The organism is Pseudomonas sp. 10S5 (assembly GCF_035019745.1).
In the GTDB taxonomy this organism is placed as follows: Bacteria; Pseudomonadota; Gammaproteobacteria; order Pseudomonadales; family Pseudomonadaceae; genus Aquipseudomonas.
The window spans coordinates 173,014-288,356 of sequence record NZ_JASJVL010000004.1; the positions used below are offsets into that span (position 1 = coordinate 173,014).

Below are 115,343 nucleotides of genomic sequence, written 5' to 3' on the forward strand. Positions count from 1 at the left end.
ACCTACTGGGAGGGGGATATTGAACCTTGCCGAGTGGACGGCTGCGGTGAAGGCAACCGGTTACGACGGATGGTGGAGCTGTGAGTTGTTTTGTAAAAAACAGCAGCAACAAAACAGCTATGAGGTCGCGAAAGATCTGAAGACGCTTCTAAGCAGCCTCGTTGGACGTTGAAGCGCCTTTCACCCGGATTAAGACGTCCGTTTCTACAATGCGATCTCATAAAAGGTATTAAGTCGTCATGGTGGATTTCATCGTAATTGGAGGCGGCTCGACAGGCTGCACGGTCGCATCAAGGCTTAGCGAAGATACTTCTGCATCCGTTGTCCTTTTTGAAGAGGGACCGCGCGACCGCAACCCCTACATCCATATTCCCGGCGCCTACTACAAGACCGCGCAAGGCCCTCTACTCAAACGTTATGCGTGGGAGCCGACCGAGGACCAGCACAGGAAGGAAACGCCAACCATGGTTCAGGCCAGCGTTCTGGGTGGCGGCAGTTCGGTCAATGCAATGATTTACATCCGCGGCGTACCCGCCGACTACGATGGTTGGGAGCAGCAGGGGGCAATCGGCTGGTCCTACAACGATGTATTGCCCTACTTCAAAAAAGCGGAAGACAATGAGCGCTTTTGTAACGACGTTCATGGCGTGGGCGGGCCGCTGGGAGTTTCGGATCCGATCAATGTTCATCCGCTGACCAAAGTTTGGCTGCGTGCTTGCCAGCAGTACGGCTTGCCGTACAACGAGGATTTCAACTCGGGCAAACCTGAAGGCTGTGGGCTGTATCAAATCACCGCTAAAAATGGCTTTCGAAGCAGTGCGGCGGTTGCCTATCTGGCGCCCGCCAAGTCACGCAAGAACTTGAAGGTGAAGACTGGTTGTCGCGTCCTCCGTATTTTGACCCAAGGCAACAAAGCCATTGGCGTTGAATACATCGAGAACGGCGTCCGCCGCATCATGCACGCCGAAAAAGAAATTGTTTTATCCGCTGGCGCCATCAATTCACCCCGATTGTTGATGTTGTCGGGTATTGGTCCTGCCGCGCAGCTTGAGAAACATGGCATCAAAGTAATCAAGGATTTGCCAGGAGTGGGGCAGAATCTTCAAGACCATATTGAAGTGTCGCTGGTTTATGAGCTGACCGGGCCCTATAGCTACGACAAGTATAAAAAGTGGCATTGGAAAATTATGGCTTGCTTGCAATACGGCCTGTTCAGACAGGGCCCGGCGGCGTCCAACTTGATTGAAGGCGGTGCTTTCTGGTGGGGAGACAAAGCTGCAACCAATCCCGATATCCAGTATTTCATGGTCGTGGGCGCGGGCATCGAAGAGGGCGTGGATTCTGTTCCAGGGGGCAATGGTTGTACTTTGAATCTGGGCCAGATCAGTCCTAGGTCCAAGGGGTACGTCGAACTGTATTCAGCAGATCCTATGTCGCCTCCGCGTATTGTGCCCAACTATTTTTCTGACCCTTATGACATTGAAAGCCTGGTTGATGGTTGCTTGGTGGGTGAGGAGATCATGTCCCAGGCGGCTTTCAAACCCTACCTCGCAAGGCGTCACGTGCCGGATGCAACTGTAAAGTCTAGGGAAGCCATGAAAAAATTCTGCCGCGAAAAGGCCCACGCGGCGCTGCATCCATCCGGTACCTGCCGCATGGGTTTGGATGAGCAATCGGTTGTTGCTCCGGATCTCAAGGTGCATGGCATAGACGGGCTGCGTGTTGCCGACGCATCGATCATGCCTACCCTGATTTCAGGTAACCCTAACTCGGTGTGCATCATGATCGGAGAGAAGGCCTCCGACATGATCAAACGTGGTCAGACAGCGCTGGCCACCCAGATCGTATAGTGGGCGTGTCTCGCATTCGCCAACGTGCCAATCTTCCGCTCACTACCGGGGTGCAGTTTGCTCCGGTGCATAAGCGATGCCCAACCCACGAGCAGCGGCGGCGGCCATGATTTCTACGTGATATCTCACCTGCAACCCGCTGAAGGTGGCAAAAACGATGTTGGAGGTTGCTAACGTTCACCCAGCGCCGAAACCTTTGTGCTTGACCTGTTGGCCGACTTCAAAGTGCGTAGCGGGTGAGCGTACGGTGCTTAAACACAAACGATCTCCCACGGCGCTGGCAGAACTCAACAACTGTTGCAGCCCGAGCATTACTTGCATGTTGGCGTCCTCCATACGCGCCGCTGCGACGAATGCTTCATCAAGTCGACCCTTGTGATACAGCTCCACCGCCAGCGCTGCGAACTCATGCACCTGGCTGTGCGGTTCATCCAGTTCTGCATAACCAGACACCCGCGAAAAACGTTGGCGAATTTCATCCGTGGCATACCACTGACCAAGGGCGCAAGTGTGGTGATCGGGTAGCTCTGCTGCGGTCATTTTCGAGATGCCCATCAACACTTTGTACACCTCGAGTTTGAGCGTGATCTCTTCCATATTGGCCATCTCGACGCGTCCAAGTCCGGCCGACTCAATCAGGCCAGAGTTCATATGGCCTATTGACGCCAATATAAGGTCCATCCCCTGGGTTGCTGCGACGGATCGTTCGAGGGTCAGGCTCATTAGGCGGGCGTTGGTGGATACGTTTTGCCAAGCATCGTCGGTATCTAGACGTACCTCATCCATCACTGCATTGATCTGGGCAGTGGCCGTAGAGGTACGCTCGGCCAGTTTGCGTACCTCGTCGGCTACGACAGCAAAACCACGGCCAGCTGTGCCGGCGCGTGCGGCCTCGATGGCAGCATTTAGCGCCAGGAGATCAGTTTGCTTAGCGATAGCGCTAATTAATTGCACCATCTGGCCAATGCGGTCGCTGTGATTGTTAAGCCGGCCAATGGCAGCACCAGTTTCGGCACTCTTGGCACTAACATCGTTCAGCGTGTCGGTCATCTGTAAAAAGTGTTCACGATAGTCGAGGGACAAGTGGGTTAGTTGCTTCGCCTCCTCGCGTTCGCTGGCGAGTATATTGGCCAGCCGACGTTGTGACTGCCCGGTGGTGCTGAGCGAATCGCCAAAGCGGGCCAGGCCGCTAAACAATCGGGGCATACGAGATAGCTGCAATTTCAGTCGGTCAATCTGCGCTTGTTGCTCCGAAAACTGCTGGTTCCGTTGATCAAGTTGAGCTTGTAACACCAGAATATGCGCATCGCGCGCTTTGGTTTCAGTCACTGCGGCAATGTAACGGCGAGTAGAAGTCAGCATGGCAGCTCTCTTGGTTCAGGATTTGGGCGAGCCGACCGGAATGACAAACACCGGCGGCTGCCTAACGGCGTAAAACAACCAGATAAGCGTGCGTATAAACAACCAGCCAATGAACAGGTTGGCAATCACAAACAGAGGTAACGTCAATAGCCGCGCCGGGCCAATGTTTAGTAGGCTCAGCTTGATGCTGGCCGTAGTGACCGAAGCCAAACCAAAGGTCCAACTCCACCAAGTGGGTGCAAAGCGCTCATTTAGCGACCATCTAGCAGTGCGCACGCCACGCCGAACCCAACCCGCATAGCCCCAATACAACACTAAAAAAGGAAGCTGAAATCAAGACGCGTTCATAGCGGCGTTTCCAGATGGACGCTCAAGCTTAGTGGGCTGGCATAGGCTGTTTAATAGGGTTCGCGCCATCCACAATTGCAAACACCAACAGTTTGGCGCTCTCAGTGTCGCTGGCATTTCGCGATACCGTATGATGCGTTCCAGGCGCCTCATACCAACTCTCGCCGGGGCCGTAGGTTTTGAGCGGACCGTCGCCTAGTTGCGAGGTAACACGTCCTACTAGCACATAGGCAAATATCGGCCCGATGTGCAAATGGGCTTTTGATGTCTGACCCGGTGCGTAATTCACCGTGGCCAGTAATATATGATCACCCGCGTTTTTAGGGATATCCTGTTTCATCACCGGAGTAACCGTTTCCTCGCCTGTGTCGTGCGCATATGCAACAGGCAGGACGAACGTCAGAGTGACTGCGAATGTCGCAGCCAATAATCGACTTAGAGATAACGTTGCGTGTTTGACATTGAGCATGATCATGCTCCTCAAGCTGGGATCTTACGGAAACCGATGGCCATGCGATTCCAACCATTGATCGCAATTACCAGCAACGTGAGATCCACTATTTCTTCATCACTGAAGTAGGGGCGCACGGCCGTCCATACGGAGTCTGGTACATGGTCTACAGACACCAGAGTCAAGGCCTCTGTGCATTCAAGCGCAGCGCGCTCGCGGTCAGTAAAAAATGGAGTTTCACGCCAAACCACAGTGGTGGCTAGGCGGCGTTCGGTTTCGCCACCTTTGCGGGCATCGCTAGAGTGCATATCAACGCAAAATGCGCAGCCATTGATTTGCGAAGCGCGCAGACGCACCAGCTCTACCAAGGATTTTTCCAACGCGGATTTTCCAATGCGCTCTTCCAGGCCAAGCATGGCTTTGATGGCGTGGCCATTGGCTTTGTAGAAGTCGAGACGTTGCTCCATGATCTTGCTCCAGTCAGGGTAAGGCGCACTAAAACTGCGCTGACAGAAGCAAGGTTAGTCTCGGAACCAGTAGACAGAAATGGCCATTTCTACGTATTTTCAGGTAACCACTAGTGCTACTTTAAAATGTGAACTGCGCAAAAAAAACCTCCGCAGTGGTCAGTTACCGCTCTAGGTAATGACACACCCTAACGCAGGGCTAGCAGCAACTTTCCTAACGCGATGTCAATTTCTTCTGCACTGATCCCGCCATAGCCAAACAGCAAACCTGGCCGAGGCGTTGTATCGGCATAAAAATTAGAAATACCGTATAGGCCCACCCCAACATCACGGGCGGCATTCACTACATCCGCTTCATTAAAACCAGCCTTCAACAACGCAGTGAGGTGAATACCTGCAGCTGGCACAATCGGCTCAAACCACGGAGCGAGCGGTCCACGCAAATGCCGCAGCAGCGCTTCGCGCCGGGCTTCGTACTGTTTGTGGATCCGTCGCAAATGCTTGGCGAAATCGCCGTCGAGCATAAAGCGCGCCAACGCTGCCTGAGTGAGCGTTGCAGTGTGCCAGTCTACAATTTGTTTGGCCTTGAGCAGGGCCGCTACCAGTGTAGAAGGCGGCACCATATAGCCTACACGCAGCTCAGGGAAAATGGTTTTTGAAAAGGTGCCGACATAGGCCACAAGCCCGGTGCGGTCCAAGCTCTTGAGTGAATCTAGCGGACGGCCTTCAAAGCGAAACTCACCGTCGTAGTCGTCTTCGACGATTACTGCGCCAGCACTTTGTGCCCATTCAAGCAAAGCAACGCGGCGATCCAGACTTAATGGCATGCCCAGTGGAAACTGGTGCGATGGCGTTACATAAATAAGCCGAGCACCCTGTGGTAGCTCGCTTATTAGCATGCCCTCGGCATCGACCGGCACGCTTACTACCTTAGCGCCCATAGCGGTGAAGCAAGCCCGGGCCGGGGGGTAACCTGGTTCTTCCATGGCCACAATATCGCCAGGGTTCAACAACACTCGCGCCAGTAAATCCAGAGCTTGCTGTGCCCCATGAGTAACGATTATGTCTTGCCAGTTGCTCACCACGGCGCGACTAAATGCTAAATAGCGCGAGATACCCAAGCGCAGTTCTTGTTCACCGGCCGGATCATGGTAGGCACCACGCTCGCGGGCTTGCAGTCGCATGGCGTGGTTTAGACAACGTCGCCATGGCTCAAACGGAAACCGCGTTTTGTCGGTTACCCCGCCCATGAAATCAAGCGGCTGAGTGATGCCGGGGCGGGGCATGGACAGCGCCGCGGGCAACGCTTCCCACCGAGCCGTTGGGCGCGCTTGCTGGATGATAGGGTGACTGACTGGTACGCGTTGCAAGCCGTCTGCCACAAACGTGCCATTGCCGAGCCGGGATTGCAAAAGGCCCTCCGACAGTAGTCGTTCAAATACATCCAGCGTGGTTTTGCGCGATACGCCCAGCTGCCCGGCCAAATCGCGGGTGGAGGGCAAGCGCTCGCCCGCAGCCAGGCGGCCGTCGATAACGCCAGCACGCAATTGGCGATAAATTTGGCCAGATAAATCGGTCTGGCCTTGCAAGGTAATGTGTATTTCCATAACACGGCATTCTGCCATAAACGGGCGCAAGTTTTGGCTTGCTCCCGTTCATATGCGTCTCAGTACTCACACCGCAGCCATCCTGCAGCTTCGGCCGCTACCAACGGTCCAACGATATTTATCGGATTACTTTCTGGATTGCGCATAACCTTCCAAGCAAGTTCAGCACAATTCAACTACAACCGAACTACGGCGCGTTGGCTAAAAATAACCATCTCTAATTTGAAAGGTGGCGGTTCCAGTGGATGATGCTCAGCCGCCAGTGACATCTCTCATCAACAACCCAAACCTCAAGTCCACATTATCCGGTATCGGCAAATACACCGTATGCCCGTCCCCTGGTGCGACGCTGATGTGTTCGCCTTTGATGTTCTGCAATTGGTCCAGATCAAAGTGGAAATTTCCGTCGGGGGTCATCAGTTCCATGTGATCACCTCGACCGAAGCGGTTCTTGACTTTGACTTCAGCCAACCGATCACGCCGCTCCCCGGTCAATTCACCAACGAACTGCTGACGCTCCGAAACTGAACTGCCGTTCAGGTAGTTTTGGTACTCATCATGCACATGCCGACGTAGGAAACCTTCGGTGTAGCCGCGCTGCGCAAGGGATTCCAGATTTGTCATCAAGTCGCGGTCAAACGCGCGACCGGCCACGGCATCGTCGATGGCTTGGCGGTAAACCTGAGTGGTCCGTGCGCAATAGAAGTGGGATTTGGTCCGACCTTCGATCTTCAACGAGTGCACGCCCATGTTGGTCAGGCGCTCGACATGCTGCACAGCGCGCAAATCCTTGGCATTCATGATGTAGGTGCCGTGCTCGTCCTCGAAGGCCGGCATCAGCTCATTCGGCCGATTGGCTTCCTGTAGCAGGAACACCTGATCGATCGGCGCACCGATGCCCAAAGTGGGTTCGGGCTGGAAGGTCTGCACGATCTCGCCAAGTTGATTTTCAGTGGCTTCTTGGGCCGAGTATTTCCAGCGGCAGGCATTGGTGCAACTGCCTTGGTTGGCGTCGCGCTTATTCATGTAGCCCGACAGCAAGCAGCGGCCGGAATAAGCCATGCATAGCGCGCCATGGACGAACACCTCCAGCTCCATGTCAGGCACGTGCTCACGGATCTGCTCAATTTCCTCCAGAGAAAGTTCCCGGGACAGGATGATCCGGCTCACGCCTTGTTGTTGCCAGAACTCGACGCTGGCCCAGTTCACTGTATTGGCCTGCACCGACAGGTGAATTGGCATCTCGGGGAAATGCCTACGTACTAGCATGATCAGGCCAGGGTCAGACATTATCAGCGCATCCGGGCCCATGACAATCACCGGCTCCAGGTCTTTGAGGAATGTCTTGAGCTTGGCGTTGTGCGGCGCGATGTTCACTACCACATAGAACAGCTTGCCCTGAGCATGGGCCTCGGCAATCCCAACGGCCAGGTTGGCATGATCGAATTCGTTGTTGCGCACCCGCAAGCTGTAGCGCGGCTGGCCGGCGTACACCGCATCGGCGCCATAGGCGAAGGCATACCGCATGTTTTTTAAGGTGCCCGCGGGGGCGAGCAATTCTGGGGCAGGGAGGGTCATGGCAGTGTCAGTCGCAAAACCGCCGAGGGTAGACGGCTTACTCGCAGCGTTTATTGATTTGGATCTACGCTGCATGGATGAGCGGCCGCTGAATCAAACCTTTATGATGCCGAGCACCTTTGAACTCAGGCATTTACATGAAGCTGTCTGCAACCGTTTTATTTGCGCTGGTTATAGCCGTTAGCCTGAGTGGCTGTATCGGCCCACCAATCGAAATAACCCCGCAAACGGCACAGCGCCTGCAAGCGCAAGCCCCTATCCGTTTTCTCCTGACATTTGACGATGGCCCAAGCGCTTCTAGCTTTTTTAACCCGACGCTCATGGTGCTGGATAGCCTCGCTCATAACTCACTGGAACCTGGGATAAAAGCTGTGTTTTTCGTGCAGACTCGTGCGCCGCGCTCAGGCGGTAGCGAAATCGGCCACACGGTCATGCAGCGAGAGCATGCTGAAGGTCATGTGCTGGGCTTTCATACCGCTACGCCATGGCACACCAATCATCGCTCTTTAAACCCACAAGAACTGGAGCAATCGCTAAGCAACGGCAGCGCGGACATCGAATTGATCACCGGCGGCCCGCCGAATTTAGTAAGGCCACCGTTTTGGAATTACGATAAGCGTACCTTCGCCGGGTATCAGCGGCATGGCATGCACATTTTGCTGACGGACCTTAGCGCCAATGACGGCAAGATCTGGGGCTACAACCTGAGCCTGCGCAGACGCGCTCACATGCTTCGAGCCTTGTCCGAACTGCGTGAGAAAATCGCCGCTGGAGAATTGCCGACCGTCGACGGTGTAATTCCTGTGGTGGTGACCTTTCACGACATCAATCGCTACACCGCCCGACATGCAGATGAATACTTACAAATTCTCATCGACAGTGCGCGTCAAACGGGCATGAAAACTGCCGCTAAGCCGTTTTACGACAACCAAGCCGAGTTACAGCGGGCAGCAATGGCGCGCACCATTAATACCAATACTGAACCGGTCACCTTGCCCGGTTTTTGGAACTGGTGGTGGGACAGTGACTCGCATTAATCGTAGGCTGCGCATACCGCGGTTTGGGTTGACAGCAAATATGCCGGGCTTTCGTTCGGGGGCTTGGTCAAATAACCATCAGGTCATGGGAATAGATCTTCCCAAATTAGGCTACCCGGTCACGATAGGAATTATTTGCCCCCAGTTATTGACATGCCAGCTAAACAAGTCCAGAATTGCGTCCATTCCTGATGTAGGAATGTAGAAAAACCTTTAGAATTCAACGGGTTGGCAGATAGATTAATGTCTGTTTATCAACTCAAAGTTGTATGCGTTCGGTGTCGGTAGTATTGATGCTTGACGTTTGGGGCCGAGTAGCAAAATGGTTATGCAGCGGATTGCAAATCCGCCTACGCCGGTTCGATTCCGACCTCGGCCTCCATCATAAATAAGCTCCGTAGATCCATGATTTACGGAGCTTTTTATTAGGCTACATCAGCAAGACTTTGTCGCATCTTGCTGACCCGGTAAGCTTGCTTCACCGAGAAGGGATGTATATATTCCCTGCTCTTGGCGCTACCGCCCGAATGGCGAAATTGGTAGACGCAAGGGACTTAAAATCCCTCGTTCGTAAGGACGTGCCGGTTCGACCCCGGCTTCGGGCACCATATAAATCAAGGGCTTGCATGAATAATCTCATGCAGGCCCTTGTTGTTTTTGTTCCGCAATTATTGAAAGTGCCGCAATCGTTCATTTCGTCGGAGCGACTTTCGGTCCTCTTGCGCGAATGCCTAGTTGCCTGCGGCTTTATAGCGAGCCAGCAAAAGTCTGATTTGAGCATGGATATTCTTGGCCATGTTCGAAGAGGAGTTGGTCACAGGCCGATACTAACTCCAGCACCCATTACCAATGGTTAGGCGGGTAAAAGAATGTTGGCTAGCGCATAACACCCCTGATTAAATTGAACCCGCTTATCAACCAAACACCCGCGGAAAACGCATGGTGATGTTAGCTGTTGAGGGAAAGCATTGCTAATAGACTGCAAGTCATGGCACATAGCGGAACACATCAGGACGCAAGGATGCGATGTGCAGCAAAGACCTGGCAGCACCAGAAGGGGAGCGACGGCCTTGTTCCCATTCCTGAAGTGTCCGCACAGAGACGCCCAAAAGCTCAGCAAACCTAGGCTGTGAAAGCCCTGTCTTGCTACGAGCTTCAGCAGCCTCGGTAACCGTCACCCAGTGAACCTGTTGATTCATTTTTTTCACGATTTTGCGCAGGATACGCGCTGGGATGTTTTCGGTAGCACGCTCTCTTCGGGTAAATAGGCAGGGCACAGCTTCTTAAAAATGGTGACTCAATAATCGTATGCATGTGCCCGGATGTACGTCTTTAAGGTATCGCCTACAAAGCTAGTACGTAGAAGATAAAGCTCGCAGCCTTTATCATTCCGACCCATTCAGCGCTCCGGCTTCCAATATTTTTGCATCTCCAGAAACAAAAATGACGCTGTCCAAGTAATCAACATGAGCCCCGTCAAAGCTTCCAGCCCGGTGAGAAATTTCATATGACCCACGGGATGAATGTCGCCGAAGCCAATGGTGGTGAACGTGGTGAAAGAAAAGTATGCACAATCGAGTAGGCTGCCGTCGAATTGACCCTGCAGACCACCCCAATCGCCAAATTGAATGATCAGATAATAAGTTAGTGCAAAGCACCAAACTTCCAGGGCATGGGCCATCATAGCGCCGAGAACACCCAATACGATTCGAAAACGATGGCGTCCGGTGAGCGTCGATAACAGTAAGTTCATCCGCAACAGGCATTCATAATGGATCATCACAGCCGTGATGATTACAACCAAATTGACCAGGGTTACCGCAATCATACAGTGCTCATCCTCAGCTAACTGCGCGCTGGCCCCCAGCCACATAGGGCTCACACACTTTCTATAAATAAACGCTCGGTGTTGCCAGTAATTGAATAGCTGCAGCAAAAACTGAGGCAATGGATATGAACAACGAGCCAGTGTAGGTGTAATCATACTTTATGCATGGGGGCCCGCCCACTAAGGGTCGATGTGTAAGCTACCGCGGCCAGCCCAATGAAATGCTGCTAAGAAGCCTAATCCCAAGATGCCGGCAATACCAAGGGTGATGAATTTGCAAGATTCGGCGGCAGAGAGGGTATCGGGCTTTTTCCCTGATCAGCACCTCGCATATAGGCACCTCGCCAAGAGTCAGCATAGTTCGAACCGTCTTCTGTTCAAGTCAAACCAACGCCAATTTGTCTGACTCAGCTGATACAAACCTGCGTTGCGTTTGCCTGATAATCAATCAGTACCCAAGCAAGTGTCGGTTCCTTTCTTGGCGGAGCCTGTCAGGCGAACTAATAGGTAATCACTCCCTCACACTCGGTTGTGATTTAGGAGATGATGTCAAAAATCCCGCGATGGTGGTTGTTAAATGACTGAGAGCGTCTTGATCTTGGCGCTGAAGCAATCTAAAACCAATGAGTACTGACTCTTCTTCCTGGCTCAGATCATAGGAGCAGGGCGGGGTGACTTTGCCCGTTAGAACGAACAGTATGTCGACACCCGTCCCGGCAACCGCTACGAAATACTCGGATTTTGGATAGCGAGTCTCGTTTTCGTAGTTACTTTGTGCGTTAGTCGCGACGCCTCCGAGCTTCCCGAATACTTTTTGTGAAAACCCTAAACGCACACGCTCATTTCTAAGCCGCAGGCCAATCCCCCTTTTCTCGCTATTCATTAGGCATCCCCGGCTCTTTCTGTTCCCGAAGCACATTTTTCTTCTGGGGTGGGTGGGCAGTCCATATTTCTATGTGTCTATTAACTGTAGTCATCCCAAGCAAGCCTGTTATCAGATATTACGCATATCCTCTACATGGATCTGGTTCATGTACAGCTTTTTATTGTTTATGTATAAGTTTTAAATATGTGCATCCGTATGGGTGTTTTATCTTAATAAAATCATCTGTATGGATATTGTTCCGCCTCGAAAATTGTTGCCGGTACATGATCTAAAGCAATACGCTCACCGAGATTCAAGGCATCGCAACTCATCAAAAGAAAGAAAACTGCAATAAAATATATAGATGAATATCGAATCAAATAGGAGTCGTTGCAAACGAATTCGTCTGAGTAGAAATGGCATGTGATTACATTGTTTGGGAAGGCTATAGTATCAACGGACCTCTGGATCACGTGTGTAGTTTTAAGGGTAGCGATCAATTATTTGTTGACGATTTAAAATCGGAACGCGTACCTCAAATATGGTCGCATTCACGGAATATCGCTCAGGAAGACGGTGTCATAAATTGAGTTATAGGCGCCGAGGAGTACTGGGATTTCGAGCCCACTGCAGCGGATGCAGTAGAGCTCCAGTGGCAGGTTGCAATATTTATGTTTGCCTAAGCGCGGAATCGCCCGGTAAGCGTTGCGCGCTGAATCGAACCAACAGATCATTAGCCCTCTAAGTTCCAGGATATTTACTTCAATAATCCTTTGTGAGGTGTATATGGATATCGGTCCGAAATCCAAAGATAAGGCTCCGTCTCACGCGCCGTCAGTTTCGGCGCCAGACCCGGATGTAGTTGATGCGATTATCGATAAACCAGATCGGGCGATCGATACTTTTATTGATGATGAAACTCCTCCCCCGCAGGACTGGAAACATCCCGATGATGGCAAAAGCCTTTCTGATCAGGATGTCGAGTGGCCACTTAAGCCCTGAGGCAAGCCCTGAGGCGTAGTTCCTGCTATTTCTTCCGGGCGGCGGCTTCTGCGGCCAAACATTCCAAGGCGAATTGCTCGGGGTAAGTCATCTCGATTGGAGTAGTCACGCCTTTCACAGTGCGCGAGCCGTCAAGGATATAGCGAATTCGACGATCGGTAACGCCGATGCGTTTTGCGATCCAGCCGGGTGTCTGACCGATGCGCGTGACGAGCTTGTCGGCGTAGTCGGTTGAAGGGTTATAAAGCTCTGCGTTAGGGGTCATAGGACTACCAGATAAAAGTTAAGCTGAGTTGCAGTGAAGAACGGGCGACACAGTGCGGGAATCATCGAACAGTGTCGCCTAATTTTTTAAAGCAGCATTACTGCCCCGACAATACCTTGGCTAAAAACGGTGCGGTGCGGCTGGCTTTGACGTCTGCAACTGTTTCTGGTGTACCACAGGCAACCAATTTGCCACCTTGATCGCCCGCTCCGGGGCCGATGTCGATGACCCAGTCGCTTTGCGCAACGACCCGCATCTCATGCTCGACAACAATGACCGTATGGCCCAAATCAACCAGACTGTTGAGTTGGCTGAGCAAGCGGTCAACGTCGCACGGGTGCAGGCCAGTGGTCGGTTCATCGAGAACATAAAGCGTGGCCCCACGTGGAACTCGTTGCAGTTCGGTCGCCAGTTTAATCCGTTGCGCTTCGCCGCCGGAAAGTTCTGTGGCCGGTTGGCCGAGCCTCAAATAGCCCAGGCCAATGTCACGCAGTGCCGTCAGCGAACGCAGTACGCTCTGGTGTTTGGCAAAAACCGTCACCGCTTCCTCCACGGTTAACTGCAGCACTTGCGCGATATTCAATCCCTGCCATGTAATTTGCAGGGTGTCCTGGTTGTAGCGGGCGCCATGACAGGTCGGGCAGGGCGCATAGACGCTTGCCATAAACAACAATTCCACACTGACAAGCCCTTCCCCCTCGCACGCTGGGCAGCGCCCTTTGGCGACGTTAAAAGAAAACTGTCCCGCGTCGTAGTGTTTGTCTTTTGCTTCGGGTGTTGCCGCGTACAGCTTGCGGACACTATCAAACAGCCCGGTATAGGTCGCCAGGTTCGAGCGTGGGGTGCGGCCGATTGGTTTTTGATCGACCTGAACCAGTCGCCGGATGTTTTGCGCCCCGGCCGTCACCTGGCCGCTGCAGATTTGCGCAGTGTCGTCTTCCAGGCTGGGTTCCTCCTGTTCTACATCGGCTATGGTGCGGCCCAGATGAGTGCCCATCAATTCAAGCAATGCGAGACTGACCAAACTCGATTTGCCAGAACCGGAAATCCCGGTGACGGCGGTGAAGCAACCCAAGGGAAACGCTGCCGAGAGATGGCTCAAGTTATTTCGAGTTATGCCCTCAAGTCGAAGCCAGCCTTTGGCTTGGCGGCGGAGCTGATGCAGGGGCGCATGTTTTGCAAACACGTGTGGACGCGTCTGCGATGCTTGGACATGGGCCAGCCCGGCGGGCGGTCCACTGTAGAGTACTTGGCCTCCGTGTTCTCCTGCTGCGGGGCCGACGTCCACCAGCCAGTCGGCGCGGCGCATGGTCTCGATGTCATGTTCGACCACAAACAACGAGTTGCCGGCTGCTTTTAGCCGCTGTAACGCGCCGAATAAAGCTTCACCGTCAGCCGGGTGCAAACCGGCTGAGGGTTCATCCAGCACGTAGATGACCCCAAACAGCTGAGAGCTTAGCTGTGTCGCCAAGCGTAAACGTTGAAGCTCGCCGGACGAAAGGGTTGGGGTACTACGCTCCAGCGCCAGATAGCCAAGGCCCAGGTCGGTCAGGGTGCCAACCCTTATGAGTAAGTCTTGGGCGATACGCTGTGCTGCCAAGCGCTTTTCCACGGAAAGATTGGGTGTGTGCCGAACATCTGGCGCGGCCTCGTGCGCCGAACCGCCGCTGCCCACACGTTGTTTGCGTGCAGCCTGGGTCTGAGCTTTGCTCAATATATTGTTGTCAAAATGATCTTGAGCGAAGGTGTTAGCCGCCACCGGGCGTAAGATATCGGCCAAGCGCAGCAAGGGCATCTGCGACAGTTCGCCTATGTCATAGCCTGCAAACGTGACCGACAACGCTTCGCGGGTCAGGCGCTTGCCGGAACACAGCAGGCATTGGCTGCCGATCATGAAACGCGCCACCCGTTTTTTCATCAGCGCACTTTGTGAGTGGCTAAACGTGTGTAGCACGTGGCGCCGAGCACCGGTGAACGTCCCTTGATAACTCGGTTCGAGTTTGCGTTTCAAGGCCTGTTGGGTCGCTGATGGCGAGAGCCCGGCATACACCGGAACGGTGGGGGTCTGCTCGGTAAATAAAATCCAGTCGCGCTGCTTTTTCGGCAAGTCGCGCCAAGGGACATCAACGTCATAACCAAGCGTGACCAAGATGTCGCGCAAGTTTTGCCCTTGCCATGCAGTCGGCCAGGCCGCTACCGCGCGCTGGCGAATGGTCAGCGTATCGTCCGGCACCATGGTCTGCTCAGTGACCTCATACACCCGGCCCAAACCATGGCATTCGGGACAGGCGCCTTGGGGCGTGTTCGGCGAAAAATCTTCGGCGTAGAGCATCGGCTGCCCATTCGGATAACTGCCAGCTCGGGAATAAAGCATCCGTACCAAACTCGACAGGGTAGTCACGCTGCCCACCGACGAGCGTGTGCTGGGCGTACCCCGTTGTTGTTGAAGTGCGACAGCAGGGGGCAAGCCTTCGATAGAATCCACATCGGGTACGCCAACTTGATCAATCAAGCGTCGCGCATAAGGTGCCACCGACTCGAAATAACGCCGCTGGGCCTCGGCATATAAAGTGGAAAACGCCAGGGATGATTTGCCTGAGCCCGAGACCCCGGTAAATACCACCAGCGCATTGCGCGGGATATCCACATCCACGTTCTTTAGGTTATGTTCCCGCGCACCACGTACCCGGACGAAGCCTGAGTTATTGAGTGACGCACTGTCTAAAGCCATGGCTGAGAAGGTTTGATCGTCAGTGGGGTCACGCTGAGAAGTCATGATCGAGCCTTAAACAAATGATGTAAGTACTTAAAGGCGACGAATCTATGACGTTATGCGCCGAAAGCCAACTACCCAGACCCATGGATTCTCCTCCCAGGACTCCGCTCCGTTAAGGCTCTGCCAAAAAACCGCAAACGCGATCACAGGAGTCGTACTAATTCCTGCATTGGGCGGCGGTAAATGATTGGCGAAGTAACCATGCGTGCCGTTGTGCAGCGCCGTAAAACCTTCAGCGATAGCCTGTTCGTCGGTAATGTCCCGCAGCCGCTCCTTGTGCACATAAGTGATCTCAAGTGATATACGCGAGGCCCGGCGCGGCATGAACACGTTGGATCGCCGCCACCAACCCGGACGCGGGTCGGATCTCGACGTTTTGAGGTAATCAGCAGGTTGGGCGTATTGGTAGTTCATCCCGCTGCTCAAAGTAGTGTCGAGAAAACGCCATTCTTCCCGATTAACACCTCGATTAAACCTAGCCTCCCATCGACCGTACGCGTAAAACGTTTCCTTTAACCAAAGCACATCGCCTTGCCGCCCGTAGGGGCACCTTTCTGTGGAATGTAAAAGGCGTGCAGGCAACGACTCGATAGTTGCTTCGGCCATTTCAGCGCCTAGGCTAAGTGTCGGCTGGGTAGAGCGCGGTGATACTGATGAGGCCGACTCAACTTGTTTGACGATTCGGCGCGTTACTGTCTTTTTGCCGTGAAGTATCGCAGTCACCATAGGGGCGCTGAAAATAATGGGTCGTTCCATCGATGGAGTTCCTCAACAGTTATTAAGTGTTCCTGATGCACGGTCGATTGATCCCCTCATTGAAGAGATGTTCAATAAGTCTGATGGCCGTAGTTGAAAGTGTGGGCGGGCGCGGCATGTTCGAATTGGATTCATTTTGCAAATATGTCAACCATCAAATGAATAGAGGTGGCGCATATCGTCGGTGAAAAGAGCCCGCGCTCCGACCAACAGTCGATTTTATGAAGCTGAGGACGTTTAAATTGTGAGTTTTTTTTGAGAGACTTTGGCGGTCAATGACCGTTTAGGTAGTCAGAGAAATGAACGAGATAGGTGCAAGACTCAGGCAGGAGCGCAAGCGGCTGGGGTATTCACAACGAGAAATGGGTTTTCTTGGTGGTGTTGCGGCTAACGCGCAGGGCAAATATGAAAGCGGTGAGCGGGTTCCGAAGGCGGATTACCTGGCAGCGCTGGCGAGCGAAGGATTGGATGTTCTTTATGTATTAACCGATCAGCGAAGTGCCGTGAGTACTGTTGATAACCTGCTGAAACAGGTGGCCCGAGTTGATGAGCCCGATGCAGTATTTAAAGAAGTTAAACATGCGGTGCGTCATCTACTGCTGCGGATCGAAGAACTCTCTAGTACCTACGTTCAGCCTGAAGCACCTGTCCGTGCGTTGCATGATCGTGCGGTTGAGAGGGTGAGTGAGTAGTTACGCTTTGCCCCTGTATTTAATCAGCATCTTTAGCCACTGCGGCCGCCTTCGTGGCTAGCGCCTGGAGGAAAGTTGCCAGTGCGACTTCTTCCTGTCGCAGACCTTTGCGTTGTCGAGAGCGAGGCAGTTTCGCCAGATCACCTAGCAGGAAACCTTCAAGTACTGCGGGATGGATGTAGCAACGCCGACAAACCGCCGGGGTGTTGCCCAACTGCCGTGCAACTTCCTTGACCATGTCGACTATGTGTTTTTTCGCATTCGCTTCTGACTCCCATTTCAGCTTACGCAACGTGGTCAGTGCCAAGGCGCTACCGGCCCAGGTTCGGTAATCCTTAGCGGTAAAATCGGCACCTGTGAGGCTTTGCAGATAAGTATTAATGTCCGATGAGCTCACCGAATGGCGTTCGCCGTCGTCATCAAGGTACTGAAACAAATTCTGCCCTGGCAATTCCATACAGCGTTTAATGATGCGCGCCAAACGCCGATCCCTGATGCTGATTTGGTGCTCGACACCACTTTTGCCGCGAAATTGAAAAAGAATTGCACTGCCTTTGATTTCCACATGCTTATTACGCAGCGTCGTTAAACCGTAAGACCGATTGTCTCGAGCGTACTGGCTATTGCCAATGCGAATCAGCGTAGCGTCAAGTAATGAAATAACAGTCGCCATTACCTTGTCTCGGCCCATACCTGGGGCATTGAGTTGCGCTTCCAGCTGCTTGCGGACCTTGGGCAGAGCCATTCCGAACTCGATCATCCTAGAGTATTTGTTCTCGTCGCGGATCTCTCGCCAGCGCGGATGATAGCGGTACTGTTTCCGGCCCCGTGCGTCACGTCCGGTTGCTTGCAAGTGTCCTTGGGGATCGGCGCAAATCCATACATCGGTGTAGGCCGGAGGGATCACCAGCGCATTGATCCGTTTGATTTCTGATTCATTCCGGATGCGCTCACCGCCGGTGTCGAAGTATGTAAATTTTCCGCGCAAAATTTTTCGACTGAACCCGACTTGAGTATCGTCGACATAGTGCAAGTCACAAGGCAGTTGGGTGATGTCGGTCGAGGCAGGCATGGCGAACTCCTTCGAACAGGTATCACCATTGACCACTGAAGTACGCAGGGGTGCCTTTTGTGTTATCTCGGTTTATGCCAGCACGGCCACTGACTTGATTTGTGCCCACAATTGTCGGCCGGGATAGAGTTGCAGCCGGTCGCGGGAGTATCGAGTGATACGTGCTAGCAGCGGTACTCCCGCAGCATCGAGACGGATCAACACGTGGGCCGTGTTGTCGGCGGGGACTTCACCGGCCACGGTCACTGGCAAGCGGTTTAGGATGCTGCTCTGATCGTCGGGCTGCAGAGTCAGACTTACATCCCTGGCCTGTACGGTAAAACGTAAGCGTTTGCCCATGTCCATGGCCGCATGGGTTACGCGTACGGTTAAATCGCTGCCTGGCAGTCGCAGTGTCAGTAACTGGTACTTGAGGTCGTATGCGCTGACGATGCCCTCAATCACCACTCCGCCGCCCTCACTGGTTGCCATCGGCAAGTCGAGCCGAGCCAGGGTCTCACTGATAGGACCGCTGGCCAATGCTTTGCCATCACTCAACAGCACAATGTGGTCAGCCAGCCGTGCGACTTCATCTTGGGAATGACTGACGTACAGCATCGGAATATCCAGCTCCTCGTGCAGGCGTTCGAGATATGGCAGGATCTCGCTTTTGCGTTTGGCGTCTAGTGCCGCCAACGGTTCGTCCAGTAACAGCAAGCGCGGGCTGGTCAACAAGGCGCGTGCTATCCCGACGCGTTGACGCTCGCCGCCGGACAATTTGTCTGGGCGTCGATCAAGCAGGTGATCGATACCGAGCAACGCAGTGGCTTGCGTTAGCTGGACTTTGCGCTGATGACGTGCAATGCGCTGCAACCCGAACTCCAGGTTGCCGCGTACCGAAAGATGCGGGAAAAGGCTGGCTTCCTGAAAAACGTAGCCCAACGCACGTTTATGCGGGGCAAGGAAAATGTCGTTGTCGCTGTCTTGCCAGACTTCGCCGTTGACCTGGATGAGCCCTTGCTGAGCTTTTTCCAGCCCGGCAATACACCTCAGGCAAGTAGTTTTGCCCGAGCCGGAGTCGCCGTAGAGGGCTGTTACTCCGCGTCCGGGAAGCCTGAGGTCGACGTCCATGGCAAAACTTGGGTAGGCCAGTTGCAGCTGAACTTGAATCTGAGCGAGCGGCACCGTCATGGTTTAACTCCAGCCCGCTTTGGTTTTTCCGCTGGAATACAGCACCAACAGCACCAGAAAAGAAAACACCACCATGGCCCCGGCCAGCCAATGCGCTTGCAAGTATTCCATGGACTCAACGTGGTCATAGAGTTGCACCGATACCACGCGGGTCTTGCCGGGTATATTGCCGCCAATCATTAGTACCACGCCAAATTCGCCAACGGTGTGGGCAAAACCAAGGATTGCACCGGTAATGAAACCAGGCTTGGCCAGCGGTAGGACGACGCTGAAAAACGTGTCCCACGGATTTGCCCGCAGTGTGGCAGCAACCTCCAGTGGGCGGATACCAATTGCAGTAAAGGCATTCTGCAAGGGTTGCACGACGAAGGGCATTGAATAGAGAACCGAGCCGATGACCAAGCCAGTGAAGCTAAACGTCAGCGTCCCTAGCCCAATGCTTTGGGTAAAGTGACCGACAAAACCGTTTGGCCCCATGATTAGCAGCAGGTAAAAGCCGATCACAGTGGGCGGCAGCACCAGAGGCAGCGCAACCACCGCACCCACCGGGCCTTTAAGCCACGACCGAGTGTGTGCCAGCCATAACGCGATGGGCGTACCGATCAGCAGCAGAATGATGGTGGTCAATGACGCCAGTTTCAGCGTCAGCCAAATCGCTTCCAGGTCTTCGCCATCTAGTGGCATTAGAGCTCATAGCCGTAGGATTTGATGATCGCAGCGACCTTTGGCCCTCTCAAATACTCCATTAGCGCTTTAGCCGCGGGGTTTCCCTTGCCCTTGGACAAGATGACCGCGTCCTGTTTGATCGATGTATGCAGATTGGCTGGAACTAGCCATGCCGAGCCACTGATGATTTTGCCATCCTTATAAATTTGCGACAGCGCAACGAAGCCTAGTTCAGCGTTACCGGTGGAGACGAATTGATAGGCTTGGGTGATGTTTTGGCCGGTGACAATTTTATCTTTTGTCACGTCGGTCAGACCAAGGTGGGCCAAGACTTGAGTTGCCGCCAAGCCGTATGGCGCCGCTTTTGGGTCGGCGATAGACAGGTGCTGATAGTGGTTAGCCTTTAGTACGGCGCCTTTATCATCTACGTAACCTTCTTTGGCCGACCACAACGCCAATTTACCAACGGCGTAAGTGAAGCGCGAATCTGGAACAGTTTCACCTTCTTTTTCCAGCTTGGCAGGGGTGGTGTCATCGGCGGACAGGAACACATCAAACGGTGCACCGTTTTTGATCTGCGTATAGAACTGCCCGGTGGCGCCATACGCTGCAATCAGTTTATGCCCGGTGTCTATCTCAAACTCTTTAGCAATGGCTTGGATCGGCGCGGCGAAGTTGGCGGCGACGGCCACTTGTACGTCATCGGCGAATGCGGTGCTCATTCCAAGCGAAACCAACATGACAACAAAGGCGTTAAGAGTGATGAGTGATGGACCCATTTGCATGAAGACTTTCCATAAATGTGTGGAAGATATCGGGTTGGCCAGACCGCCGTAAGCAACCGTCATATAGCGAAATATATAGGGGCAAATGCGCACGTGGAAGCAATGGCCCCATATATGTCGGTGATCAATATTACCCGACGACGTTATTTCAATGGCTAAGGCATTTTTCCAGCGCTTGGACACCCAGTTGCCGTGTCAGCGCTTCAGCGGACATTTCGTGCTTCAGGCCTACCGCCTGACCAGCCCACAAGTTAAGGAAGTCACCGCTGCCGTTGGGCTCGGACAACGCGCGTAACGGAATCAGCGCGCCACCGGCCAGAGGAAACGCCGGCGTGATGGCGCTGATCGGGCCTTGCTCGCGCATTACCCGGTTAACGATGCCGCGTGCGGGCCTGCCGGTGAAGAGGTTGGTCAGCGCGGTGTCACTGCCTCTGGCGTTACGCAGTGCTTGGTAATGGGGTTCGCTGACCTTGGCTTCAGGACAAAACAAATAAGCCGTGCCCAGTTGTACCGCCGAAGCGCCCAGCGCGAACGCAGCAACGATGCCCCGGGCATCGCCAATTCCGCCTGCGGCAATTACTGGAACACGAACGGCATCTACCACTTGTGGCACTAACGCTAACGTGCCGATTTGGGAGGAAAGTTCATCACTTAGAAACAGGCCGCGATGGCCACCGGCTTCGTAACCCATGGCAATAATCGCGTCACAACCGTGATGCTCCAGCCAGATCGCTTCGTCAACCGTGGTGGCCGACGAAATGACCTTTGCACCTGTGGCTTTTACCCTATGTAACAGCGCGGGGGCAGGCAGGCCAAAATGAAAGCTGACCACCTCAGGCTTTAACTCTTCCACCAAGGTGCATGTTGCGTCATCGAACGGTGCGCGAGCAGACACCGGGGTCGGCGCCTCGAAATCAGCACCCAGTTCGATGTAATAGTCTTTGAGCGATTCTTTCCAACGCGCCTCGCGCGCCGGGTCCGCAGCAGGCGGTTGGTGGCAGAAAAAATTTAAATTCAACGGGCCGCGACTCTGGCTGCGAATCTGGGCTACCTCTTTACGAATCTGCTCCAGACTCAGCGCGGCGCAGGGCAAAGACCCGAGACCGCCCGCAGTCGCAACCCCAATTGCCATGGCTGAACCGCTGGAACCGGCCATGGGTGCTTGTAAAATCGGCAGTTCAATACCGAAAAGATCGAGTATGCGGCGGTCGGACCATGTACTCACGGTGGAATTCTCCTAGATAGAGCCAAACAGTTAGGTCACCGTTGAGCGGGCAAAGTAGCCTGGGATTTCAGCGAATAGCGTTTCCCAACACCTCAAAGATGCGTTGGGCAATGTAGTCCACATGCGTTTCCAGTGCAAAGTGACCGGTGTCGAGCATCTCGACCACGGCGTTGGCGTTATCGCGTTTATACGCTTGGGCGCCGGGGGGAATGAAAAACGGATCGTGTTTGCCCCAAATCACCAGCGTGGGCACTTGAGTCCGTTTAAAAAATGCCTGAAATACAGGGTATCGCGTGAGGTTGTTGGCGTAGTCGAGGAAAAGGTCTAACTGAATATCTTCATTACCCGGACGCTGCATCAGCAGCACATCAAGGGTGTACGACTCCGGCGCGATCAATTCCGGGTGAGTGACACCGTGCACGTATTGATAGCGTATCCCGTCGAGATTAAGCACCGCCTCGCGAATGATTTGTCGGTTGGTCGCGCTCGGATTTCGCCAGTAGTTACGAATCGGCTCCCACGCATCGCCCAGGCCTTCCAGGTAGGCGTTGCCATTCTGAGAAATCAGTGCGGTGACACGTTCAGGGTGTGCAACAGCCAGGCGCAGTCCGACCGGTGCGCCGTAATCGAACACATACAATGCGTAGCGGCTCAAGCCCAGCACTTGAACAAAGCCCTCGAGCGTTTTCGCCAGGTTGTCGAAGTTGTAATGGTAGTTCCGCTCAGCGGGCACTTGAGTGAAGCCGAAACCAGGCAGGTCCGGCGCTATCACGCGATAGCGAGTGGCCAGGTGCGGAATCAAGTCGCGGTACATATGCGACGAGCTCGGGAAACCGTGCAGGAGTAAAATCACCGGGGCGTCAGCTTCGCCCGCTTCGCGGTAGAAAATCTTTACGCCGTCGGCATCGACATGTTGATAGCGCACAGTGCTGGAGGAGTGGGCGGGATATGTGGCCATGGCAAGGGTTCTCAATAAGCGACTAGTGAAGGGGTCGATTATTCTTTCTTCGTTTTTGTAACCTGTCAAATACTATTATGGAGGTTACATTTTCTATTTGTCAGCCGATTGACATTAAAATCTATCGGTCTAATATTCAGCGCATGACAATACTCAGCGCTAAACCCCGTCGTCCAGGCCGTCCACCCAAGGTTGATAGAGACAACCTGGAAACCCGCGACGCATTAATTCGTTGCGGTACTGAGGTGCTGACCGAGCAAGGCTTCACGGCGACCGGCATTGACAGCATCCTCAAGCTGATCGGCGTGCCAAAGGGTTCGTTCTACCATTACTTCGATAGCAAAGAAGCTTTTGGCCGAGCGGTGCTGGACAATTACGCGGCGTTTTTCGCCCGCAAGCTGGATCGCTGGCTGCTGGACGAATCACTTTCACCGTTGGAGCGTCTGGCAGGTTTTGCCCAAGACGCTAACCTTGGGATGGCCCGTTATGACTACCGGCGCGGGTGTATGGTCGGCAATATGGGTCAAGAAGTCTGCGTGCTGCCGGAAGGGTTTCGGGCCGCGCTTGAAAGCATATTTCTCGATTGGCAAGCGCGGCTGACGTTATGTTTAAAGGCGGCTCAATCGGCGGGGGAGTTGTCGGTCAATGCCGACTGTGCAGAGTTGGCTGCGTTCTTTTGGATCGGCTGGGAGGGCGCAGTGCTGCGGGCACGACTGGTTCAAAGTGGCACTCCATTGAATACGTTCATTGCTGGCTTCCTGCGGGGTTTGCCACAGTGATTTTCGATCTATTTCTAGACGATCGGTCTATATCGGAGGCATGCATGTTTAAGGGCATTTTGATTGAGAAAGACGAGTCGGGTTATCGCGCAGGCTTGAGCGATATTAGCGAAGACCGGCTTCCACCCGGCGACGTCACGCTGCGGGTGTCTTACAGCACCCTGAACTACAAAGACGGTTTGGCGATTACCGGCAGTGGCCCTGTGGTGCGTAAGTTTCCGATGATTCCGGGCGTTGATTTGGTCGGAACGGTAGAGCACAGCAGTGACGCCGAATTCAAAGTCGGAGACGAGGTATTACTGAACGGTTGGGGGGTGGGCGAATCCCATTGGGGTGGCCTGGCTGAAAAAGCCCGGGTTGAGGGCAAATGGCTGATTCCACTGCCCAAGGGGTTTACAGCAGCACAGGCCATGGCTATCGGAACGGCCGGATACACCGCAATGCTAGCGGTGATTGCCCTGGAAGAGCACGGTCTACGTCCGGATAAGGGCGACGTGCTGGTAACCGGAGCCAACGGCGGCGTCGGCAGCTTCGCGGTGGCTATTTTGGCGAAGCTTGGTTATCGAGTCGTGGCGTCCACTGGTCGCGTGGCTGAAAGTGCTTATCTAGAGCAACTGGGTGCCGCCGAAATCATTGATCGTGGCACCTTGTCTGAGCCGGGTAAACCGTTAGCCAAAGAGCGTTGGGCGGCTGCCATTGACTCCGTCGGCAGCCATACATTGGCGAACGTGTGCGCCGGCATCAAATATCGAGGAACCGTGGCGGCCTGCGGCCTGGCACAGGGCATGGAATTTCCGGGAACGGTGATGCCGTTTATTCTGCGCGGCGTGACGTTGGCGGGCATCGACAGCGTCAATCGGCCACGGGCTGACCGGATCGTCGCCTGGGAACGTCTAGCCAAAGACTTCGATGTGTCGTTGCTTCCGCTGATCAGTCACGAGATTGCGCTCAGTGACGTGGTGGAGGTTTCGGCTCAGTTGATTGCCGGGAAAGTGCGCGGCCGAGTGATAGTGGACGTCAACCGCTAAGCGCTCGATAGTTGGTAACTGTTCATGTCGTTTTATAGGGGTTACGATGGCCGTCTAATTCAAGGAGGCACCATGGCTATCGTCACCCCTGATGTGCTATCGAATGAACCGGTTCTCGTGGCCGATGATCCGATTCTGGATATGCTCAACACCCGAGCCAGCATTAATGGAATCTTGGTTGATTTCTGGCACCACGACGCCGATGTGGCGCGCTGGCTGGAGCGCGCTGGCTGGTTTGACGCCGAGGAAGTTCCAATATTTACCGGAGGCACCTTACTGACGGCTGCCCTTGAGCTGCGCGAGATTATTCGTGTGGGAATTGAGCAACGTAAAACAGGGGTTCAGAGCAATTTAACGGCGTTAAATGCCTACTTGCGCAAAGCGCTGAGCCATCCCCAGCTTATCTGGGTAGCTCCGGACACGCTGCGTCTTGAACGGGTCCGCGAACAGCAAACCGCTGAACAGTTTCTTGCACCGTTGGCTGAAGCTGGCGCCCAATTGCTGGTGGACGGTGACTTTGCGCTGATTCGCACCTGCGAACATGCGGACTGCGTGTTGTGGTTCTATGACCGAACCAAGTCGCACAAACGCCGTTGGTGCAGCATGGCGCAGTGCGGCAATCGCCACAAAGTGGCTGAGTTTCGCAAGCGCAAACTCCACGTCTGAATCGTTTTCGCCGTATTGTCAGATCGCCAGCATGGGGGGCAACGTACCCAGCAACGAGACAGCCGCCACGGCCAGCACACCGAATAAGCACTCTAGCGCAACGCTCGTGCGTAGAACGTTGAATCGATGAGCGTGATGATTGAGTAACACGCGATTGAACAGCGCCAGCAACAGCATGCACAGCACCAGACAAACCTTGATCAGCAATATCAACCCAAATCCGGACAAGGCGGGTTCAGGCCATAACGCGCCGCTCATCACCCGGACGTTAATCAGGCCGGTTGTGACAATCAGCCCCACCAGGCTATAGCCGATGCCGCTGAACCGTAGTAATAGTGGTAAAGCGTTGGCCGGCGCTTGGGTTGCCATCAGTAATGACAGCAACAACAATCCGCCCAACCACGCACCTACGCCGCTTAAGTGAACTAGTTGATTGAACATCATCAACCCGCCGAGCAAGCCATCGAACATCGCGCCATGACCCACCGGCGCGAGTGTTGCCAGCAGCAGTGTCGTCAGAATCATGCGCAGAGTAGGGCAGGGACGTCGATCTGAAACCACGTTGGTTAACAGCGCGACGTTCAGCAGCAGATGAGCGCACCAGACCTTGCCAAAAAAGGTTTGATCCACGACAAGTGACAGGGTGTTTAGATCTAACCCGTCTTGCCAACTGCCTGCCATGCTCGCGGCGGTAAACATCAGCACCAACACGCCGCTGACAAGGGCCAAAAGGATCAATGCGCGTGATATCCACGTCAGACTGACGTCCAGCGTTGCAGTGTCCGCGCGCTCCAGCCGTGCGCGAAATAACCAGGTTCGGAACAGGTCGCTACCAAACAGAAACAGCACCGCAGCAAAGTGTACGAATCGACATAGGATAAGCGCATTTTGCATGAAATTAAGGGCTTACTTTGAATGCGTATGAGCCATCGCTTTTATGGGTATCAACTGAAACAGCGTGCCATTCGACATGGTACTGGCCAGCAACGAGCGGCGTGGCAGGAGTTACAACCAGGGTTTTCTTATCGCCTACTGCAGTAGCAATACTTTTCACGCTAACGGTTTTACCGGTGTTGGTTGTGAGAACGACTTTGGTGAATTTTTCCTCAATGCCTTCAGAAAAGTTTAGGCGCAGTTCTGTAGGAGGGGTCACGGTGCTGTCGGCTGCGGGCGTCTGGCTTTGCAAGTGAGCATGGGCGATCACCAATGTGGAGGTAGCGAACGATACGAGCAGGACGAGCGAGCTTATGACTTTTTTACAACGCTGGGCAGACATTCAATTACCTCAATAGGGTGGCGGTTCAGGGTGCAGTCTTTAAACGACGTGCGGCCGCATCAACTTCGTTTCGATTGCGTTTTACAATAGGTAAGCATAATACGTTTCGTTAACGTAGCGATTTAGGCTGCTTTGCTGAATTGTGCAGGACTTGGTTTTGGGGTTGTAGACCTTGCCCTTAGGGCAATTAAGTTTTATTGAATTATCCGATTCATTGGCCCCGTCGCCCGAGGCCTGAACCTGTGCGCTTAAAAGGGTAGCGGCCAAGCAGCCCGCGAGGAGCCAAACGGAAGGACGACGAACAGGCTTTGCGGTGAGGTCGATGTTCATGAGCTGCTCCGATTAATAAAAGTTTTCAAATATTTTATAGGCGTGAGTGTATTGGCCATGTCTGCGTACCTGATTCAACGTGTAAAGACCCTCGCTGCAAAGGTATTCCTGCACTCTGTGAGGTAATGTGAAGTAAACACCTAAGAAGGCAGGTTTACTCAGCCGCCTTACATTTATTTTTTAAACCTTGGTTCATCGGGTCGCTCCCTCGGCTTACTCATTCGCCCGTCCAGAAGCACGGCTATAATTTTTTGAGCTTGGATCAGTAGGTCATGCCCATTTCTTCGTATAGCAATGAGGGGGAACCATGAATATTGGAATTATCGGTGCGGCGGCTGTCGGCGAAACCCTGGCGGCAGAATGCATACGCGCTGGCCATGAGCTGTTGATCAGTAGTCGTAGGGGACCAGCCAGCTTGACGTCGCTGATTCATAGGTTAGGCCACAAAGCTAAAGCGGGCACCCTAGAGCAGGCTGCCGCGTGCGAACTGGTGATATTGGCGATTCCGTGGATAAGCGTGGCGCAAGCATTGCCTGCTTTACCCAAGTGGGAAGGGCGCATCCTGATCGATGCGACCAATACTTTCCTCAATTATTTGCCCGATTACAAAGTAGCCGACTTGGGTGAGGACAGTGGCAGTGAAATAGTTGCCCGACTTGCACCGGACGCTAGAGTGATCAAGGCGTTCAACACCTTGCCCATCGCAGGTTTCTTTAATCTTGCGCCTGACGGCTTCAAACGCGTGGCGTTTCTAGCTGGAGACGATGCCGGCGCCAAAGCAGCGGTTACCGATTTGATCAAGTCCATAGGTCTGGCGCCCATAGATCTGGGCCCCTTGGCCACTGGCGGACGGTTGATGCAGCTGGGTGGAGTGTTCAACGGGGCAGAGCTACTGAAGGCTAACGAACGCTGAGGGAAACAATTCTTTTTGGGTCAACCGAGACCGGTTTTAGCCTAGGTGACGGCGTTTCACCTTAACGATTATCCCTTCATAAAAAAAGCCACCGCACAGAGGTGAGGTGGCTAAAAATTTGTAACCAAAGGAATGATGAAGTGGAGCAGCCAAATCGGTGCTTCCTGATGCGGAGTCAGGACGCGGTCGAGGCGTGGTCGGTCATCGAAGCGAACTCTAACATCGTCATGAATATAGAACTATTACGTTAGTCGATAATGACTATCATGAAAATAGACATAAACGTTGGGAACTTCGATGTTAAAAGTTGTACGGCATGGGAGCAACCCTGCGCTTTGACGATAAGAAAAGGGTTGAATGGCCCGTAGTTCACCGTGATTTCATTACACGGTCTTTATGTTTCAACCATCTGCCAACACTTTACTATCGTTATGTTATGCGCCTGAATACTGGGGAGGATTCCCGTTTCCAGGTGTTTGATGGCGATGGCGTATCAGGATTAGGGGATCGTCAAAAATGATGTCTGTTAAGTGGAATCTGGTGACCCTTGCGGTCTCTATTGGCATCAGCCAGTTAGCAACGGCTGCTGTCGTTAGCGATCAAGCCGACGCGAAAGGGTTTGTTGAAGACAGTAGTCTTAACGTCCACCTTAAAAACTATTATTTCAATCGCGATTCAAAAAACGGCAGCGCCGACCGTAAGGATTGGACGCAAGGTGTTCTGACGAACTACAGCTCAGGTTTTACCCAAGGCACTGTCGGATTTGGTGTAGAAGCTTTCGGCAACTGGGCTTTTAAGCTTGATGGCGGCGCGGGCACTACGGGGACAGGTAACTTGCCGGTGCAAAGTAACGGTGAACCGGTAGATGAATACAGTCGAGCGGGTGGTGCGCTGAAAATGCGGATATCTAAAACCGAACTGCTTTGGGGCAATCTGCAGCCAATTGCGCCGGTATTTGCTGCTGGCGGATCGCGGCTTTTCCCACAAACGGGTACCGGTTTCAATTTGTTGAGCAGCGAGATTAAAGGCCTTGAATTGGATGCTGGACATTTTACCGGCGGTAACGGTCCGGTCACGACCAATAGCGAGCACGACTTGTTTGCCTCCTACGCTAATGTTACTGCTAATAGCATTAGCTATGCGGGCGGTAAATACGCGGTGTCCGATGCTCTTTCGCTTAGTGTTTATGGGTCAAAGCTCGAAGATGTATGGCGTCAATACTATGCCAACGCTAACTACACGTTGCCAATCTCTGAACTGCAATCGTTAAACTTAGATTTCAATATTTACCGCACCAACGACGACGGTTCCGCGAAGGCAGGCGCCATTAGTAACACTGCGTACTCCCTGGCGGCCGCTTATACTTTCCTGACGGCACACACGGTCACCTTCGCCTATCAGAAAGTTCACGGCGATACTCCGTTCGACTACGTGGCGTTTGGCAAAAATGGTCCGGGTGATATTTCAGACTCGATAAACTTGGCTAACTCTATTCAGTACTCGGACTTCAACGGTCCTGGAGAGAAGTCGCTGCAAGCGCGTTATGATCTGAATTTGGCAAGTCTTGGTATTCCTGGTCTGGCTTTCATGGTTCGTTATATTCACGGTGATAATATCGACGGGACTCGTATGGCAGCCAATAGTCCTTATCGTGCCTACGGTTATGGCGAAAACGGTAAACACCACGAAACCAACCTTGAAGTTAAATACACAGTGCAAAGCGGACCGGTCAAGGACTTATCCTTGCGTATGCGTCAAGCGTGGCATCGTGGCAATGCCGATCAAGCCGAAGGCAATGTCAACGAGTTTCGTTTAATCGCGGATTACCCTATCTCGATTTTCTGATGCACCGGTTTTAGCTCGCAGCCAAAAGAACTCCGACGACGCCCCAGGCGATGTCGGACTTTTTTATTTATGACATCTGACTTCGCAGCCAGTCGCGCGGACTGGTTCCGGTCTTGCGTCGAAAGGCGCGGGCGAGGGCAGAAGGACTTTCATAGCCCACTTCATCGGCAATAAGTGCAATGGGTTTGCCGTCTCGTAAGCGTTTTTGCGCCAGACTGATGCGCCAGCTCATTAAATAATCCGCGGGCGGTTGCCCTAGCACCGTATGGAAATGCGCAGCGAAACTCGCCCGAGACATGTTGGCTGCAGTGGCGAGTTCCGCCACCGTCCAAGCTTGTTGAGGATTGGCATGCATCTGATTCAACGCGCGCGACAAACGCGGGTCAGCAAGTCCCGCCATCATTCCGCTTTCCATCCCATGTGTTGTAAGCAAATACCGTAACAGCTGAATAACCAAAAGCTCGAACAAGCGGTCCATCGTAGCGTCACGCCCGCAGTCGTCGCCGCAGGCTTCGCGAAACAGCCACTCCAGCGTAATCCCAAGCATTGCCACGTCTGCCAGCGGTAACAGCAAATAGTCAGGCAGTGCGGACGATAGTGGGTTGTTCACTCCGCCGTTAAAGCTCAGCGATGCACAGACCAGCTGTGCACCATCCGCCTCGGTGGAGCTGAGCCTGTGCTGGTAAGGCCGAGGAAAAAAAATCAGAGTGGGTTCAGTAATCAAATGCTCGCGGCTGTCGCTTAAGCGGAGTTTGACTTGCCCCGCTTTTAGCAAATGGATATGGCCGCGTGGCTCTTGGTCGTCGAAAGCCGCTATCCCGCAAAAGTCACCGCTGTGGAACGTTCCGGCACTTACACCAAAGTGCGTCAAGAGGGCAGATAAACGATCCATAGTGACTTCCGTGGTAACTATTTTTTAGACGATATGTCGCATAATGGCGACGATTTGAATCCGACTGTACAGGAATTATCCATAGCATAGCCTTCATCGGCCCGCACAGTGTCCGAACTTTCTGGAGAACCACCATGTCACGCATCCCTGCTCTCAGCCTCGAACACGCACCTGCGGCATCGCTGCCCCTTTTGGAAGGGGTGAAAAAAAGTTTCGGCATCGTGCCAAACGTTTTCAAAACCTTGGCTCATTCGCCTGCTGCGCTGGGGGCCTATTTGCAATTTTCCTATGCCTTCGGCAAAAACTCGCTAAGCGGAGTCGAGCGTGAATCAATCGCACTGGCCACTTCCCAAGTCAATGGCTGCGAATATTGCCTGGCCGCGCATACTTTATTTGGTGGCAAGGCGGGGTTGTCAGCCGAAGCGATCCGCAGCGCCCGTGATGGTGTTCTCAGCCCTTACACAGTGTTTGCCCGTGAAGTGGTGACCACCAAAGGACGCGTGAGCGATGAGTCCCTCGCTGCTGTCCGTGCTGCGGGCCTGACCGACGCTAAAATCATCGAAGTTGTCACTCAGGTCGCGCTGTTAACTCTGACTAACTACCTTAACAATGTGGCGGCCACCGAAGTCGATTTTCCGGCAGTGGAGTTCTAACAGGGCCTCAACTAAGTTGTAAGCGTGGACTCGCTCGCGATGGATCGCGCAGCGGTCCCCCATAATCTGACTTGATTCCAACCGAAGATCGAGTCGCGGCGCGGCAACCGTTTGCCGACGGCGGCCATCTGCTGCCCTTATTGAGTAAGCGTCTAAACACGACTGGCTGCTGATTGGGTAAAGCGCCTCAGTATCAGAGCGGTTGCCTATTTGGCACGTGCTTTGCTGCGACACTGAAGGTGTGTTTTTAAACTGTACTTATTGGAGTAACTGAAATGAGTTTTATCAGTGGCCTCGGTAGGACGGACTATTCAATTCCGGTAGTACGCTCCTCCACTCAGTCGCCCGAAGCCGATTTTCTCAGTCTAAGCGACTCGACAGTTCAACCGATTGCTTTAGGTAGCAGTAGCAGCGCGTCGGCTCAGTCAAGCGCGTCGAGTCAGCAAGAACAAAACCGTCAAGAAGCGTTTGCAAAAATGATGGTTACCTTGCAGAACTCGATAGGCCAAGTGAATACGACAAACAGCAGCGGCAGCAGCAACGATCTTGCACAGGTTTCCACAGCGGGCGGTGTGACCGGCACCACGGGTACGAAAAGCGCGGCTGATGACTTCAAGGACTACATGGCGATGACGCCTGCGCAGAAAATGCGTTACGGCGCGTTGAAAAGCATGGGGCTGACTGAGGCTGACCTTAAGGCCTTGTCCCCTGATGCAGCGGCGAAAGTAGAAACAAAACTCGCCGGCATCATCAAGAAACAAACGGAAATGCAGGTTGCTGTTGCCTCAGGCAGTGGTGCCTTAGGCTCTGCCACTAGCGCAAGCATCGGCGATAAAGGCAATTCATTTCTGAATAGCGCGTTGGTGAAATTGACCCAGGCAGCGAATGAAACCACTACCAAACTGAGTATCGCTTAAGCCGTAAACTGAAGCTCCGGCATTTGCGCGGGCTATTCGTTTGCTTCGGTGAACCGAGCGCAGTTGACTAAGGTGCGCAGTCGGAGCCTAAGCGGCCAGGCTGTACCTTATCGCCCAACCCTCCAGACGGCGGTGAGCCGGTATAGCTAGTTACCAAATCAGGGCCGGGCAGCCCGTTACGCTATCTGGATATCGCCCGGCTATCGCCTGATTGGGTTACGTTTCATATTACCGTCATCACCGCACTAAATCCCGCCAAGGAAATCCATCTTGCCGATAGGCACGCCTTTATGGCGCAGAATGCCGAAGGCGGTGGTTAGGTGGAAGTAGAAGTTCGCCAGGGCAAAGTTCAATAGGTAATCCTGCTGGCTAAAGGTTATTTCTTGGCTTGGGGTTTTCAGCGTTACGGTATTACCTTCGTTGGCTTCGTATTGCTCGGGCGTTACGCTGCGGATAAATGCTTGAGTGTTGGTGATGCGCTCACGTAACTGCTCAAGAGTGGTTTCGGTATCTGGAAAGCTTGGTGGGGTCACACCGGCCAGGCGGGCAGAGCAGAGTTTAGAGGCGTCGCTCGCAGATTGGATTTGGCCCGTCAGGGTATACATGTCCGGTGCAAGACGCGATTCCAATAGTTCGTCGATAGGCATGCCATTGGCTGCAGCGTGTTCAACGGCTTTATCCAGCCATTTGGATAAGTTATCTAGCCCGCGCAGGAATACCGGCACAGACAGTTGGTAGTAAGACAGGCTCATGTTGATTCCTCAAACAATCGATCAGCGAGTGGATGGTGCTTCAGGTTTGATTTTTTTTCGAGCACTCGGCTTATATCCCCGTCAGCTGATCCCGATACGGCAAGTCTGGTCCTAGCTTTGTGCAGGTCAATGCTGCTGCTGCCACTGCAAACTGCATCATCTCGGTGATCTGTTGGCGGGTCAGTGTCTCTAGGCCCAATGGGCTGTCCAGCTGATGCTCGGTGAGGTAGGTGATCAACGCCGCCTGGAAAGTATCGCCTGCACCGACGGTATCGGCGGTGACGACTTTGCGAGCCGCAATCGACCAGGTTCCATGTTGGCGGGTGAACACGCTGACGCCTTGGGCGCCACGGGTCAAGAATACCAACTGGCAGCGTTGGCTGAGCCAGCCTTCGGCAACGGTCTGTGGGTCCAGGTCCGGGTACAGCAAAGATAGGTCTTCGTCGCTGACTTTTATCAGGTGCGCGTGCTCAGCGAAGGCGTTGATCTGCTCACGCCAACGTTGAATGTCTGGCTCGGGGTTAAGACGAACATTTGGGTCCAGGCTGATCAACCGTTGCGTGCTCTCACGCCTGACCAACGCCAGCAACGTATCGGCAACTGGGCGTACCACCAATGAAAAAGAGCCAACGTGAATCCCCCGCACGTGCGCGCCTAGTACTGGCAAATGCTCAAGCTCCAACTGACGGTCGGCGCAGCCTTCACCGCGAAAACTGTAGTGCGGCGAGCCGTCAGCACCCACGGCGACCATTGCCAGTGTGGTCGGGGCATCGAAATCAATCAGGTAATCGGGGCGCACGCCTTCTTCGTCAAGTACCGTTCGCAGACGTCGGCCCAAATAATCATTTGAAACGCCGGCAAACAACGCCGTAGTGATACCAAGTCGGCTAAGCCCGACTGAAACATTGAATGGTGAGCCGCCAGCAACGGCTTGAAATCCGATTCTACTGCTGTGCCCGCCGCTGTCCGGTTGGCTGAAAAAATCGAACAGTGCTTCGCCACACACTAAAAACATAAACGCTCCAAAACATAAATGACTTCAAAGTTCCTGTAAGCACGCCCGGTAACGGTCATAAACCTGCTGATAAGCCGCGACATTTGCCGCCAGTGGTTGAGTTTCGCTGCTTGCATCAAGGCTGACGCAACGACGACACAAAGAGTCTAGCCCGAGATTTTGCCCTTGCTCTTCGTACCAGCACCACGCGGCCTGAATCGCCGCGCCTAACGCTGCCGCTTCGCTGTGCTGGGTACCGATGACGGGGGTGTCCATGATGTCAGCGACAATCTGCCGCCAAATGGCGCTTTTAGCGCCGCCGCCGATCAGCCGGATCGCCTGGCTTTTGATGCCGCTGGCCCGCAACAAGTCCAAGCCGTAGCGCAAGCCAAAGGTCGTGCCCTCGACCACGGCTCGGCACAGATTCGCCTGGTTCAGGTTGGTACTGTCGAGACCCAAAATACTACCGGTGGCATTGGGCAGGGCAGGGACGCGTTCGCCGTTGAGAAACGGCAGCATCAACACGCCGTGCGCACCGATGGGCGCCTCGGCAATGGCTCGATTGAATTGCTCGATGTCCAGCGCAAACAATTCGCGGACAGCGCTGGTGGCGTTGGTCAGGTTCATGGTGCAAATCAATGGCAGCCAACCGCCGGAAGACGAACAGAACGTTGCCACCGACGCTTGATCGCTGACCTGCGCTTCGTCTGCGTACGCGTAAACCGTGCCTGACGAACCCAGGCTCATGGTGATTGAGCCCGGTTCGATATTGCCAGTGCCGATGGCGCCCATCATGTTGTCGCCGCCGCCACTGGAAACAATCGCCTCAGGGTTGAGCCCCAACCGTTGAGCAATTTCGGGAAGAATCGTGCCCACGCATTGCTGGGCGTCGAGCAACTGCGGCAAGGCCCGGTGTAACCGACCGCTGGGGTCGATGTGTTCCAGAATGGCCGAGTCCCAATGGCGGGTGCGGACGTTGAAATAGCCGGTGCCAGAGGCATCACCAAACTCGCTGCAGCAGCGGCCGGTGAGCCAATAATTCAAATAATCGTGAGGCAAAAGAATCTTATCGATGCGTTCGAACACATCCGGGTGCTGCTCCTTGGTCCACAGCAGCTTGGACACGGTGTAACCCGGCGCGATGGCAACACCCAAGCGCGCCAATGAACCCGCCTCACCGCCGAGGTACTCCAAGAGCCGATCATTTTCCGGTGTGGTTTCGGTGTCGCACCACAGCTTGGCCGGGCGTAACACGTCGCCCTGTTGATCGAGCAACACCAATCCGTGTTGTTGACCTGAGACGCCAATGGCCTGAATCAGCGAACCGCTGATGCCCGCTTGCGCCAGCGCTTGGCGGGTCGCTTGCTCGAAAGCGGTCAGCCACTGCGAGACCTCTTGCTCGCGCCGGCCATTGGCTGCGCTGATCAAGGTGTGCGGCGCGGAGCCTTGGCCGAGCACCTTACCGCTCTTGGCCTCGAGCACAATCGCTTTGGTGCCTTGGGTACCGCAGTCAATACCGAGAAACATGGTTCACCTCAGACGCTTTTGGCCAACAGATTTTCCAGGGTTTTCTTCACGCCCAGCTCGCGCAGACTGTTGAAATTGTGCTCGAATGACGCAATGAACTCAGCCGATTGCGCAATGGCTGCGCCAAAAATCTCCTCCACTGCAAGCAGCCGCTGGGTAACCAACACATCATCGGCTACCAGCGCCTGACAGAACTCGGCGCGCGGGTCGGGAATCTGGAACGTCACGCCGTTCTCGTCTTTGCCCTTCAGGTACACCGCCCAGGCTGCGACCACCAGCGATGCACGGTCCAGGTTGCCCTTATCGAGAATCAGCCGATTGATGGTGGGCACCGTAAACTTGGGAAACTTTGAAGAACCGTCCGAGCACACCCGCTCCAGTTGGTCGGCGATGGCCTGGTTGGAGAAGCGCTGAATCAGCGTGTCTTTGTAGGTTTCCAGATCAATGCCGGGCACCGAGGCCAATTGCGGCGTCACGTCCAGGTCCATGTAGGTGCGGATGTAGCGCACGAACAGTGGATCGTTCATGGTTTCGTGGACGAAGCGGTAGCCCTGCAAAAAGCCCAAATACGTTAATGCCAAATGGCTGCCATTAAGTAACTTGATTTTCATATCTTCGTAAGGCGTTACATCGTCAGTGAACTGCACACCGACTTTTTCCCAGGCCGGACGTCCGTTGACGAACTTGTCTTCCAACACCCATTGCACGAAAGGTTCACAGACCACCGGCCAGGCATCGTCGATACCTTTTTCGTCATGCAACTGCAAGCGGTGAGCGGTGCTGGTCATGGGGGTGATGCGATCAACCATGGCGTTCGGAAAGCTGACGTTGGAGGCGATCCAGTCGTGCAGATCGGCGTCGCGCAAGGTGGCGAACGCCAGCAACGCTTTGCGGGCCACGGCACCGTTATGCGGCAGGTTATCGCAAGACATCAGGGTAAATGCTGGCGTGCCGTTCAGGCGGCGCTTGGCCAAGGCTGCGCACAGCAAACCAAACACAGTGGTAGGTGCTGCCGGGTGCGCGAGGTCGTGCTGAATCTGTGGCAGGTGCGCCATGAATTCGCCGTTGCTGTCGTCGATGCAATAGCCGCCTTCGGTGATGGTCAGCGAAACAATGCGAATCTGCGGGCTGGCGAGCTTGTCGATCAGCGCCTGGATACCGTCGACAGCCAGCAGCATGCCGCTGATGGAGCCTATGATGCGAGTCTCGGTGTCGTCGGTGTCACCCAGTTCGTACAGCGTGTACAGATAGTCCTGACCTTGTAACGCATCGCGCACGCCGAGATCTTCCGGTCGTAAGCCGATGCCGCAGATGCTCCAGTCATGGCCTTCGCCGGTGTTCATCAGTGCATCGGTGTAAAACGCCTGATGTGCACGGTGGAAACCACCGACGCCAATGTGTGCGATGCCTTGACGGATTTCACTCGGCGCGTAGGCTGGGCGGGCAACATGCGGATCCAATTGCGACAGGTTTTGCTTGTTGAGCTTCATGTTCAGAACTCTCGAATGCTTAAGCGGCGACCTGTAAGGCGTGGGTGATGACCAAACCTTGGGCGTCGAACAAATGGCAATGGGCGCTATCCAGATGCAAGTTCAGCGTTTCGCCGTACTTACTGGCAAGATCGCCGCGGATGCGCATGGTCAAGGCTTCGCCGGACGCGGTACGCACGTGGCAAAACGTGTCGCTGCCCAGTCGCTCGCTGACATCAGCGATCACTTGTATCTGACAGTCGCCGACGTTGGCGATGTTCAAGTGTTCTGGACGAATGCCCAAGGTTACCGAACTGCCAACCGTCAGGCTGGTGCCGCTCAACGGCAGGCTGACAATGGCACCGGCATCAAGGGACACATCACAGCCCGTGCTGTCGCTGCGGGTGATCTTGCCTTTGAGGAAGCCCATTTTTGGCGTGCCGAGAAAGCCGGCGACAAACAGATTGGCCGGGTGGTGATAGAGCTCCAAGGGCGTACCGACCTGTTCGACTTTACCGCCATTTAGGACCACCACTTTGTCGGCCAGGGTCATGGCTTCGACCTGGTCGTGGGTCACATAGATCATGGTTGCTTTCAGTTCTTTGTGCAGCCGCGACAGTTCCAGCCGGGTCTGTACTCGCAGGGCGGCGTCGAGGTTGGATAACGGTTCGTCGAACAGGAAGACTTTTGGATTACGCACGATGGCACGCCCGATGGCGACCCGCTGGCGCTGGCCGCCGGACAGCTGTTTCGGTTTGCGCTCCAGCAGCGGTTCCAGTTGCAAAATACGCGCGGCTTCGGCGACTTTGCGGTCGACCTCGGCTTTATCACCGCCTGCCAGGTCGAGGGCGAAGGACATGTTTTTACGCACCGTCATGTGGGGGTACAGCGCATAGGTTTGAAACACCATGGCCAGGTCACGCTTGGCCGGGGACACTTCGGTAATGTCACGTCCATCAAGCTCGATGGTGCCGCCACTGACGTCTTCAAGCCCGGCGATACACCGCAGCAGGGTTGATTTGCCACAGCCCGAGGGTCCTACAAAGACCACGAACTCACGGTCGCGAACGTCCAGGTCAATACCTTTGAGAATCTCGTGGCCGTCGAAGCCTTTTTGTAAATTTCTAATGCTCAGGTTAGCCATATGGCCTCCGTTCTGCTCTCGTTAAAGAGGCTGAAACTATCTATTTGACGGCGCCGAAAGACAGGCCGCGAACCAGTTGTTTTTGGCTGATCCAGCCGAAGATCAAGATTGGCGCACAGGCTAGGGTCGAGACCGCAGAAAGCTTGGCCCAGAACAGCCCTTCAGGGCTGGAGTAGGAGGCGATCAGGGCCGTCAACGGCGCCGCGTTTGATGAGGTCAGGTTCAATGACCAGAACGCTTCGTTCCAACACAGAATCAATGACAGCAGCGCCGTGGACGCCAGTCCGCCTTTGCAGATAGGAACGAGAACGCGGAATATTTCTTGGGCGGTGGTAGCACCATCCAAGCGCGCAGCCTCAAGAATATCCGGCGGAATATCCTTGAAATAGGTGTAAATCATCCAAACCACAATCGGCAGGTTGATCAGGGTGTAGATGGCGATCAGCGCAAAGCGTGTGTCCAGCAGGCCGAAGGTCTTGGCCAGTAAGTAGATCGGCATCAGCACACCCACGGGCGGCAGCATTTTGGTCGAGAGCATCCACAGCAGCGTGCCTTTAGTGCGCTTGGTCTCAAAAAAAGCCATGGAATAAGCCGCTGGAACAGCAACCAGCAAACAAATGAGGGTGGCGCTGAAAGAAATGACGATCGAATTCCAGGCGAAGTGGAAGTAATCACTGCGTTCCTGGATATGGATGTAGTTTTCCAGCGTCGGGGTGAAGAAGAACTGCGGCGGCGTGGCGAAAGCATCAATCTCGGTTTTGAAACTGGTCAATACCATCCAAAAAATCGGGAAAAAGATCAGTGCTGCAATCGCCCAGGACAGGGCGCCCAGCAGCACGCTTTGCAGGCGGCGGGATTGTTTGAGCGTCATCATGGCAGGGCCCTCATGACTTGTCGGTGAGGTTTTTACCGATCATCCGAATCAGGATAATCGCGGCAATGTTGGCGATGACTACGGCAATCAAGCCGCCGGCCGAAGCCATACCGACGTCGAACTGCAGCAGAGCCTGGTTGTAGATCAGATAGGCAAGGTTAGTCGACGCATAGCCCGGCCCGCCGTTGGTGGTGGTGAAGATTTCGGCAAATACCGAGAGCAGGAAGATCGTCTCGATCATGATTACAACGGCAATCGGTCGCGCCAGATGCGGCAACGTCAGGTGCCAAAAGATCGCGATAGGACCGGCGCCATCCAAGCGCGCAGCTTCTTTCTGCTCCTGATCCAGCGATTGCATCGCGGTCATCAGGATCAAAATGGCGAACGGCAGCCATTGCCAAGACACAATGATGATGATCGACAGCAGCGGGAAGTGAGCCAGCCAGTCCACCGGCTGCGCGCCCAAGACCCTCCAGAGCGCTGCGAGAATTCCCGACACGGGGTGGAAAATCAGATTTTTCCAGATCAGGGCGCTGACCGTCGGCATGATGAAAAACGGCGAAATCAACATCACACGTACGATGCCGCGACCGAAAAATTCGCTGGCCTCCAATAAAGCGGAAATCAATACGCCGAGAACGACACTGATCGCCAGCACGCTGCCCACCAGCAACAAGGTGTTGGTGGCGCCAGGGATAAACCCGCTGTCGGTAATGAAATACGTAAAGTTTTCCAGCCCGACAAATTCATGGTCGCCAGGCGACAATAAGTTGTACCGAATTGTGGAGAAATAAACGGTCATGCCCAATGGCACGATCATCCACACCAACAACATCAACACAGAGGGGCTGACCAGATACCAGCCCGGTTTAGTCAGACGGCGTTTTGCTTTGGGGGGCGGGCTGGATGTATCCAGACGAGGATTGATGGCAGAAGTATTCATGGTGACTCCGAAACTCGGTGCAGCCTGGACAAGGTGCCGAGCAGCGCAACGCTGCTCGGCACTGGCAACATTTGTGACTATTTCTTCGGATAGCCCGCGCGCTTCATGTCTCGCTCGGTAGTGGTCTGTGCCGAAGCCAGAGCAGCATCCACCGTGCTGGAGCCGACTAACGCTGCCGAGAACTGTTGCCCAACGGAGGTACCGATCGCCTGAAACTCTGGGATGGTCACCAACTGAATGCCAACGTAAGGCACCGGCTTAAGCGTCGGTGTTTTTGGTGTGACCGCTTTCAGCGATTCCAGGGTTATTTTGGCGAAGGGTGCCGCTGCCATGTACGCATCGCTATAGGTCGATGCACGAGTGCCAGGTGGAACGTTGGCGACGCCGTCAGTCTTGGCCACTAACGCTGCGTATTCCTTGGAGGTTGCCCACTCGCTGAAGGCTTTGGCGTCCGTCTGGTTTTTTGCGCTGGTCGGGATCGCCAGTGCCCAGGAGTACAACCACGCCGATCCTTTGTCGGTGACCTCGTGCGGTGCGTAGGTGAAACCTACATTGTCAGCGACTTTGCTTTGGGTCTTGTCGGTCACGAACGAACCGGCAACGGTGGCATCAACCCAAATAGCGCACTTGCCGCTGTTGAACAGCGCCAGGTTTTCGTTGAAACCGTTGCTGGAAGCGCCTGGAGGGCCCGAATCCTTCATGGTTTTAACATAGAAATTCAGCGCATTTTTCCACTCAGGTTGGTCGAACTGCGGTTTCCATTGCTCGTCGAACCAGCGTGCGCCATACGAGTTGGCAATGGTGCTGATCAGCGCCATGTTTTCGCCCCAGCCTGCTTTACCTCTCAAACATATGCCGTACTGCTCTTTGGTTTTATCCGTAAGCTTGGCTGCGAACCCGGCAATTTGAGTCCAGGTTGGGCGCTCAGGCATGGTCAAACCTGCAGCCTTGAACAAATCGGTGCGGTAATAAGTCATCGAGCTTTCAGCGTAAAACGGCAGGGCAAAAAGTTTGCCATCGACCGACAGACCATCACGTACTGATGGGAACACATCATCCAGCGCGTAACTGGCTGGCAAGTCTTTCATTTCTTCGAGCCAACCTTTTTGGCCCCAGAGTGAGGCTTCGTACATGCCGATAGTCAGCACGTCGAATTGTCCGCCCTTGGTAGCGATGTCAGTTGTAAGTCGCTGGCGTAGAACGTTTTCTTCCAGCACAACCCAATTTAATTTAATGTCTGGGTGTTCTTGCTCGAAGGTTTTCGAGAGGCGCTGCATACGAATCATGTCACTGTTGTTGACCGTAGCGATGGTCACAGTGCCAGCAGAAGCGATGCCGCTGAGTGCCAGGCAGGTGCTTGCAAGTAATAGCTTTGCGGGGGTTTTCATCGATTAATCCTCATCCGCGCCCAGTAGGCTACAGAGGGTCAGTTATTGTTTTTGTAGCCTCCAGAGGTAAGGAAGGCTGTCTACTAATTACAACGGTCTCGGCGTGCAATGACAAATCCTGCGCAGCACTCAAACTAATACTATTTTGCACTGAGTGTGTAACTGTAAAAGCACCGAAGTCCCGTCGCTGCATAGCATAGAGCGGTTTTGAAATTTTTGACGAGAGATGAAGAGGGGTGATTCAGTATCGGTTTTGTTCCGTTAGGCGTTGCACGGCTAATCGACGATAGTGCGAGGGAGTCATGCCTTTGAGCTGCTGGAAGCGGCGATTGAAGTTCGAAATATTATTAAATCCAGACTCGAAACAGACGTCGGTCACGGGCTTGTCGCCTACTGCCAGCAGCTCGCAGGATTTGCTGATACGCAACCGGTTTACGAATTCCACAAAGCAACGGCCTGTGGCTTGCTTGAACACTCGTGAAAAATACGTTGGTTTCATACCTAGGTATTCGGCCACTTCTTCAAGTGGTAACTCGCGTGCGTAATGGGCAAATATATAGTCGACGGCCCGGTTAGTTCGGTCGACGCTGTGTTCATCTGGCAATTGTGGCGATTTGGTGCCCGACAGCAATTGAATATCATCGCTGGCCGCCAGCAACTCCAATAAAATGAAAAAATGCCCCAAGCGGCTGATACCTTTGCTGTCGGCAATTTTTTGCATCAGCTTCATGGCCAGACGGATGGTTCGCTTACAGCGGAATTCGATCCCATACTGGGCCCGCTCCAGCAGAGGAGCCAGGGTTTTGAGTTCGGCAAATACCAGGTTGCCGCTTTCAAATAATTCATCGGTAAAATTCACCAGCATGTCGCGCTTGGGTACGACTTCGTCCTCGTCGACCTGGCTGATCCAGTTATGCGGCAGGTTAGGACCTGTCAAAAACAAGCTTTCAGGGTAGAAATTGCCTATGTAATCGCCCACAAAAACTTTCCCTGAGCTGGCGACGATCAGATGCAGCTCATATTCCTTGTGAAAATGCCAACGCACCAGCGGGCATGGGAAACCATGTTCGCGATAGATGATCGACAGGCCGTTATGGTCGTCCATGAGCTCATAGGATGGGTCGGTAATTCTTGTTGTTCTTATCATGTGTAGTTCGTCGCAGTGATGTATCCGTCAGGCAAGTATTACTTCAGCCCGTCCCTCGCGCCAGGAATGCGGTGCGACTTTGACGACAATTTGTACGTCTTGACCCAAACGTGCAAGGCAGTCGATCATTTTTGATTCGTCAATGCCGCAAAATTTGCCCCTGTTTGCTTGCCCCGCAACGGGTGTTCACTGTCTATAGGCTTAAAGCACGCGTCATTTGGAGTGGTTACTTAATGAAAAAAATCCTGCTGATTGGTATTGGTGCCGGGCACCCGGAACAGATCACGATTCAGGCGGTGAACGCGATGAACCAGACGAATGTGTTCTTCGTGCTCGATAAGGGTTATGAAAATGACGATCTTTTGCGTTTGAGGATGGATATATGCGAGCGCTACATCGCTCACGATAATTACAGGATTGTGCAAGTGCAGGACCCAGTGCGGCTGGAAAATCTGGGGTCTTATGAAGCGGGCATTGAAGTCTGGCATGAGCAGCGAGCGGTGCTGTTCGGGCAACTCATCGCCGATGAAGTGGGCGAGGGTGAGGTGGGTGGTTTTTTGGTGTGGGGCGATCCATCACTCTACGACAGCACCCTGCGAATCCTTGACCGGGTCTTGGCACGCGGTGCTCAGCCATTCGATTATCAAGTCATTCCCGGGATTACCAGTGTGCAGGCACTGGTTGCTCAGCATCGTGTGCCGCTGAATCGTATTGGCGAGCCAATTCACATCACCACCGGACGCCGATTAACGCAGCAAGACGCCCACAGCATCGAAAATGTGGTGGTGATGCTCGACGCCCATTGTGCCTTTGATCGCCTGACCGACAGCAATTTGCACATTTATTGGGGGGCGTACCTGGGCACGCCGGATGAAATCCTGATCTCGGGACCGCTTAATGACGTCAGCGCTGACATCAAACGCGTCCGTGAAACGGCCAGACGCGAAAAAGGCTGGATCATGGATACGTATTTACTGCGCAAACCTTGCTGAGCGCGCTCCTGGCCGTGATGGCAGTACCTGTGGCACCGTAATTGAAATTTCCAAAATCTTCGTAGCTTCGGGATATCTGCTTGTAATCCCATGGCCCCCGATTCGGACCTGTGTAGAACCAAGAGTATAAAAAAGCTGCTCCATTAGGAAAATAGCTTCTCTGGCGAGCGGCTGTGTAAATATCGGAGTCCACTGATTCGGTTGGAGGGGAAGCTGGCATCGGCATGGGTATCTATCCTTGGATTGAAAACCTCAAAACTTTATCAAGCCAAGATATTCGAGACTGCACTTCACCTGAGTTTAGGAATACTCCTACATTTGAAGCTGCGATTTCGCACGTAAGTCAGCCTCAAACACCGCCATCAAATTCAATGAGCGTTCCGATTCTTCGCCTCAATCCACTGCGCCATGTACTGGGTACTTTTGTGAAGGTGATGACGGAGCATGGCGCCGGTAAAGTTCTCTGAGCGCTGTTGTTGCAGGTTTTTTCGACACTCTTCGATGCGGGTTATCAAACTAGCGCAGTGTTGCTGATGGCGATAACGCGCAGCCACCAATGCCCAACCTTTTGCCTGCGCTACGTTCCATAGAGTTTCATCGCGATACAGTTCGACGGCGGCAGCGGCAATCTCGTTGGCGCTGCTGGCGACTGCGCCGGGCCATGGCAGTTCGCCGTGCATGGCCTCGGCGCCAATGGGCGTGGTGACGCTAGGCGTGCCGCAGAGCATGGCGTCGAGGAGTTTGCCCTTGATGCCGGCGCCAAAGCGCAGGGGTGCCAGGCAGATGCGGGCGCCGGACATGACTTCCAGCGCATCCTCGGCCCAGTTCATCACATGAAAACCCTGCGCAGCATTGTGCAGGGCGGTGGCTTTGGGTGGGGTGTAGGCGCCGTAGATATGCAGTTGCGCAGACGGCAGCTGTTGGCGAATCAATGGCCAAATTGCAGTTTTCAGCCACAGCACCGCGTCCCAGTTAGGCGCATGCCGGAAGTTGCCGATAGTGAGGAAGTGCGCACGTTCATCGAACGCTGGCCCTTGGCTGGGAATGTCAGCCAGCATGAACGGGCACCAGTGCAGCAATGATTGTGGAACATTTAAGTGATCTGTAAGCAGGTCGATTTCTACGTCGGAGATGATCAGGTTGAGGTCAGAGCGATAAAGCGAGGCGATTTCCCGTTTAGCGACGTCACTGTCCGCCATCGGTTGCAGAATGCCGTGGGAAAGAGATCCGAAAAATTCAGTTAAATCATCAGGCTCTGAGTTGTTCTTGAGGTGATCTTTGAGCAGCTGATGACGTGCGTCGCGTAGGCATTGCAAGTCGGCGGTCTCTAAAATCCGCAGTGCATTCGGACAGTGCTTCTCAACGCGCCAGCCGAATTGCTCCTCCATCATGAAGCGATCAAACAATACGATGTCAGGATTAAGCTCGGTGATAAATGTATCGAAGCTGCTGTTGTTGAGCTCGATCGTGATTTCACAAACGCCCAGCGCCGAAAGATCAGCTTTGTGCTCACCTGCAGCAGCAGGACTGGTGAAGGTGATCTGCCAGCCTTGCTCCAAAAAACAGTCGATGATTTGCATCATGTGCCCACTGGCTGCCGAGGAACGCGGTTCGGGCCAGACATAACCGATGATGAGCACGTGCGTGGGAGTGCTCGGCTGGTACAGGCTCATGTGGAAGACTTCTTTTGATCAGAAGGGGCAATTAAACCACAGGGCGCCAGGCGCATAGGAAGAACCGCGTGACAGTAAACAACGGCCAGGGAAGCCTGCCCGTTGTTTATTACGCTAGAGAGGTTAGCCCGCGACGGGGATGCGCCAATCATCTGAACCTGAAGTGCCGCTGACTTCGTGTGTCCAGATAATTTTGCGGTAGGTGAAGTAAACGTCTTCAAGGTGGGTGAAATGCGACTGGCTTGGGTCTTGGCAGTTCGGCATCCGCGAGTTGACGTCAACAATCAGAGCGTCTTCCAGCTCGATAGTGAAGTAGTGCTCCTGGGCGCCGGACGCTGAGGTGCGAAACCACTCCAGACGGCATTTGGTCAGCATTTCGCCAGTAGTCAATGCAGTAAAAATCAAAGGCGAGGATTTGTCGAATACCTTGGTGATCATCAGCGGTTTATGTACACGCTGGCCAGTGGGTTGGCCGGACTGAGGGTCGCGCGGGATAATAATTTGATGGGCGAAGGCTTGTACCAGGATTTGGTCTTCATGACCTTCTTGGTAGATGTTGCCAACCGAGGGGGCCGTGAAAGTACCTTCGGTGATCAGACCTTGCTTGGTGCCTACGATGGTTAAATAAGCGGGTGTTGGCATGAAACTCTCCTGGTTTATAAATATGCAGTTCACATCGACACATACACATGCGTCGCGGAACTGGTCTTCATCAAGAGTCATGCCATAAATAAAATATCGAACAAAAACAATAGGCTATGCGATTTAACTCATGTGTATTCAAAATAAATAGCGGTTAGTGCTTACCTGCTGTGCAGGTCATTGCGCACTTGAGCGCTTGATTTTGCGCAGCATCCCAAGGTCTTGGTCAGCTGGAAACAACTCATTTTTAATGAATGGGGCGCAATCCCGCGTTGTGCAACACGTTGCGCATCAATGGGTAGGGCTCAGAATTTTCCTGACCTTATCGCGCAGTTGGTCAATCGAAAAAGGTTTGCCGATGATGTGCATGCCTTTGGGCACGTCAATGTTCTCCGAATAACCACTGGCGAACAAGACCGGCAACGCCGGGCGCAATGCCAAAGCAGCATTGGCAAGGTCAACGCCCTTCATGTCGGGCAGACCCTGATCGGTCATAAGTAAATCAAAGGTTTTTTCAGGATCACTCAGCTGCTCAAGAGCAGATTCAGCGTCAGCTGCTTCGAATACGGTGTATTTCAGCTCCTCCAGCACATCAACAATCAACATGCGCACAATGTGATCGTCTTCCACTACAAGGATGGTGCTGGCGCCTGTGGACATGAAGTACTCCTTGGAATGAAAGCGGGAAAGATGGCTGATTGTCTCTGTACAGCCTGATCATCAGTGAGTAAAAAGTGACGACAAGTTCAATATTTGCCAAAAATCTATTCAAACGAGTGTTTTTTTGAGCCTATTCTAATCAGAACGGCGAATCAACACTGCATGTGCCCGCTATGTACCTGAATTTTTTTATTTTTTATCTAAGATATCGGGTCTTTTCGTGATGTTTGCGGCAGAATCTGCGGTTTCGATGAATTCGCCCGGGCCTCCTGATGAACCATCCGTCTTCGATTGACGAGCAACACTTTCGCAAAATGTTAACCCGAAATATCAGTTTACCTTTAGGCGTAGGGGTCCTGAGCGCCGTATTTTTTATCGTTTTAATTACGTATTTATTGTCAACAATTCAATGGGTTGAACATACCGATAGGGTCATCAACAACGCTAACCGCTCTTTAAAGCTGTCGGTGGACATGGAGACCGGGATGCGCGGTTTCCTGTTGACCGGCGATGAGCATTTTCTAGATCCCTATGAGGTCGCTAAGCCTGCAATAAGCAATGAGCTTAAAGGGCTTGAGGAACTTGTCGCCGATAACCCTCCTCAAGTTGATCGTTTCAGGCGCCTGTCTGCTCTGCAGAACGACTGGAATGATTTTGCCCAGGAAATGATCAATCTACGCCGCCAAAACGGAGACTATCAAAGCGCCATCCGAGCTGGGCGCGGCAAGCGGTTGTCCGACGAAATTCGCACTGAATATGAAGTTGCGGTGCAGATGGAGCAACAGTTACGTACGTCTCGCAATGAAGATGTCACTCGCACGACGATCCTGACTGTCAGCCTTTACCTGATTTTTGTCTTGTCCATCAGCGGACTCGTAGCCTTCGTCGGTCGACGCGACATGCTTATGTTATCGGGGAGTTATAGCGATAATTTGAAACTGCAAGAAGACCACGCGTTACGCTTGCAGCATGTCGCTTGGTTGCGCAACGGTCAGAGCGAGTTGGCTGAGCAGGTGCTCGGCCAACTAACGCTAAATCTTTTGGGTCGAAACGTGCTGCAGTTTTTCGCTCAGTTTCTGGGGACAGCCGTCGCAGCGATGTATGTTCGTCAGGAGAACGGAGGGTTTCGACGCATCGCTTCTTATGGTTTTTCCCGCGAACAAGAACAGCATGAACAGTCTATCTACAGCGGCGAAGGTGTGATCGGTCAAGCGGCCCAGCAGGATAAGATCATCACGCTGGACGAGGTACCACAAGACTACTTTAAGGTCAGTTCCGGGTTGGGCGAAGGTTCGCCACGTAGCGTCATTGTTGTTCCGACCAGCAACGATGATGAGGTCAATGGGGTAATAGAACTCGGTTTCTTGCGTCCGCTAACCGAGCGTGACGTCGAATTTATGCAGGTGATTTCCGATAATATTGGCACCTCTATTGAAGCTGCGAGGTATCGGCAGCGGTTGCAGGAAGTGCTCGCGCAAACCCAGCAGTTGAATGAAGAATTGCAAGTGCAGCAAGAAGAGCTGAAAACCGCCAATGAAGAACTTGAAGAGCAGTCAAGGATTCTTAAGGAGTCCCAAGTTCATTTAGAGACCCAACAGGCAGAGCTGGAGCAAACCAACGAACAGTTGGCCGAGCAAGCCCAAGCCATGGCGGATCAGCGCGATGCGCTAGATCGCAATAACGAAAAACTGAACAATGCTCAAGTTGAACTCGAAGCACGTGCCCATGAGCTGCAACGTTCCAGCAAATACAAATCAGAATTTCTCGCCAACATGTCCCACGAGTTGCGTACGCCGCTGAACAGTTCGTTGATTTTGGCAAAGTTGCTGGCGGAAAACCCCACGGAAAACTTGACTGCGGAGCAGGTTAAATTCGCCGAGTCTATCTATTCGGCTGGCAACGATTTGCTGAATTTGATTAACGATATTCTCGATATTTCAAAAGTCGAAGCCGGCAAGCTGGACATGCGTCCGGAAAACACTAGCGTGGCGCGTTTGGTTGAAGGTCTGCGGGGGATGTTTCAGCCTCTGGCTAATGACAAAAAGCTCGATTTCCAGGTTGAATTGCAGGCGGGGGCGCCAACGATGCTATTCACCGACCGCCAGCGCCTGGAGCAAGTTCTGAAAAACTTGTTATCGAACGCGGTCAAATTCACCGAACGCGGAAGCGTCAGCTTGATCGTTTCGCGCCAGCCTGGTGAGGGCATTACGTTTACGGTGCGCGATTCGGGGATCGGTATTGCTGAGGAGCATCAAGAGAGTATTTTCGAGGCCTTCCGTCAGGCTGACGGCACCACGAATCGACGTTATGGCGGCACGGGCCTGGGGCTATCGATTTCGCGCGACCTTGCCGGTCTATTGGGTGGATCAATTACTGTCACCAGCGCTCCCGAGCAAGGCAGCATTTTCACATTGGTGCTGCCAGAGCAGTATGTCGAGCAGGTCCAGCTACAATACGGCGAGCAGCCAGCGGTGATTCCAGTGCCCCCCTTGCTGCCGGTGATCGTTCCGGCGACCGCTCTCGTTCAAGAGCCGGTAGCGCTGTTTGCCGATGATCGACATAACGCCCCTTTCAAATCTCGATGCATTTTGGTCATCGAGGACGAGGTCCGTTTTGCGCAGATCCTGTTCGACTTAGCGCACGAACTGGGATACCAGTGCCTAGTGGCTCATGCCGCCGATGACGGTTTTAACTTGGCGGTGCAATTTGTCCCCGATGCGATTTTGCTGGATATGCGCTTGCCCGATCACTCAGGTCTCACGGTCTTGCAGCGTTTGAAAGAGCTGGCGCCTACCCGACACATACCGGTGCACGTGATATCGGTCGAAGATCGGCAAGAGGCGGCCATGCACATGGGGGCGATCGGGTATGCGGTTAAACCGACAACCCGCGAGGAGCTTAAAGACGTTTTTGCCAAGCTCGAAGCCAAGTTAACCCAGAAGGTCAAACGTATCCTGTTGGTTGAAGACGATGCCTTGCAGCGAGACAGTATTGCCCGCCTGATTGGGGATGATGACATCGAAATAACGGCCGTTGGCTTTGCTCAGGATGCGTTGTCACTGCTTCGCGACAACATCTACGACTGTATGATCATCGACCTCAAGCTCCCGGACATGCTGGGCAATGATTTGCTCAAGCGTATGTCAACCGAAGACATCTGCGCATTTCCACCCGTCATCGTCTATACCGGCCGAAACCTGACCCGAGATGAAGAAGCCGAGCTGCTCAAGTATTCACGCTCAATCATTATCAAGGGCGCTCGTTCGCCCGAACGCTTGCTGGATGAAGTGACGTTGTTTCTGCACAAAGTGGAATCTAAACTCTCCAACGAACGCCAGAAGATGCTCAAGACCGCGCGCAGCCGCGACAAGGTGTTCGAGGGGCGAAAAATTTTGGTCGTCGACGACGACGTGCGCAATATCTTCGCACTGACCAGCGCCTTGGAGCATAAAGGCGCCGTGGTTGAAATGGCGCGTAACGGTTTCGAGGCCATCAAAAAACTGGGCGAAGTGGACGATATCGACTTAGTGCTGATGGACGTGATGATGCCGGAAATGGATGGCTACGAAGCCACGATTGAAATTCGCAAAAACCCACGCTGGCGAAAACTGCCAATCATTGCGGTCACCGCCAAGGCGATGAAAGACGATCAGGAGCGCTGCCTGCAGGCCGGTTCCAATGATTATCTGGCCAAGCCTATCGACCTTGATCGACTCTTTTCGTTAATTAGGGTGTGGCTGCCGAAAATGGAACGTTTCTGAACGGAACGTCTGCGATTTTGAGACCACTAAGTTGACTCTCAGACTTGAGTATCCGGATTTGCGCCATGCCTCATGAACGGAATGCTGAAATTGAATTGCGTCTACTGATTGAGGCCATTTACCTCAAATATAGCTATGACTTTCGCGATTATTCCGGTGCTTCAGTCAAGCGACGGGTCAACCATGCATTGATCCAGTTCGGCTGCAAAACCATTTCGGCGTTACAAGAAAGGGTGCTGCATGATCCGACCGCATTTCTGCAATTGCTGCAGTATCTGACGATTCCTGTTAGCGAAATGTTTCGCGACCCGGCGCATTTTTTAGCCATTCGCCAGGAAGTCGTGCCGCTACTAAAAACCTATCCGTCTATTAAAATCTGGATTGCGGGCTGCAGCACTGGCGAAGAGGTTTACTCCATGGCCATTTTGCTGCGTGAGGAAGGCTTGCTTGAACGAACCATAATCTATGCCACTGACATTAATCCCCGCTCGTTGGAAAAGGCCAAACAAGGCATTTTCGCTTTAGAAAATATTCGGGCGTACACCGAGAACTATCGAAAGGCCGGCGGCGAGCAGATGTTTTCCGATTACTACACGGCGGCGTATGATTACGCGATTTTCGACAAGACCTTGCGGGAGAACGTGACGTTTGCTGACCACAGCTTGGCCACTGACAGCGTATTTTCAGAAACTCAGTTGATTTCCTGTCGGAACGTACTGATCTATTTCAATAAAAAATTGCAGGACCGGGCGTTCGGGTTGTTCCATGATTCGCTGTGTCATCGCGGGTTTCTAGTGCTGGGAAGTAAAGAGACGCTCGACTTTTCGGGGTATAGCAAAAGCTTCGAGGCCTTAGTCAAACAGGAACGGATCTACCGTAAATCATGATGATCCATGAGAACGCTCTATCGGTTTCAGGCGGACCGCTGCCCATTGTTGATGCGATTGTCATCGGTGCATCGGCAGGTGGAGTTGAAGCCTTGCTAAAAATTTTTTCTGCGTTGGCACCCGGTTATGGTTTGCCGATCATCGTGGTATTACACCTACCCGATGAGCGCCGTAGCCGCCTGGTTGCGGTGTTTCAACAGCACCTAGAGATGGAGGTTAAAGAGGTCGCTGATAAGGAACTTATCGCGTCCGGCACGCTGTATTTCGCCACTCCCGGTTATCACGTGTCAGTGGAACGTGATCTCAGTTTTTCGCTGAGCCTTGAAGATCGTGTCCATTATTCTCGCCCCAGTATCGACATTCTTTTTGAGTCAGCCGCCGACGCGTATGGACAACGCCTGGCCGGGATGTTGCTCACCGGGGCTAACGCTGATGGGGCTCGCGGGCTGGCACAGATTAAACAAAGAGGGGGTTTTACGGTGGTTCAAGACCCTAAAACCGCGCAGGCGTCCGTTATGCCCAATTCCGCCCTGGCGCTGAGCGTGCCGGATCGCATTCTCTGTTTGAGTGATATCGGTCAACTGTTGGTCGAGCTGGAAAGAATCGCATGCTAAGTGAAGTACAAGCCAAACTGCTGATCGTTGATGATCTGCCAGAAAACCTGTTGGCCCTTGAAGCGCTGATCAAGCGCGAAGACCGAGCGGTCTATAAAGCCTTGTCTGCCGATGAGGCGCTGTCATTGCTGCTACAACATGAATTTGCGTTAGCCATTCTTGATGTCCAAATGCCGGGAATGAACGGTTTTGAACTGGCAGAACTGATGCGTGGCACCGAAAAAACGAAAAACATTCCGATCGTCTTCGTTAGCGCCGCCGGCCGTGAGCTGAACTATGCATTCAAAGGCTACGAAAGTGGAGCTGTAGATTTTTTGCACAAGCCGCTGGATATTCACGCAGTGAAAAGCAAGGTCAATGTATTCGTTGACCTCTTTCGGCAACGTAAAGCCATGAAACAACAGGTCGACGCTCTAGAACAAAGCCGCCAGGAACAAGAGGCTTTGCTCACAGAACTCCAGACCACGCAGAATGAGTTGAAGCATGCTGTACGAATGCGCGATGACTTCATGTCGATTGTTTCTCATGAGGTGCGTACGCCGCTGAACGGATTGATTCTGGAAACCCAGCTGCGCAAGTTGCACTTGGCTAAAGACAACACTGCAGCGTTTACCCTGGATAAGCTGCGGGCGATGGTCGACCGGGATGAGCGGCAGATTCAAAGCCTGATCAGGCTCATTGAAGACATGCTTGATGTATCGCGTATCCGTACCGGAAAACTATCGATTCGTCCTAGTCGATTTGATCTGGTGCAACTGGTCACCAAACTGCTTGAGAATTTTTCTGCCCAAATTGCCGCTGCTGAATCCATCGTGTCACTGACGGCGGGTTCACCCGTCGTAGGTACATGGGATGAATTTCGTATCGAGCAAGTGGTTGCTAACCTGCTGACTAACGCATTGCGCTACGGAGCGAGAAAACCCATCAGCGTTAGCGTTTATAGCCAGGACGGGCAAGCGAGGGTAGAGGTTCTGGATCAGGGTATTGGGGTCAGTGCAGAAAATCAGAAGCGGATTTTTCAGCAATTCGAACGCGTATCGGCTAAACACGCTATAGCCGGTTTGGGTTTGGGGTTGTTCATCTCAGAACAGATTGTCACCGCACACGCGGGCACAATTACTGTTGAGAGTGAGGAGGGCGCTGGAGCTTTGTTTCGGGTCAGTCTACCGCTGTGATCAACGGTGAGAATTGTCCGACGGACAACGCAACCTCTGTCGTACTCTAGGGTCGTAATGGCAGCTAACCAAAGGCTTAAGGCATACCCATGAGTTCTGATGCAGAAAATGTCGTACTTATTGTCGAAGACGAGCCGCTGATTTTAATGCTGCTCGCCGACTACCTATCTGGGGAAGGTTATAAAGTTTTGCAAGCTGAAAATGGGGAGCAAGCGTTCGAAATTCTGGCGACTAAACCTCATTTGGACTTGATGATTACCGATTACCGCTTACCGGGCGGTATATCCGGTGTGATGATCGCCGAACCTGCGGTCAAGCTGCGACCTGAACTCAAAGTTATATTCATCAGTGGTTACCCTGCTGAGATTACTGAGTCTGGAAGCCCCATTGCTTTACGAGCACCGATCCTGACCAAGCCCTTTACTATGGAACGGCTGCATAGCCAGATTAAAAGTTTGTTGATTTAAGTTGAGCGATTTCCGGGCATTTACGCTTCGATCATCTCCCTTACCTTTGCTGTTAGGTGATCGAAGGCAAATGGCTTGGTAATCATCTGCATTCCTGAATCAAGAAATCCGGCACGCACGACGGCGCTTTCGGCGTAACCGCTGATGAACAGAACTTTTAAGGAAGGACGTAATTGGCGACCCACGTTGGCCAGTTGTCTTCCATTCATGCCTGGTAGGCCGACATCGCTGATCATTAAATCAATACGCTGGCCCGACTCAAGGATGGGCATTGCCGCGTCGGCACTTCCCGCGCATACATAGGCGTAACCTAAATCGCTGAGCACTTCGCCCACCAGTACTCGTACAGCGGGATCGTCCTCGACGATAAGAATGGTTTCACCGGCCTTGGCGTACGGTAAATTACTTTGGTAAATGATTTCATCATTTTCATCTTCGCCACGAAAACGCGGCAGGTAGAGGCGTACCGTAGTGCCTTCACCCACTTCGCTCTCAATAGCGACGTGGCCACGAGACTGTTTGCTGAACCCATAAATCATCGAAAGGCCTAAGCCAGTGCCTTGGCCAATAGGCTTAGTGGTGAAGAACGGATCAAATGCCCGGTTGATAATACTTTGTGGCATACCGCAGCCTGTGTCGCTGACACTTAATACTACATATTCCCCTGGTTGCAAATTTTGATGGGCATAGGTAAAGGTTGCGTCCAGACGCTGATTATAGGTGCTGACGATAAGCTGTCCGCCCTCAGGCATCGCATCGCGAGCATTCAAAACAAGGTTCAGCAGGGCGTTTTCCAATTGGTTTGGGTCGACCTCGGCGGTCCATAAGTGTGCGTCCAGCTGCATGTTCAGACAGATTGTCTTGCCCGAACTGCGGTGTATCAACTCGCTCATGGAGTTAACCAACTGATTTATGTGCACCGGCTTTGAATCAAGATACTGCCGACGGGAAAAGGCCAATAGGCGATGTGTCAACGCCGCAGCCCGGTTGGCGGAGGTCACCCCTAAGTCAATCAAGCTGTCCAAGTCTTGGGTCTGACCACGAGAAAGTCTTCTGCGCAGAAGTTCCAAGCTGCCAATGATTCCAGTAAGCATATTGTTGAAGTCGTGGGCAATACCGCCTGTAAGTTGGCCCACGGCTTCCATCTTTTGGGATTGACGCAGGGCTTCTTCATTGTGCCGAAGTTGTGCTGTGCGCTCCTCAACTTGCTGTTCAAGGGATTCATTAAGGCGGCGCAGTTGCTCCTCGGCACGTTTGCGCTCGCTGATATCCGACGTCACGCCAACAAACGAGTATATTTTGCCATCCTCTCGGCGAATCGCTCTGGCCCGGGCATCCACCCAATTCACCGAGCCGTCGGGCCAGACATTGCGGTATTGCGCAATGTAATCGTCCCCCGATCGCAGGCTGCTGTGCAGGGCCATCTGCATCGTCGACTGGTCTTCGACCAGCACCGAGCTTAGCCAGTCGTCAAATGTGAAGGCATCGTCCTCGTTTCGACCATGATGTGATTTGCTAATTTGCGAACAGTGAAATGTAAGGTCGTTAAGGTCCAATTGCCAGGAGCCCAAACGCCCCGCCTCAAGTGCATTTTGGAGACGCTGTTCACTGTCCAAAAGATCATCTATACGTGCTCGCGCTTGGTATTGCCGACGACGACCACGCAATGCGGTGCTCACCAGGCTTACTAGAGTGGCTGGGTAGAAAGGACGTTCAAGAAAAGTGACATTGCCCAAATGAGCACCGAGTAGGATCGAAGGATTGTGCTCCGGCCCGCCAGCGTGAGTCAGCAGCACAATAGGCAGGTCGGACCAAGACGGTTGTTGGTCCATCAGTGCGAGCAGCGCGTGTATGTTGACTCCGTAGAGCGCCTCATCTGCAATAATCGCTACACCGGCGCCAGCTGCTAATTCGCCAATCAAATTTGCCAGGTCAGCGGCAATGGTTACAGTAAAACCTGCCTGTTCAAGTAGCGTCAGCGCGAAATCGCTTTCCTGGTCTGTAGGAGCCAAAATGATCGCGCGCTCGGATAACGGCCCCTGACTAGTCACTCGCTGTCATCCTGTATTGATGCATTTAACGTATTCAAATCGCCCTCTCACGCCTTTGAAAAGATGCGCTCAGCTGGACTGAGCTTTCTTGGCTAGTTGCAATAGATGACATGGCATCCGAAGCTTTCACACGCTGGCTTAACTCTGGACCTCCCCCAAACACTGCCGTTCCAGCGTATGGACGATTTTTCATAAAAATACATTCAACTGGGTGTGTTCTGTCGTCTTGCAAATGGCGTAATCGCAACCTTACGATGGGTGGGGAAGGCTTGTTATAGTCAGACCACTGTTTAACTTCACATTGCTGTTTCCAAGGAGGACTGCCGTGTCCGATTACCAAGCGTTTCACGTCGAACTGATCGATAACATTGCTCATGTGCAAATCAATCGGCCGGAAAAAATCAATGCGATGAACGCTGCGTTTTGGGCAGAGATTATTGAAATTTTTCAATGGGTCGATGACACGGATGAGGTGCGCGTGGTGGTACTCAGCGGCGCAGGTAAACATTTCTCGTCCGGTATTGATCTGATGCTGCTGGCATCGGTGGCTTCAGAACTGGGCAAAGACGTTGGCCGTAATGCGCGCATGCTGCGGCGCAAAATTCTGCAAATGCAGGCCTCGTTTACCGCCGTTGATAACTGCCGTAAGCCAGTGCTGGCAGCTGTTCAAGGCTATTGCATCGGTGGAGCTATCGATTTGATTTCGGCCTGCGACATGCGTTACGCCGCCGAGGACGCGCAGTTCTCGATCAAGGAAATTGACATGGGCATGGCTGCTGATGTTGGCACCTTGCAGCGACTGCCGCGAATCATCGGCGACGGTATGTTGCGCGAATTGGCCTACACCGGGCGTATTATTGGCGCAGCAGAAGCGTGCCGCATCGGCTTGGTCAACCGTACCTTCGTTGACACGCCGAGCTTACTTGAGGGTGTACTGTCCATCGCTACGGAGATTGCCGGAAAATCACCAATCGCTGTCGCTGGTACCAAGGAGATGATTAGCTATATGCGTGACCATCGGATTGATGACGGTCTTGAGTACGTCGCGACGTGGAACGCCGCCATGCTGCAATCAGCAGACCTGCGCGTGGCGCTGGCGGCACACATGAGTAAGCAAAAAGCAGCCTTCGATAATTAGCTTGATATATAGCCCTTGATAAGTTGCCTTCGATGAATAGTAAGGGCCTGGAGATTTTCATGACACGTTGGACAACTGCCGTCCTGGATACCCAACTCAGTGGCGGTTGGGCCGTGGTCCACAGCCCAGAAGGTTTCCTGCGCGATGATAACGGCGCGATGTTTCCTCGGGAATGGCTCAAGCGGCAGGATCTTGCGGTGCTAAGTGAACATGGTATTGGTCATTTTGACGGTGAGCCGGTGTACCTGCTGGTGCTAAAAAGCTCCAACGACATTGTCGGCTGCACGTGGCTTGGGCTTCGTCAATTCATGCTCGAAGGTGACGTAGACGTTTATAAAAAACTCGGTTATGCAGCCCAGATCAGCACGTGGGCGCGGGAACACCGTTTTTGCGGCGGCTGCGGGTTGCCCATGCAGCAGGTGCAGGGTGAGCGCGCAATGTATTGCGAGCACTGTAACTTGCGCCATTATCCGCGCATCTCACCGAGCATGATCGTGTTGATCACCCGGGGTGATGAGATACTGCTAGCACGCTCACCGCGCTTTGTGACGGGGGTCTATAGCACGCTGGCAGGGTTTGCCGAGCCGGGTGAGTCGGTCGAGGATTGTGTGCGTCGCGAGGTCATGGAAGAAGTGCAACTTAAGATCAAGAACATCCAGTACATGGGCAGCCAATGCTGGCCGTTCCCGCATTCGATGATGCTTGGCTTCCATGCCGAATACGCCAGTGGCGACATCGTCGCGCAGGTCGATGAGATTGAGGATGCGCGCTGGTTTCACATTAACGATTTGCCACCGTTGCCGGCCAACCGCTCCATCGCGCGATACCTGATCGACTTATATCTTGCGCGTCGCACAGGTTCAGCTGAACCAGTGTTGCCAGGCTAGGCGCACGGTCAGTCCGAGTACTACAACTATGAACACTGGGCGGATAAATTTTGCACCGCCCTGAATCGCGGTTCGCGCACCGAAGAAGGCTCCGACCATCAATGACGAGCCCATGCACAGGCCGATCAACCAATCCACCTGACCTGAAAACATGAACACTGACAGGGCTGCGGCGTTGCTGACGAAATTCATACTCCTCGCTACACCGCTGGCTTTTACCAGGTCCAGCGGATAGAGCAGCAAGGAGCTGACGGTCCAGAATGCACCGGTCCCCGGCCCAGCAACACCGTCATAAAAGCCAAGACCCAAGCCTTGAGGCAGTTGCCATTTCTTTTTGATGGGTGCGTTGCTGTCCAGTGGCGCATTGGGAACTCCCCCGAACAACAGGTATAGGCCACAGCCAAAGACGATCACCGGCAGCATCTGATTGATCCATTCGGCTGGTAGGTAATGCGCGACGCCAGCGCCGATCAATGCCCCGACCGCCGTGCCCACCAGCGCGTGAATCCATTGTTTTGGATCAAACAGTTTGCGGCGAAAAAAAGTGTAGCTGGCCATGGCTGAGCCAAAGGTCGAGCTGAGCTTGTTAGTGCCTAACACTAAATGTGGTGGCAAGCCTGCGGTCATCAGTGCGGGCGTGGTCAGCAGACCGCCACCGCCTGCGATGGCATCAATGAAGCCTGCAACAAATGCAACGGCGGTAAGAACAGCGAGGGTGGTCAGGTCAACACTGAGAGCAAAAGGCATGGGAGTTCGGCTTATACGGCAGTTGGGCAGAATGGCTGCGCCAGAAGGCAGCCATCTTACCCTGAGAGTGAAGCGCGTTGGTGAGGCAAACCTACAGATGAATGCTTTTGAGGCGGTTTGCTACCGGATTTCGAATCGCAACACATTCTCCGGACCTGATCAGCCTACACCTCAGCAATCCTGACCCAACGCTCCTCCCGCGCTGCCAATCGAATTGCCGCTGCCAAACGCTCCACTTGCCAGGCTTCTTCAAAGTCCGGGCCTTCAGTGCCTCCATTGCAAACCGCTTGTATCAGTGCATGTACTTCGAGAGTTTTAAGTTCGTTGTAACCCAGTTGATGCCCAGGCGCGGGAGAAAACGCGGCGTAGCCAGGTAGCGAAGGTCCGGCAAGCACCCGTTGAAATCCGTCACTGCCTGAGCGACATACTTGCAATTCATTAAGTCGCTCCTGATCGAACGCGAGGGTGCCGCGGGTGCCGCTGATTTCGAACGCCAAATGGTTTTTGTAGCCATGCTTGAGCCAACTGCTGCTGAACGTACCACGTGCACCGTTGGCAAAGCGCAGCAACGCGTGAGTTTGATCATCTACCGCAATGAGACGTTTTTCTTGGCTACCGCTAGCCGCCGGGCGCTGGGTATGAACGGTCTGCGCGTCGGCGCACACCGCGTCGATATCGCCCAACAAATGGCGAGCCAATGCGAGCAGATGACTGCCCAAGTCGGCCAGTGCACCGCCTGCGTGAGCTGCTTCACAACGCCAAGACCAGGGGTTTACCGAATCGCCCATGAAGTCTTCGCTAAACTCGCCCTGGAAGCTGATGATGTCCCCCAGCTCGCCACTCTCAATCATCTGCCGGGCCAAGCCAATAATAGGATTGTGTTGGTAGTTGTAACCGACCCGCGTGACAACCCCAGCTTTCTTGGCTGCACGGCGCATGTCGTCAGCTTGGGTGAGGCTGATCGCCAGTGGCTTTTCGCAGTACACCGTTTTACCCGCCTCAAGCGCTGCCATCGCCATGGGGTAGTGCAGATGATTGGGCGTGGTAATCGCGACAAGGTGTACGTCAGGGTCATTGATAAGCTGTTGCCAGTCATTGTGCGCTTGGTAGAAGCCCCAATCATCGGCGCACTGTCCGGCACGTACGGCATCGGCATCAGCCAGTGCCGCCAAGCGAATTTTAACGGGCAGCGAGAATGCGGCGCTAACGTTACGGAAAGCCATGGCATGGGCGCGCCCCATAAACCCGGTACCAATCAATCCGATACCCAACACCGGCAGCGCTATTGGAGGTTGAGAAAGCTGACGCATGGCGATGGCCTCTGAGTTATTATGCGGAAAATATATTCTTTAATAACTAAATATGGAATATATATTCGTTATCTGGCTCAAAAAAAACAGCCCGAAGGCTGTTTTTCCGCTCTGACGAGCACCTCAGGAAAGGAAACCACCGTCCACGTTCAGTGAAACGCCGGTGGTGTAGCTGGACGCATCGCTGGCCAGGTAAAGCACTGCGCCCGCCATCTCACTGGGAGCCGCGACACGCTTGAGTGGGATCTGGGCCAAGGCCATGTTGAGGATGGCGTCGTTTTTTACCAGCGCCGATGCAAACTTGGTGTCGGTCAGTCCCGGCAGCAGTGCGTTGCAACGGATACCGAAGGCCGCGCATTCTTTTGCGAACACCTTGGTCATGTTGATCACTGCGGCCTTGGTCACCGAATAGATGCCTTGGAACACGCCGGGAGAAATACCATTGATGGAGGCCACGTTGATGATGCTGCCACCACCGTTTTCTCGCATCAATTTGCCGGCTTCCACTGACATGAAAAAGTAGCCGCGAATGTTCACGTCCACGGTTTTCTGGAAGGCGCTAAGGTCGGTGTCCAAGACGTTGCAGAATTGCGGGTTGGTGGCAGCGTTGTTGACCAAAATGTCCAAGCGCCCGAACTGTTCACGGATCTGCGCAAACACGCTCTGGATCTGTTCCATCTCGCCAATGTGGCAGGCAATCGCCGTCGCCTTGCCGCCGTCTGCAATAATCGCGTCGGCCACGTGCTGGCAACCGTCGATTTTGCGGCTGGAGACGATCACGTGGGCACCTTGCTGGGCCAATAGTTTGGCGATGGCTTCACCAATGCCACGGCTGGCACCGGAAACGAAAGCGATCTTGCCATCGAGGTCGAACAAGTGGGTCTTGGACATGTTTTCTTCCTTATTGTATCGCTATCAAAGGCTGGATTTATCGATGACTTGCAGGCTCATGTGCTCCAACAGCGTGTTCATATGAATGAACTGGGCGAAGCGTTTGTCTTGGGTCTGCCCATGAAAAAAGCGGTAGTAAATCTGCTGCACAATGCCCGCCAGACGAAACAGGCCATAGGTGTAGTAGAAGTCGAAATTATCGATCTGGATGCCTGATCGCTCGGCGTAATAATCGACAAACTCCCGTCGGGTCAACATCCCCGGCGCGTGGCTCGGCTGACGGCGCATTAACTGCACGGGCGCAGGGTCATTGGCTTCGATCCAATAGGCGAGGGTATTGCCCAAGTCCATAAGCGGATCACCGATGGTGGTCAGTTCCCAATCCAGTACGCCGATGATCTGCATCGGCTGGTCCGGATCTAGAATCACGTTATCGAAGCGATAGTCGTTGTGGACGATGCTGGAGACTGGGCTATTGGCCGGCATTTTTTCCTTGAGCCAGCTTCTGACGCTTTCCCAGCTCGGCGCATCGGGGGTCCGCGCTTTCTCATAGCGATCACTCCAACCGCTGATTTGCCGCTCGACATAACCCTGCGGCTTGCCAAGATCCGCCAGCCCGCATGCGGCGTAATCGACCTGATGCAATTCGACCAATTTATCGATGAAGTTTTTGCACAGCGCAGTGGTTTGCTGGGTATCGAAATTCAATTCCGGCGGCAGCTCGGAGCGAAGAATGATGCCCTTGACCCGCTCCATGACATAGAACTCCGAACCAATCAGCGTCTCGTCGGTGCAGTGGGCATAAGCCTTGGGGCAATACGGAAAGCCATCACTAAGCTGATTCAGGATGCGGTATTCGCGACCCATGTCGTGGGCTGATTTCGCCTTGCTGCCAAAGGGCGGGCGGCGCAGCACGAATTCCTGTTCCGGGTAGCGAATCAGGTAGGTCAGGTTTGAAGCGCCACCGGGAAACTGGCTGATTTCAGGCGAACCACTCAAGCCGGGGATATGGGCTTTGAGGTAAGGGTCGATGAGGCTGGCGTCGAGTTCTTCGCCAACGCGAATCTTGGTGGACTGATCAGTGAGCGCCATGCTTATCCCTTCTGCTTATTATTAGGGGCAGAGATTATTGACTAATCTAATGCGCCGTCCATTTGCTCACAAGGCTAAAACGGCCTTATAGGCCAGCGTGTTGCAGGCAAATCATTGGCTTTGATTACCGAGAAGCGACATCTATCAGGCGAAAAAAAACCGAAGCCCGCAAGCTTCGGTTTTTCCGAAAAGAACCCTTACGAAGGGAACAATTCGCTGAGCTTCATCGCCAACATCATGTCGCCTTCAGCGCGCAGCTTACCGCCCATGAACGCCTGCATGCCGTCGGTTTCGCCACTGACGATGCCGTCTAACGTTTCGCCGTCCATGACCAAGGTCACTTGCGCGTCAGGGTTTACGCCTTCTTTCAGTTCGCAGGTGCCGTCTTTGACAACCAATGAGAAATTCTTGTCTTCGTCGATACGAAAGCCAAAAACCAGGTCCAGGCCCGCAGCGGCACTTTGGTTGAACTTGGCTTTCATTGCTTGAACGGCGTCGGCTACGGAGGTCATTGTGTTTATCCTTTTTTGTGGGTCTGGCGAAACTTGGGGTTTGGGCCCAGCGAACTCAAGCTTTTGATTGCGCTGGGTTAGCGGTAGGTGATGAGCTCCGGGTTCTTCAACAACTGCAAATGCGTGTGGCTGTTGAACGACGCCAGAGCGACCTCACGACCACGAAACTTAAGCTGGTTGAGCGAGGTGTTGACGATTTGCCAATTGAGTTCAAAGGCCTGATGGACAGGGATTTGGGTGATCAAGTGGAGCAGGGCGGTAATAGTGCCGCCTGAAGTGAAAATCGCAATGCTGTCTTTGTTACCCGCGTTGTCCAGGACCCGGTTCAGACCCGACCGAGCCTGCTCAGCGAAACCGAGCCAGCTCTGCAGTCCTGGCGTGTCGTAGTTGCCGCTGTGCCAGCGACCCATGATCAAGGCAAATAAACGTTGGAATTCTGCGCGGTTTTGCGCAGCGTTTCGCAACACGTGCAGGGCTTCCGGTTCATCAGGCAACATGGCCGGTAACAAGGCGCGTATCACCGCATCGGCATCGAACTCATTAAAGGCCGAATCAATCTCCAGCGTTGGCGGGTTTTGCCCAGCCGCAGCCATTTGCGCCACGGCTGTTTGAGCTGTGTGTTGCTGTCGACGCAAGTCTCCGGACAGACAACGGTCAAAGCGCACGCCAAGCTGAGCCAGATGCGCGCCGAGGATTTCTGCCTGGTGAATACCGGTGGACGAAAGAACGTCGTAGTCGTCCGCACCAAAGGAGGCCTGGCCATGTCGAATAAGATAGATGCTGCCCACGTCCGCGTCTTCCCGGTGCGCTGAGGTTTGGCGAGGTTAGGAGGATGCTCAAAGACTGTCAATAAAAAAACATACGCTTGTTTGAATGAGATTCACGAGCCGCTGTTTGCCCCCTCAGAGACTGGTCGTCTGCGAAGCGCGCCGGTATGCTTGGACAATTGGTAGCCTCTGATTTTAAGGGGCGCAACGTTCTTGAGGAGAAACTGTGGATTTTCTAGCTGAATACGCGAGCTTTTTAGCGAAGACGGTGACCTTGGTGGTCGCCATTTTGATCGTGTTGGCGGCATTCGCCTCAGTGCGGAGCAAAGGCCGTCGTAAATCGGCTGGTCAGTTGCAGGTCAGTAAGCTCAATGACTTCTATAAAGCCTTGCGCGAGCGGCTCGAGCAGTCGCTTCTAGACAAGGACCGGCTCAAGGTTTTGCGCAAGGAGCAGGCCAAGGGCCTGAAGAAGCAGAAGAAGGTCGTTGAACCGAAACCACGGGTATACGTGCTGGACTTCGACGGAGACATCAAGGCCTCCGCTACTGAAAGTATGCGCCATGAAATCACCGCACTGCTGACCCTAGCCACCCCTAAGGATGAAGTGGTACTGCGCTTGGAAAGTGGCGGCGGCATGGTCCACAGCTACGGCTTGGCGTCGTCGCAGTTGGCGCGTATTCGTCAGGCGGGGATTCCGCTGACGATTTGCATTGATAAAGTGGCGGCCAGTGGCGGTTACATGATGGCGTGCATTGGCGACAAGATCATCAGCGCGCCCTTTGCCATCCTTGGATCGATTGGTGTTGTCGCGCAGTTGCCTAACGTCAATCGTCTGTTGAAGAAGCACGATATCGACTTCGAAGTGCTGACCGCCGGTGAATATAAGCGCACGCTGACAGTGTTTGGCGAAAACACCGAGAAGGGCCGTGAGAAGTTTCAAGAAGAGCTGGACATCACTCACGAGCTGTTCAAGAACTTTGTTGCCCGCTACCGCCCGCAGTTGGCCATTGATGATGTGGCAACGGGAGAAGTCTGGCTCGGGATGGCTGCTATTGAGAAACAATTGGTGGACGAACTGAAGACCAGCGATGAGTACCTGTCAGAGCGCGCCAAAATCGCTGACGTGTTTCATCTTCATTATTCCGAGCGTAAGAGTCTTCAAGAACGGGTAGGGCTGGCGGCCAGTGCTTCAGTGGATCGTGTATTGACAACGTGGTGGAGCCGATTGACCCAGCAACGCTTCTGGTAACCATTGCCTGTGCCGACTCTGTGGGACCGAATTTATTCGGGAAGGCGTCGTATCAGACGCCGACGCGGTTGGATTTGAAATCCCATAGAGTGCCGCTATGATCGATCAGCGGCGCCGAAACAACGGCAATGGCTCATCAGTTGCCGCTTGGTAAGTCACCGAGAAATCCTTCAAACCCTCAAGGGCTTCGTACGGGTCTTTATCCGGGCGAATGGCAAAGGCATCAAAACCACAGCGGCGCATGTAGAACAACTGGTCGCGCAGCACGTCGCCAATGGCCCTCAACTCACCCTTGTAACCATAACGGTCACGCAGCAGACGGGCGTTGGAGAAGCTACGGCCGTCGGTAAACGCCGGGAAGTTCAGGGCAATGACCTGGAACTGATTGACGTCGTCACCTATGTGTTCGGCTTCTTCGTCGCTGTCCAGCCATACGCCAAGACCACCGTCGCGCGCTTTTAGGGCGTGACCGTGATCGAGCCATAAAGCCAAGGGCACGATCAGGTCGTCGCAATTGGACAACTCGTCCAACGTCGCGTCCTTGGGCAGCAGGTGCCAGGTCTCGTCGATGACTTCGTTGTTCTTAATGATTCGCTGCATAGACGCGCTCCTTGAAAGGGTCAATGCCAATACGCTGGAAGGTGTCGATGAAGCGCTCATCTTCGGTGCGTTTCTCAATGTAGACATCGATTAACTTCTCGATCACATCAGGCATGACTTCCTGAGCGAACGACGGGCCGAGGATCTTGCCCAGGTTCGCGTCACGGTTGCTGCTGCCACCGAGGGATACCTGGTAGAACTCTGCGCCTTTCTTGTCGACACCCAGGATGCCGATATGGCCGACATGGTGGTGACCACAGGCGTTCATGCAGCCTGAAATGTTCAGGTCCAACTCGCCGATGTCGAACAGGTAATCCAGATCGTCGAAACGGCGCTGGATGGATTCGGCAATCGGGATCGATTTGGCATTGGCCAGGGAGCAGAAATCGCCACCCGGGCAGCAAATGATGTCGGTCAGCAAGCCGATGTTCGGCGTCGCGAAACCTTGCTCGCGCAACTCACCCCACATGGCGAACAGTTGGCTTTGCTCAACGTCCGCCAGAATGATGTTTTGCTCATGGGACGTGCGCAGTTCACCGAAGCTGTAACGGTCAGCCAGGTCGGCAATGCCGTCGAGCTGTTTGTCGGTGATATCGCCTGGCGCGACGCCGGTAGGCTTAAGTGACAAGGTCACCGCAGCGTAGCCGGGCTTTTTATGCGCCTGAATGTTGCGTGAGCGCCAGCGTGCAAAACCTGGGTGATCAAGATCAAGCTGTGCCAGTTCGGCGGTTTGATCACTCAGCGCCTTGTACTCGGGGTCGATAAAATGTTTGGCGACGCGTTGCACTTCAGCTTCTGTCAGCGTGGTTTGGCCACCCTTAAGGTGGACCATCTCGGCGTCGACTCTTTCAGCGAAAACTTCCGGGGTCAGGGCTTTGACCAGGATCTTGATCCGCGCCTTGTATTTGTTATCACGACGACCATAGCGGTTGTACACCCGCAAGATAGCGTCGAGGTAGCTCAACAGGTCTTGCCATGGCAGGAACTCATTGATGAATGCACCCACCACTGGGGTACGGCCAAGGCCGCCGCCGACGAGAACTCGGAAACCCAATTCGCCTTCAGCGTTAAGCAACGGCTCAAGGCCAATGTCATGCACTTCAATCGCTACGCGATCACTGCGCGAGCCATTTAGGGCAATCTTGAATTTACGCGGCAGATAAGCGAATTCGGGGTGGAATGTAGTCCATTGCCTAATGATCTCGCACCAAGGGCGCGGATCCACCAGTTCATCGGCGGCGACACCCGCGAACTGGTCGGTGGTGACGTTTCGCAGGCAGTTGCCACTGGTCTGAATCGCGTGCATTTGCACGGTCGCGAGTTCAGCCAGAATTTCTGGCACGTCTTCCAGAGCTGGCCAGTTGAACTGAATGTTCTGCCGGGTACTGACGTGGGCATAACCCTTGTCATAGTCACGGGCAATTTTTGCCATCATTCGCATCTGGCGCGAAGTCAGCTGGCCATAAGGCACAGCGACCCGCAGCATCGGCGCGAAACGTTGAACGTAGAGGCCGTTCTGTAGGCGTAGCGGGCGAAACTCTTCTTCGCTCAGCTCTCCGGCCAGGTAGCGTCGGGTCTGATCCCGGAACTGCTTGACGCGGTCCTCGATGATCCGCTGATCGTACTCGTCATATACGTACATATAGGTCCTGTTCTCAGCTGCTTGCAGCAAATCCGCGCGCACGGCCGCGCACTCCAAACGGAGCCGGGGAAAGATAACAGTTTGCAGTTATGCGCAAAAGTGAAGTTTGAGTATATGCAAAGAACTAAACGAACTAATGAGCGATATATGTTTGGATAACCCTACTTGAGCGATCGCCAATGCTCGGCTTTACTGTGGGGGTGATCCCCGCGTTCTGATGGCAGAGTGCAGGTCACGCTTCATGCAATCACCCATAAAATTGAAAAGAGGCGATGCAATGAGCAACCGTGTCCGAATCGCAAAACCAGATAGCAAAGTAGATGCTTGGGCCATTCTCTTCATTATCATCCTGGTCGTTTCGACGGCCGTGTTTTGGGTGAGCCACCAGTAACTGCCAACCTGCGGCTGTCCGGCACGGGTGCCGGACAGTGCGTCATTTAGGCGTCGCAGACGTCTATCCCACTGCGAAGTGCAACACCAACTGCACGATGCCAAACAGCGTCAGCGCAAACACCCCTGTAAACAAAATCCCCAGCAGGACAAAATGGCTCGGCTTTCCATGGGTAAAGTCCCGTTCGCGATTTTTGCCACTTTGTACGCCAAAGGCGGCTGCCGTGACGCTCTGCAGCATTTGCCAGAGCGTCGGTGGTTTGCCCTTGGAGTGGTCTGGTGAGTCGTTCATACGTCCTCGCAGATTTGCTTGTCTAACCCAGTCCCTGTAGGCGCCAACACGTTGGCTCCTACGGTCGATTAAAGGGTAGGTAAGTGATGAGCGTAGGCCACAAATGAAAAACGACCCCGAAGGGCCGTTTTTATTCAGGCAAAAATACAATCAATTGTCATAACCCAGGTTCGGCGAAAGCCAGCGCTCAGTCATGCTCAAGTCCTGGCCTTTGCGCGCGGTATAGCTTTCGATCTGGTCCTTGTCGATTTTGCCGACCGCGAAGTATTGCGCTTGAGGGTGAGCGAAATACCAGCCGCTGACTGAAGCCGCAGGGAACATCGCGTAGCTTTCGGTCAGGAACACGCCGCTCAGCCCGGTCCGGCCATCGTCGCCACGGTCGAGCAAATCAAACAGCGTGCCTTTTTCAGTGTGGTCCGGGCACGCGGGGTAGCCTGGTGCGGGGCGAATGCCGACGTATTGCTCTTTGATGAGGTCTTCATTGGCCAGTTGCTCGTCCTTGGCGTAACCCCAATGGTTTTTCCGCACCTGCTGGTGCAGCCACTCGGCGCAGGCTTCGGCCAACCGGTCGGCCAAGGCCTTGACCATGATCGCGTTGTAGTCGTCGCCGGCATCCTGGTAAGCCTTGGAGACCTCTTCAGCGCCGATGCCGGCGGTGGTGATAAACCCACCGACATAATCGGTCACACCGCTGTCCTTGGGCGCGACAAAGTCGGCCAGGGAGAAGTTAGGCTTGCCGTCGGTCTTGATGATCTGTTGCCGCAGATGGTGCAGCTTGACCCGAGGCACGCCGTCATCGCCGTACAGCTCCAAATCATCGTCATCCACCTGATTAGCAGGCCAGAAGCCAAACACGGCCCGGGCGCTGATCAGCTTTTCGTCGATCAGTTTGCTCAGTAACTCTTTAGCATCGGCAAACAATGACGTCGCGGCTTCACCCACCACTTCGTCAGTGAGGATGCGCGGGTATTTGCCCGCAAGGTCCCATGAGATGAAGAACGGCGTCCAGTCGATGTACTCAGCCAGCACGTTGAGGTCTATATTTTCCAGTACCTTGATACCGGTGAACGTTGGTTTCACTGGTTGATAGGTTGACCAATCAAACTTCGGCTTCTTCGCCAGCGCTGCGCCATAGCTCAAGCGCTCAGTGCGCGAGCTGCGGGCGGCGGTGCGTTCCCGAACGTCAATGTACTCAAGCCGGGTTTTCTCGATGAAGGCTGGTTTCAGCTCCTTGGACAGCAACTGCGTGGCCACACCCACGGCGCGGGAGGCGTCGGTGACGTAGATCACGGCGTCGTTGCTGTATTTGGGCTCGATCTTCACCGCTGTGTGCGCTTTGGAGGTGGTCGCGCCGCCGATCATCAGTGGCAGGAAGAAGTTCTGCCGCTGCATTTCCCGCGCAACGTGAACCATTTCATCCAAGGACGGGGTGATCAGGCCTGACAAGCCGATGATGTCGCACTTGTGTTCTTTGGCGGCCAACAGAATTTTTTCGGCAGGCACCATTACCCCGAGGTCGACGATGTCGTAGCCATTGCAACCGAGGACCACGCCGACAATATTCTTGCCGATGTCATGTACGTCGCCCTTGACCGTGGCCATAAGAATTTTGCCCTTGGCCACCGGTTTGTCGCCTTTTTCCAGTTCAATAAACGGGATCAAGTGCGCAACGGCTTGTTTCATTACCCGCGCCGATTTCACCACCTGTGGCAGAAACATCTTCCCCGAGCCAAACAGATCGCCAACGATGTTCATTCCGGACATCAACGGGCCTTCGATCACTTCGATCGGGCGCTTGAACGACTGCCGCGACTCTTCTGTGTCTTCAACGATGTGCGTGGTGATGCCCTTGACCAGCGCATGCTCCAGGCGTTTGTTCACCGGCCAGCTGCGCCACTCTTCGGTTTCCGCTTCCTTGACACTGCCGTCGCCCCGGTACTTGTCGGCAATCGCGACCAGCGCGTCGGTGCCGTGAGGGGTGCGGTTGAGGACGACGTCTTCGACGATATCGCGCAGTTCGGTAGGGATCTGGTCGTAAATTTCCAGCTGCCCGGCGTTGACGATGCCCATGCTCAAGCCGTTGCGGATCGCGTACAGCAGGAACACCGAGTGAATCGCCTCACGCACTGGGTTGTTGCCCCGGAACGAGAATGACACGTTGGACACGCCGCCCGAGGTCAGGGCGTGGGGCAGGTGGTCGCGAATGTAAGCACAGGCGTTGATGAAATCGACGGCGTAGTTGTTGTGCTCTTCAATGCCGGTCGCGATGGCAAAGATGTTCGGGTCGAAAATAATGTCTTCCGGCGGGAAGCCCACGTCGTTGACCAGAATGTCGTAAGAACGCTTACAGATTTCTTTTTTGCGTTTCTCGGTATCGGCCTGGCCGTTCTCATCGAACGCCATGACGACCACGGCGGCGCCATAACGCTTGCACAGCTTGGCATGATGAATGAACTGCTCGACGCCTTCCTTCATGCTGATGGAGTTGACGATGCCCTTGCCCTGAATGCATTTCAGGCCGGCTTCGATCACTTCCCATTTTGAGGAGTCGATCATGATCGGGACGCGGGAGATGTCTGGCTCCCCGGCAATCAGATTGAGGAAGGTCACCATGGCCTTCTTCGAGTCGAGCATGCCCTCGTCCATGTTGATGTCGATCACCTGAGCGCCGGACTCAACCTGTTGCAACGCCACTTCCAGGGCTTCGGTGTAGTTATCTTCACGAATCAGTCGGGCAAAACGTGCGGAACCGGTGATATTGGTGCGTTCCCCGACGTTGATGAACAACGAGCTGCGATCAATGGTGAACGGTTCGAGCCCTGACAATCGACACGCTTTTGGGATGTCGGGAATAGGGCGTGGCGGATAATTGCTCACCGCATTGGCGATGGCCTTGATATGCGCGGGGGTAGTACCGCAACAGCCGCCAACAATGTTGAGAAAACCGCTCTGGGCAAACTCTTCGATAATCGCAGCGGTCTGGTTCGGCTCTTCATCGTACTCACCAAATGCATTAGGCAAACCTGCGTTTGGGTGAGCAGACACATACGTACCAGCCTTGTTCGATAGTTCTTCCAGATAGGGCCGCAAATCAGCGGCACCCAGCGCGCAGTTCAAGCCCACGGAGATGGGTTTGGCGTGGGCCACGGAGTTCCAGAATGCTTCAGTCGTTTGCCCGGACAAGGTACGGCCCGAGGCGTCGGTGATGGTTCCGGAAATCATGATCGGTAATTCAAAGCCGACGTCCTCGAACACACCCTGTACCGCGAAAATCGCCGCTTTGGCGTTCAGCGTGTCGAAAATCGTCTCGATCAAAATCAGGTCGGCGCCGCCTTCGATCAGCCCGAGGGTGGCTTCGGTGTAGTTTTCCACCAGTTCATCGAAGGTAACGTTGCGATAGCCTGGGTTATTGACGTCTGGCGACAGCGAGCAGGTGCGACTGGTCGGGCCTAGAACGCCGGCGACGAAACGAGGTTTATCCGGCGTCTCCAGGGTTTTTGCGTCAGCCACCTTGCGGGCGAGGCGGGCGCCTTCTACGTTCAACTCATAGACCAGCGCTTCCATGCCATAGTCGGCTTGGGACACTTGGGTCGCGTTAAACGTGTTGGTTTCAAGGATGTCCGCCCCTGCGTCAAGGTACGCTTTTTCAATAGCGCCAATCACGTCCGGACGACTGAGAATTAACAGGTCGTTGTTGCCTTTTACATCGCTCGGCCAATCGGCAAAGCGCTTGCCGCGGTAGTCTTCTTCTTCAAGCCGATAGCTTTGAATCATGGTGCCCATGCCGCCGTCGAGAATCAGAATGCGCTCTTTGAGGGCTTTTTGGAGAGCTGAAAGGCGAACGCTGCGATCGGACATAGGACTACCTGAAATAGGCTGATACAGAAGGTCGGGGATAATAGCAAACTTGCGCGCTTTTAGTGAGAGTCGCGGTTTTGCATGAATATTTCTCATGTTGAAATCGCCGGTTTGCAGAAAATAGCCCAATGAAATGCTTCAGTGACTCATACGGCGCCGGTGAAGTGCTGGTCACTAGGTGGCTGTACGATCCCTTGTTTCTCACATGCCAAGCGACCGGCCGATCTATCGGTCAATACTCGCCGCCCCACCTACCGGTCATCAAACCGTCGCAACCTTTTCGACTATTACGCGGTCGGAACTACGAATACGACCTGGGGCAGCCGCTGTTCCAGGTTCTTGGTCGCGATTGAAAAACAGGGTGAGTTGCAGATGTTGATTTCGGTTCAAGCCTTGCGGGCACTCGCCGCGTGGGTCGTTGTATGCCACCACTTCATGCAGATTTTCTTTGATTTTCATGCGTCTGGTCCGATAGGGCAATTCTTCGCTGATCGGGGGGCGGTTGGGGTCGATATCTTTTTTGTGATCAGCGGCTTGGTGATCTACCTTTCAACGCAAAGCAAAGACATGCCGGTCGGTCGTTTCATGGTCAATCGCATCATCCGCATTGTGCCTGCCTATTGGGTTTATACCGCCGCCATGGGCTTGTTAATCGTGTTCGCCAGGCCGTTACTGCCGCATGCAGTTGTCGATTGGCAGCATTTCATGCTGTCGCTGCTATTTATTCCCTCGGAAAACCCTGGCGGCTACGGCATGTACCCAACGCTCAATGTGGGCTGGACGCTGAATTACGAGATGCTCTTCTATTTATTGTTCTCGACGGTATTCTTGGTTCAGCAACGCCATCGGCCCCTGTTAGTAGCGACAGCATTATTTGCCGTGAGTGGCGTACTGGCGCGCTATGGCTTGATTAGCCATTTTTATGGCAATGACATCGTTTACGAATTTCTCCTCGGGATCGGAATCGGTGTGATCTACCGTCGCGGTTGGGTCGGCAACGGTTTGTGGCTGCCTTTGTTAGCGATTACGGGCGCGTTGATGACTATTTATCACTTGCCTGCAGATGATCGATTTATCAACTGGGGCCTGCCGAGCGCTTTGATTGTTATCGCCTGCATCTCAATGGAACCCTATTTTGAGGGCAACCAATTGCTCAAGGCGCTGGGGGATTGTTCTTACTCGGTCTATTTGCTGCATGTGTTGGTGCTCTATAGCGGGTGGTTAGTTGCCGAGCGTTTTGGGCTGAATCCATACGCGGTGTTTGCGGTTTGCGTGCCGGTAATAGGACTGGGTGCCTGGGGCAGTTACCAATGGATTGAGAAAGGACTGTACCGCCGCCTTAAGGGCTGGTTGGACCAGCACCGAATCGAAAAAACCAAAACGGCCCTTTCCCGACAAAATTACTAGGACTTTGTGCGGCGCGTTTGATTGGCGTAAACTCTGCCTACGTCTGCGAGGAATTTTCATGACCGCTATTACTATTACCGATGCTGCCCACGATTATCTGGCCGATCTGCTTGAAAAGCAGAACACTCCGGGCATCGGCATCCGCGTGTTTATTACCCAGCCTGGCACCCAATATGCTGAAACCTGCATTGCTTATTGCAAGCCGGGCGAAGAAAAACCTGAAGACAACGCCATTGGCCTGAAAAGCTTCACTGCCTGGATTGATAATTTCAGCGAAGCCTTTCTTGACGATGCCGTTGTCGACTACGCCACTGATCGCATGGGCGGCCAACTGACCATCAAGGCGCCAAACGCCAAAGTACCTATGGTCAATGCCGACAGCCCAATCAACGAGCGCATCAATTATTACTTGCAAACCGAAATCAACCCTGGTCTGGCCAGTCATGGCGGCCAGGTGACGTTGATTGATGTGGTCGAAGAAAACGACGAAAACATCGCGGTCCTGCAATTCGGCGGCGGCTGCCAAGGCTGTGGCCAAGCTGACGTTACCTTGAGAGAAGGGATAGAGCGTACGTTGCTCGAACGCATTCCCGAACTCAAAGGCGTCCGCGATGTGACCGATCACTCGCAAAAAGAGCACGCTTACTACTAAGGCTGCTGTTTGACCTGAACAAAAAAAACACCCCGCGGGTTCGGGGTGTTTTTTTGTCGCCGATTTGAGTCGTGCAAAAAGTCACAAAAATTAACGCCGATACACATGGGCATGCCCGGCACGGTATAGCGATGAGTCGGCAAAACTGTTGTTGCCCAGCACCCGGCCAACCAATATCAAAGCCGTACGGCGAAAGCCTTTGGCCCGCACTTTTTCTTCTATATCTGTCAAGTTTCCTACTACCCAATCCTGATCCGGCCAGCTGGCACGATGGACCACTGCAATCGGGCAATCAGCGCCGTAGTGCGGCATTAGTTCGGCCACTATCTTGTGCAGATTGTTCACCCCTAGATGAATGGCCATGGTCGCCCGATGTTGCGCCAGGCTCGCCAGCTCCTCGCCTGCCGGCATCGAGGTTTTGTCCGCGTAACGGGTCAGAATCACGCTCTGGGAAATGTCCGGCAGGGTCAGTTCCACGCCTAACAGCGCTGCGCACGCGGCGGTGGCGGTGACGCCCGGGATGATCTCAAAAGCTATATTCAGTTCGCGCAAGTGACGAATTTGCTCACCAATGGCGCCATAAAGGCTCGGATCGCCGGAATGAACCCTGGCGACGTCTTGGCCTTGTTCATGAGCAGACTTCATCAGCTCAATGATCTGCTCCAAGTGCAACTCTGCGCTATTGATCACCTGCAAAGCGTTATGGCCTGCCAGGACCGCCGTCGGCACCAACGATCCAGCGTAGATAATCACCGGGCAACTGCGAATCAAGCGTTGACCTTTGACCGTGATCAGCTCCGGGTCGCCGGGGCCTGCGCCGATGAAAAAGACGGTCATGGAATCTCCTGAAGCTACAAAGGGCTGGATGAGTGAGCGGAGTGCGGATTATCGAGGATTCGGTACATCACCTGCCAAGGCAAATGTCGCGTGTCGATTTTTGCTGCGGTTGATCAGCAATACGCTGGGGCGTCCGCTGAGCTGTTCCGCCAAGGCCAGGGCTGCGCTTTCTGCCACGCCATGGCAACCGGTATGGGCAAAGGCCAGCGCCGATCGATAGCTCAGCTGTGCGTCGAAGCTTGCCAATTGCGCGGCACTGAAAAACGCCACCGGCAGATCAAGCAGCGCAGCCAGCGCTAGCAGGCCCGGTTCAGTGCTTTTCTGATCAATGGACGCCAGGGCGGTAATCGCGTCGATCCGCAGGCCATGGGCGGCCAGGCTTTGTTCGATCAGTTCGAGCAGCAGGCTTGCAGGGCAGCCGCGCTGGCAGCCAAGCCCCACCACCAGCGTCGTCGACATCCGCTTGCTCCGCTATCGGTAAAGCGTGGCAGGAAACCATGACCGGGCGCGAAACGTCAATCGCGCGACCTGTCGCGAGGCGCTGGTGATTGACCTGCCCAAGGTCACTGCGTAGCCTTGCATCCTTGAGGTTCTCCGGCGCAGGCCGGGGCTAAGAAGGGAACGCGGTCAATGCCGCGGCTGCCCCCGCAACTGTAAACGGTTATGTTCATTGCACAGCCACTGCGCCTGACGCGGGAAGGCGCAATGAACGCGTGCTCGGCGTCTCGCGATGAGGCAGTCGACATGCCACCGTAAGCCAGGAGACCTGCCTCGACATCAGAATTCTCACTACAACCGGGCGGGGTGATCCGGTGGCGAATTGATCCGCGTGCATATGCTGCGCGGTTCTCGTCCTGTTTTGCCCGCCGCTTTGCCAAAGGGCACCCAATGAAAACGCTGGCCAAACTTCCTGTCACCATCGTCACCGGCTTCCTCGGTTCGGGCAAAACCACTTTGCTACGGCACATGCTCGACAACGCTGACGGTCGGCGAATTGCAGTGATCGTCAATGAGTTCGGCGAACTGGGGATCGACGGCGACCTGCTCAAACAATGCAGCATTGGCTGCACCGAAGAAGAAGCCAACGGCCGGGTTTATGAGCTGGCCAACGGCTGCTTGTGCTGCACCGTTCAGGAAGAGTTTTTCCCGGTCATGCGCGAGCTGGTCGCCCGCCGTGGCGATCTGGACCACATCCTGATCGAAACCTCGGGCCTGGCGTTACCCAAACCTTTGGTCCAAGCCTTTCAGTGGCCGGAAATTCGCAACGCCTGTACGGTTGACGCGGTGATCACCGTCGTCGATAGCCCTGCGGTGCTGGCCGGCACCTTCGCGGCGTTCCCGGATCAAGTCGATGCCCAGCGTAAGATGGATCCGAACCTGGACCACGAATCACCGCTGCACGAGTTGTTCGCCGATCAGCTGTCCAGCGCTGATCTGGTAATCCTCAACAAGGCTGACAAGATGGACGCTGCCGGCCTCGCCGCAGTCCGTGCTGAAGTCTCGGAGGAGCTGCCGCCAGCGGTCAAAGTGATTGAGGCCAGCAATGGTCGCTTGCCGATCAGCGTGTTGTTAGGCCTGGGCGCCGAGTCCGAACTGCATATCGACGGTCGCCATAGCCATCACGATTCCCATGAAGGCGCAGACCCTGCTGATCATGACCATGATGCGTTTGACTCAATTTCAATCACCTTGCCGCAGGCTGACGAAAGCTTGTTATTCGATGCCTTGAACCAATTGGTGGTGCAGCACGGTATTTTGCGGGTCAAAGGCTTTGCCGCGATTCCGGGCAAACCGATGCGTTTGCTGATTCAGGGTGTCGGTACCCGTTTCGACAAACATTTCGACCGCGCGTGGCGTGCCGACGAAGAGCGAGTAACCCATTTGGTGTTGATCGGTCAGAAGCTCGACGCCGGGGTGCTTGAAGCCCAGTTGCACGCAGCGGTTGCTGGCTGACCCATGCATTTACTGAGAACCCAGCCCGGCGGATTCGTCCCCGACGACAGCATCGCCGATTTGGGGCAAACCCCGGCCGAGCTGGTGATTCTCTGTAGCGGCGATTCCCACTTGGCGCTGCTCGCGGAAGCGGCGCAACAGTTGCCCGACGATTACCCCAGCGTGCGCCTGGCCAATCCGATGCAGGTGCAGAATCATGCATCGGTGGACCTCTACGTCGATCAAGTGCTGCAACACGCCAAGGTCATTCTTATTTCCCTGCACGGCGGTATCGGTTATTGGCGCTATGGTGTTGAGCGCCTGGTGCAGCTGGCTGAGCGTGGTGTGAAGCTGATTCTGGTGCCCGGCGATGACCGGCCTGACCCGGAGCTTAGCGGCTTAAGCAACGTGACGGCGGAAGAGGGCGAGCGGCTTTGGCATTTTTTGCGTCAGGGTGGCATGCACAATGCGCTGGAGTTGTACCGGTGCTTGGCCAGTCGTTTTCTAGCGCGGGATTATCCGTGGGCTGAACCCGAAACCCTGCCACGCACCGCGATTTATCACCCGCACAAAGCCAACGCTAGCCTGAGCGATTGGCAAGCCCAATGGCAGCCGTCGCAACCGGTGGTAGGGCTGCTGTTTTATCGCTCCCATCTGCAAGCGGCCAACACCGGATTTATCGACGTGTTTTGCGCCCGTTTGCAGGCTCAGGGCCTGAATCCACTGCCCATTGCAGTCGCCAGCTTGAAAGAAGCGGGTTGTCTGGCGGTGGTGGAGGACCTGTTCGATCAGGTCCGGGCTGAGCTGATCCTCAATACCACCGGCTTTGCCCAATCCAGCCCCGAAGCCCCTCATCTGCGACCGTTTCGGCGCAACGTGCCGGTCATTCAAGCTATTTGTGCGCAGGACAACGAGCCCGCTTGGCAGGCCAGTGAACAAGGCTTGGGCGCGCGGGACTTGGCAATGCACATCGCGTTGCCGGAGCTGGACGGGCGGATTATCAGTCGGCCGATCAGTTTCAAGGACTTGGCGTGGCACAGCGAGCGCAGCCAGTCGGACGTGGTGTGTTATCGCGCCCAGCCCGAGCGCATGGATTTTGTCGCGCAGTTGGCGCGGCGCTGGATTGATCTGGCACGGCTACCGAACGAGCAAAAGCACATCGCGTTGATATTGGCCAATTACCCGACCCGAGATGGTCGGATCGGCAACGGGGTGGGGTTGGACACGCCAGCGGCGGCGCTGAATATTTTGCGCGCTATGCAGGCGCAAGGTTATCCGATGGCGCCGTTGCCTGAGAGCGGCACGGCCCTGATTCATGCACTGCTCGGCGGCGTGACCAATGATCTGGACACGATCGACCAGCGTCCCTGTCAGCAAAGCATGGCGCTTGATGACTACCTTGCCGCGTTCAGCCAATTGCCACTGGCCAATCAGCATGCGGTGACTGCACGCTGGGGCGCGCCGCAGGCCGATCCCATGTTTCGCGCTGAGCGAATGATGGTCGCCGGGCTGCGTTTTGGAATGACCTTCGTTGGTATTCAGCCGGCACGGGGTTATCAAGTAGATGCCAGTGCGGTCTATCACGACCCGGATTTGGTGCCGCCCCACGGATACCTCGCGTTCTATTTCTGGTTGCGCAAGGCCTATGGCGCCCATGCGGTGATCCATGTTGGCAAACACGGCAATCTTGAATGGTTGCCGGGCAAAGGCGTGGGGTTGTCGCAGACCTGCTGGCCGGACGCGGTATTGGGCGCGATGCCGAACATCTATCCGTTCATCGTCAACGATCCGGGCGAGGGGGCTCAAGCAAAACGCCGTACCCAAGCCGTGATCATCGACCACTTGATGCCGCCGTTGACCCGAGCCGAAACCTACGGCCCGTTGCGTGACCTGGAAGTGCTGGCCGACGAGTTCTACGAAGCGCAATTGCTCGACCCGCGCCGGGCACGGGAACTGCAACGCGACATTCTTAAGCTGGTCCGGGAAACCCACATCGACCGCGAGCTGCAACTGGGCGAGCAGCTCGACAGCGACGCCGATGCGGGGGTCTGGCTGCCGCGTCTGGACACCTATTTGTGCGACCTCAAGGAATCGCAGATTCGCGACGGTTTGCACATCTTCGGCGAATCGCCCAGCGGTCGGTTGCGCATCGACACCTTGCTGGCCCTATTACGCATCCCCCGAGGCGACGGCCGTGGCGCTCAATCGAGCTTGCTACGGGCCCTGAGCAAAGCTTTCGAGTTGGGTTTTGACCCGTTGAACTGTGAGTTATCCGAGCCTTGGAACGGCCCTCGGCCCGATGTGTTGCTCAGCGTCAGCCAAGACCCTTGGCGAACGGCTGGCGACGTTCGAGAGCGGTTGGAATTGTATGCGGCGCAGCTGATTGAGCAAGTGCTGCACGGGTTACCAATCGACGAATTATCTGAAAACAATGACTTAAAACTTATTCTTCATTCATTGCGCGAAGTGGTTGCGCCGCGCCTTGATGCCTGTGGCCTGGCTGAAATGCAAGGGTTGCTCGATGCACTGAGCGGTCGGTTTGTGCCGGCAGGCCCCAGCGGCGCACCGAGCCGTGGTCGCCTCGACGTACTGCCCACCGGGCGCAATTTTTTCTCAGTAGACGTGCGAAATCTGCCGACCACTACCGCTTGGCGAATTGGATTCCAATCGGCCAACCTGCTGCTTGAGCGTCATTTGCAGGACCATGGTGATCACTTGCGTCAGTTGGGTTTGTCGGTGTGGGGCACCGCAACCATGCGCACCGGTGGCGACGACATCGCTCAGGCTATGGCGCTGATGGGCGTGCGTCCGGTCTGGGCTACTGGCAGTCAGCGGGTCGATGATTTTGAAATATTGCCATTGAGCTTGCTGGATCGTCCTCGGGTCGACGTGACACTGCGGGTTTCCGGGTTTTTTCGCGATGCGTTCTCCAACCTGATCCGGCTTTTCGATGCGGCAGTGCAGGCGGTCGCCGCGCTGGATGAACCGGATGAGCTAAACCCGCTGGCGGCCAAGGTCCGTGAAGAGCGGCTTAGGTTTGAAAGCGAGGGATTGCCTGTCGAGGACGCAGCGCGCCAAGCGGGCTGGCGTATTTTTGGTGCTAAACCCGGCGCTTACGGCGCAGGCGTGCAAGGCGCTATCGATGGGCGCCTCTGGCAAACCCGCCAGGATCTTGCGGAGGTTTACCTCAATTGGGGCGGTTATGCGTACGGCGTGGCTGATGAAGGCACGCCCGCACGAGAGCGTTTCGCGCAACGCTTGGGCCAAGTGCAAGCGGTTCTGCAAAATCAGGACAACCGCGAACACGATTTGCTCGATTCCAATGACTATTACCAGTTCCAAGGCGGCATGCTGGCTGCGGTGGAAAGTCTCAGTGGCCAAGCTGCCGCCAGCTATCACGGCGACCACAGTCAGCCGGATTTACCGAAAATTCGAACCCTTAAAGAAGAGCTGAATCGGGTGGTGCGATCGCGGGCGGCCAATCCAAAATGGATCGAAGGGGTCAAACGCCACGGCTACAAAGGCGCGTTTGAAATGGCAGCAACCGTAGACTTCTTATTCGCCTTCGACGCCACGACTCAGTTGATCGACGATCATCAATACGCACTGTTGGCTGATGCTTATCTACTTGATCCTTCGACCCGGGAGTTTATTCAGCAGCACAATCCCGATGCGTTGCGCGACATGACCGAACGCCTGCTCGAAGCTCAGCAACGTGGGTTGTGGCAAGAGCCCGGCGAATACCGCGAGGCGTTGGAAAACCTGCTGCTGGACATTGAAGAAAATTGATCACTTTTGAGAGTTGCACATGAGCGATATCCCGCATTTTCCCTTGGCCGCAGTGGTTGGCGCCGACGAACTCAAGTTAGCCCTGTGCCTCACGGCCATTGACCCGAAGATCGGCGGTGTGCTGATCGAAGGCCCTCGCGGCATGGCCAAGTCAACCCTCGCCCGCGGGTTGGCCGATTTGCTGGCCAGCGGACAGTTCGTCACGTTACCGCTGGGTGCGACGGAGGAACGATTGGTCGGCACATTGGACCTGGACGCGGCACTGAGTGAAGGTCGGGCGCAGTTTTCACCAGGGGTACTGGCCAAGGCGGACGGCGGGGTGTTGTACGTCGACGAAGTCAATCTGCTGCCTGACCCGCTGGTTGACCTGCTGCTGGACGTCGCGGCCAGTGGCGTTAACGTCGTGGAGCGGGACGGGATCTCCCACCGTCATTCGGCGCGGTTCGTGTTGATCGGCACTATGAACCCGGAAGAAGGCGAATTACGCCCACAATTACTGGATCGCTTTGGCTTGAACGTGGCACTCAGTGGGCACACTGCACCGGCTGAGCGCGGGCAGATTATTCGTCGTCGACTGGATTTCGATAACGATCCTCTGGCCTTTTGTGCTGCGTGGTCGATCCAGCAAGAAGCGCTGAAACAGCAGTGCGAGCAGGCGCGGGCGCTGCTGCCGACTATTGCGCTGGATGACCTTTCCTTGGCAAAAATTACTGAGCGGTGTTTCGAGGCGGGTGTCGATGGTTTGCGGGCCGACCTGGTCTGGTTGAGGTCAGCACGAGCCCACGCGGCGTGGCGTGGCGCATGGAAAATTGCCGACGAAGATATCGATGCGGTAGCGGAATTTGCTCTGCGTCACCGCCGTCGTAACCCACCACTATCGCCACCGCCGAGCGAGGCCGCTGTGCCGCCCATTGCGGGCCAGTCTCCCAATGAGCAGCCTGACGATGCGGCTGATGGGCAGGGCAATTGGGGCGCGTTACCTGCGCAAGCCGTTCCAATTGGCCAGCGCCGCGACATACCGAGCTGGCCAAAAAAGTCCTAGGCATCCGCCCTCGATTACACGCGGGGGCGGATGCCACCCCCCGGCCCGGCAGGCTTCATGGCGGCAACCGAGGCGCTGCGCGGAAGGGCGCCGACGGCGCAGTTCGATGGGTGTCTACACTGTTACGGGGTCGCCCGCGCACCCGAAAAGACCTGATTCGCATGCCGCGTAGCAGTGAGCCTCAGGAGTTATGGCTGGTGATCGTCGACGCCTCGGCTTCGACTCGCCGTCATCATTCGCTGAGTCGTGCCAAAGGCTTACTAAGCCAACTGTTTGATGACGCTTACAGACGTCGCGTGCGCTTGGCGTTGTTGACCGCTAGTGGTCACTCTCCCAGCTGGAAGCATCAAGGTCTTAAAGCCTGCGCCAGTTTGAACCCTTGGCTTGACCAGTTGGGGGCCGGTGGCGGAACGCCGCTCTTTGCTACGCTGCAATTGGCTATTCACTGGCTGGCCATACGGGAACAACAACGCCCCAACGAGCAACAGCGGGTTCTAATGCTGACCGATGGCCGTGTAAAAGATATGCCAATAATGGCCAAACTCCAATGCCCTAGTGTGTTGATTGATATTGAGTCCGGGCCAATACGCTTGGGAAGGGCGATGCAATTAGCATCCGTTTTAGGCGCGGATTACTGCCATATTGATGCATTATCGATAAACAGCGAACTCGCGCTGTAATCGTCAATGGCCTCTCCCTCTCGCCAACTTGTTGGCGAGGCGTGGACCTGAAGCGCATCAAATAGGCATCGTCCACGGTTTCAAGCTGTATCCACCTTGACTGATTTCTGCTCGCACCTGTTCCAGCAGGTGTTCCAGTTGTGCAGGGTCGCAATAAGCGCTGCTGGGAATTCGCTTTCGGCCAATGCTGTTATTCGTGCGATCAATGACCGTCAAATTAAGTTCGCCGTTGCCATCTTGCGGGGCCCAAGCAACGCATTGAAAAGGCTCGAATGCATGACCCGCGATCAAAAGTGCTTCATTAAAGCGCAGTGGGGTGTTCATGGGGTATTCCTCTGTGTGCCGCATAAGTTCTAGCGCTGTTGGTAGGCTTACCGTTCAGCTGGTTCCTTTACTGATGACCACAGGGTCGTGTTAAGTCACAACGGCCTGTTAAAAACCTAATAACTCTGTGTTTCACCGGTAAGCGCCTGAAGCAGTAGATCTGCGGGCGGTGCGCGATATAAAACAGACCGCCTATTGGCACTGCAGTCCTTAACCGTTAGTTGTTTTTCGTAGTCATATATAGCCAATCGGTATATGTAAGCGTCAATGTTTTGCTAATGTTACAACCGGCCTAGCCAACTTACTGTTTATAAAAGAGTTATAAAATTTGGCGTCAAGGAATCTCTATGCATGAATCGGCTCCACTGCGTCGCCTGTTGGTTGTTGATCCCTGCGACGATTGTCATCGATTGATCCCAGCACTACGGGATGCTGGTTGGGGTGTAGACAGCAGCACTTTGGAATTGGCGGTCGACCGTACCTGTGATCTGGGTTTGCTTCGGCTTCTGCCTTATCACGTTGAACACCCCGAGGCGGTTAAGGATTTAATCACCCGCAGTCATACCGAGTGGATCGCCGTGGTCAGTCCTGAAGACCTACGTCGACAACAGTTTGGTGATTTTGTCTGTGAGTGGTTTTTTGATTTTCATACCCTGCCGTTTGACGTTTCTAGAGTCTTGGTAACCCTTGGGCGTGCTTACGGCATGGCACGTTTGCGTGGCCAAGGAGCGGTTCAAGTTCGGGAGCTGGAACATGAGCTTTTGGGGGAAAGCCGGCCCATTCGTGAATTGCGTAAGTTACTGGGCAAACTGGCGCCCACTGAATCGCCAGTATTGATCCGTGGAGAAAGTGGCACCGGCAAGGAGTTGGTGGCGCGTACTTTGCACCAAAAGTCCCACCGAAAAGGTAAGCCTTTTGTGGCTATCAATTGCGGGGCAATTCCTGAACACCTTATTCAGTCCGAGTTGTTCGGTCACGAAAAAGGTGCATTCACCGGGGCCCACCAACGCAAGATAGGACGTATAGAAGCAGCCAATGGAGGTACGTTGTTTCTCGATGAGATTGGTGACTTGCCGTTGGAGTTACAAGCCAACCTGTTGCGATTCCTTCAGGAAAAACATATTGAACGGGTGGGCGGCCGCGAACCTATTCCAGTTGACGTCCGCGTGTTGGCAGCGACCCATGTCGACCTTGAAGCGGCCATTGCTCTAGGCCGATTTCGCGAGGATTTGTACTACCGGTTGAACGTCCTGCAAGTAAGCACTGCACCGTTGCGTGAACGCCACGGCGATCTAGCGATGCTAGCCAATCATTTTGCACATTTCTATAGTCAGGAAACGGGACGTCGCCCTCGTAATTTCAGTCAAGACGCACTGGTGTCCATGGGTAAACATGCCTGGCCGGGTAACGTTCGGGAATTGGCAAATCGAGTCCGACGTGGTCTGGTATTAGCGGAAGGGCGGCAAATCGAAGCAGTGGATTTGGGGTTGGTGGGGCAGCATGAAGTAATTAGCACCATGGGCACGCTAGACGATTATAAGTCGCGGGCCGAGCGCCAAGCACTGTGTGACGTGCTGACTCGGCATAGCGATAACCTCAGCGTGGCCGCTAAAGTATTGGGGGTGTCGAGGCCGACGTTTTATCGGTTGCTGCATAAACATCAAATTCGCTGAAGGCGCTAGGTTAGTCATTAAACCCGCGATGTTCGCGGGCTTTTAATGTAAGCCTTCTCAGAAGTAATACGGGAGTTTAACGCTAAAGGTAAAATCCGGTGCATCGGCCGTCAGTCCGATCGAGAGATTAGGAACAATGGTCAGTTTATCCGATACCGCCAAGGTCATGCCAACGTTGAAATACCCAGCATTGGCGTCGCTGTTACTAATGGTTTGCCAGCCTGCACCCTCTTGATTGACCTTACTTTTCATAGCGATCAAGTCAGATACCGAGAACGACATGCTCATTTTTTCGTTCAAGGCGAACGCGATACCGGCGCCGATCTGGAAGGTATCGCCAAGTTTCACTCTGCCCGGCACTTTGATGCCTTCGGTAGGGCTGATATCGCTGAACGAATCCTGCATGTTGTAAGTGTAAGCGATGCTGCCAAACAGTACCGCCGGGTCGATGGTTTTAACCAGCGAGAGGCCCGGCGTCACCGACCATACGCCATTACCGGTCGGCAGACTTTCAGGTGTAGAAAGATTATCGTTTTGGCTGGAGCGTTGTAGTTTGATGCCATAAGGGTTTTTGCCTGTCGGTGCTTTGATGCGGAAGGTAAAGATCGCATCGGGCCGGTTGGCAGTTTCATCAAGAAATTTATAAGCGACCCCAAAGTTGATATCTCCTACCGTCGGGTCGCGCTTGACGTCGACCTCGGAAATCCCGGTGCTGGAGTTGCCTGCCCCCGCCGAAGAGTAGGCGGTGTCTCGATAAATAACGGGTACGTTCAGGTCGAATTGCCAACGTTGGTCAAAGTTATAGCGCCCGGTCAAATCCAGTGTCCAGTTATCGGCCTTGACGTGGTCGACACCGATACTGCCGAGAAATATTGAATCAAGCGCCAGAAAGCCATTGAGGATTAGCTGGTGAGTGTCGTAGTGAGTATAGGTAAGGCCGGTCTCCAAACTGAAAGTGCCGCCTCCAAAAAATCCGCTGGCCTCGTTATACAAGTTGGTCACGCTCTGCGCTGGCTCGGAATCATCTTTTAGCGATTGGCCGTAAGAGCTGCTGGAGGTTGATGAACCCGAAGCATGGCCGCCGATGCTGGCGGAGGACGCGGTGCTGCCGTTGACAGAACTGGCGGGTGAACGTACCAGCCTTTTGGGTTGAGGGATCGCCGGTTGGTCCTCAACCTGGCGCACGCGTTGTTCAAGCACCATTAACGATTTTTGCTGAACATCGTAACGTTGTTTCAGTTCTAGAAGTTCCTGTTTCAGTGTCTCGACATCTGCGTCGCTTGCCGCCTGAACAAAGGCCGTTGGCAACAACGCACTTAAACAAATAACCGCGTGAAACGAGAACGATCGGTGCATAATTTTCTTGCCTTCCGTTATTGTATTTTTTATAGGCACAGCGTAGTTCAATAACCGAGGGACCGAAGCCCCTTTAACTGCTCCAGGCTATTATTTAACGAACCCGCGGAAGGGAGTTCGTTTCCTAGCACAATATTGAGTTGTGTCAAGTTTTGAACTTGGTTGCCAGAGCCAATCAGGTTGACCGCCTGTGACACTCCGCCGGCCGCAATGCGCTGTAAGGCGTCTCCTTGATTATTACTGCCTTGAATGGCTAATTGCACGCCGCCATTGACTGCTGATACCGACAACGCCCCTGCGCCATTGGCGGTGCTGATGGTTGCGCCGCTGTTCAAAAGTTGGCCCTGATTGGTTACAGTCGGGGGAACTTGTCCGTTTTGCTGAATGCTAATATCGACATTATTGCTGGAATTGTTGCTGTCACCGGCCGTGCGAGTGCTTTGTGCTACGCCCTGAATCGTGTTCAAGCCAGCACCACCGGTGATAGAACCAGTGCCATTAATCGGCGTCGCCCCGTTACCCTTTTGATTAACAAGCGATACATAAAATTGTGGTTTAATAATGTTTTGTTGAACGTCCAATGTCGTTTTTGCTCCCAAGACTTCACCGGCAGCATTTTGCCACGTGCTGGTCATAGTCAATCCGAAATAAACGATACGGTCGGGCATGACATAACGACCGCGAAGTTGAGCCAATTCCTGATCTTTGAGTTCAATTGGTTGAAATGATGTAGAAGCGTGCGTGGAAAAACTAACGGCCAGGCCAGCAGCAGCTAACCACTGATAACTGTTCATGTGCGGCTCCGTGTGCCCTTGTTATTATTAGGTAATTACTAAATAACCCTTAGAAAAAATCGCTTTTCATAAAGCCGAATTCCAACAACTCAGCATCTCGGACAGGTTTGAAGGCATCCACTCCACCCTTGGCAGTAACGGGCAGCGGCGGGTCCAATAGGGCATTGCTCTTGTCATACCCTGGGCCAATAACAGCAAAAATGATGCCGTTCCAACCTTTTGCGAAGTCTTCACGCGTATAACGTTTATGACCCAATACCGGATCACCGATGTACACCCAGTCCTTCTGTGCTTTTTGCATCACTACAAAATGCTTGTAACCGCGAATATCCATCAGCACTACCACTGGAATAGTGAGGCGGTCCAGGTTGTCTGCTGGGATGCGATAGCCTCTGGCGCGCATTCCGATGCTTTCTACGTAGCGTTTCATGTCGAGCATGGAAAAACCCTGAGTGCGAACCATGCTCGGATCTGCGGTGACGAGCATCCCCTCGATCAATTGATTTTCCGTGACATCCAGCCAGTAGGCTTGGCGCAATACAGTGGCCAGTGCGGCAGCGCCACAGCTGAAGTCAGTTTTCTGTTCTACTAAATCGCTGAACCGGCGCTCGCGAATACTTTGAATATGCTTATATACCAAGTTCGAACCTGGTAACCCTGGCACCGCCATTTGGCCAGCCTGAGTCAGCCCTGCGAGTAACAACAAGCAGAAAAGAGCTGTACTGCGCATGGTTAAACCCTCTGCGATTACGGCGACATCAGATCACTAATCTTCAAGTTTGACTTGAAGAAAGGGGCTCTCTAAGAGAACCCCATTTACCATTTGCTTTACATGCAGGCTTTGCAGCCAGCCGCAATGGACAGCGAGTTGCTTTGTTGGTTGCCAATGCCCGCAGATACGTTAGCGCCGACGTTGCCGGAGACGTTGTTCAACGAATTGCTCAATGATGCGCTGTTGGTTACAGGGTTTGCCCAACCGCTTGGAGTCAATACCTGATAAGTCGCAACGCCGCTCAGCTCAACGGTCCCACTTTCGGTGAAGGACAGCTTGTCTTTATTGCTGCGTTCGCTACCCCAGCCACGGTTTTCGTTATTCGCCACGGTGCCTTCGCCTGTGCCCTTATAAGAACCTTTAACATCGACAGTATCTTTAAGAGTTACTTTGTCGTAGGTCTGAGTAGCGTAGTTGCCGACGGAGGAGCCGCTGGACGTCTGGTTGGCGGAGGCTGATGCGGAGGCGACACGACCGCCAGACACGGCAATAGCCAAGTTGTTTTTCTGTTGGTTGAAGTCGCCAGAAGCCACGTTTACCCCTACGTTGCCTGAGCTGCCATTGGCCGAGTTGCTGAGCGAGGCGTTGTTGCGTGAAGAGTAGTTACCCACTGTGTTATTGGTATTGGTTTGGGTCGCACTGGTGGCCGATATAGCGCTGCCGAAAATGAAGCTTTCGTCAGCGGTGGCGATGGCTGCAGCATTGTCCTGTTGGTTCGCGTCGCCGCCCGCGACGTTGATTCCCAAGTTGCCATTGGCATTAGAGCCAGAACCTTCGACAGTCGCGTTGTTTTGCGTGCCTTGGTTGAGAATCTTGTTGTTATGGCTGCTTTGTGAATCCATGACAGTGGCTGCGGAACCGGCATTGATTAAAAGGCTCAGCAGAGGGCTGGAATCATCATTGTTCCCGCGATGGTCGTTGCTGCCATGTTCAGCCGCTTGAGCGGCTACAGCCATGATTGCGGCGAGTGCCAAGACCAAAGGCTTGATTGCAATTGTAGGTTTCATGGTGTTTCTCCATTCTTATTAGGTAGGTAAGTGTTGGAACATTTGTTGCTGTCTACCGCCGGGTCAGTTCGATACCCGGACGCTTAGGGTGTTCACCGATTGGTTTCCCACCCCAGCGCTCTGATTCAACTGAACAACTCCACGACTACCGGTGAAGGCCTGATCGCTAGTAGCGACCTGGCGGTTGCCGGGAGAATGTTCGGGTGAACCGGACCCTTGCAACAGCGCCACGTTTTGCTGTGACAGAGCGCTGTCGTCGATGCTTTGCGGCTGAACACTGACGCTCAGGCGCACAGCGTTAATTTGTTGGTTGTTGGCGCCTGATGACTGGTTTACGCCAAGAATTCCGTCGCCGTTGCTGAAGGCATTGCCTTCGATGGTCGATCGCGCGTCCCGTGCGGGGTCGGCACGAGTGCTGAGTTGCTGACGATATTGGCCGCTTGTCCGCGCTTGGGTGCCAATAGCGATAACGCGTCCATTGACTTGTTGCGTTTGATCGCCTGCGGCTTGGTTAACTGAGAAGTTACCCTGATAACTCTGCCCACTACTGTTGAGCAGGGCTTGATCTAATACCGAACTGGTTGAGTCGGCGTGCGCTACGCAGGAACAGAGCATTGCCACCAGCAATACCGAGCGGCTCACTTCATATCTCCTGTCATCATTCGCAGCGGTGCCAGGCCTTGTTGAACGGCGCTGGTTACTTGTCCGGCGACTCCATTGGTGCTTGCGCCCGAATGGCCCGAGCTTAACCCTGGCAACCCGCGGTCAATCGCGTTGATGCCGCGCAAACTGCCGCCCTGCATCAATACATGGCTGATCGTTGCACCACTGCTGACGCTAGCAAAATCACGGTCAGACAATTCGGAGCTGCGAACGGCCCCAAGAATTTGACCCGACGGGTTGGAATTGACAGTGGTGGGATGTGGATCGGGGCGCATTAATGGGCTAGTCGCCACGTGCGGTTGAACCGTACGTTCAAGAACAATTACACCATCACCCGCAAACGCTGGTAAGTGTATGAACATACTGCCGGCGCAACTGAACGTTAGCAGGCTAAACAATCCTTTTTTGAAACGCCCCATGACACTCCTCCTTTTTAGATGCGCTGGCCCTAATCAGCGATGCAGGAAAGAGAGCAGGAGATGTGCCACTTCAAAAATCTTATATAAAATCAATATATTGCGAACGAACGCAGGTATATTTAATTGAGGTCGTAACTTATTTGATACACATCCAATTGGATAGACCCGAGTTTGTGCCGCGTTGTACCCCCAATGAGTGCAGCAATTGGAGTGTGTCATTTATGTAACACATGAAGGCGTTTTGATGGCGATGTGTCTAATGCAGCGGCTGGAACGCTTCAGCTGTATCAAAAACGGACAGTAGTCTGATTTTTTAGCAATCAGAGCGTGTTTGTACCTTCGTTAAAAGTTGGTTGACGGTAATGGATGCTTGTTTCTCTCTGGAGTTCCAATCGCCGCCGATTACTTGGTACGGTCGTGAATGGGTCTTCAGCCACTGCTGACCAGCATTGAAAAATGCTTGGCGATCGCTTAAGTAAAGCTGGCAGCGTTGGCCGTCACCGACCCATCCGACACCTTCTGGAGCCAGCAATAGGTGCAGGTCGTAGTGCCGATTCAATAATTGCAGCTCGAGCCAAGCTGGACATTTGCCAAATAGTGTTTGGCTCCACAGTATGTTGCTCAACAGGTGGGTATCGAGAATCAACAATTCCGGCATTTCAGCTCGTGCGGCATCTTCCCAGGCCAGTTGACCTTGGGCGATAGCGTTAATGTCTTCATAACAGGTGTCGCGCGAATGTTTTTCAATGAAATGGCGCACGTATTCGCCGACCAACAGGCCACCGAAACGCGCTTGAATACGGGAAGCCAACTCACTTTTACCGCTGGACTCAGGACCGGCCAACACCAGTACTTTCATCGTAAAAGCACCAGATCGTTGCGCCATTCGCGCCAGCCCTCAACAGCAATCAAGGTAAACAGCGCGTACAGACCGGCAGTGAGGTAAAGGTCTTTGTAGATGAACAGTCCGACAAAAATGACATCCAGCAGAATCCATAACGGCCAGCACTGCACACGCTTTTGCGCCATCCACACTTGAGCGACCAGGCTGAATCCCGTCAACGTTGCATCCAGCCAAGGTTGAGCGGCATCGGTGAAGTGCGCCATGACGGTGCCCAAGGCTAGGCTGACTAACGCGCCCATAGCCAAACTCATCAGCAGTGAGCTCATATCCAGATAACTGACCTGCCGCGCCGGGTGTGCCGGGTTGCGACGTGTCCATTGCCACCAACCGTACACTTGCAACAGGGCGTACACACTTGCAGCAGCATGTCGGAATACAGCTTCACGTCGAAAAATACCCACGTATACATCAGCACCATGACCAGGCCTATGGGCCAACACCAGCGGTTCTGTTTCACCGTCAGCCACACAGCAGTGACGCCCAGTGCGGCAGCGAATAGTTCAAGCCCGGACATGACAACTCCTTGCACTGCGGGGAAAAATCCGCGTGGGATTGTAAGCGGGTTAAGAATGGCGGGGAAGTTGGGGTGTATGAGAAAGGGGCGTTTTAGATATCGGACTTGTTGGCGAGGTTTTCTCCGCGGGTGCGCCAGGTGAGTGGCTCGCCAACAAGTGGTTTTCTACAGCGGATCGGGTTTTGCCTTTGGATTAGCTGCAAGCCTATACCCGAAACTGCCCCAACAACGTGTTCAACCGATCACTCAGCGTACGCAGTTGCACGCTGGCGGTGCTGGAGTGTTCTGCGGCGTAGGCAGCATCTTGTGACAGGCTTGCCGCGTGGGTGACGTTTTGATTGATGTCTTCGACCACATGCGCCTGCTCCAAGGTGGCGCTGGCAATCGAGGCATTCAAACCGTTGAGGTTGCGCAAGGCTTGGGTGATTAAGGTCAGGCTTGCACCGGCTTGATTGGCTTGGTCTATAGTCAATTGCGACGCGTGGCTGCTGTCGCCGATTACTTTGACTGCCGCATTGGAATGGCCCTGAAGACGTTCAATCATTGTCTGGATTTCAGCCGTTGATTTTTGTGTGCGTTGTGCCAACAGGCGGACTTCATCCGCCACCACTGCAAAGCCGCGACCTTGCTCTCCAGCCCGGGCTGCTTCAATAGCCGCGTTTAACGCCAGCAAGTTGGTTTGATCAGCGATGGAGCGAATGACCTCCAGCACGCTGCCAATCTGCGTGCTTTCAGCCGCCAGGGTCTGGATGACGGCTACTGCCTGGGTAATGGTATTGGACAACAGATCGATCTGTCGCAAGCTGCTGTCGATGTTGACCTGACCTTGTTTGGCCTGATTTTCCGCATCGCGCATTTCACTGGCCGCCTGCTCGGCGTTCTTGGCGACGTCTTGAACGCCGTAAGTCACTTCATTGATGGCGGTCGCCACAAGTTCCATTTGCTGCGATTGTTGTTGGCTATGGACCTGCGCTTGGGTGGCGCTACTTCCCAGCTCGGTTGACGCCAACCCGAGCGCCGCCGCCGCGTCCAGCAGTTGCTCCACGACCAGCTTCAACTTGGTGGTGAACGCGTTGAAATGAGTCGCAAGTTGCGTCACCTCGTCTCGTCCATGGGTATCCAGGCTTAAAGTCAAGTCACTTTCGCCGCTAGAGATATTAGCCATAGCATCAACGGCGTCCTGTAATGGCCGCACGATACTTCTGGAAATCATTACCACCAGCAACGCCATAAGCAACGCAATGCTGAATCCTGCAAAAGATGCTTTCCAGACCTGCGCATAAAATTCTTCCTGCAGGTCGTTGATGTAAACCCCCGAACCGACTACCCAGCCCCACGGTTCGAATAATTGAACGAAGGAAGTCTTTTCTACCGCAGTGCTAGCGCCCGGTTTGGGCCAGCGGTAATTCAGCGCGCCCGAGCCTTTAGTTTTTGCGATAGCGACCATTTCATTGAAGATAAATATGCCATCGGCGTCTTTGATCGCTGACAGGTCTTGGCCTTCGAGTTTTTGGTTGGCCGGATGCATGATCATCACAGGGCGCAAATCGTTTATCCAGAAGTACTCGTTCTGGTTGTAGCGAAGCCCGCGTACAATTGCCTGCGCTTGTTGTTGCGCTTGATCGCGACTGAGTTTGCCCGCGACTTCCTGATCATGAAAGTAAGTCAGGATGCCGCTGACGGTTTCTACAAGATGGTGGGTTTTTTCGGCTTTTCCGGCGTACAGGTCAGCGTGAATTTGCTTGAGCATCAATACGCCAAGCATAAACAGCATAACTGCCGAGACCACTAGAATCAGCCAAAGACGGCGGCTGATCGACATACTGCGCAAACTGTTCATGAGGTTCCACTCCATAACGTTTTATTCTTTTTTTACTGTCATGCAACCGCATAGAGCAGGCACCACACTGTTCACTGTACAACGTTAATAACGTGTGTCTGTCAGCATTTCGGCGCGTTATGCATAAACATGAGGGTCTCACACCTTTTTCACGTATCAATGGCCACACTGTCACCCCGATAGATATCGGACGTCGCGAACGCACTTCAATTAGACATACTAATAAGGCATGCCGAGAGCAGCGCCTCATGGGGGGAATGATGGATCTTTGGACCGCCGCACAAGCGACGATACTTGGGGTTGTTGAAGGGTTGACGGAGTTTTTGCCGATTTCCAGCACGGGACATCAGATCATCGTCGCTGATTTGATTGGCTTCGGCGGCGAACGGGCAATGGCGTTTAATATCATCATCCAGCTCGGGGCAATTCTGGCGGTGGTTTGGGAGTTTCGGCGCAAGATTTTCGACGTTATCGTCGGGCTGCCCAAACAGCGCGAAGCTCAGCGTTTTACGTTGAACCTGATCATTGCTGTTTTACCAGCGGTGGTTTTGGGGATCATGTTTGCCGACTTGATTCACCAATACCTGTTCAACCCAATCACAGTCGCCACCGCGTTAGTAATCGGTGGGGTAGTCATGTTGTGGGCTGAGCGTCGCCAGCATGTGGTACATGCCGAAACGGTGGAAGAGATGACCTGGGGCGACGCCTTGAAGGTCGGTTGCGCGCAGTGCCTTGCGATGATACCCGGCACCTCGCGTTCGGGTGCAACGATTATCAGCGGTTTGTTGTTCGGTCTGTCACGCAAGACCGCAACCGAATTTTCGTTCTTCTTAGCCATGCCGACAATGGTCGGTGCCGCCATTTATTCGGGCTTTAAATATCGCCATCTGTTCCAGCCGGACGACTTTCCAGTCATTGCGATTGGTTTTGTAGTGTCGTTCATTTTTGCCATGATCGCGGTACGCGCGCTGTTGAAGTTCATCTCCAGCCACAGCTATGCAGCATTTGCCTGGTATCGCATTGTCTTTGGCTTGCTGATTCTTGCCACCTGGAAGTTCGGGTGGATCGACTGGTCGTCGGTAACGGCGTAAGAGACCTGACCAATGGACCAGAGCGCTCACTCTCGTGTGAGGAAACAGACTGTGCAGCATCTTCGGCTCAAGCTGTTTCTTCTGTTGGGGCTGTGGGCGTTGCCGGTTTTCGGCGCATTGTCGATGCTGATCGGCCATGTCTCAGCGGTTCCGGCATTGTTATATAGCGTAATGAGCGTGCTCACCTTCTTTCTTTACTGGCGAGATAAGTTCCAGGCGCAAAATGCGCAGTGGCGCATGCCGGAGAAAGTCCTGCACGGTGCCGAACTGTTGGGTGGTTGGCCGGGAGGTTTAATCGCGCAGCAAATTTTTCGACATAAAACGCGGAAACTGTCTTACCAAATCATCTTTTGGCTCATCGTTTTATTGCATCAGCTGTTTTGGTTTGATCGTTTGCTGCTAGGCGGGCGTTTTCTAGCGCGGCATCTTTACTGATCGAGCCTTAACCCAATCTGACGAATCTTTGGCAACTTACTTACTACCTGCTGATGCGAGCGGGTGAGTAATTCACATAGCTCATTGTCGCTGAGCGGGTAAGGCGGGGCGATGCTGACCCAAAAAGCTCGAGCCAAATAAGGCGCCGGACGGATGCCAGCGCGGTCGACATAGCCAAGAAATAGCTCAGGCCCAATCTTGAACGACAAACCCATTCCTGCCAAATCAAGCACGGCAAACATTTTGTTTTGCACCACTGAAAATACTCGGGTACCCCCCCATTTGTAATCTTCTCTGGCGCCCGGAAGCGTCAGGCAAAACTGTGCAACCTGTTCTGGGGTCATCATGGGATCCTTGCTAATTGCCGTTGAAAGCAGCCGTGATCCCCTGTGTCGTGGGTAAAGGCTGCACTGATGTGATCAATCCAAGCACGCACCGCCGGCAGTGTACCGCGTCGTTGGGTATAGGCCGCTTGCAGATGGCCACCGGGCAATGACCAGTCGGGTAGCAGTTGTACCAGGCGCCCATCGGCCAGTTCTTCACGACAGTTCATCAGGGGCAGCATGCTAAAACCCAAGCCTCTTAACGCGGCGGTTTTTCGGATGGGGAAGTCGTCAATGGCCAGCCGTGCGTCCATGGACATCTCGCAACGCGTACCGTTGCGGTGAACCAATTGATAATGAACCTTGCGATCCGCCTCGATGGCACCCAATACCGGGAGGCTGGCCAGGTCTTGGGGCGTGCTAATGATCCGGTCGAGCAGCAACACGGGCGCCGCAACCAGTACGGCCATTGTTGGAGCCAAGTTCCGCACAATCAGGCTTGGGTCTTCGTCCCCGATATCTCGCACCCGTAACGCGACGTCGATGCCTTCGTTAACCAAGTCCACTCGGCGGTTGACCAGCAGCATTTCCAGCTGAACCTGGGGAAAGTTGGCGACAAAATCACTGACCACATTAGACAGTTCCCAATGGATCAACCCGACCGGACAGGACACTCTAAGCCGACCCCGAGGTTCGGCCGACAGCGAAGCCACGGCTTCATCTGCCATGTCCGCCTCAAGCAGCATGGCCTGGCAATGTTGAAGGTAACGCTCGCCCACGGCGGTCAGCGCCAATTTACGCGTGGTGCGTTGCAGTAAGCTGGCATTGAGCCGGGTTTCCAACTCAGCAATTCGCCGTGACAGGCGAGACTTGGGAATCCCCAATACACGTCCGGCCGCAGCGAAACCGCCTGCTTCTACCACTTTTGCGAAGTAATACAGATCGTTAAGATCCTGCATGGGAAAACCTGACTGTTCTATGTGTGGGACGAACTATCGCATTTATGCTGACTAATCAGCTATTAGTTTGCACTGTAGGATGATCCGTACTTGATTGCCCTTGCGGCAATTCCTACTTGGAGAGCTTCATGAAACTTCTGCATCTCGATTCCAGCATTCTTGGCGATCACTCTGCCTCCCGTCAGCTCAGCAGCAGCGTTGTTCAGGCATGGAAAGCGGTCGAGACCGGCGGCCAAGTGACTTACCGTGACTTGGCTCAAAGCCCGCTGGACCATTTCTCAGCTGCCACGCTCGCCGCAGGTGGCACGCCTAGTGAGGCACGCAGCCCGGCGCAACAGGCCGAAGTCGATACCAATGAAGCGATTCTGCAAGAGTTTCTATTGGCAGACTTGGTGGTGATTGGCGCGCCGATGTACAACTTCACCTTGCCGACTCAACTGAAAGCCTGGATCGACCGTATCTCCGTAACCGGTCGAACCTTTGCCTACGATGAGAATGGTCCAAAAGGCCTATGCGCCGGCAAAAAAATCATTATCGTCTCCACCTCTGGCGGGCTGCATGTTGGCCAACCGTCTAGCGTTGGTCACGAAGACTATCTTAGGCTCCTGTTTGGCTTTCTCGGCATCACCGATATCCAATTCGTCTTCGCTCACGGTTTAGCCTACGGTGATGAACCTCGCGCCAACGCGATGATTGCCGCACAAAAGCAGATCAGTGAAACGTTGTTTGCCGCTGCTTAAGCGTTTCATTACCTGACAACACTGTTGTTATCAAACTCCGTAGCCCCGCATTGTCATGCCAGGGCTATGGAGTTTTTTCGTTTAGCGTCATTTATCGCTCTTTTTACGACCGATCATCAATCTTGACGGAGAACTGACAGGTAACCCAATGTCGTTAGCAGTAATATTGATGCATCAACGCTGACGCTAAAAATGCTTGGTGACTTTAAACAGATATTTGATGGCTTGGCCCGGCTTATGCACTGTTCGTCGGGTAGCTACTCTTATTTCATCAGCGCTGTCAGCGTTAGATGGTGCAGAGCGCGGAAACTCGCAGTGAGCTGCACACCTAAATTATATGGATCTACAAAGGTGGGGCCTGACGATGGTACGTCTTTGTGCGGTGTTAGTGATTTGCTTGTTCACAAGCCTGATTTCGGTGCAAGTCGAAGCAGCGGGACGCTGGAGTGCGGGCTATCATCGCCTGACCTTCCTTGATCCCCTAGATCTTCAGCCTATGCACGCGATTGCCTTTTATCCGTCCATCGGCGAAAAAAAGACCAGCCGGGTCGATGGGTACTTGATAGAGGCCAGTGAAGACGCTGACATTGCAATGGGTCGATTCCCATTACTAATGCTGTCTCACGGGAATACGGGGACGCCACTGGCCCTGCATGATCTTGCTACCTCCCTTGCCCGAAAAGGTTTTGTTGTAGTTGCAGTGATCCATCCCGGGGATAACTACCTTGATCACAGCCGGTTGGGCAGTCTTAGCAATCTCTATGGGCGACCGTTGCAGATTTCAGAAGCAATCAGCGCTGCGCTTGCCGATCCAATGTTGTCGCCTTACGTCGATGCTCAGCAAGTGGGCGTGATTGGTTATTCAGCCGGTGGCGAGACTGCATTAATTTTGGCCGGGGCTCAGCCTGATCTCCAGCGCCTGCGCAAATATTGCGTGGAGCGCCCTGAAGACAAAGATGCGTGCAAGACTCAAGGCGAATTACTTGCCGACCGGGACGACCTTCGGCCAGAAGCCGATCCAAGGGTGGGTGCTTTAATGTTGATGGCACCCCTGACTTTGATGTTCGGCCGCCACGCGCTGGCGGATGTGCATGTGCCGGTTTTGATGTACAGCGGCGACGGCGACCAGTTGCTAGCACTGGACAAAAACGCCCAAGCACTGGCGCGCAAGCTACCCCAGGCACCGGAGTTCAAATTGTTGCCAGGCGCTGGGCACTTTGTGTTTCTTGCACCCTGCTCTGACGAACAGCAAGCGACCCAGGCGATTTTGTGTACCGATGCCGAGGGCGTAAACAGGGTAGACATTCATCGCAATTTGACTGCCGACGCTGCGCGATTTTTTAGTGAAACCATAGGTCAGTCGAGCCGGTCAGGAATGCAGACGGCGCATCAAGAATAGACGGCAAACGTTCGTTTAACGTGGTTGATGCCGGGAGGACAGATTTCCCGGGCAGCCAACTATTAGACGCTATTGAGTTTGTAACGAGTCGGCTACCGACCAAGGCGGGGAGGCGGACACAGCGTAATTGTGGACTTGGCGAATGAGTTTTATCTCGAAGAGAATCTAGTTTTCACTTCGGTTCAAGCATTTACCAGCGATCTCAGATAATCCCCAAACCCACCCGCGGCGCGACAATCAAGTCGGGTGCTGGTCGTTACTCTGGGGCCGCAACTCCACGCGATTCGCGCGCCGCATAACTCTAGTTGTTGAACAAGTGTTACGTCTTCATGGCAGGCCAAGGGCGGAAATCCTCCGGCACGGACGTAAGCAGTCGCGCTAACGCCAAGGTTGGCTCCATGGATATGACGATGCCCGTCGCCATTTTGATATGCCTGCAAGTAGCGAGTTTGTACTTCAAGCGGAATCTCTGCGTGCCATTGACCGGGTATTACTGTGCCGCATACCGCATCGGCTTCTAGCGCTAACTGCTGCACCAACCAATCTTCGGCGACAGTGCTGTCGGCATCGGTGCAGGCGATCCAGCGCACTCCTTGCTCTAGCAACACTCTGGCGCCGGCAGCGCGGGCCAAACCAACGTTACGCACGGTCAACTCCAAGGTTAATACTCCGAGGCCCTGCGCGATATTCGCCGAACTGTCGGTACAACTGTCTAGCACTACCAGCACCAACACTGCTTCGCTATTCAGCGCTGGGTGCTGAGCGGCTATTAGGACGGTCTGAAGGCACAAGCTCAATAGCTGCTCTTCGTTATGAACGGGAATCAGTATTCCGATCATCGCAACCCCTCCCTTTGAGCCACAGACATCGGATCTCTGCTCCAGAGGTCCAGCAAAAAATCCTCCTCCTGATGGGCAAATAATCGGCGCATTGAGAGTCGCTCTCGCAGGCGCTTATGGACTTGGTCTGCGGTTTGCGGACAGCCCTCAATGGTCGAGCGCCAATGGCAGGCGAGTATCTCGCCGTTTGATGCCAACGAGGCGAGAGCTCGGTCGATCCATTGGTCCAGATCAAGCGGGTCTAGGTAGTAACCCAATTCACTGAAAACGATCAGATCAAAGGTTTCGTCGGGCCAATCATTCGGTAAACGGGCGTGAAGCACCCTAACGTGATCAAACCCTCGTAGTCGCTGCTTGGCGAGATCGACTGCAATTTTAGACGTGTCGCAGCACAGCAACCGATCACCACGAAGCGCTAACTCCGCGCTTAGCTCTCCGTTGGCGCAGCCCGGTTCGAAAATTGCGGTGTAATGGTCACGTGTCAGAGCCGCTAAAGTCAGGGCTCTTTTACGTCGTTCATACCATCGCTGTTTAAACGCCCAAGGGTCGTCGCAGTGTTCAAAAAGCTGCTGGAAGTAATGGTCGCCGACGCTCATAGGAACACCACTTCAAACGGTTGCAGCAGTCGCTCTAGTACATGGGCGGTCAGCACCGGTGGCAGGCCTATTTCGGGATCACCTTGCAGCTGGCTGGCAAAGGCGTGGGCCGCATAACGTTTCCGTGCGATGGTCATGGGATCAAGCAGAATTTTTCGCGCGCGTGGCCAAGGAATCACTGGATCTTCGGGCTGCGCCCAATGCCATGCCCATATAGGCACCTGATGACACTGCGCACCCACGTTTTCGGCGGCACGCAGGGTCGCTCTTCCGGCGGCATCGTGGTCGCTATGACCGTCATGATCCCAAGTAACGAAAACGACGTCGGTGGCGCGCAGGTAGCGTTCTATGAATCCGCACAGACCATGTTCATCTTGGGCGACGGCACTGTCTCGGAAACCGCCACGAATCCATTGCAAACGATGCAAAGGCAAGTCAAGACGGCGCAACGCTTCTGCGGATTCCTGGGGCCGAATAACTGCCAGCCTTTCGATCGGCCATGTGCTCGAGCCCGGATGGCTGGCGCTGCCGTCAGTCACCGAAATTAGCTGCATGGCCCGACCCAGCTGTGCCAGCTGTTGCATTAGGCCGCCGAAGCCCAGCACCTCATCATCGGGGTGAGGTGCCACAATCACCGCCCGAGAACCAACGGGTACGAGTAGTTCAGCGCTCATGACGGGAAGTTGCGCCAAGCTTTTGGAGTGATTCCAGGTTTGTAGCGACGTGCCCTCGCCAACTATCAAATTTACGCTCATAGCCCCCACATCCTTGTCGGCTGACGGCCAACGTCTGGCTCACTGTCGAGTGAGTGGTTGGTAAATGAATTACTGGTGAGTTGCCCAAGCGCGGCGAGGTCTCGTTCGGCATGGCTTTGGCGCAGAAAAACAGGCAAATCAGCGCTCAGACGTGCGAAGTGCGAATCCTTGCAATAGGGTCCGGCGCCCAATGCTCGGCCGACGTGCTGGATCACGAGTTCGACAGAGGCTTCAACCACCGCTCGACTGCGCCGCGCTATGTGCTCGGCATTGATAGTCGGTTGATCATCAATGTATTGAGCGCTGCTGCGCAATACGCTTGCTGCGCTGTGCAACGCGGTATCGACCGCCCCTAAATGCGCCAGCGCATGGGGTTCTCCGTGTTTGTTAGCCTGCACTAACAAGCGGCTTGCGAGGGAATTAGCCGCCCCATACCAGCAGGCGGCAATACCGATTCCGCCATGCCAAAACCCGAACCGCGACAGGTATTGTTCTGGGAAGCCGACTTGATAGCCCTGCGCCCGTTCAAAGTGCACTTCCACGCTCCCAGTGGCGGCCATGCCCACCGCACGCCATCCCTGCGTGGTGACCCTAACGCCAGGTTGATTTAGGGAAACCGCCACCAATTGCTGCTGATTTTCATCGTCCCACGCGGTTACTAATGCGTGACTGAGGACGGCCGCGCCGGAGCACCAAGCCTTGCGGCCATCTAAACGAACAGCTTGTGCATCGCCGTTTTTAGTCACGCCACCATCTATGCTGATAGAAACTCTGGCATGGGGCGGTTCAGCTGCCCACATACCCCAGGTGCTGCCGACTGGGGGAGGCGGGGCGACCAATTCGGCCATGATCGCTAGTGCGTCGGTGTGCCCTTCATACAACTTGCACAGTCCCAAATCATGACCGGCTATACAAGCTAAGCCCCGCCAGCGGGCGAGGGTCTGACCATTGGCGGGTAGGGGAAGCTGATCAAGCCCCTCATATACAAGTGCTTGCAAGCATTCGCCCAGCGCTTTCGTATCGGCATAACCGTGCTTGCGCCAACCCAGAAATTCGCCGAGCGCCTGACTCATGCCTGTTCTTCGTGATGCAGTTCGAACAGCAGCAGGGATCGCGGTGTGACGGCGTATTGCGTTTCAAAAGGCAGCTGATCATTACCTCGGATATCCGGCTCGTTGGTATCGACCAAACGGGTCCAATAAACGCCTTCCGGAACTTCGGGCAACGTGAAGCTGACCACCTCGTGGTGTGAATTAACTACTAACATCAACGTTGCGTCTGCACCGGGGCGTCGGATCCCCGTTACTTGCGCACGGCCATCCATCAACATGCCCAAGCAGCGGCCATTAGTGTCTTCCCACTGCTCAATGGTCATTTCACTGCCGGTTGGCGCGAGCCACGTCACGTCCTTGACACCGATTTCTTCGTTGTAGTCGCCCACCAGAAAACGCCCACGTCGCAGGATCGGATAGCTTTGGCGCAGCTTGATCAAACGGCGGACAAATTTAAGTAACGATTTGCCGTCTTCGTCCAGGTTCCAATTGACCCAGCCAATCTCGCTGTCTTGGCAGTAGGCGTTGTTATTGCCGTGTTGAGTGCGGGCAAATTCATCACCTGCTACCACCATGGGTGTGCCTTGCGCGAACAGCAGCGTGGCGAAAAAATTGCGCATCTGCCGTAAACGCAGGGCATTTATTTCAGGGTCATCCGAGGGGCCCTCTACACCATGGTTCCAAGAGAGGTTGTTGTTGCTGCCGTCTTGGTTGTTTTCATCATTATCTTCGTTGTGCTTGTCGTTGTAGGACACCAGGTCGTGCAACGTAAATCCGTCATGGGCGGTTATGAAGTTGACCGAGGCAAAAGTACTGCGCCCTCGTTGATTGAACATCTGCCCAGATGCGGTCATGCGCGCAGCAAAGTCCGACAATTGAGCTTCGTCGCCTTTCCAAAAGGCGCGCACTGTGTCCCGAAACTTGTCGTTCCATTCCATCCAGCCCGGTGGAAATCCGCCGACCTGATAGCCGCCAGGGCCGCAATCCCAGGGTTCGGCAATCATTTTCATTTGGCGCAGCACCGGGTCTTGACGGCAGGCCACCAAGAAGCTGTGGCGTTCGTCAAACCCGTCGTGATAACGGCCAAGAATGGTAGCGAGGTCGAAACGAAAACCGTCGACGTGCATTTCTGTGGCCCAATAGCGCAGCGAGTCTGTGACCATCTGCAATACGCATGGATGGCTGAGGTCCAGCGTGTTTCCAGTGCCGGAGTCGTTAATATAGAAACGCTTGTCGTCCGGCATTAGGCGGTAATACGAGGCGTTATCAATCCCGCGCATGGACAACGTCGGCCCTAGCTCATTGCCCTCGGCGGTGTGGTTGTAAACCACGTCAAGTATCACTTCCAGACCCGCATCGTGAAGGTGCGCAATCATCTCCTTGAACTCGGCGATCTTACCGTGAGCAAGGTAGCGGGGGTCCGGGGCAAAAAAGGCGATGCTGTTATAGCCCCAGTAGTTGGTCATGCCTTTTTGCAACAAATGCTGGTCATTGACAAACGCATGGATCGGTAGCAATTCGACCGAGGTGACTCCCAGCTTACGGATGTGCTCGATGACCTCGTCGTTCCTTAATCCGGAGAAGGTGCCACGCAGGTCTTCAGGGACAGCCGGATGCCGCATGGTGAAACCGCGCACATGAGTTTCATAAATGATGGTTTTATCCCACGGCACATTGACTCGTTGATCGCGGCCCCATGTATAGGCGGGGTCAATGACTTTGCTTTTAGGGACAAAAGGCGCGCTATCGCGCTCATCGAAACTTAAGTCACCGTCTTCATGGCCAATGGTATAGCCGAACAAGGCCTCAGACCATTTGAGCTGGCCGACCAGTTGTTTCGCATAGGGATCGATCAGCAATTTGTTGTGATTGAAACGATGGCCTTTTTGCGGATCGTAAGGACCGTACACCCGATAGCCGTAGATCAAGCCCGGGTGGGCATCGGGCAAGTAGCCATGAAAAATCTCATCGGTGTATTCAGGCAACTCAATACGTTCCAACTCCACTTCACCACTGGAGTCGAACAGGCAAAGCTCAACTTTGGTGGCGTGGGCGGAGAACAGCGCGAAGTTGACGCCCAGGCCGTCCCAATTGGCACCCAGCGGAAAGGGAAGCCCCTCACGGATTCGTGAAGTTACTTGCTCACTACTGTCTTTTGATGAAGGTGTTTGTTCCTCACCCAGATCCTTTGATGCTTTAGTGTGTGACGTACTCATAAACATTCCCTGCGGTTTGATGCTTTCTGGTACGCGGCCGAAGTCTTCACCGCGGGCGTCAGAAGCCCTAATGTGGGTGGTTAGTTCAATCGGAACTGCCGCAGGTATCGGAGGTTAAACCCATCCCTACGGCCTTACACTTCGCGAGATTATTAGGTCAGGTCGCGGAGGGTTTACGGGGTGTGCCTGGCTTCTTTGCAGACGCTGCTACCGGAGCCGCTGCCGCTCTGGAAGTCGGTTTGGAGGCCGCTTTTGCGACGGGCTTGGACGCTACCGGCTGAGTGTCAGCTACGCCGTCAACCTTGGGCAACTTGGGCTTGGCCGTCTTGCGCACATCCTTTTTATCGGGTGCCAACGCTTCAGCTTCGGCCAGTTTGCGGGCCATTTCCCAATGGCGCTCACCCTGGCCTTCAGGTTGCCCTTCTGACTCCCAGATTTGGTACGCAAATTCCCGAATACGTTTCTCGTCGGCACTCATCTTGGCACTCCCAGGTATTACACAGTTTGGATAATCAGGTTTACAGAAAACATTCCGAGTGCCGCACTAAGCAGCAGCTCCTTGCCCATTGAAACTGCCGCCTCGGAAAAGAGCCCCTTCCAACGATGGCTGGTCTCAGCAAATGGCAACACCACTCGTGTGTCGCCCCAACTATCTGCATTGACTAATGGAGTTTGCGCGGTGCCCAATAGTTCAGTGATTAATCGCGGCACGATTACGACCGCATGGTGTCCGTCGCTCTCTCGCGCAAACGCCAGAACGTGATCGGCATATGTACCCAGCACGCGCAAGGGAATGTAACGACCTCGGCTGAACAACCGAGAATGTTGAGCACGCAGGTTAAGTGCACGATAGATCAACGCCTGCTTGATCCTGCCATCCTGCCAGTGCTCAATCAGCGCCTCAGGGCTCAGCGCTTGCGTGAGTGCCTCGACTCTAGCGGGATAGTCCACTGGACGACGGTTGTCTGGATCTACAAGACTAAAATCCCAAAATTCGGTGCCCTGATACAGATCAGGAACCCCTGGGGCGGTGATTCGCAACAATGCTTGAGTAAGGCTGTTTAGAGCACCAGCGACGGCAATACGATTCGCCGTAGCACCCAATGATTGGCGTAAGGCCAGGCCCTCAGGCGCCAACAGCAGCCCATTGAGGAAGTCTCGGCAAGCGTGTTCATACGGCTCATTCGGCGTGCTCCAGCTGCTTAATAACTTGGCCTCCCGAAGGGCTTTTTCTTGCCACTTAACTACCCGGTCTGCGAACGACTCGAACGCAGCCTCACCATCCATATTCAGCGGCCAACTACCGAGTAACGCCTGATAAAGCATGAGTTCGTCACCGGCGCTGATGCTGACCTCGCCTACTTTTAACGGGCCTGCCAATTGTCGCCAGTGCTCGACTTGCTCGGCATACCAACCCGCGTATTCACTTAATACTGCCAGCCGTGTGCGGGAGTCTTCGCCGCGCTTGTGATCATGGGTTGCGGTGGCCAATAGGTTGTCCGGAAAAAACTCGGCGCGACGTTGGCAGGCTGCATGAAAATGTTCGGGTGTTGCGCTGAAATGCTGAGGGTGAAAGCCAACGTCATTGCGCGAGAGCAGCACTGCTGAGCGGTAAAACGAGGTGTCCTCAACGGATTTGGCGGCGACCGGTGACGTTAGTTGCTGGAAGCGCACGCAAGCATTGCGGTGGAGCTTACGCAAGCGACCCAGTGGCAATTCACGCCAAGGTTGTCCGCCGAGCCAGCGCTGCAAATACTCCAGCACTGGCCAGTCAGCTTCGCTGAGGCTAAGTCGAGCGCCTTCGAGGGCCTGTTGAAAAAAACGGTCATCTTCGGCCGAGCGCCCACCTGCACTGATGTAGGTTCGGTAGATTGGAAAGTTAACCACAAGCGCCAGAAGCGCCCGGCGAATTGCGCCAAAGGTCAAATCACGGCTCATGAGATCGCTGCGGGCTACTTGCAATAACGCCTGAGCGACGCTTTCAAAGTCACCGGCCAACGTGCCGTGCAACACCAAATTCCGAGCTTCCAGCACCTCCTGGTTGAAATCGGCGGTACGCCCGCTAAGCCGGCTCCATAGTTCGCCAAGGGGTGCTTCGCCGTTAGGGTCGTGCTGCAGCAACGACACCTGATTCATGAATTCATAACCGGTGGTGCCATCGACACCCCAGTTCAACGGCAATTGTTCGTCAGGCCCGAGGATTTTTTCGACAAAAATGGGTATGTGACTGATTTGACTCGCAACGGGGCGTTGCCAGAGCAGCCCCTGAACTCGTCGGCGCAGCTTTCGGCAGTAAGCACGTGGGTCCGCGAGGCCATCGATGTGATCAACGCGTAAGCCGTCCACTAGGCCCTCGCTGATCATTTCGAAAATTTTACCGTGGGTCGCTTCGAACACTATCGGTCGTTCGACCCGCAAACCGCCAAGTTCATTGATATCGAAAAATCGTCGCCAATTGATGTCATCGCCCGCGGTACGCCAACTGGCCAAACGATAATGCTGCCGTTCCAGAAGTTGATGAAGTCGCTCAAAGCCTTGGGTTTCACTGGCGTCAAATTGCTTCAGACCACGCTCAATAGCCTTGAAGACATCCGGCTGCTGCGAGAGCTCAACCAATTCAGCACGGGCCTGTCGGGCGCGCTCATAGGCTTGCGGATAGTGTTCAAGTGCGGCAAAACGTTGGCTCAACCCAATGAGCTTCGGGTGTTGTGCCGCATCGAGCAGCGGGGCGTAGGTGCCGGGGTTGATGGGGAAGCGGTGCTGATAATGCTCAATGTAAAACCCACCAACAGTTGCATCGAATCGCAACGGAATTTCTCCCGCTTGCAGTACGGTGCCGTAGTCACTGCTCAGGAACGGCAGCAGTAATTGACCTTCAAGCAATGGATCAGGCGAGTGCCATTGAATGTCGAAAAAGTCGGCGTATGGGCTGCGACGGCCCCACTCCAGCAGGTCCAACCACCATGGATTGTCCGAACCACCAACCGCCATGTGATTTGAAACGATGTCGAGGATCAGGCCCATGCCGTGTTTGCGCAACGCACTGACCAGCCGACGCAACGCAGGTTCGCCACCCAGTTCAGGATTGATCACCCGCGGATCGACCACGTCATAGCCATGCATTGACCCGGCCCGGGCCTTGAGCAACGGCGAGGCGTACACGTGGCTGATTCCCAAGCGGGCGAAGTAGGGTACCAGCGGCACGGCGTCGTCTAGGGTAAACCCCTTATGAAATTGCAGCCGCTGAGTGGCGCGTAAAGGTTGTAACGATGGGTTAGGAGGGATATTCATTGATCACGCTCCGCAGCTTGTAGCCGTGCTTGCGATAGCAATTCAAGACGGCGGGCAGCAGTTTCATCATCAAGCAACGTTGCACTGTCCCCAGGAAGTCGTCGGCGCCAGTTGGGATGGCTATCGATGGTGCCTGGCAAATTTGATTGCTCTTCAACGCCAAGTGCGTCCTCCATTGGCAGCAGCACCAGCGGCGCACGGGTATGACCTAGATAGCGGACACTGGCATCCACAATCTGCGCGGTTTCATTGAGAGAGTCGCGAAAGTTTGCCCAGTCTTGGCTCAATGCTTGACGCAGTCCTTCGCGCTCGCGCTGTCGGTTATCTCGCGCTTGGCACTCAGTGTCTTCATCGATCAGGCCCAGGCCCCGACTCCAATCGATATCCAGTTCATTCCACCAACCGGTAAGCGTTGGCAAATCGTGGGTGCTGGTGGTGGCCAACGCTTCGCCGGACCATTTCAGAATCGGTTTGAAATGGGCGTTGTCTTGTTCAAACAATAGGACGCGCATGCCGAGAATTGCTCTGGCTGACAGCTTGTCGTGCATGCCTTCGGGAACGGTGCCGAGGTCTTCGCCGAGCACCACTGCTTCGTGACGCAAGGATTCCAGGGCGAGCAAACGTAGCATGTCGTCCAACGGGTAGTTGAGATAGGCGCCCTCGCTGGGCGACGAGCCAACCGGCACCACCCACAGGCGTTGCAAGCCCATGACATGGTCAATACGCAAGCCGCCGGCGTGAGCAAAATTAGCTCGGAGCATCTCGATAAACGCCCGGAAACCGTTTCGTTTCAAGCCATTGGGTGAAAACGCTGAAATTCCCCAACTCTGCCCTGAGCGATTGAGGATGTCTGGCGGGGCGCCCACGGTCAGTGCTGACAGCAACTCATCCTGCCGGCTCCAGGCCTGGCTGCCCGCGCCGTCTGCGCCGACGGCCAGGTCGGCAATCAGGCCCACGCGCATGCCGCTGCTGCGTGCTGCGACTTGCGCACGCTGCAGCCCTTGTGCAATCAACCATTGGGCGAAGGCATGGAAACGAATTTCGTCGCGGTATTCGTCCGCGAAGTCAGCTACAGCTGTGCTTTGCGGGTTTTTAAATTCTTCTGGCCATTCACGCCAATCCTGGCTCATGCCACGGGAAAGGCATTGCGCCTGCAGCGCTTCAAAGCGGCAGTGATTTTCTAGCGCTTCGCCGCCCTTACTACAAAAGCTGACAAAATCTTCATTCAGCGGATGCGTGCCATTGCTGAAGCTCGCATACAGAGCGTGTAGCAGCTTCCATTTGGCCGCCGCTGCTGCTGGCCAATCGATCAGCGGCAGCCCTTCAAGACGCTCGAATTCATCGTCTAGCTCGGTATTTTCAAGCGCCACGCGCAAGTCGCGCTCACCGAGGATGGTGCCTGGGGAGGCATACAAGCTATTAAGGAATAAACGGCTAGAGGGTGAGTAGGGGCTGTAACGATGGGGGTCGCTGGCAAACATTGCGTGCATCGGGCTGATCGCAACTGCGTCGGCGCCGCGTTCTCCGGCAGCGCGAACGAAAGACTCTAAGGCCTGGATGTCACCAAATCCACCGTCACCTTGGCGCCGCAAGGAATACAGCTGCACGGTCAAACCCCATACCCGTGGGGTGGGTGTCTCGATTGCCATGGCCATGCTGAAGCAGGTTTTCGGTGCTACCGCTATCGTCAGGGACTGGCCGTCGATCAGCAACCGGTGGTAGCCGACAACCCCCGGCGTCGGCAGCTGCACGGTTTCAGTCAGTTCGCCGTTGAGGGTGACGCCTTCTTCAAGCTCCAGCACAAAAGGAGTATGGGGTGCGAACCAGCTCGAAAGATCCAGCGTATGACCGTCATCCACCGTCAGCAGGGGCGGCGCGCTGTGTTGTATATCCGACTCGCTCAAACGTTGCAGGCTGATTTCAATATCGTGAGTGCTATAGGCGGGGTATCCGAGGCCTTCCAGCACTCTGCACAATACGTCTGGGGCGACGGTTTGTGGCCGTCCGTTAGCGTCGACCCAGTGGACCGACAGCCCCGCGCGAATTGCCAATCCATGGAGTTGCTCATTGCTCATCCTGTTCCTCCAAAACATCGATCGCTGTCAGGCTGACAATTGCCGTGTAGGGGTTGAGGGTGCCGTGCCGAGAAAGTTCTGCTGCATGCGGCGGAGTTTCAAAAAGTACGGTGCCGCGTTCACAGGGGAATACATCAACGGCACGTTCGCCCAAGTTCAAGTCCATGCGTAAAACGCTACCATCGCCCATGCGCCAGCGTGCAATCAGGGCTCCGCGGCCCAGCACATTGGCCTCCAGAGGTTCGGCTCCAACAAGGCGCGGCATGATGTATTGGTGACGCAAAGAAAGCAGTTGCTTGTACAGTGCGAGCCACTGCTGGTGATCGGTCCCTTGATCGGTTTCTAAAAACACTACGTCAAAGGCCGGACGCGACTTCTCGAAGGTGCTTCGGGCATTTGGGTCAGGAATACTCTCGCGTGTTTTCTCGTCGGAGAACGCCGGAAAATCAGCAAATTCGCTACGACGACCTTCACGTACTGCTTTGGCCAACTCGCCGTGGTGACTGGTGAAAAACAGAAACGGTTCGCTAGCAGCCCAGTCATCACCCATGAACATCAATGGGATCATCGGCGACAGCAGCAACAACACGGTGGCGGTGCGCAGAGCGGCACCTGGGGTTAACAGCGGAAGACGTTCGCCGTACGCCCGATTACCTATCTGGTCGTGATTTTGCAAAAACAACACGAATGAACTAGGCGGCAAATGCCCACTCGGTTCGCCCCGTTGGTGGCCATGACGATTGTCTTCGCCCTGGAAAACGAAGCCTTCGCTTAGGCAACGGGCCAGTTTTTGTGTGGGGTCGTTGGCAAAGTCAGCGTAGTAAGCGTCGCTTTCGTCGGTTAGCAATACGTGCAGCGCGTTGTGCCCGTCGTCGTTCCACTGAGCATCAAAGCCTTCTTCCAGCAAACTGGCCGCGTTGTGCTCATTTTCCAAATTCAGCCAAACCACTCTGGGCGCATCAATGCGCTGACGTACTTGCGCTGCAAATTCTTTAAGAAACGTAGGGTCTTTGATCTGGTGCACTGCATCCAGTCGCAAACCATCGAAGCGATAGTCCAATAACCACATCAGTGCATTGTCGATAAAAAAATCGCGGACTTCGCGGCGACGAAAATCGATAGCAGCGCCCCAAGGCGTTTTAATATCTTCGCGGAAAAACCCCTTGGCGTAATTGCCCAAGTAGTTGCCGTCTGGCCCAAAATGGTTGTAGACCACGTCCAAAATAACCATCAAGCCGTGCCCGTGAGCGGCGTCGATCAAGGCTTTTAGCTGGTCGGGGGTACCGTAGGAAGATTGTGGCGCATAGGGCAGGACTCCGTCATAGCCCCAGTTGCGATCACCGGGAAATTGCGCCAAAGGCATTAGCTCGATGGCGGTGATGCCTAGTCCTGCAAGGCGCGGCAGCAGTTTTTCGACCTCGGCAAAACCGCCAAGCACACCAACATGCAGCTCATAGATAACCGCTTCATGCCACGGACGTCCTGCCCATTCAGGGTGTTTCCACGGATAAGTAGAGTGATTGATTACTCGGCTTGAAGAATGCACATCGCCAGATTGAGCCCGTGAGGCTGGATCGGGCACTTCCAGATCATCGTCGATCTTATAGCGATACAAAGTTCCGGCAGGGCAATAGGTCTCCAGCACGAACCAGCCATTGGTCTGCGACAACATCATTGCTGACGGCTGGTCGTCAAACTCGACACTTACGGATTGGGCGTCCGGCGCCCATAGGGCAAACCGGGTATGTTCTACATCCAACATGACAGCGCCGTGGCGCCAGTTTTTATCCGTGCGCATAGGCATTCGTTCAACCCCTTTTAATTGTGGACAGTTGCACCCACATTCTTTTTCAGAAGCTCCTGGTACAGCTCTGCGTAAGGTTCAACCGCTTGATGCCAGTTGAAGGGCGCGGCCATTGCGCGGCAACGCATTGCATTGAGAAGCTCGGGATTTGCGAACACTTTGATCGCCCTGGTTAGTGCCTCCGCGTAGCTTTCTATGGTGGCGTCTTCAAACAAGAAACCGGTGACACCATCCTCAATGGTGTCAGCCAGGCCACCGGTATTACGCGCTACCGGCAATGAACCGAAACGCTGAGCGTACATTTGGCTCAAGCCGCAGGGTTCGTAGCGCGAAGGCATCAATAGAAAGTCGCTGCCTGCGAACATTCGGCGGGCATCGGTTTCATTGAACCCGACGCGAACGCTGACCTGACCGGGAAAGCGCAGCGCTAAAGCACGCATCGCGTCTTCTTCCTCTGGTTCGCCGCGGCCGATAATCGCGATTTGACCGCCCGAATTGACTATGTGCTCAGCTACACCAATGGTCAGGTCCAGCCCTTTTTGGAACACCAACCGTGAAACAACTGCAAAGAGCGGCCCCTTCGACGGTTTAAGCTCAAACAGTTCACGCACATAGTCGGCGTTGATTTCCTTGCGCTGCCATTCATTGGGCTCAAACCGGCAAATCAAGTGTTCATCCGTAGCGGCATCCCAACTGGCATCGATGCCGTTTGGAATGCCGCTCAGTAGGCCTTGCTCGGCTTTGCTTTGTAAAAACCCCTCAAGCCCGCAACCGAACGCCGGGGTGGTGATTTCCTTGGCGTAGGTCGCGCTGACGGTGGTGATGTGACTGGCGTACGCCATGCCAGCCTTGATAAACGAAAGCTTGCCGTAGAACTCCATGCCTTCGGCACCAAGGGCCTGATCGGGAATACCCAACTCACGATTACAACCGGTACTGACCGTCCCTTGATACGCAAGATTATGAATCGTAAAAATGCTCGGGGTACTCTGCCCACGCCACTTCATGTAGGCAGGTGCCAGGCCGGCAGGCCAGTCGTGGGCATGAACCAACTCGGGGCACCATTGGGTTTTTACCGCACCTGCAGCAAAATCAGCGGCGGCAAGGCCCAATCGAGCAAAGCGAATATGGTTGTCCGACCAGTCACGGCCGTTGTTGTCACCATAAGGCGTACCTTCGCGCTCGTATAACTCGGGGCAGATCAGGACATAAATGACCAGACCGTCTTTCATATCCATCCGGCCAATTTTGCACGGCGGTAGAGCGGCATAACCGCTTAACTCACTAATAACGTGAATCGGATTTCCGCTATTTAATACTTGTGGATAGCCAGGAATCAGCACTCGGACATCGTGCAGGTGACGCATGGCTCGCGGCAGTGCAGCAGATACATCGCCAAGCCCTCCGGTTTTCACCAGATCAGCTAACTCCGACGTCACGAATAGGATCTTTCTTCTATTCGTCAGGGTCGTAACCGTCGGCTGTGAGGTCGGCAGCATCAGTGGAGCGCTCGTCGATGCGAAGACCGGCAGATGGGTCGGCTCGCTGGCCGGCTGATGAAAACTCTCTCCCTTCTGGGTTTTGACAGCGGCGCTAATCATCTTTTTCTCCCGTTATAAATACAGTGTTGGTGCAGCTCTCGACTTGTTATTAGCCATTCCATACGGCTGAGCACACAAGCGCTACGCAAGAACGGTACCCATTTACCGGATGCGTGATAGCAGAAAAGGGGGCAGAGCCCTAACTCGGGTTACGCCAATAGCTTAGGCTCTCTTTCATGATGACCCACCGATGTATCAGAAAGTTTCGATTATTTTTTCAAAGTGGCGTGGCGTGGGGGTCTGGGTCCAATAGGCCGGGTTCCAATGAAATATTACAAGCCATTTATTAGCTGAAACGCACTTTTTTGAGGTATGTCAAGTAGAGCGCTGAGACCAAGACCATTGGTCGGATTGTTCGACAATGACCTGTAACGTCGGCCTTCTGAAATAAATCCGCTTAATAACTCGCCTGCAATCACTAGTGAACCTTAAGCAGCGCCATTTTCCAGTGCGTACTTTTCGTATTTAAGGAAAAATTTGGCTAATTTGTGTGCACAAAAAAAACGCCTCGTACTGACTCGGTTGGATTGGGGTAAAAAGAGGGCAACATTGATAGCCGGAGCGGCAAGATGCAGCGCATCAGGGACCAGACCCACAGCGGAACGTTAACAGGCGTATCTGGTCCGAACACTCGTGACCCACGCCTGCGCACCTTCTGAAAAATATTGAAACAGGCAGGCTCACCCAGGCCCCCTGCCTTCGACATATTCTGGTACGAATGCTGCGCACTACTGGTTACGTACCGCTGGGCTATAAGGTGAGGCACCCCTTTCTTCGTATTAAGGAGCACGCCACATGCAACTTGGGATTATTGGACTGGGCCGCATGGGCGGCAATATCGCAAGACGGTTGATGCTTAATGGCCATACAACGGTTGTGTTTGATCGCGATGAAAGCGCTCGCGTCGTGCTAGCTAAAGAGGGCGCTACCGCTGCGGTTGACCTCAATGAACTGGTTGCCCGGTTAGAAAAACCGCGTGCGGTGTGGGTCATGCTTCCGGCGGGCGCTCCTACCGAAGACACGATTAATACCCTAAGTGAAATGTTGGAACCCGGCGATGTAATCATCGACGGGGGCAACAGCTTCTACAAAGACGATATGCGTCGTGCCCAGATGCTGACTAAGAAGCAACTGCATTATGTTGATGTCGGTACGTCAGGAGGAGTGTGGGGTCTGGAACGCGGCTACTGCATGATGATCGGTGGGGACTCCGCCGTAGTTGAGCATCTGGATCCGCTATTCGATAGCCTTGCTCCCGGTTACGGTTCTATTGAGCGAACCAAGGATCGTAACGCCACCGATGACCGTGCCGAGCGCGGTTATATTCATGCTGGCCCGGCTGGTTCCGGACATTTCGTAAAAATGATTCACAACGGCATCGAGTACGGAATGATGCAGGCGTTCGCCGAAGGGTTCGACATTCTCAAGATGAAGAACTCGGAAAACTTGCCGTCTGAGCAACGCTTCGATCTCAATGTTGCCGATATCGCTGAAGTTTGGCGTCGGGGCAGCGTGGTTTCTTCTTGGCTGCTGGACCTAACCGCTGATGCGCTGGCCACTGATCCTCAGCTCAATGCTTACTCCGGCAATGTGGCCGACAGTGGCGAAGGTCGCTGGACCATTGATGCGGCGATGGAGCAATCAGTGCCAGTGCCAGTGCTCTCCAGCGCATTGTTTGCTCGATTCCGCTCGCGGCAGGAAAGCACCTATGGCGATAAAATGCTCTCAGCCATGCGGTTCGGTTTTGGCGGCCATAAAGAAGGACCAAAATAATGGGACTGTCGCGTACAAAGTCCAATCAAGCGCCTAACGTTGCCCCGCCAGCCACACTGTTTCTGTTCGGTGCTCACGGTGATTTGGTCAAGCGGTTGCTGATGCCGGCGCTGTACAACCTCAGTCGTGATGGTCTGCTGGGCCACGGCGTCCACATTGTTGGCGTTGACCATAATGCGATCAGCGATGCCGACTTCGCGAAGAAGCTCGAAGATTTTATTCGCCAAGAGGCGGCAAACAAAGTCGCCGAAGGCGCAGCCGAGCCGCTGGACCCCGAATTGTGGAGCGATCTGGCTAGCCGTATCAGCTATGTGCAGGGTGACTTTCTAGACGATTCGACCTACAACGACATCGGCGAGAAAATTAAAGCCACCGGCACCGGCAACGCTATTTTTTATCTGGCCACCGCACCGCGTTTTTTCAGCGAAGTCGCCAAGCGATTGGGTTCGTCGGGATTGCTGGTCGAGACCGATGACTGCTTCCGACGCGTAGTGATCGAGAAGCCGTTTGGTTCCGATTTACCCAGCGCGGTGGCCCTTAACGCCTGTCTGCTAAAGGTGATGGCTGAGAAACAGATCTACCGGATCGACCATTACCTAGGCAAAGAAACCGTCCAGAATATTATGGTCAGCCGTTTCTCCAACGGATTGTTCGAATCGTTCTGGAATAACCATTACATCGACCACATTCAAATCACCGCCGCCGAAACCGTAGGTGTTGAGACTCGAGGCAGCTTTTACGAGCATACCGGTGCGTTGCGCGACATGGTGCCCAACCACTTGTTCCAGCTGCTGGCGATGGTTGCCATGGAGCCACCAGCCGCTTTCGGTGCCGATGCGGTACGCGGCGAAAAAGCCAAGGTCATTGGCGCTATTCGCCCTTGGAATGAGGAAGAGGCGCTGGCCAACTCGGTACGCGGACAGTACGCAGAAAGCACGGTGGACGACAACAGCATTGCCGGTTATCGGGAAGAGCCCAATGTAGCTTCGGACAGCACCACTGAGACATACGTAGCACTGAAGGTGATGATCGACAACTGGCGCTGGGTGGGTGTGCCGTTTTACCTGCGCACCGGCAAGCGCTTGAGTGCCCGCGACACTGAAATTGCGATCTGCTTCAAACCCGCGCCGTATGCTCAATTTCGCGATACCGACGTTGAGCAGCCAAAGCCCAACTACCTGAAGATTCAGATTCAGCCTAACGAGGGCATGTCGTTCGACCTACAGGCAAAGCGCCCAGGGCCAACGCTGGACATCGTAGACATCGAATTAGGGTTCGCTTACAAGGACTTCTTCGAGATGTTGCCGTCAACCGGCTATGAAACCTTGATTTACGACTGCTTGGCTGGCGATCAAACCTTGTTCCAACGCGCGGATAACATTGAAAACGGTTGGCGCGCCGTGCAGCCATTCCTGGATGCCTGGGCCAAGCATCCTCAAGTCGAGCAGTACAAAGCGGGTGAAGAGGGGCCTGCTGCTGCCGATGAGCTGTTGAAACGTGACGGCTTCGAATGGCGCTGCATCGGATGAGTGCCCCCGCGCAACCCCTCATCCAGTTTTTGCTTTCCGACATCGACGGCACGTTGTTAGGTCCTGACCACAGTCTGAGCCAGACCAATGTCGACGCGATCAATCAACTGCGTGCTGCCGGGATCCACTTTACGTTGGCTAGCAGTCGACCCCCCAGGGCCATGCTCCAGCAGATCGAAGCGTTGGGCATCGATCTGCCTACTGTGGCATTCAATGGTGGCCTGATCACCCACCCCGATGGCCGAGTGTTGTCCGCCCACCGTATTCCAAGTGCGGCGGCCAGAGCAAGCCTGGCGATGTTTACCGGCCAGGATTGCTCGGTGTGGGTCTTCGCCGATGATCAATGGCTATTGCGCGATCTCAACGGCGCGTTAGTTGATCATGAACGCAAGACATTGGGTTACGACCCAGTGCTGGTCTCCAGTTTTGAGCCGTATCTGGATCGAATCGACAAAATCGTTGCCGCCAGCGCCGATCATCAACTTTTGAAAAATCTGGAAGCACGGCTCAATCCGCAGATCGACGGCCTGGCGTTTGCATCAAGGTCGCAGCTGTATTACTTGGACGTGAATGCTGTTGAGGCTAACAAAGGCAACGCCTTGGTGACCCTTGCCGAATTTTTGGGAGTGCCGCTGACCCAGACTGCCGCCATTGGTGACGGCAGCAATGACGTGGCGATGTTCCATGTGGCCGGGCTGTCAATTGCCATGGGCCAAGGCGAGGAGAGTGTTCGCAGTCAGGCAGATCACGTCACTGGCAGTAATCTGGAGGACGGTGTGGCGACAGCCATACGGCGTTACATTTTGCCCGGCTAAACGACTTGATTGCTCAAAACAAGGCTTCATCCTGCAGGCCCCATGCGAGCGGGGGCCTGTCGAAAAATCACTCACTGACCTTTTCGGATATCTATCTATGGCCGCATTGATTGAAGACTATGCATTGCTAGGCAATTGCAAAACTGCCGCGCTAGTCGCCAAGGATGGTTCACTGGATTGGTTATGCTTCCCCCGATTTGATTCCCCTGCGTGTTTCGCAGCGTTGCTGGGCGATAGCAACAATGGTCGCTGGAAAATCGCTCCCTCAGATCCCATCACGTGCACTGAAAGGCATTACCGCGAAGGTACGTTGATTCTCGAAACTCTGTTTGAGACTGACAGCGGGCGCGCCATGCTGGTTGATTTCATGCCCACCGAAACGGGCAGTAGCGTGGTTCGAATCGTGGTCGGTCTGGAGGGCCACGTCGAGTTCGACATGGACCTGGCCATACGTTTCGATTACGGAAGCAGCGTACCGTGGGTTGAAATGAAAGATCCGCGCACACTCACAGCCATTGCCGGTCCGGAAATGCTAATTCTGCATACACCGGTTGAACTCTATGCTCTCGACCATCACACCGGCAGTCACTTTGCTGTCGAGACCGGCCAGCGTCAGGTGTTCGTGCTTAGCCATCAGGTGTCGAATCATCCCGTGCATTCCGGAATCGACGGCGAAGTGGCGCTGAAGAAAACCGAGCACTTTTGGCTGAAATTTTCCAGCCGCTGTCCAGAAGTGGGGCAGTGGTCAGCACAGGTCAAACGTTCGCTGATTACCCTCAAAGCGCTGACCTATGAGCCCACTGGCGGGATCGTTGCGGCGGTCACCACATCGCTGCCGGAACAGCTGGGCG

General features: G+C 54.3%; 104 protein-coding genes, 2 tRNA genes, 4 pseudogenes and 1 riboswitch (2 of these 111 only partly in view). Of the genes and pseudogenes, 39 read left to right on the forward strand and 71 right to left on the reverse strand.

Annotation, left to right across the window (positions count from 1 at the left end):
- Both QN378_RS05630 and QN378_RS05635 read left to right on the forward strand, forming a co-directional pair.
- Positions 1-172 carry the end of a sugar phosphate isomerase/epimerase family protein gene (locus tag QN378_RS05630; protein ID WP_323546281.1) on the forward strand. Its footprint begins 713 nt before the window's first position, so 172 of the gene's 885 nt are visible here — the last part of the coding sequence; the start codon falls outside the window, past its left edge; it ends in the stop codon at positions 170-172.
- A gap of 67 nt (positions 173-239) precedes the next feature.
- Positions 240-1,850 (forward strand): GMC family oxidoreductase, encoded by a 1,611-nt coding sequence (locus QN378_RS05635; RefSeq protein ID WP_322203112.1) that lies wholly within the window; start codon positions 240-242, stop codon positions 1,848-1,850.
- Positions 1,851-2,027: 177 nt separating this feature from the next.
- Here QN378_RS05635 and QN378_RS23515 read toward each other — a convergent pair whose 3' ends face one another.
- From QN378_RS23515 to yegQ, 7 genes and pseudogenes are all read right to left on the reverse strand, one after another.
- Entirely contained in the window at positions 2,028-2,573 is a 546-nt protein-coding gene (locus tag QN378_RS23515) for a CZB domain-containing protein (RefSeq protein ID WP_407074044.1), read from the reverse strand.
- A pseudogene (locus QN378_RS23520) lies at positions 2,553-3,212 on the reverse strand (methyl-accepting chemotaxis protein); the annotation flags it as partial. The pseudogene QN378_RS23520 and the gene QN378_RS23515, both read right to left, overlap by 21 nt.
- A gap of 15 nt (positions 3,213-3,227) precedes the next feature.
- Complete coding sequence (locus QN378_RS05645; RefSeq protein WP_322203115.1) at positions 3,228-3,488, reverse strand: hypothetical protein; 261 nt, start codon at positions 3,486-3,488, stop codon at positions 3,228-3,230.
- Between the two features lie 100 nt (positions 3,489-3,588).
- Positions 3,589-4,029, reverse strand: coding sequence for a cupin domain-containing protein (locus QN378_RS05650; protein ID WP_322203117.1), 441 nt, complete (start codon positions 4,027-4,029; stop codon positions 3,589-3,591).
- Positions 4,030-4,040: 11 nt separating this feature from the next.
- Positions 4,041-4,478, reverse strand: coding sequence for a carboxymuconolactone decarboxylase family protein (locus tag QN378_RS05655; protein ID WP_323546278.1), 438 nt, complete (start codon positions 4,476-4,478; stop codon positions 4,041-4,043).
- Positions 4,479-4,666: 188 nt separating this feature from the next.
- Positions 4,667-6,085 carry a PLP-dependent aminotransferase family protein gene (locus tag QN378_RS05660; RefSeq protein ID WP_322203121.1) on the reverse strand — a complete coding sequence of 473 codons (1,419 nt, stop codon included), beginning with the start codon at positions 6,083-6,085 and terminating at the stop codon, positions 4,667-4,669.
- A gap of 252 nt (positions 6,086-6,337) precedes the next feature.
- Entirely contained in the window at positions 6,338-7,663 is a 1,326-nt protein-coding gene (gene yegQ, locus QN378_RS05665) for a tRNA 5-hydroxyuridine modification protein YegQ (RefSeq protein WP_322203123.1), read from the reverse strand.
- A 137-nt stretch (positions 7,664-7,800) separates the two neighbouring features.
- Here yegQ and QN378_RS05670 point away from each other — a divergent pair, with 137 nt between their 5' ends.
- From QN378_RS05670 to QN378_RS05680, 3 genes are all read left to right on the forward strand, one after another.
- Positions 7,801-8,700, forward strand: a complete 900-nt coding sequence (locus QN378_RS05670) for a polysaccharide deacetylase family protein (protein ID WP_323546274.1) — start codon at positions 7,801-7,803, stop codon at positions 8,698-8,700.
- Between the two features lie 308 nt (positions 8,701-9,008).
- Positions 9,009-9,082 (forward strand) — tRNA-Cys (locus QN378_RS05675).
- A gap of 139 nt (positions 9,083-9,221) precedes the next feature.
- A tRNA-Leu gene (locus tag QN378_RS05680) sits at positions 9,222-9,308 on the forward strand.
- Positions 9,309-9,686: 378 nt separating this feature from the next.
- On the opposite strand, the gene QN378_RS05685 is transcribed toward QN378_RS05680, so the two are convergent.
- From QN378_RS05685 to QN378_RS05695, 3 genes are all read right to left on the reverse strand, one after another.
- The gene (locus QN378_RS05685) at positions 9,687-9,935 is read right to left on the reverse strand and encodes a helix-turn-helix domain-containing protein (protein WP_416350612.1); all 249 of its coding nucleotides are present in this window, start codon (positions 9,933-9,935) and stop codon (positions 9,687-9,689) included.
- A gap of 164 nt (positions 9,936-10,099) precedes the next feature.
- The gene (locus QN378_RS05690; RefSeq protein ID WP_322203256.1) at positions 10,100-10,528 is read right to left on the reverse strand and encodes a potassium channel family protein; all 429 of its coding nucleotides are present in this window, start codon (positions 10,526-10,528) and stop codon (positions 10,100-10,102) included.
- A gap of 511 nt (positions 10,529-11,039) precedes the next feature.
- The gene (locus QN378_RS05695) at positions 11,040-11,411 is read right to left on the reverse strand and encodes a helix-turn-helix transcriptional regulator (RefSeq protein WP_322203258.1); all 372 of its coding nucleotides are present in this window, start codon (positions 11,409-11,411) and stop codon (positions 11,040-11,042) included.
- A 768-nt stretch (positions 11,412-12,179) separates the two neighbouring features.
- Between QN378_RS05695 and QN378_RS05700 the strand changes: the two genes are divergently transcribed.
- Positions 12,180-12,395 (forward strand): hypothetical protein, encoded by a 216-nt coding sequence (locus QN378_RS05700; RefSeq protein WP_322203260.1) that lies wholly within the window; start codon positions 12,180-12,182, stop codon positions 12,393-12,395.
- 25 nt (positions 12,396-12,420) lie between these two features.
- Here QN378_RS05700 and QN378_RS05705 read toward each other — a convergent pair whose 3' ends face one another.
- The 3 genes from QN378_RS05705 to QN378_RS05715 form a co-directional block, all read right to left on the reverse strand.
- The gene (locus QN378_RS05705) at positions 12,421-12,660 is read right to left on the reverse strand and encodes a hypothetical protein (RefSeq protein WP_322203262.1); all 240 of its coding nucleotides are present in this window, start codon (positions 12,658-12,660) and stop codon (positions 12,421-12,423) included.
- A gap of 97 nt (positions 12,661-12,757) precedes the next feature.
- Positions 12,758-15,436: an excinuclease ABC subunit A gene (locus tag QN378_RS05710; RefSeq protein WP_407074041.1), complete on the reverse strand. Its 2,679-nt coding sequence runs from the start codon at positions 15,434-15,436 to the stop codon at positions 12,758-12,760.
- A gap of 45 nt (positions 15,437-15,481) precedes the next feature.
- The gene (locus tag QN378_RS05715; protein ID WP_322203264.1) at positions 15,482-16,192 is read right to left on the reverse strand and encodes a hypothetical protein; all 711 of its coding nucleotides are present in this window, start codon (positions 16,190-16,192) and stop codon (positions 15,482-15,484) included.
- A gap of 299 nt (positions 16,193-16,491) precedes the next feature.
- On the opposite strand from QN378_RS05715, the gene QN378_RS05720 reads away from it, so the two are divergent.
- Positions 16,492-16,884 carry a helix-turn-helix transcriptional regulator gene (locus QN378_RS05720; protein ID WP_322203266.1) on the forward strand — a complete coding sequence of 131 codons (393 nt, stop codon included), beginning with the start codon at positions 16,492-16,494 and terminating at the stop codon, positions 16,882-16,884.
- Positions 16,885-16,903: 19 nt separating this feature from the next.
- Here the strand turns inward: QN378_RS05720 and QN378_RS05725 are convergent, their stop codons facing one another.
- The 6 genes from QN378_RS05725 to QN378_RS05750 form a co-directional block, all read right to left on the reverse strand.
- Entirely contained in the window at positions 16,904-17,956 is a 1,053-nt protein-coding gene (locus tag QN378_RS05725; protein ID WP_322203268.1) for a DNA topoisomerase IB, read from the reverse strand.
- 72 nt (positions 17,957-18,028) lie between these two features.
- Positions 18,029-19,126, reverse strand: coding sequence for a molybdenum ABC transporter ATP-binding protein (modC, locus tag QN378_RS05730; RefSeq protein ID WP_322203270.1), 1,098 nt, complete (start codon positions 19,124-19,126; stop codon positions 18,029-18,031).
- 3 nt (positions 19,127-19,129) lie between these two features.
- Entirely contained in the window at positions 19,130-19,810 is a 681-nt protein-coding gene (gene modB / locus QN378_RS05735) for a molybdate ABC transporter permease subunit (protein WP_322203272.1), read from the reverse strand.
- Positions 19,810-20,532: a molybdate ABC transporter substrate-binding protein gene (gene modA / locus QN378_RS05740; protein WP_322206861.1), complete on the reverse strand. Its 723-nt coding sequence runs from the start codon at positions 20,530-20,532 to the stop codon at positions 19,810-19,812. Before modA ends, modB begins: the two co-directional genes overlap by 1 nt.
- Positions 20,533-20,725: 193 nt before the next feature.
- Positions 20,726-21,802 carry a nitronate monooxygenase gene (locus tag QN378_RS05745; RefSeq protein WP_323546271.1) on the reverse strand — a complete coding sequence of 359 codons (1,077 nt, stop codon included), beginning with the start codon at positions 21,800-21,802 and terminating at the stop codon, positions 20,726-20,728.
- 67 nt (positions 21,803-21,869) lie between these two features.
- Positions 21,870-22,760, reverse strand: a complete 891-nt coding sequence (locus QN378_RS05750; protein ID WP_322203276.1) for an alpha/beta hydrolase — start codon at positions 22,758-22,760, stop codon at positions 21,870-21,872.
- Positions 22,761-22,903: 143 nt separating this feature from the next.
- On the opposite strand from QN378_RS05750, the gene QN378_RS05755 reads away from it, so the two are divergent.
- The 3 genes from QN378_RS05755 to QN378_RS05765 all read left to right on the forward strand — a co-directional run bounded on the left by QN378_RS05755 (position 22,904) and on the right by QN378_RS05765 (position 25,233).
- The gene (locus tag QN378_RS05755; protein ID WP_322203278.1) at positions 22,904-23,539 is read left to right on the forward strand and encodes a TetR/AcrR family transcriptional regulator; all 636 of its coding nucleotides are present in this window, start codon (positions 22,904-22,906) and stop codon (positions 23,537-23,539) included.
- Positions 23,540-23,583: 44 nt separating this feature from the next.
- The gene (locus QN378_RS05760) at positions 23,584-24,567 is read left to right on the forward strand and encodes an MDR family oxidoreductase (RefSeq protein ID WP_323546266.1); all 984 of its coding nucleotides are present in this window, start codon (positions 23,584-23,586) and stop codon (positions 24,565-24,567) included.
- A 72-nt stretch (positions 24,568-24,639) separates the two neighbouring features.
- Positions 24,640-25,233: a CGNR zinc finger domain-containing protein gene (locus tag QN378_RS05765; protein ID WP_322203282.1), complete on the forward strand. Its 594-nt coding sequence runs from the start codon at positions 24,640-24,642 to the stop codon at positions 25,231-25,233.
- An 18-nt stretch (positions 25,234-25,251) separates the two neighbouring features.
- On the opposite strand, the gene copD is transcribed toward QN378_RS05765, so the two are convergent.
- The 3 genes from copD to QN378_RS05780 all read right to left on the reverse strand — a co-directional run bounded on the left by copD (position 25,252) and on the right by QN378_RS05780 (position 26,839).
- Complete coding sequence (copD, locus tag QN378_RS05770) at positions 25,252-26,127, reverse strand: copper homeostasis membrane protein CopD (RefSeq protein ID WP_323546264.1); 876 nt, start codon at positions 26,125-26,127, stop codon at positions 25,252-25,254.
- Between the two features lie 4 nt (positions 26,128-26,131).
- A complete protein-coding gene (gene copC, locus QN378_RS05775; RefSeq protein ID WP_322203286.1) occupies positions 26,132-26,509 on the reverse strand; it encodes a copper homeostasis periplasmic binding protein CopC in 378 nt (125 codons plus the stop codon).
- 81 nt (positions 26,510-26,590) lie between these two features.
- Positions 26,591-26,839: a hypothetical protein gene (locus tag QN378_RS05780; protein WP_322203288.1), complete on the reverse strand. Its 249-nt coding sequence runs from the start codon at positions 26,837-26,839 to the stop codon at positions 26,591-26,593.
- A 307-nt stretch (positions 26,840-27,146) separates the two neighbouring features.
- On the opposite strand from QN378_RS05780, the gene QN378_RS05785 reads away from it, so the two are divergent.
- Complete coding sequence (locus QN378_RS05785) at positions 27,147-27,752, forward strand: NADPH-dependent F420 reductase (RefSeq protein WP_322203290.1); 606 nt, start codon at positions 27,147-27,149, stop codon at positions 27,750-27,752.
- A 516-nt stretch (positions 27,753-28,268) separates the two neighbouring features.
- Positions 28,269-29,597, forward strand: coding sequence for an OprD family porin (locus QN378_RS05790; RefSeq protein WP_323546259.1), 1,329 nt, complete (start codon positions 28,269-28,271; stop codon positions 29,595-29,597).
- Between the two features lie 67 nt (positions 29,598-29,664).
- Here QN378_RS05790 and QN378_RS05795 read toward each other — a convergent pair whose 3' ends face one another.
- A complete protein-coding gene (locus QN378_RS05795; RefSeq protein ID WP_322203294.1) occupies positions 29,665-30,489 on the reverse strand; it encodes an AraC family transcriptional regulator in 825 nt (274 codons plus the stop codon).
- Positions 30,490-30,623: 134 nt separating this feature from the next.
- Between QN378_RS05795 and QN378_RS05800 the strand changes: the two genes are divergently transcribed.
- The gene (locus QN378_RS05800; RefSeq protein ID WP_322203296.1) at positions 30,624-31,142 is read left to right on the forward strand and encodes a peroxidase-related enzyme; all 519 of its coding nucleotides are present in this window, start codon (positions 30,624-30,626) and stop codon (positions 31,140-31,142) included.
- 275 nt (positions 31,143-31,417) lie between these two features.
- Positions 31,418-32,059 (forward strand): hypothetical protein, encoded by a 642-nt coding sequence (locus QN378_RS05805; protein WP_323546257.1) that lies wholly within the window; start codon positions 31,418-31,420, stop codon positions 32,057-32,059.
- Positions 32,060-32,304: 245 nt separating this feature from the next.
- On the opposite strand, the gene QN378_RS05810 is transcribed toward QN378_RS05805, so the two are convergent.
- The 9 genes from QN378_RS05810 to QN378_RS05850 all read right to left on the reverse strand — a co-directional run bounded on the left by QN378_RS05810 (position 32,305) and on the right by QN378_RS05850 (position 42,297).
- Complete coding sequence (locus QN378_RS05810) at positions 32,305-32,811, reverse strand: DUF1993 domain-containing protein (protein WP_322203300.1); 507 nt, start codon at positions 32,809-32,811, stop codon at positions 32,305-32,307.
- 70 nt (positions 32,812-32,881) lie between these two features.
- A complete protein-coding gene (locus tag QN378_RS05815; protein ID WP_322203302.1) occupies positions 32,882-33,826 on the reverse strand; it encodes a carbohydrate kinase in 945 nt (314 codons plus the stop codon).
- 24 nt (positions 33,827-33,850) lie between these two features.
- Positions 33,851-35,332, reverse strand: a complete 1,482-nt coding sequence (gene xylB, locus QN378_RS05820) for a xylulokinase (protein WP_322203304.1) — start codon at positions 35,330-35,332, stop codon at positions 33,851-33,853.
- Between the two features lie 8 nt (positions 35,333-35,340).
- Positions 35,341-36,822: a mannitol dehydrogenase family protein gene (locus QN378_RS05825; protein WP_322203306.1), complete on the reverse strand. Its 1,482-nt coding sequence runs from the start codon at positions 36,820-36,822 to the stop codon at positions 35,341-35,343.
- A gap of 19 nt (positions 36,823-36,841) precedes the next feature.
- Positions 36,842-37,945, reverse strand: coding sequence for a sn-glycerol-3-phosphate ABC transporter ATP-binding protein UgpC (locus QN378_RS05830; RefSeq protein ID WP_322203308.1), 1,104 nt, complete (start codon positions 37,943-37,945; stop codon positions 36,842-36,844).
- A 40-nt stretch (positions 37,946-37,985) separates the two neighbouring features.
- On the reverse strand, positions 37,986-38,819 hold the full coding sequence (locus QN378_RS05835) for a carbohydrate ABC transporter permease (protein ID WP_322203310.1): 834 nt from the start codon (positions 38,817-38,819) through the stop codon (positions 37,986-37,988).
- 10 nt (positions 38,820-38,829) lie between these two features.
- The gene (locus QN378_RS05840; protein WP_322203312.1) at positions 38,830-39,762 is read right to left on the reverse strand and encodes a sugar ABC transporter permease; all 933 of its coding nucleotides are present in this window, start codon (positions 39,760-39,762) and stop codon (positions 38,830-38,832) included.
- A 77-nt stretch (positions 39,763-39,839) separates the two neighbouring features.
- A complete protein-coding gene (locus QN378_RS05845; protein WP_322203314.1) occupies positions 39,840-41,150 on the reverse strand; it encodes a sugar ABC transporter substrate-binding protein in 1,311 nt (436 codons plus the stop codon).
- A 241-nt stretch (positions 41,151-41,391) separates the two neighbouring features.
- Complete coding sequence (locus QN378_RS05850) at positions 41,392-42,297, reverse strand: AraC family transcriptional regulator (protein WP_322203317.1); 906 nt, start codon at positions 42,295-42,297, stop codon at positions 41,392-41,394.
- Between the two features lie 233 nt (positions 42,298-42,530).
- Between QN378_RS05850 and cobF the strand changes: the two genes are divergently transcribed.
- Positions 42,531-43,289 carry a precorrin-6A synthase (deacetylating) gene (cobF, locus tag QN378_RS05855; RefSeq protein ID WP_322203319.1) on the forward strand — a complete coding sequence of 253 codons (759 nt, stop codon included), beginning with the start codon at positions 42,531-42,533 and terminating at the stop codon, positions 43,287-43,289.
- A 368-nt stretch (positions 43,290-43,657) separates the two neighbouring features.
- Here the strand turns inward: cobF and QN378_RS05860 are convergent, their stop codons facing one another.
- The 3 genes from QN378_RS05860 to QN378_RS05870 all read right to left on the reverse strand — a co-directional run bounded on the left by QN378_RS05860 (position 43,658) and on the right by QN378_RS05870 (position 46,264).
- Complete coding sequence (locus QN378_RS05860; RefSeq protein ID WP_323546252.1) at positions 43,658-44,962, reverse strand: glycosyltransferase; 1,305 nt, start codon at positions 44,960-44,962, stop codon at positions 43,658-43,660.
- Positions 44,963-45,085: 123 nt separating this feature from the next.
- Complete coding sequence (locus QN378_RS05865; protein WP_322203322.1) at positions 45,086-45,604, reverse strand: Hcp family type VI secretion system effector; 519 nt, start codon at positions 45,602-45,604, stop codon at positions 45,086-45,088.
- A gap of 291 nt (positions 45,605-45,895) precedes the next feature.
- A complete protein-coding gene (locus tag QN378_RS05870; RefSeq protein WP_323546249.1) occupies positions 45,896-46,264 on the reverse strand; it encodes a response regulator in 369 nt (122 codons plus the stop codon).
- 272 nt (positions 46,265-46,536) lie between these two features.
- Between QN378_RS05870 and QN378_RS05875 the strand changes: the two genes are divergently transcribed.
- From QN378_RS05875 to QN378_RS05895, 5 genes are all read left to right on the forward strand, one after another.
- The gene (locus QN378_RS05875) at positions 46,537-50,025 is read left to right on the forward strand and encodes a response regulator (protein WP_322203326.1); all 3,489 of its coding nucleotides are present in this window, start codon (positions 46,537-46,539) and stop codon (positions 50,023-50,025) included.
- Between the two features lie 65 nt (positions 50,026-50,090).
- Positions 50,091-50,912: a protein-glutamate O-methyltransferase CheR gene (locus QN378_RS05880; RefSeq protein WP_322203328.1), complete on the forward strand. Its 822-nt coding sequence runs from the start codon at positions 50,091-50,093 to the stop codon at positions 50,910-50,912.
- The gene (locus QN378_RS05885) at positions 50,912-51,526 is read left to right on the forward strand and encodes a chemotaxis protein CheB (protein WP_322206862.1); all 615 of its coding nucleotides are present in this window, start codon (positions 50,912-50,914) and stop codon (positions 51,524-51,526) included. The genes QN378_RS05880 and QN378_RS05885 overlap by 1 nt, the downstream gene beginning before the upstream one ends.
- The gene (locus tag QN378_RS05890) at positions 51,520-52,701 is read left to right on the forward strand and encodes a hybrid sensor histidine kinase/response regulator (protein ID WP_322203330.1); all 1,182 of its coding nucleotides are present in this window, start codon (positions 51,520-51,522) and stop codon (positions 52,699-52,701) included. The genes QN378_RS05885 and QN378_RS05890 overlap by 7 nt, the downstream gene beginning before the upstream one ends.
- 89 nt (positions 52,702-52,790) lie before the next feature.
- Positions 52,791-53,168: a response regulator gene (locus QN378_RS05895; protein ID WP_322203332.1), complete on the forward strand. Its 378-nt coding sequence runs from the start codon at positions 52,791-52,793 to the stop codon at positions 53,166-53,168.
- 20 nt (positions 53,169-53,188) lie between these two features.
- Here the strand turns inward: QN378_RS05895 and QN378_RS05900 are convergent, their stop codons facing one another.
- Positions 53,189-55,219: a hybrid sensor histidine kinase/response regulator gene (locus QN378_RS05900; RefSeq protein WP_323546246.1), complete on the reverse strand. Its 2,031-nt coding sequence runs from the start codon at positions 55,217-55,219 to the stop codon at positions 53,189-53,191.
- Positions 55,220-55,544: 325 nt separating this feature from the next.
- Between QN378_RS05900 and QN378_RS05905 the strand changes: the two genes are divergently transcribed.
- Together QN378_RS05905 and nudC are read left to right on the forward strand one after the other, a co-directional pair.
- Positions 55,545-56,357, forward strand: coding sequence for a crotonase/enoyl-CoA hydratase family protein (locus QN378_RS05905; RefSeq protein WP_322203336.1), 813 nt, complete (start codon positions 55,545-55,547; stop codon positions 56,355-56,357).
- Positions 56,358-56,416: 59 nt separating this feature from the next.
- Positions 56,417-57,244: an NAD(+) diphosphatase gene (gene nudC, locus QN378_RS05910; protein WP_322203338.1), complete on the forward strand. Its 828-nt coding sequence runs from the start codon at positions 56,417-56,419 to the stop codon at positions 57,242-57,244.
- Here the strand turns inward: nudC and QN378_RS05915 are convergent.
- The 6 genes from QN378_RS05915 to QN378_RS05940 all read right to left on the reverse strand — a co-directional run bounded on the left by QN378_RS05915 (position 57,218) and on the right by QN378_RS05940 (position 62,584).
- The gene (locus QN378_RS05915) at positions 57,218-57,991 is read right to left on the reverse strand and encodes a TSUP family transporter (RefSeq protein ID WP_322203340.1); all 774 of its coding nucleotides are present in this window, start codon (positions 57,989-57,991) and stop codon (positions 57,218-57,220) included. The genes nudC and QN378_RS05915 overlap by 27 nt on opposite strands.
- A gap of 164 nt (positions 57,992-58,155) precedes the next feature.
- Positions 58,156-59,301, reverse strand: a complete 1,146-nt coding sequence (locus QN378_RS05920; RefSeq protein ID WP_322203342.1) for a Gfo/Idh/MocA family oxidoreductase — start codon at positions 59,299-59,301, stop codon at positions 58,156-58,158.
- A gap of 123 nt (positions 59,302-59,424) precedes the next feature.
- Positions 59,425-60,192: an SDR family oxidoreductase gene (locus QN378_RS05925; RefSeq protein WP_322164589.1), complete on the reverse strand. Its 768-nt coding sequence runs from the start codon at positions 60,190-60,192 to the stop codon at positions 59,425-59,427.
- A gap of 24 nt (positions 60,193-60,216) precedes the next feature.
- Entirely contained in the window at positions 60,217-61,284 is a 1,068-nt protein-coding gene (locus QN378_RS05930) for a phosphotransferase family protein (RefSeq protein WP_323546242.1), read from the reverse strand.
- 197 nt (positions 61,285-61,481) lie between these two features.
- The gene (locus tag QN378_RS05935; protein WP_323546240.1) at positions 61,482-61,796 is read right to left on the reverse strand and encodes an SCP2 sterol-binding domain-containing protein; all 315 of its coding nucleotides are present in this window, start codon (positions 61,794-61,796) and stop codon (positions 61,482-61,484) included.
- Positions 61,797-61,873: 77 nt separating this feature from the next.
- Positions 61,874-62,584: a histidine phosphatase family protein gene (locus QN378_RS05940; RefSeq protein WP_323546237.1), complete on the reverse strand. Its 711-nt coding sequence runs from the start codon at positions 62,582-62,584 to the stop codon at positions 61,874-61,876.
- Between the two features lie 205 nt (positions 62,585-62,789).
- Between QN378_RS05940 and sohB the strand changes: the two genes are divergently transcribed.
- Positions 62,790-63,812, forward strand: a complete 1,023-nt coding sequence (sohB, locus tag QN378_RS05945; RefSeq protein WP_322203351.1) for a protease SohB — start codon at positions 62,790-62,792, stop codon at positions 63,810-63,812.
- Positions 63,813-63,917: 105 nt separating this feature from the next.
- Here the strand turns inward: sohB and QN378_RS05950 are convergent, their stop codons facing one another.
- The 4 genes from QN378_RS05950 to metH all read right to left on the reverse strand — a co-directional run bounded on the left by QN378_RS05950 (position 63,918) and on the right by metH (position 70,594).
- The gene (locus tag QN378_RS05950) at positions 63,918-64,412 is read right to left on the reverse strand and encodes a DUF934 domain-containing protein (protein ID WP_322164583.1); all 495 of its coding nucleotides are present in this window, start codon (positions 64,410-64,412) and stop codon (positions 63,918-63,920) included.
- Positions 64,396-66,054 (reverse strand): nitrite/sulfite reductase, encoded by a 1,659-nt coding sequence (locus QN378_RS05955; RefSeq protein ID WP_322203353.1) that lies wholly within the window; start codon positions 66,052-66,054, stop codon positions 64,396-64,398. Before QN378_RS05955 ends, QN378_RS05950 begins: the two co-directional genes overlap by 17 nt.
- Positions 66,055-66,508: 454 nt before the next feature.
- Positions 66,509-66,736, reverse strand: coding sequence for a DUF2970 domain-containing protein (locus tag QN378_RS05960; protein WP_322203355.1), 228 nt, complete (start codon positions 66,734-66,736; stop codon positions 66,509-66,511).
- Positions 66,737-66,886: 150 nt separating this feature from the next.
- Positions 66,887-70,594 carry a methionine synthase gene (gene metH / locus QN378_RS05965; RefSeq protein WP_322203357.1) on the reverse strand — a complete coding sequence of 1,236 codons (3,708 nt, stop codon included), beginning with the start codon at positions 70,592-70,594 and terminating at the stop codon, positions 66,887-66,889.
- A 128-nt stretch (positions 70,595-70,722) separates the two neighbouring features.
- On the opposite strand from metH, the gene QN378_RS05970 reads away from it, so the two are divergent.
- From QN378_RS05970 to nfuA, 3 genes are read left to right on the forward strand one after another with little or no spacing between them, the layout of a single operon-like run.
- Positions 70,723-70,947 (forward strand): hypothetical protein, encoded by a 225-nt coding sequence (locus QN378_RS05970; RefSeq protein WP_323546233.1) that lies wholly within the window; start codon positions 70,723-70,725, stop codon positions 70,945-70,947.
- A 19-nt stretch (positions 70,948-70,966) separates the two neighbouring features.
- A complete protein-coding gene (locus QN378_RS05975) occupies positions 70,967-72,001 on the forward strand; it encodes an acyltransferase (RefSeq protein ID WP_323546230.1) in 1,035 nt (344 codons plus the stop codon).
- A gap of 58 nt (positions 72,002-72,059) precedes the next feature.
- Positions 72,060-72,653, forward strand: a complete 594-nt coding sequence (gene nfuA / locus QN378_RS05980; protein ID WP_322164577.1) for a Fe-S biogenesis protein NfuA — start codon at positions 72,060-72,062, stop codon at positions 72,651-72,653.
- A gap of 90 nt (positions 72,654-72,743) precedes the next feature.
- Here nfuA and cobM read toward each other — a convergent pair whose 3' ends face one another.
- Together cobM and QN378_RS05990 are read right to left on the reverse strand one after the other, a co-directional pair.
- Positions 72,744-73,490, reverse strand: coding sequence for a precorrin-4 C(11)-methyltransferase (gene cobM / locus QN378_RS05985; RefSeq protein WP_322203361.1), 747 nt, complete (start codon positions 73,488-73,490; stop codon positions 72,744-72,746).
- A 48-nt stretch (positions 73,491-73,538) separates the two neighbouring features.
- Positions 73,539-73,949: a cobalamin biosynthesis protein gene (locus QN378_RS05990; protein WP_322203363.1), complete on the reverse strand. Its 411-nt coding sequence runs from the start codon at positions 73,947-73,949 to the stop codon at positions 73,539-73,541.
- Positions 73,950-74,060: 111 nt separating this feature from the next.
- Positions 74,061-74,279: riboswitch (cobalamin riboswitch) on the forward strand.
- Between the two features lie 99 nt (positions 74,280-74,378).
- Here QN378_RS05990 and cobW point away from each other — a divergent pair.
- The 4 genes from cobW to QN378_RS06010 are packed head-to-tail and all read left to right on the forward strand — an operon-like array spanning position 74,379 to position 80,933.
- Complete coding sequence (gene cobW / locus QN378_RS05995; protein WP_322203365.1) at positions 74,379-75,443, forward strand: cobalamin biosynthesis protein CobW; 1,065 nt, start codon at positions 74,379-74,381, stop codon at positions 75,441-75,443.
- A 3-nt stretch (positions 75,444-75,446) separates the two neighbouring features.
- Positions 75,447-79,211 carry a cobaltochelatase subunit CobN gene (gene cobN, locus QN378_RS06000; RefSeq protein ID WP_322203367.1) on the forward strand — a complete coding sequence of 1,255 codons (3,765 nt, stop codon included), beginning with the start codon at positions 75,447-75,449 and terminating at the stop codon, positions 79,209-79,211.
- A gap of 19 nt (positions 79,212-79,230) precedes the next feature.
- Positions 79,231-80,253: an ATP-binding protein gene (locus tag QN378_RS06005; RefSeq protein WP_322203369.1), complete on the forward strand. Its 1,023-nt coding sequence runs from the start codon at positions 79,231-79,233 to the stop codon at positions 80,251-80,253.
- A gap of 2 nt (positions 80,254-80,255) precedes the next feature.
- Positions 80,256-80,933 (forward strand): vWA domain-containing protein, encoded by a 678-nt coding sequence (locus tag QN378_RS06010; RefSeq protein ID WP_407074502.1) that lies wholly within the window; start codon positions 80,256-80,258, stop codon positions 80,931-80,933.
- Between the two features lie 57 nt (positions 80,934-80,990).
- Here the strand turns inward: QN378_RS06010 and QN378_RS06015 are convergent, their stop codons facing one another.
- Complete coding sequence (locus QN378_RS06015; RefSeq protein WP_322203373.1) at positions 80,991-81,257, reverse strand: hypothetical protein; 267 nt, start codon at positions 81,255-81,257, stop codon at positions 80,991-80,993.
- Positions 81,258-81,604: 347 nt separating this feature from the next.
- Between QN378_RS06015 and QN378_RS06020 the strand changes: the two genes are divergently transcribed.
- Complete coding sequence (locus QN378_RS06020; RefSeq protein WP_322203375.1) at positions 81,605-82,930, forward strand: sigma-54 dependent transcriptional regulator; 1,326 nt, start codon at positions 81,605-81,607, stop codon at positions 82,928-82,930.
- A 57-nt stretch (positions 82,931-82,987) separates the two neighbouring features.
- On the opposite strand, the gene QN378_RS06025 is transcribed toward QN378_RS06020, so the two are convergent.
- From QN378_RS06025 to QN378_RS23530, 10 genes and pseudogenes are all read right to left on the reverse strand, one after another.
- A complete protein-coding gene (locus QN378_RS06025) occupies positions 82,988-84,286 on the reverse strand; it encodes a hypothetical protein (protein WP_322203377.1) in 1,299 nt (432 codons plus the stop codon).
- A gap of 47 nt (positions 84,287-84,333) precedes the next feature.
- Positions 84,334-85,080: a hypothetical protein gene (locus QN378_RS06030; protein WP_323546223.1), complete on the reverse strand. Its 747-nt coding sequence runs from the start codon at positions 85,078-85,080 to the stop codon at positions 84,334-84,336.
- A 49-nt stretch (positions 85,081-85,129) separates the two neighbouring features.
- Positions 85,130-85,810 carry a C39 family peptidase gene (locus QN378_RS06035; RefSeq protein ID WP_322203381.1) on the reverse strand — a complete coding sequence of 227 codons (681 nt, stop codon included), beginning with the start codon at positions 85,808-85,810 and terminating at the stop codon, positions 85,130-85,132.
- 98 nt (positions 85,811-85,908) lie between these two features.
- Positions 85,909-86,859 carry a heme utilization protein gene (locus QN378_RS06040; RefSeq protein ID WP_322203383.1) on the reverse strand — a complete coding sequence of 317 codons (951 nt, stop codon included), beginning with the start codon at positions 86,857-86,859 and terminating at the stop codon, positions 85,909-85,911.
- Between the two features lie 63 nt (positions 86,860-86,922).
- A complete protein-coding gene (locus tag QN378_RS06045) occupies positions 86,923-87,501 on the reverse strand; it encodes an adhesin (protein WP_322203385.1) in 579 nt (192 codons plus the stop codon).
- Complete coding sequence (locus QN378_RS06050) at positions 87,498-87,941, reverse strand: hypothetical protein (RefSeq protein ID WP_322203387.1); 444 nt, start codon at positions 87,939-87,941, stop codon at positions 87,498-87,500. Before QN378_RS06050 ends, QN378_RS06045 begins: the two co-directional genes overlap by 4 nt.
- A 313-nt stretch (positions 87,942-88,254) precedes the next feature.
- Positions 88,255-88,800 carry an AAA family ATPase gene (locus QN378_RS06055; RefSeq protein WP_322203389.1) on the reverse strand — a complete coding sequence of 182 codons (546 nt, stop codon included), beginning with the start codon at positions 88,798-88,800 and terminating at the stop codon, positions 88,255-88,257.
- Positions 88,797-89,359: pseudogene (gene pnuC / locus QN378_RS06060) on the reverse strand (nicotinamide riboside transporter PnuC). The gene QN378_RS06055 and the pseudogene pnuC overlap by 4 nt, the downstream one beginning before the upstream one ends.
- A gap of 205 nt (positions 89,360-89,564) precedes the next feature.
- Positions 89,565-90,299, reverse strand: coding sequence for a methyl-accepting chemotaxis protein (locus QN378_RS23525; protein WP_407074047.1), 735 nt, complete (start codon positions 90,297-90,299; stop codon positions 89,565-89,567).
- A 126-nt stretch (positions 90,300-90,425) separates the two neighbouring features.
- Positions 90,426-91,214: pseudogene (locus QN378_RS23530) on the reverse strand (cache domain-containing protein); the annotation flags it as partial.
- 245 nt (positions 91,215-91,459) lie between these two features.
- Here QN378_RS23530 and QN378_RS06070 point away from each other — a divergent pair.
- Both QN378_RS06070 and QN378_RS06075 read left to right on the forward strand, forming a co-directional pair.
- Complete coding sequence (locus tag QN378_RS06070; protein WP_322203395.1) at positions 91,460-92,290, forward strand: undecaprenyl-diphosphate phosphatase; 831 nt, start codon at positions 91,460-91,462, stop codon at positions 92,288-92,290.
- A gap of 12 nt (positions 92,291-92,302) precedes the next feature.
- Positions 92,303-92,725, forward strand: coding sequence for a DUF1294 domain-containing protein (locus QN378_RS06075; protein WP_322203397.1), 423 nt, complete (start codon positions 92,303-92,305; stop codon positions 92,723-92,725).
- Here QN378_RS06075 and QN378_RS06080 read toward each other — a convergent pair.
- Both QN378_RS06080 and QN378_RS06085 read right to left on the reverse strand, forming a co-directional pair.
- Positions 92,719-93,069 (reverse strand): MmcQ/YjbR family DNA-binding protein, encoded by a 351-nt coding sequence (locus QN378_RS06080; protein ID WP_322203399.1) that lies wholly within the window; start codon positions 93,067-93,069, stop codon positions 92,719-92,721. The genes QN378_RS06075 and QN378_RS06080 overlap by 7 nt on opposite strands.
- Positions 93,069-94,007 carry a LysR substrate-binding domain-containing protein gene (locus QN378_RS06085; protein ID WP_322203401.1) on the reverse strand — a complete coding sequence of 313 codons (939 nt, stop codon included), beginning with the start codon at positions 94,005-94,007 and terminating at the stop codon, positions 93,069-93,071. The genes QN378_RS06080 and QN378_RS06085 overlap by 1 nt, the downstream gene beginning before the upstream one ends.
- Positions 94,008-94,135: 128 nt before the next feature.
- Between QN378_RS06085 and QN378_RS06090 the strand changes: the two genes are divergently transcribed.
- Both QN378_RS06090 and QN378_RS06095 read left to right on the forward strand, forming a co-directional pair.
- Positions 94,136-94,747: an FMN-dependent NADH-azoreductase gene (locus QN378_RS06090; protein ID WP_322203403.1), complete on the forward strand. Its 612-nt coding sequence runs from the start codon at positions 94,136-94,138 to the stop codon at positions 94,745-94,747.
- A gap of 364 nt (positions 94,748-95,111) precedes the next feature.
- Positions 95,112-96,146: a dienelactone hydrolase gene (locus tag QN378_RS06095; RefSeq protein ID WP_322203405.1), complete on the forward strand. Its 1,035-nt coding sequence runs from the start codon at positions 95,112-95,114 to the stop codon at positions 96,144-96,146.
- Positions 96,147-96,328: 182 nt separating this feature from the next.
- On the opposite strand, the gene QN378_RS06100 is transcribed toward QN378_RS06095, so the two are convergent.
- From QN378_RS06100 to glgA, 10 genes and pseudogenes are all read right to left on the reverse strand, one after another.
- Entirely contained in the window at positions 96,329-96,985 is a 657-nt protein-coding gene (locus QN378_RS06100) for a glycosyltransferase family A protein (RefSeq protein WP_322203407.1), read from the reverse strand.
- Positions 96,982-97,581, reverse strand: a complete 600-nt coding sequence (locus QN378_RS06105; protein WP_322203409.1) for a class I SAM-dependent methyltransferase — start codon at positions 97,579-97,581, stop codon at positions 96,982-96,984. The genes QN378_RS06100 and QN378_RS06105 overlap by 4 nt, the downstream gene beginning before the upstream one ends.
- The gene (locus QN378_RS06110; protein WP_322203411.1) at positions 97,578-98,336 is read right to left on the reverse strand and encodes a PIG-L family deacetylase; all 759 of its coding nucleotides are present in this window, start codon (positions 98,334-98,336) and stop codon (positions 97,578-97,580) included. The genes QN378_RS06105 and QN378_RS06110 overlap by 4 nt, the downstream gene beginning before the upstream one ends.
- On the reverse strand, positions 98,333-99,409 hold the full coding sequence (locus tag QN378_RS06115) for an acyl-CoA dehydrogenase family protein (protein ID WP_322203414.1): 1,077 nt from the start codon (positions 99,407-99,409) through the stop codon (positions 98,333-98,335). The genes QN378_RS06110 and QN378_RS06115 overlap by 4 nt, the downstream gene beginning before the upstream one ends.
- A complete protein-coding gene (gene glgX / locus QN378_RS06120) occupies positions 99,406-101,604 on the reverse strand; it encodes a glycogen debranching protein GlgX (RefSeq protein ID WP_322203416.1) in 2,199 nt (732 codons plus the stop codon). The genes QN378_RS06115 and glgX overlap by 4 nt, the downstream gene beginning before the upstream one ends.
- A gap of 166 nt (positions 101,605-101,770) precedes the next feature.
- Positions 101,771-102,082: pseudogene (locus tag QN378_RS06125) on the reverse strand (DUF2934 domain-containing protein); the annotation flags it as partial.
- Positions 102,083-102,099: 17 nt separating this feature from the next.
- The gene (locus QN378_RS06130) at positions 102,100-104,895 is read right to left on the reverse strand and encodes a malto-oligosyltrehalose synthase (RefSeq protein ID WP_323546213.1); all 2,796 of its coding nucleotides are present in this window, start codon (positions 104,893-104,895) and stop codon (positions 102,100-102,102) included.
- A complete protein-coding gene (gene malQ / locus QN378_RS06135) occupies positions 104,892-106,970 on the reverse strand; it encodes a 4-alpha-glucanotransferase (protein ID WP_322203422.1) in 2,079 nt (692 codons plus the stop codon). The genes QN378_RS06130 and malQ overlap by 4 nt, the downstream gene beginning before the upstream one ends.
- Complete coding sequence (gene treZ / locus QN378_RS06140) at positions 106,960-108,774, reverse strand: malto-oligosyltrehalose trehalohydrolase (protein ID WP_322203423.1); 1,815 nt, start codon at positions 108,772-108,774, stop codon at positions 106,960-106,962. The genes malQ and treZ overlap by 11 nt, the downstream gene beginning before the upstream one ends.
- A 14-nt stretch (positions 108,775-108,788) precedes the next feature.
- A complete protein-coding gene (gene glgA / locus QN378_RS06145) occupies positions 108,789-110,375 on the reverse strand; it encodes a glycogen synthase GlgA (RefSeq protein WP_322203424.1) in 1,587 nt (528 codons plus the stop codon).
- Positions 110,376-111,170: 795 nt separating this feature from the next.
- On the opposite strand from glgA, the gene gnd reads away from it, so the two are divergent.
- The 4 genes from gnd to QN378_RS06165 all read left to right on the forward strand — a co-directional run.
- A complete protein-coding gene (gene gnd, locus QN378_RS06150) occupies positions 111,171-112,148 on the forward strand; it encodes a phosphogluconate dehydrogenase (NAD(+)-dependent, decarboxylating) (protein WP_322203425.1) in 978 nt (325 codons plus the stop codon).
- Positions 112,148-113,677, forward strand: coding sequence for a glucose-6-phosphate dehydrogenase (zwf, locus tag QN378_RS06155; RefSeq protein WP_323546210.1), 1,530 nt, complete (start codon positions 112,148-112,150; stop codon positions 113,675-113,677). The genes gnd and zwf overlap by 1 nt, the downstream gene beginning before the upstream one ends.
- Positions 113,674-114,492: an HAD family hydrolase gene (locus QN378_RS06160; RefSeq protein WP_322203427.1), complete on the forward strand. Its 819-nt coding sequence runs from the start codon at positions 113,674-113,676 to the stop codon at positions 114,490-114,492. Before zwf ends, QN378_RS06160 begins: the two co-directional genes overlap by 4 nt.
- Positions 114,493-114,589: 97 nt before the next feature.
- On the forward strand, positions 114,590-115,343 hold the beginning of the coding sequence (locus QN378_RS06165; protein WP_322203428.1) for a glycoside hydrolase family 15 protein. 1,067 nt of this gene lie beyond the right edge of the window; 754 of the gene's 1,821 nt are visible here — the first part of the coding sequence; the start codon lies at positions 114,590-114,592; its stop codon lies off the right edge, out of view.

Excerpts from the sequence above, each read along its gene's own strand:
- QN378_RS05705 (WP_322203262.1), bottom strand. The coding sequence starts at position 12,660 with ATGACCCCTAACGCAGAGCTTTATAACCCTTCAACCGACTACGCCGAC.
- QN378_RS05875 (WP_322203326.1), top strand. The coding sequence starts at position 46,537 with ATGAACCATCCGTCTTCGATTGACGAGCAACACTTTCGCAAAATGTTA.
- QN378_RS06095 (WP_322203405.1), top strand. The coding sequence starts at position 95,112 with ATGGTACGTCTTTGTGCGGTGTTAGTGATTTGCTTGTTCACAAGCCTG.
- QN378_RS05930 (WP_323546242.1), bottom strand. The coding sequence starts at position 61,284 with ATGGCGCTCACTGATCAGTCCACCAAGATTCGCGTTGGCGAAGAACTC.
- QN378_RS05935 (WP_323546240.1), bottom strand. The coding sequence starts at position 61,796 with ATGACCTCCGTAGCCGACGCCGTTCAAGCAATGAAAGCCAAGTTCAAC.
- QN378_RS05815 (WP_322203302.1), bottom strand. The coding sequence starts at position 33,826 with ATGTTTTTAGTGTGTGGCGAAGCACTGTTCGATTTTTTCAGCCAACCG.
- QN378_RS05835 (WP_322203310.1), bottom strand. The coding sequence starts at position 38,819 with ATGATGACGCTCAAACAATCCCGCCGCCTGCAAAGCGTGCTGCTGGGC.
- QN378_RS05670 (WP_323546274.1), top strand. The coding sequence starts at position 7,801 with ATGAAGCTGTCTGCAACCGTTTTATTTGCGCTGGTTATAGCCGTTAGC.
- QN378_RS05830 (WP_322203308.1), bottom strand. The coding sequence starts at position 37,945 with ATGGCTAACCTGAGCATTAGAAATTTACAAAAAGGCTTCGACGGCCAC.
- QN378_RS05660 (WP_322203121.1), bottom strand. The coding sequence starts at position 6,085 with ATGGAAATACACATTACCTTGCAAGGCCAGACCGATTTATCTGGCCAA.
- QN378_RS06035 (WP_322203381.1), bottom strand. The coding sequence starts at position 85,810 with ATGCGCAGTACAGCTCTTTTCTGCTTGTTGTTACTCGCAGGGCTGACT.
- QN378_RS05920 (WP_322203342.1), bottom strand. The coding sequence starts at position 59,301 with ATGCGTCAGCTTTCTCAACCTCCAATAGCGCTGCCGGTGTTGGGTATC.
- QN378_RS06020 (WP_322203375.1), top strand. The coding sequence starts at position 81,605 with ATGCATGAATCGGCTCCACTGCGTCGCCTGTTGGTTGTTGATCCCTGC.
- QN378_RS06105 (WP_322203409.1), bottom strand. The coding sequence starts at position 97,581 with ATGAGCGTCGGCGACCATTACTTCCAGCAGCTTTTTGAACACTGCGAC.
- QN378_RS06085 (WP_322203401.1), bottom strand. The coding sequence starts at position 94,007 with ATGCAGGATCTTAACGATCTGTATTACTTCGCAAAAGTGGTAGAAGCA.
- QN378_RS05765 (WP_322203282.1), top strand. The coding sequence starts at position 24,640 with ATGGCTATCGTCACCCCTGATGTGCTATCGAATGAACCGGTTCTCGTG.
- QN378_RS06130 (WP_323546213.1), bottom strand. The coding sequence starts at position 104,895 with ATGAATATCCCTCCTAACCCATCGTTACAACCTTTACGCGCCACTCAG.
- copD (WP_323546264.1), bottom strand. The coding sequence starts at position 26,127 with ATGCAAAATGCGCTTATCCTATGTCGATTCGTACACTTTGCTGCGGTG.
- QN378_RS05780 (WP_322203288.1), bottom strand. The coding sequence starts at position 26,839 with ATGAACATCGACCTCACCGCAAAGCCTGTTCGTCGTCCTTCCGTTTGG.
- zwf (WP_323546210.1), top strand. The coding sequence starts at position 112,148 with ATGGGACTGTCGCGTACAAAGTCCAATCAAGCGCCTAACGTTGCCCCG.
- QN378_RS05880 (WP_322203328.1), top strand. The coding sequence starts at position 50,091 with ATGCCTCATGAACGGAATGCTGAAATTGAATTGCGTCTACTGATTGAG.
- QN378_RS05955 (WP_322203353.1), bottom strand. The coding sequence starts at position 66,054 with ATGTACGTATATGACGAGTACGATCAGCGGATCATCGAGGACCGCGTC.
- QN378_RS05960 (WP_322203355.1), bottom strand. The coding sequence starts at position 66,736 with ATGAACGACTCACCAGACCACTCCAAGGGCAAACCACCGACGCTCTGG.
- glgX (WP_322203416.1), bottom strand. The coding sequence starts at position 101,604 with ATGAGTACGTCACACACTAAAGCATCAAAGGATCTGGGTGAGGAACAA.
- cobN (WP_322203367.1), top strand. The coding sequence starts at position 75,447 with ATGCATTTACTGAGAACCCAGCCCGGCGGATTCGTCCCCGACGACAGC.
- QN378_RS05925 (WP_322164589.1), bottom strand. The coding sequence starts at position 60,192 with ATGTCCAAGACCCACTTGTTCGACCTCGATGGCAAGATCGCTTTCGTT.
- QN378_RS05845 (WP_322203314.1), bottom strand. The coding sequence starts at position 41,150 with ATGAAAACCCCCGCAAAGCTATTACTTGCAAGCACCTGCCTGGCACTC.
- QN378_RS05990 (WP_322203363.1), bottom strand. The coding sequence starts at position 73,949 with ATGTCGACGACGCTGGTGGTGGGGCTTGGCTGCCAGCGCGGCTGCCCT.
- QN378_RS05950 (WP_322164583.1), bottom strand. The coding sequence starts at position 64,412 with ATGCAGCGAATCATTAAGAACAACGAAGTCATCGACGAGACCTGGCAC.
- QN378_RS05725 (WP_322203268.1), bottom strand. The coding sequence starts at position 17,956 with ATGCCTGCCTCGACCGACATCACCCAACTGCCTTGTGACTTGCACTAT.
- nfuA (WP_322164577.1), top strand. The coding sequence starts at position 72,060 with ATGACCGCTATTACTATTACCGATGCTGCCCACGATTATCTGGCCGAT.
- QN378_RS05750 (WP_322203276.1), bottom strand. The coding sequence starts at position 22,760 with ATGGCCACATATCCCGCCCACTCCTCCAGCACTGTGCGCTATCAACAT.
- modC (WP_322203270.1), bottom strand. The coding sequence starts at position 19,126 with ATGACGGTGCCGCTCGCTCAGATTCAAGTTCAGCTGCAACTGGCCTAC.
- QN378_RS06075 (WP_322203397.1), top strand. The coding sequence starts at position 92,303 with ATGGACCAGAGCGCTCACTCTCGTGTGAGGAAACAGACTGTGCAGCAT.
- QN378_RS05795 (WP_322203294.1), bottom strand. The coding sequence starts at position 30,489 with ATGGATCGTTTATCTGCCCTCTTGACGCACTTTGGTGTAAGTGCCGGA.
- QN378_RS05720 (WP_322203266.1), top strand. The coding sequence starts at position 16,492 with ATGAACGAGATAGGTGCAAGACTCAGGCAGGAGCGCAAGCGGCTGGGG.
- QN378_RS05850 (WP_322203317.1), bottom strand. The coding sequence starts at position 42,297 with ATGATAAGAACAACAAGAATTACCGACCCATCCTATGAGCTCATGGAC.
- QN378_RS06070 (WP_322203395.1), top strand. The coding sequence starts at position 91,460 with ATGGATCTTTGGACCGCCGCACAAGCGACGATACTTGGGGTTGTTGAA.
- copC (WP_322203286.1), bottom strand. The coding sequence starts at position 26,509 with ATGTCTGCCCAGCGTTGTAAAAAAGTCATAAGCTCGCTCGTCCTGCTC.
- QN378_RS05870 (WP_323546249.1), bottom strand. The coding sequence starts at position 46,264 with ATGTCCACAGGCGCCAGCACCATCCTTGTAGTGGAAGACGATCACATT.
- QN378_RS06055 (WP_322203389.1), bottom strand. The coding sequence starts at position 88,800 with ATGAAAGTACTGGTGTTGGCCGGTCCTGAGTCCAGCGGTAAAAGTGAG.
- QN378_RS05810 (WP_322203300.1), bottom strand. The coding sequence starts at position 32,811 with ATGAGCCTGTCTTACTACCAACTGTCTGTGCCGGTATTCCTGCGCGGG.
- cobF (WP_322203319.1), top strand. The coding sequence starts at position 42,531 with ATGAAAAAAATCCTGCTGATTGGTATTGGTGCCGGGCACCCGGAACAG.
- gnd (WP_322203425.1), top strand. The coding sequence starts at position 111,171 with ATGCAACTTGGGATTATTGGACTGGGCCGCATGGGCGGCAATATCGCA.
- QN378_RS05790 (WP_323546259.1), top strand. The coding sequence starts at position 28,269 with ATGATGTCTGTTAAGTGGAATCTGGTGACCCTTGCGGTCTCTATTGGC.
- QN378_RS06110 (WP_322203411.1), bottom strand. The coding sequence starts at position 98,336 with ATGAGCGTAAATTTGATAGTTGGCGAGGGCACGTCGCTACAAACCTGG.
- QN378_RS05755 (WP_322203278.1), top strand. The coding sequence starts at position 22,904 with ATGACAATACTCAGCGCTAAACCCCGTCGTCCAGGCCGTCCACCCAAG.
- QN378_RS05760 (WP_323546266.1), top strand. The coding sequence starts at position 23,584 with ATGTTTAAGGGCATTTTGATTGAGAAAGACGAGTCGGGTTATCGCGCA.
- QN378_RS06160 (WP_322203427.1), top strand. The coding sequence starts at position 113,674 with ATGAGTGCCCCCGCGCAACCCCTCATCCAGTTTTTGCTTTCCGACATC.
- cobM (WP_322203361.1), bottom strand. The coding sequence starts at position 73,490 with ATGACCGTCTTTTTCATCGGCGCAGGCCCCGGCGACCCGGAGCTGATC.
- QN378_RS05860 (WP_323546252.1), bottom strand. The coding sequence starts at position 44,962 with ATGAGCCTGTACCAGCCGAGCACTCCCACGCACGTGCTCATCATCGGT.
- QN378_RS05710 (WP_407074041.1), bottom strand. The coding sequence starts at position 15,436 with ATGACTTCTCAGCGTGACCCCACTGACGATCAAACCTTCTCAGCCATG.
- modA (WP_322206861.1), bottom strand. The coding sequence starts at position 20,532 with ATGTTGGTTTCGCTTGGAATGAGCACCGCATTCGCCGATGACGTACAA.
- nudC (WP_322203338.1), top strand. The coding sequence starts at position 56,417 with ATGACACGTTGGACAACTGCCGTCCTGGATACCCAACTCAGTGGCGGT.
- QN378_RS05885 (WP_322206862.1), top strand. The coding sequence starts at position 50,912 with ATGATCCATGAGAACGCTCTATCGGTTTCAGGCGGACCGCTGCCCATT.
- QN378_RS05825 (WP_322203306.1), bottom strand. The coding sequence starts at position 36,822 with ATGAAGCTCAACAAGCAAAACCTGTCGCAATTGGATCCGCATGTTGCC.
- glgA (WP_322203424.1), bottom strand. The coding sequence starts at position 110,375 with ATGATTAGCGCCGCTGTCAAAACCCAGAAGGGAGAGAGTTTTCATCAG.
- QN378_RS06015 (WP_322203373.1), bottom strand. The coding sequence starts at position 81,257 with ATGAACACCCCACTGCGCTTTAATGAAGCACTTTTGATCGCGGGTCAT.
- QN378_RS05890 (WP_322203330.1), top strand. The coding sequence starts at position 51,520 with ATGCTAAGTGAAGTACAAGCCAAACTGCTGATCGTTGATGATCTGCCA.
- QN378_RS05635 (WP_322203112.1), top strand. The coding sequence starts at position 240 with ATGGTGGATTTCATCGTAATTGGAGGCGGCTCGACAGGCTGCACGGTC.
- QN378_RS23525 (WP_407074047.1), bottom strand. The coding sequence starts at position 90,299 with ATGGAACTTGTGGCGACCGCCATCAATGAAGTGACTTACGGCGTTCAA.
- cobW (WP_322203365.1), top strand. The coding sequence starts at position 74,379 with ATGAAAACGCTGGCCAAACTTCCTGTCACCATCGTCACCGGCTTCCTC.
- QN378_RS06025 (WP_322203377.1), bottom strand. The coding sequence starts at position 84,286 with ATGCACCGATCGTTCTCGTTTCACGCGGTTATTTGTTTAAGTGCGTTG.
- QN378_RS05975 (WP_323546230.1), top strand. The coding sequence starts at position 70,967 with ATGTTGATTTCGGTTCAAGCCTTGCGGGCACTCGCCGCGTGGGTCGTT.
- QN378_RS06080 (WP_322203399.1), bottom strand. The coding sequence starts at position 93,069 with ATGACCCCAGAACAGGTTGCACAGTTTTGCCTGACGCTTCCGGGCGCC.
- treZ (WP_322203423.1), bottom strand. The coding sequence starts at position 108,774 with ATGCCTATGCGCACGGATAAAAACTGGCGCCACGGCGCTGTCATGTTG.
- modB (WP_322203272.1), bottom strand. The coding sequence starts at position 19,810 with ATGCCACTAGATGGCGAAGACCTGGAAGCGATTTGGCTGACGCTGAAA.
- QN378_RS05785 (WP_322203290.1), top strand. The coding sequence starts at position 27,147 with ATGAATATTGGAATTATCGGTGCGGCGGCTGTCGGCGAAACCCTGGCG.
- QN378_RS05915 (WP_322203340.1), bottom strand. The coding sequence starts at position 57,991 with ATGCCTTTTGCTCTCAGTGTTGACCTGACCACCCTCGCTGTTCTTACC.
- QN378_RS06050 (WP_322203387.1), bottom strand. The coding sequence starts at position 87,941 with ATGGGGCGTTTCAAAAAAGGATTGTTTAGCCTGCTAACGTTCAGTTGC.
- QN378_RS06040 (WP_322203383.1), bottom strand. The coding sequence starts at position 86,859 with ATGAAACCTACAATTGCAATCAAGCCTTTGGTCTTGGCACTCGCCGCA.
- QN378_RS05840 (WP_322203312.1), bottom strand. The coding sequence starts at position 39,762 with ATGAATACTTCTGCCATCAATCCTCGTCTGGATACATCCAGCCCGCCC.
- QN378_RS06090 (WP_322203403.1), top strand. The coding sequence starts at position 94,136 with ATGAAACTTCTGCATCTCGATTCCAGCATTCTTGGCGATCACTCTGCC.
- QN378_RS06030 (WP_323546223.1), bottom strand. The coding sequence starts at position 85,080 with ATGAACAGTTATCAGTGGTTAGCTGCTGCTGGCCTGGCCGTTAGTTTT.
- QN378_RS05970 (WP_323546233.1), top strand. The coding sequence starts at position 70,723 with ATGAAATGCTTCAGTGACTCATACGGCGCCGGTGAAGTGCTGGTCACT.
- QN378_RS05865 (WP_322203322.1), bottom strand. The coding sequence starts at position 45,604 with ATGCCAACACCCGCTTATTTAACCATCGTAGGCACCAAGCAAGGTCTG.
- QN378_RS06005 (WP_322203369.1), top strand. The coding sequence starts at position 79,231 with ATGAGCGATATCCCGCATTTTCCCTTGGCCGCAGTGGTTGGCGCCGAC.
- QN378_RS06100 (WP_322203407.1), bottom strand. The coding sequence starts at position 96,985 with ATGATCGGAATACTGATTCCCGTTCATAACGAAGAGCAGCTATTGAGC.
- QN378_RS05655 (WP_323546278.1), bottom strand. The coding sequence starts at position 4,478 with ATGGAGCAACGTCTCGACTTCTACAAAGCCAATGGCCACGCCATCAAA.
- QN378_RS05690 (WP_322203256.1), bottom strand. The coding sequence starts at position 10,528 with ATGATTGCGGTAACCCTGGTCAATTTGGTTGTAATCATCACGGCTGTG.
- QN378_RS05650 (WP_322203117.1), bottom strand. The coding sequence starts at position 4,029 with ATGCTCAATGTCAAACACGCAACGTTATCTCTAAGTCGATTATTGGCT.
- QN378_RS05805 (WP_323546257.1), top strand. The coding sequence starts at position 31,418 with ATGAGTTTTATCAGTGGCCTCGGTAGGACGGACTATTCAATTCCGGTA.
- QN378_RS05800 (WP_322203296.1), top strand. The coding sequence starts at position 30,624 with ATGTCACGCATCCCTGCTCTCAGCCTCGAACACGCACCTGCGGCATCG.
- QN378_RS06115 (WP_322203414.1), bottom strand. The coding sequence starts at position 99,409 with ATGAGTCAGGCGCTCGGCGAATTTCTGGGTTGGCGCAAGCACGGTTAT.
- xylB (WP_322203304.1), bottom strand. The coding sequence starts at position 35,332 with ATGTTTCTCGGTATTGACTGCGGTACCCAAGGCACCAAAGCGATTGTG.
- QN378_RS05695 (WP_322203258.1), bottom strand. The coding sequence starts at position 11,411 with ATGAATAGCGAGAAAAGGGGGATTGGCCTGCGGCTTAGAAATGAGCGT.
- malQ (WP_322203422.1), bottom strand. The coding sequence starts at position 106,970 with ATGAGCAATGAGCAACTCCATGGATTGGCAATTCGCGCGGGGCTGTCG.
- QN378_RS05715 (WP_322203264.1), bottom strand. The coding sequence starts at position 16,192 with ATGGAACGACCCATTATTTTCAGCGCCCCTATGGTGACTGCGATACTT.
- yegQ (WP_322203123.1), bottom strand. The coding sequence starts at position 7,663 with ATGACCCTCCCTGCCCCAGAATTGCTCGCCCCCGCGGGCACCTTAAAA.
- QN378_RS05895 (WP_322203332.1), top strand. The coding sequence starts at position 52,791 with ATGAGTTCTGATGCAGAAAATGTCGTACTTATTGTCGAAGACGAGCCG.
- QN378_RS05700 (WP_322203260.1), top strand. The coding sequence starts at position 12,180 with ATGGATATCGGTCCGAAATCCAAAGATAAGGCTCCGTCTCACGCGCCG.
- QN378_RS23515 (WP_407074044.1), bottom strand. The coding sequence starts at position 2,573 with ATGAGCCTGACCCTCGAACGATCCGTCGCAGCAACCCAGGGGATGGAC.
- metH (WP_322203357.1), bottom strand. The coding sequence starts at position 70,594 with ATGTCCGATCGCAGCGTTCGCCTTTCAGCTCTCCAAAAAGCCCTCAAA.